The organism is Marivivens marinus (assembly GCF_035969385.1).
In the GTDB taxonomy this organism is placed as follows: domain Bacteria; phylum Pseudomonadota; class Alphaproteobacteria; order Rhodobacterales; family Rhodobacteraceae; genus SELP01.
Window position 1 is genome coordinate 226,015 of sequence record NZ_JAYKKJ010000005.1, and the last position, 94,282, is coordinate 320,296.

The 94,282-nt window shown below is 62.9% G+C and carries 92 protein-coding genes, 1 tRNA gene, 1 other RNA gene and 1 pseudogene (1 of these 95 cut by a window edge); 36 read left to right on the top strand and 59 right to left on the bottom strand.

Annotated features, from left to right (window positions below; all coding sequences use genetic code 11):
* From U3648_RS10165 to bcoG, 4 genes are all read right to left on the bottom strand, one after another.
* A protein-coding gene (locus U3648_RS10165; RefSeq protein WP_420859120.1) for a carnitine 3-dehydrogenase crosses the window boundary here: on the bottom strand, window positions 1-312 show its beginning. Its footprint begins 1,167 nt before the window's first position; 312 of the gene's 1,479 nt are visible here — the first part of the coding sequence; the start codon lies at window positions 310-312; the stop codon falls past the left edge of the window.
* 128 nt (window positions 313-440) lie between these two features.
* The gene (locus tag U3648_RS10170) at window positions 441-707 is read right to left on the bottom strand and encodes a hypothetical protein (protein ID WP_129685436.1); all 267 of its coding nucleotides are present in this window, start codon (window positions 705-707) and stop codon (window positions 441-443) included.
* A gap of 2 nt (window positions 708-709) precedes the next feature.
* Window positions 710-1,243, bottom strand: coding sequence for a lipocalin family protein (locus U3648_RS10175; RefSeq protein ID WP_420859121.1), 534 nt, complete (start codon window positions 1,241-1,243; stop codon window positions 710-712).
* Window positions 1,240-2,154 (bottom strand): 3-dehydrocarnitine:acetyl-CoA trimethylamine transferase BcoG, encoded by a 915-nt coding sequence (gene bcoG, locus U3648_RS10180; RefSeq protein ID WP_420859122.1) that lies wholly within the window; start codon window positions 2,152-2,154, stop codon window positions 1,240-1,242. Before bcoG ends, U3648_RS10175 begins: the two co-directional genes overlap by 4 nt.
* 81 nt (window positions 2,155-2,235) lie before the next feature.
* On the opposite strand from bcoG, the gene U3648_RS10185 reads away from it, so the two are divergent.
* Window positions 2,236-3,219: a GlxA family transcriptional regulator gene (locus tag U3648_RS10185; RefSeq protein ID WP_420859123.1), complete on the top strand. Its 984-nt coding sequence runs from the start codon at window positions 2,236-2,238 to the stop codon at window positions 3,217-3,219.
* A 31-nt stretch (window positions 3,220-3,250) separates the two neighbouring features.
* Here the strand turns inward: U3648_RS10185 and U3648_RS10190 are convergent, their stop codons facing one another.
* Entirely contained in the window at window positions 3,251-4,291 is a 1,041-nt protein-coding gene (locus U3648_RS10190) for an aldo/keto reductase (RefSeq protein WP_420859124.1), read from the bottom strand.
* A 155-nt stretch (window positions 4,292-4,446) separates the two neighbouring features.
* Here U3648_RS10190 and U3648_RS10195 point away from each other — a divergent pair, with 155 nt between their 5' ends.
* A complete protein-coding gene (locus U3648_RS10195) occupies window positions 4,447-5,676 on the top strand; it encodes an MFS transporter (RefSeq protein ID WP_420859125.1) in 1,230 nt (409 codons plus the stop codon).
* On the opposite strand, the gene U3648_RS10200 is transcribed toward U3648_RS10195, so the two are convergent.
* The gene (locus tag U3648_RS10200; protein WP_420859126.1) at window positions 5,673-6,707 is read right to left on the bottom strand and encodes an RluA family pseudouridine synthase; all 1,035 of its coding nucleotides are present in this window, start codon (window positions 6,705-6,707) and stop codon (window positions 5,673-5,675) included. The genes U3648_RS10195 and U3648_RS10200 overlap by 4 nt on opposite strands.
* Between U3648_RS10200 and U3648_RS10205 the strand changes: the two genes are divergently transcribed.
* Window positions 6,707-7,006, top strand: a complete 300-nt coding sequence (locus U3648_RS10205; RefSeq protein WP_420859127.1) for a DUF6476 family protein — start codon at window positions 6,707-6,709, stop codon at window positions 7,004-7,006. The two genes, U3648_RS10200 and U3648_RS10205, sit on opposite strands and share 1 nt — an antisense overlap.
* 220 nt (window positions 7,007-7,226) lie before the next feature.
* On the opposite strand, the gene U3648_RS10210 is transcribed toward U3648_RS10205, so the two are convergent.
* Window positions 7,227-7,303: transfer RNA gene (locus U3648_RS10210), tRNA-His, on the bottom strand.
* A 146-nt stretch (window positions 7,304-7,449) separates the two neighbouring features.
* Between U3648_RS10210 and U3648_RS10215 the strand changes: the two genes are divergently transcribed.
* Window positions 7,450-7,635 carry a DUF6324 family protein gene (locus U3648_RS10215; protein ID WP_420859128.1) on the top strand — a complete coding sequence of 62 codons (186 nt, stop codon included), beginning with the start codon at window positions 7,450-7,452 and terminating at the stop codon, window positions 7,633-7,635.
* 70 nt (window positions 7,636-7,705) lie between these two features.
* The gene (locus tag U3648_RS10220; RefSeq protein ID WP_420859129.1) at window positions 7,706-9,775 is read left to right on the top strand and encodes a hypothetical protein; all 2,070 of its coding nucleotides are present in this window, start codon (window positions 7,706-7,708) and stop codon (window positions 9,773-9,775) included.
* On the opposite strand, the gene U3648_RS10225 is transcribed toward U3648_RS10220, so the two are convergent.
* The gene (locus tag U3648_RS10225; RefSeq protein ID WP_420859130.1) at window positions 9,761-10,219 is read right to left on the bottom strand and encodes an MmcB family DNA repair protein; all 459 of its coding nucleotides are present in this window, start codon (window positions 10,217-10,219) and stop codon (window positions 9,761-9,763) included. The genes U3648_RS10220 and U3648_RS10225 overlap by 15 nt on opposite strands.
* A gap of 162 nt (window positions 10,220-10,381) precedes the next feature.
* Between U3648_RS10225 and U3648_RS10230 the strand changes: the two genes are divergently transcribed.
* The gene (locus U3648_RS10230; RefSeq protein WP_420859131.1) at window positions 10,382-10,537 is read left to right on the top strand and encodes a hypothetical protein; all 156 of its coding nucleotides are present in this window, start codon (window positions 10,382-10,384) and stop codon (window positions 10,535-10,537) included.
* A gap of 43 nt (window positions 10,538-10,580) precedes the next feature.
* A non-coding RNA gene (gene ssrS / locus U3648_RS16310) (6S RNA) lies at window positions 10,581-10,736 on the top strand.
* Between the two features lie 14 nt (window positions 10,737-10,750).
* On the opposite strand, the gene U3648_RS10235 is transcribed toward ssrS, so the two are convergent.
* Together U3648_RS10235 and U3648_RS10240 are read right to left on the bottom strand one after the other, a co-directional pair.
* The gene (locus tag U3648_RS10235) at window positions 10,751-11,305 is read right to left on the bottom strand and encodes an HdeD family acid-resistance protein (protein WP_420859132.1); all 555 of its coding nucleotides are present in this window, start codon (window positions 11,303-11,305) and stop codon (window positions 10,751-10,753) included.
* 18 nt (window positions 11,306-11,323) lie between these two features.
* A complete protein-coding gene (locus tag U3648_RS10240; protein ID WP_420859133.1) occupies window positions 11,324-11,653 on the bottom strand; it encodes a hypothetical protein in 330 nt (109 codons plus the stop codon).
* 156 nt (window positions 11,654-11,809) lie between these two features.
* On the opposite strand from U3648_RS10240, the gene U3648_RS10245 reads away from it, so the two are divergent.
* Together U3648_RS10245 and U3648_RS10250 are read left to right on the top strand one after the other, a co-directional pair.
* The gene (locus tag U3648_RS10245) at window positions 11,810-12,259 is read left to right on the top strand and encodes a VOC family protein (RefSeq protein WP_420859134.1); all 450 of its coding nucleotides are present in this window, start codon (window positions 11,810-11,812) and stop codon (window positions 12,257-12,259) included.
* A 61-nt stretch (window positions 12,260-12,320) separates the two neighbouring features.
* Window positions 12,321-13,163, top strand: a complete 843-nt coding sequence (locus U3648_RS10250; RefSeq protein WP_420859135.1) for an NAD-dependent epimerase/dehydratase family protein — start codon at window positions 12,321-12,323, stop codon at window positions 13,161-13,163.
* A gap of 109 nt (window positions 13,164-13,272) precedes the next feature.
* Here U3648_RS10250 and U3648_RS10255 read toward each other — a convergent pair whose 3' ends face one another.
* Both U3648_RS10255 and U3648_RS10260 read right to left on the bottom strand, forming a co-directional pair.
* Complete coding sequence (locus U3648_RS10255) at window positions 13,273-13,980, bottom strand: FG-GAP repeat domain-containing protein (protein ID WP_420859136.1); 708 nt, start codon at window positions 13,978-13,980, stop codon at window positions 13,273-13,275.
* On the bottom strand, window positions 13,980-14,303 hold the full coding sequence (locus tag U3648_RS10260) for a 2Fe-2S iron-sulfur cluster-binding protein (protein WP_129685407.1): 324 nt from the start codon (window positions 14,301-14,303) through the stop codon (window positions 13,980-13,982). The genes U3648_RS10255 and U3648_RS10260 overlap by 1 nt, the downstream gene beginning before the upstream one ends.
* A gap of 206 nt (window positions 14,304-14,509) precedes the next feature.
* On the opposite strand from U3648_RS10260, the gene U3648_RS10265 reads away from it, so the two are divergent.
* Window positions 14,510-15,043 carry a peptidoglycan-binding protein gene (locus U3648_RS10265; protein WP_420859137.1) on the top strand — a complete coding sequence of 178 codons (534 nt, stop codon included), beginning with the start codon at window positions 14,510-14,512 and terminating at the stop codon, window positions 15,041-15,043.
* Here U3648_RS10265 and U3648_RS10270 read toward each other — a convergent pair whose 3' ends face one another.
* A complete protein-coding gene (locus U3648_RS10270) occupies window positions 15,044-15,412 on the bottom strand; it encodes a VOC family protein (protein ID WP_420859138.1) in 369 nt (122 codons plus the stop codon).
* Between the two features lie 94 nt (window positions 15,413-15,506).
* Here U3648_RS10270 and U3648_RS10275 point away from each other — a divergent pair, with 94 nt between their 5' ends.
* Window positions 15,507-16,811, top strand: a complete 1,305-nt coding sequence (locus tag U3648_RS10275; RefSeq protein ID WP_420859139.1) for an NAD(P)/FAD-dependent oxidoreductase — start codon at window positions 15,507-15,509, stop codon at window positions 16,809-16,811.
* An 81-nt stretch (window positions 16,812-16,892) separates the two neighbouring features.
* Window positions 16,893-18,071, top strand: a complete 1,179-nt coding sequence (locus U3648_RS10280; RefSeq protein WP_420859140.1) for a DegT/DnrJ/EryC1/StrS family aminotransferase — start codon at window positions 16,893-16,895, stop codon at window positions 18,069-18,071.
* Here the strand turns inward: U3648_RS10280 and U3648_RS10285 are convergent, their stop codons facing one another.
* From U3648_RS10285 to U3648_RS10310, 6 genes are all read right to left on the bottom strand, one after another.
* Complete coding sequence (locus U3648_RS10285) at window positions 18,072-19,019, bottom strand: LysR family transcriptional regulator (RefSeq protein ID WP_420859141.1); 948 nt, start codon at window positions 19,017-19,019, stop codon at window positions 18,072-18,074. It abuts the gene before it with no gap.
* A 60-nt stretch (window positions 19,020-19,079) separates the two neighbouring features.
* A complete protein-coding gene (locus U3648_RS10290) occupies window positions 19,080-19,301 on the bottom strand; it encodes a hypothetical protein (protein ID WP_420859142.1) in 222 nt (73 codons plus the stop codon).
* Entirely contained in the window at window positions 19,302-20,276 is a 975-nt protein-coding gene (locus U3648_RS10295; protein ID WP_420859143.1) for a hypothetical protein, read from the bottom strand.
* A 32-nt stretch (window positions 20,277-20,308) separates the two neighbouring features.
* Window positions 20,309-20,857, bottom strand: coding sequence for a polyhydroxyalkanoate synthesis repressor PhaR (gene phaR / locus U3648_RS10300; RefSeq protein WP_420859144.1), 549 nt, complete (start codon window positions 20,855-20,857; stop codon window positions 20,309-20,311).
* A 173-nt stretch (window positions 20,858-21,030) separates the two neighbouring features.
* Window positions 21,031-21,513, bottom strand: coding sequence for a phasin family protein (locus U3648_RS10305; RefSeq protein ID WP_420859145.1), 483 nt, complete (start codon window positions 21,511-21,513; stop codon window positions 21,031-21,033).
* A 180-nt stretch (window positions 21,514-21,693) separates the two neighbouring features.
* A complete protein-coding gene (locus U3648_RS10310; protein ID WP_420859146.1) occupies window positions 21,694-23,499 on the bottom strand; it encodes a PHA/PHB synthase family protein in 1,806 nt (601 codons plus the stop codon).
* A 110-nt stretch (window positions 23,500-23,609) separates the two neighbouring features.
* Here U3648_RS10310 and phaZ point away from each other — a divergent pair, with 110 nt between their 5' ends.
* The gene (gene phaZ, locus U3648_RS10315) at window positions 23,610-24,875 is read left to right on the top strand and encodes a polyhydroxyalkanoate depolymerase (RefSeq protein WP_420859147.1); all 1,266 of its coding nucleotides are present in this window, start codon (window positions 23,610-23,612) and stop codon (window positions 24,873-24,875) included.
* Between the two features lie 68 nt (window positions 24,876-24,943).
* Here phaZ and U3648_RS10320 read toward each other — a convergent pair whose 3' ends face one another.
* Window positions 24,944-25,657 (bottom strand): alpha/beta fold hydrolase, encoded by a 714-nt coding sequence (locus tag U3648_RS10320; RefSeq protein ID WP_420859148.1) that lies wholly within the window; start codon window positions 25,655-25,657, stop codon window positions 24,944-24,946.
* 183 nt (window positions 25,658-25,840) lie between these two features.
* On the opposite strand from U3648_RS10320, the gene U3648_RS10325 reads away from it, so the two are divergent.
* Entirely contained in the window at window positions 25,841-27,094 is a 1,254-nt protein-coding gene (locus tag U3648_RS10325; protein WP_420859149.1) for an Hsp70 family protein, read from the top strand.
* Here U3648_RS10325 and U3648_RS10330 read toward each other — a convergent pair.
* Together U3648_RS10330 and U3648_RS10335 are read right to left on the bottom strand one after the other, a co-directional pair.
* Complete coding sequence (locus U3648_RS10330) at window positions 27,070-28,398, bottom strand: MFS transporter (RefSeq protein WP_420859150.1); 1,329 nt, start codon at window positions 28,396-28,398, stop codon at window positions 27,070-27,072. The genes U3648_RS10325 and U3648_RS10330 overlap by 25 nt on opposite strands.
* 69 nt (window positions 28,399-28,467) lie before the next feature.
* Entirely contained in the window at window positions 28,468-29,211 is a 744-nt protein-coding gene (locus U3648_RS10335) for an alpha/beta fold hydrolase (protein WP_420859151.1), read from the bottom strand.
* Between the two features lie 158 nt (window positions 29,212-29,369).
* Between U3648_RS10335 and thrS the strand changes: the two genes are divergently transcribed.
* The 5 genes from thrS (at window position 29,370) to U3648_RS10360 (ending at window position 34,127) form a co-directional block, all read left to right on the top strand.
* Window positions 29,370-31,316: a threonine--tRNA ligase gene (thrS, locus tag U3648_RS10340; RefSeq protein ID WP_420859152.1), complete on the top strand. Its 1,947-nt coding sequence runs from the start codon at window positions 29,370-29,372 to the stop codon at window positions 31,314-31,316.
* A gap of 252 nt (window positions 31,317-31,568) precedes the next feature.
* Window positions 31,569-31,871, top strand: a complete 303-nt coding sequence (locus tag U3648_RS10345) for a BufA1 family periplasmic bufferin-type metallophore (protein WP_420859153.1) — start codon at window positions 31,569-31,571, stop codon at window positions 31,869-31,871.
* Window positions 31,872-31,936: 65 nt separating this feature from the next.
* Complete coding sequence (gene bufB, locus U3648_RS10350) at window positions 31,937-32,791, top strand: MNIO family bufferin maturase (protein ID WP_420859154.1); 855 nt, start codon at window positions 31,937-31,939, stop codon at window positions 32,789-32,791.
* A complete protein-coding gene (locus U3648_RS10355) occupies window positions 32,788-33,528 on the top strand; it encodes an HvfC/BufC N-terminal domain-containing protein (protein ID WP_420859155.1) in 741 nt (246 codons plus the stop codon). Before bufB ends, U3648_RS10355 begins: the two co-directional genes overlap by 4 nt.
* A gap of 26 nt (window positions 33,529-33,554) precedes the next feature.
* Window positions 33,555-34,127, top strand: a complete 573-nt coding sequence (locus U3648_RS10360) for a DoxX family protein (RefSeq protein ID WP_420859156.1) — start codon at window positions 33,555-33,557, stop codon at window positions 34,125-34,127.
* Here the strand turns inward: U3648_RS10360 and U3648_RS10365 are convergent.
* Entirely contained in the window at window positions 34,084-34,452 is a 369-nt protein-coding gene (locus U3648_RS10365; protein ID WP_420859157.1) for a hypothetical protein, read from the bottom strand. The genes U3648_RS10360 and U3648_RS10365 overlap by 44 nt on opposite strands.
* A gap of 53 nt (window positions 34,453-34,505) precedes the next feature.
* A complete protein-coding gene (locus U3648_RS10370) occupies window positions 34,506-34,832 on the bottom strand; it encodes an ArsC/Spx/MgsR family protein (protein ID WP_420859158.1) in 327 nt (108 codons plus the stop codon).
* Window positions 34,833-34,996: 164 nt separating this feature from the next.
* Here U3648_RS10370 and U3648_RS10375 point away from each other — a divergent pair, with 164 nt between their 5' ends.
* Window positions 34,997-35,206, top strand: coding sequence for a cold-shock protein (locus U3648_RS10375; RefSeq protein WP_420859159.1), 210 nt, complete (start codon window positions 34,997-34,999; stop codon window positions 35,204-35,206).
* A 58-nt stretch (window positions 35,207-35,264) separates the two neighbouring features.
* Here the strand turns inward: U3648_RS10375 and U3648_RS10380 are convergent, their stop codons facing one another.
* The 3 genes from U3648_RS10380 to U3648_RS10390 form a co-directional block, all read right to left on the bottom strand.
* Window positions 35,265-36,026, bottom strand: a complete 762-nt coding sequence (locus tag U3648_RS10380; RefSeq protein WP_420859211.1) for an ATP-binding cassette domain-containing protein — start codon at window positions 36,024-36,026, stop codon at window positions 35,265-35,267.
* A gap of 29 nt (window positions 36,027-36,055) precedes the next feature.
* Window positions 36,056-37,123 carry an ABC transporter permease gene (locus tag U3648_RS10385; protein WP_420859160.1) on the bottom strand — a complete coding sequence of 356 codons (1,068 nt, stop codon included), beginning with the start codon at window positions 37,121-37,123 and terminating at the stop codon, window positions 36,056-36,058.
* Window positions 37,124-37,237: 114 nt separating this feature from the next.
* Window positions 37,238-38,251 (bottom strand): sugar ABC transporter substrate-binding protein, encoded by a 1,014-nt coding sequence (locus tag U3648_RS10390; protein WP_420859161.1) that lies wholly within the window; start codon window positions 38,249-38,251, stop codon window positions 37,238-37,240.
* A gap of 185 nt (window positions 38,252-38,436) precedes the next feature.
* Between U3648_RS10390 and U3648_RS10395 the strand changes: the two genes are divergently transcribed.
* Entirely contained in the window at window positions 38,437-39,609 is a 1,173-nt protein-coding gene (locus tag U3648_RS10395; protein WP_420859162.1) for an ROK family transcriptional regulator, read from the top strand.
* A 33-nt stretch (window positions 39,610-39,642) separates the two neighbouring features.
* Here U3648_RS10395 and U3648_RS10400 read toward each other — a convergent pair whose 3' ends face one another.
* The 5 genes from U3648_RS10400 to U3648_RS10420 form a co-directional block, all read right to left on the bottom strand.
* Window positions 39,643-40,488, bottom strand: coding sequence for a polyphosphate polymerase domain-containing protein (locus U3648_RS10400; RefSeq protein WP_420859163.1), 846 nt, complete (start codon window positions 40,486-40,488; stop codon window positions 39,643-39,645).
* Between the two features lie 15 nt (window positions 40,489-40,503).
* Window positions 40,504-41,085: a DUF4956 domain-containing protein gene (locus U3648_RS10405; RefSeq protein WP_420859164.1), complete on the bottom strand. Its 582-nt coding sequence runs from the start codon at window positions 41,083-41,085 to the stop codon at window positions 40,504-40,506.
* Window positions 41,086-41,410: 325 nt separating this feature from the next.
* Window positions 41,411-43,468 carry an alpha-galactosidase gene (locus U3648_RS10410; RefSeq protein ID WP_420859165.1) on the bottom strand — a complete coding sequence of 686 codons (2,058 nt, stop codon included), beginning with the start codon at window positions 43,466-43,468 and terminating at the stop codon, window positions 41,411-41,413.
* 278 nt (window positions 43,469-43,746) lie between these two features.
* Window positions 43,747-44,592 carry a L,D-transpeptidase gene (locus U3648_RS10415; RefSeq protein WP_420859166.1) on the bottom strand — a complete coding sequence of 282 codons (846 nt, stop codon included), beginning with the start codon at window positions 44,590-44,592 and terminating at the stop codon, window positions 43,747-43,749.
* Window positions 44,593-44,682: 90 nt separating this feature from the next.
* Entirely contained in the window at window positions 44,683-45,885 is a 1,203-nt protein-coding gene (locus tag U3648_RS10420) for an aminopeptidase P family protein (RefSeq protein ID WP_420859167.1), read from the bottom strand.
* A gap of 259 nt (window positions 45,886-46,144) precedes the next feature.
* Between U3648_RS10420 and U3648_RS10425 the strand changes: the two genes are divergently transcribed.
* The 4 genes from U3648_RS10425 to ygfZ all read left to right on the top strand — a co-directional run bounded on the left by U3648_RS10425 (window position 46,145) and on the right by ygfZ (window position 52,889).
* Window positions 46,145-48,349, top strand: coding sequence for an NADP-dependent isocitrate dehydrogenase (locus tag U3648_RS10425; protein WP_420859168.1), 2,205 nt, complete (start codon window positions 46,145-46,147; stop codon window positions 48,347-48,349).
* A 301-nt stretch (window positions 48,350-48,650) separates the two neighbouring features.
* Entirely contained in the window at window positions 48,651-50,051 is a 1,401-nt protein-coding gene (gene murD, locus U3648_RS10430; protein WP_420859169.1) for a UDP-N-acetylmuramoyl-L-alanine--D-glutamate ligase, read from the top strand.
* Between the two features lie 52 nt (window positions 50,052-50,103).
* Window positions 50,104-51,885: an ABC transporter ATP-binding protein gene (locus tag U3648_RS10435; RefSeq protein WP_420859170.1), complete on the top strand. Its 1,782-nt coding sequence runs from the start codon at window positions 50,104-50,106 to the stop codon at window positions 51,883-51,885.
* A 260-nt stretch (window positions 51,886-52,145) separates the two neighbouring features.
* Window positions 52,146-52,889: a CAF17-like 4Fe-4S cluster assembly/insertion protein YgfZ gene (ygfZ, locus tag U3648_RS10440; protein WP_420859171.1), complete on the top strand. Its 744-nt coding sequence runs from the start codon at window positions 52,146-52,148 to the stop codon at window positions 52,887-52,889.
* On the opposite strand, the gene U3648_RS10445 is transcribed toward ygfZ, so the two are convergent.
* Entirely contained in the window at window positions 52,886-53,713 is an 828-nt protein-coding gene (locus U3648_RS10445; protein WP_420859172.1) for an inositol monophosphatase family protein, read from the bottom strand. The two genes, ygfZ and U3648_RS10445, sit on opposite strands and share 4 nt — an antisense overlap.
* A gap of 31 nt (window positions 53,714-53,744) precedes the next feature.
* Window positions 53,745-54,308, bottom strand: coding sequence for an elongation factor P (efp, locus tag U3648_RS10450; protein ID WP_420859173.1), 564 nt, complete (start codon window positions 54,306-54,308; stop codon window positions 53,745-53,747).
* A gap of 228 nt (window positions 54,309-54,536) precedes the next feature.
* Here efp and U3648_RS10455 point away from each other — a divergent pair, with 228 nt between their 5' ends.
* Window positions 54,537-54,860, top strand: a complete 324-nt coding sequence (locus U3648_RS10455) for a DUF6280 family protein (protein WP_129683594.1) — start codon at window positions 54,537-54,539, stop codon at window positions 54,858-54,860.
* Between the two features lie 78 nt (window positions 54,861-54,938).
* On the opposite strand, the gene U3648_RS10460 is transcribed toward U3648_RS10455, so the two are convergent.
* Entirely contained in the window at window positions 54,939-56,561 is a 1,623-nt protein-coding gene (locus U3648_RS10460; RefSeq protein ID WP_420859174.1) for a glycosyltransferase family 87 protein, read from the bottom strand.
* A gap of 153 nt (window positions 56,562-56,714) precedes the next feature.
* On the opposite strand from U3648_RS10460, the gene U3648_RS10465 reads away from it, so the two are divergent.
* On the top strand, window positions 56,715-58,025 hold the full coding sequence (locus tag U3648_RS10465; RefSeq protein ID WP_420859175.1) for a P-loop NTPase family protein: 1,311 nt from the start codon (window positions 56,715-56,717) through the stop codon (window positions 58,023-58,025).
* Window positions 58,026-58,258: 233 nt separating this feature from the next.
* Window positions 58,259-60,682, top strand: a complete 2,424-nt coding sequence (gene hrpB, locus U3648_RS10470; RefSeq protein WP_420859176.1) for an ATP-dependent helicase HrpB — start codon at window positions 58,259-58,261, stop codon at window positions 60,680-60,682.
* A gap of 64 nt (window positions 60,683-60,746) precedes the next feature.
* Here hrpB and U3648_RS10475 read toward each other — a convergent pair whose 3' ends face one another.
* Together U3648_RS10475 and U3648_RS10480 are read right to left on the bottom strand one after the other, a co-directional pair.
* Window positions 60,747-61,769: an aspartate-semialdehyde dehydrogenase gene (locus tag U3648_RS10475; protein ID WP_420859177.1), complete on the bottom strand. Its 1,023-nt coding sequence runs from the start codon at window positions 61,767-61,769 to the stop codon at window positions 60,747-60,749.
* 81 nt (window positions 61,770-61,850) lie between these two features.
* Window positions 61,851-63,029, bottom strand: a complete 1,179-nt coding sequence (locus tag U3648_RS10480; protein WP_420859178.1) for an MFS transporter — start codon at window positions 63,027-63,029, stop codon at window positions 61,851-61,853.
* Between the two features lie 110 nt (window positions 63,030-63,139).
* Between U3648_RS10480 and U3648_RS10485 the strand changes: the two genes are divergently transcribed.
* Both U3648_RS10485 and U3648_RS10490 read left to right on the top strand, forming a co-directional pair.
* A complete protein-coding gene (locus U3648_RS10485; RefSeq protein ID WP_420859179.1) occupies window positions 63,140-63,748 on the top strand; it encodes a TetR/AcrR family transcriptional regulator in 609 nt (202 codons plus the stop codon).
* On the top strand, window positions 63,745-64,488 hold the full coding sequence (locus U3648_RS10490) for a CPBP family intramembrane glutamic endopeptidase (RefSeq protein ID WP_420859180.1): 744 nt from the start codon (window positions 63,745-63,747) through the stop codon (window positions 64,486-64,488). The genes U3648_RS10485 and U3648_RS10490 overlap by 4 nt, the downstream gene beginning before the upstream one ends.
* A 7-nt stretch (window positions 64,489-64,495) precedes the next feature.
* On the opposite strand, the gene iolB is transcribed toward U3648_RS10490, so the two are convergent.
* The 11 genes from iolB to U3648_RS10545 form a co-directional block, all read right to left on the bottom strand.
* Window positions 64,496-65,305: a 5-deoxy-glucuronate isomerase gene (gene iolB / locus U3648_RS10495; RefSeq protein ID WP_420859181.1), complete on the bottom strand. Its 810-nt coding sequence runs from the start codon at window positions 65,303-65,305 to the stop codon at window positions 64,496-64,498.
* 160 nt (window positions 65,306-65,465) lie between these two features.
* A complete protein-coding gene (gene iolE, locus U3648_RS10500) occupies window positions 65,466-66,365 on the bottom strand; it encodes a myo-inosose-2 dehydratase (protein WP_420859182.1) in 900 nt (299 codons plus the stop codon).
* 13 nt (window positions 66,366-66,378) lie between these two features.
* Complete coding sequence (iolD, locus tag U3648_RS10505) at window positions 66,379-68,214, bottom strand: 3D-(3,5/4)-trihydroxycyclohexane-1,2-dione acylhydrolase (decyclizing) (RefSeq protein WP_420859183.1); 1,836 nt, start codon at window positions 68,212-68,214, stop codon at window positions 66,379-66,381.
* Between the two features lie 5 nt (window positions 68,215-68,219).
* Window positions 68,220-70,142, bottom strand: a complete 1,923-nt coding sequence (locus tag U3648_RS10510; protein WP_420859184.1) for a bifunctional 5-dehydro-2-deoxygluconokinase/5-dehydro-2-deoxyphosphogluconate aldolase — start codon at window positions 70,140-70,142, stop codon at window positions 68,220-68,222.
* Between the two features lie 6 nt (window positions 70,143-70,148).
* Entirely contained in the window at window positions 70,149-71,153 is a 1,005-nt protein-coding gene (iolG, locus tag U3648_RS10515; protein ID WP_420859185.1) for an inositol 2-dehydrogenase, read from the bottom strand.
* An 11-nt stretch (window positions 71,154-71,164) separates the two neighbouring features.
* Entirely contained in the window at window positions 71,165-71,962 is a 798-nt protein-coding gene (locus U3648_RS10520; protein ID WP_420859186.1) for an SDR family oxidoreductase, read from the bottom strand.
* A 92-nt stretch (window positions 71,963-72,054) separates the two neighbouring features.
* Entirely contained in the window at window positions 72,055-72,834 is a 780-nt protein-coding gene (locus tag U3648_RS10525) for an ATP-binding cassette domain-containing protein (protein WP_420859212.1), read from the bottom strand.
* A gap of 41 nt (window positions 72,835-72,875) precedes the next feature.
* Window positions 72,876-73,961 carry an ABC transporter permease gene (locus tag U3648_RS10530; RefSeq protein WP_420859187.1) on the bottom strand — a complete coding sequence of 362 codons (1,086 nt, stop codon included), beginning with the start codon at window positions 73,959-73,961 and terminating at the stop codon, window positions 72,876-72,878.
* A gap of 103 nt (window positions 73,962-74,064) precedes the next feature.
* On the bottom strand, window positions 74,065-75,012 hold the full coding sequence (locus U3648_RS10535) for a substrate-binding domain-containing protein (protein WP_420859188.1): 948 nt from the start codon (window positions 75,010-75,012) through the stop codon (window positions 74,065-74,067).
* Window positions 75,013-75,092: 80 nt separating this feature from the next.
* Window positions 75,093-75,917 carry a TIM barrel protein gene (locus U3648_RS10540; RefSeq protein ID WP_420859189.1) on the bottom strand — a complete coding sequence of 275 codons (825 nt, stop codon included), beginning with the start codon at window positions 75,915-75,917 and terminating at the stop codon, window positions 75,093-75,095.
* Window positions 75,918-76,049: 132 nt separating this feature from the next.
* The gene (locus U3648_RS10545) at window positions 76,050-77,078 is read right to left on the bottom strand and encodes a LacI family DNA-binding transcriptional regulator (protein ID WP_420859190.1); all 1,029 of its coding nucleotides are present in this window, start codon (window positions 77,076-77,078) and stop codon (window positions 76,050-76,052) included.
* A gap of 147 nt (window positions 77,079-77,225) precedes the next feature.
* Here U3648_RS10545 and U3648_RS10550 point away from each other — a divergent pair, with 147 nt between their 5' ends.
* Complete coding sequence (locus tag U3648_RS10550; protein WP_420859191.1) at window positions 77,226-78,233, top strand: LacI family DNA-binding transcriptional regulator; 1,008 nt, start codon at window positions 77,226-77,228, stop codon at window positions 78,231-78,233.
* On the opposite strand, the gene U3648_RS10555 is transcribed toward U3648_RS10550, so the two are convergent.
* Together U3648_RS10555 and U3648_RS10560 are read right to left on the bottom strand one after the other, a co-directional pair.
* The gene (locus tag U3648_RS10555; protein WP_420859192.1) at window positions 78,230-79,387 is read right to left on the bottom strand and encodes a Gfo/Idh/MocA family protein; all 1,158 of its coding nucleotides are present in this window, start codon (window positions 79,385-79,387) and stop codon (window positions 78,230-78,232) included. The two genes, U3648_RS10550 and U3648_RS10555, sit on opposite strands and share 4 nt — an antisense overlap.
* 53 nt (window positions 79,388-79,440) lie before the next feature.
* Window positions 79,441-80,556, bottom strand: coding sequence for a Gfo/Idh/MocA family protein (locus U3648_RS10560; protein WP_420859193.1), 1,116 nt, complete (start codon window positions 80,554-80,556; stop codon window positions 79,441-79,443).
* Between the two features lie 81 nt (window positions 80,557-80,637).
* Between U3648_RS10560 and iolC the strand changes: the two genes are divergently transcribed.
* From iolC to U3648_RS10575, 3 genes are read left to right on the top strand one after another with little or no spacing between them, the layout of a single operon-like run.
* Window positions 80,638-81,618, top strand: a complete 981-nt coding sequence (gene iolC, locus U3648_RS10565; protein WP_420859194.1) for a 5-dehydro-2-deoxygluconokinase — start codon at window positions 80,638-80,640, stop codon at window positions 81,616-81,618.
* Between the two features lie 9 nt (window positions 81,619-81,627).
* Window positions 81,628-82,467 (top strand): 5-deoxy-glucuronate isomerase, encoded by an 840-nt coding sequence (locus U3648_RS10570; RefSeq protein ID WP_420859195.1) that lies wholly within the window; start codon window positions 81,628-81,630, stop codon window positions 82,465-82,467.
* Window positions 82,464-83,288 (top strand): class II fructose-bisphosphate aldolase, encoded by an 825-nt coding sequence (locus tag U3648_RS10575; protein WP_420859196.1) that lies wholly within the window; start codon window positions 82,464-82,466, stop codon window positions 83,286-83,288. The genes U3648_RS10570 and U3648_RS10575 overlap by 4 nt, the downstream gene beginning before the upstream one ends.
* Here U3648_RS10575 and U3648_RS10580 read toward each other — a convergent pair.
* The 3 genes from U3648_RS10580 to U3648_RS10590 are packed head-to-tail and all read right to left on the bottom strand — an operon-like array spanning window position 83,285 to window position 85,501.
* Window positions 83,285-84,091 (bottom strand): 3-methyl-2-oxobutanoate hydroxymethyltransferase, encoded by an 807-nt coding sequence (locus U3648_RS10580; protein ID WP_420859197.1) that lies wholly within the window; start codon window positions 84,089-84,091, stop codon window positions 83,285-83,287. The genes U3648_RS10575 and U3648_RS10580 overlap by 4 nt on opposite strands.
* A 3-nt stretch (window positions 84,092-84,094) precedes the next feature.
* Window positions 84,095-84,406: a MocE family 2Fe-2S type ferredoxin gene (locus U3648_RS10585; RefSeq protein WP_129683545.1), complete on the bottom strand. Its 312-nt coding sequence runs from the start codon at window positions 84,404-84,406 to the stop codon at window positions 84,095-84,097.
* A gap of 15 nt (window positions 84,407-84,421) precedes the next feature.
* Entirely contained in the window at window positions 84,422-85,501 is a 1,080-nt protein-coding gene (locus U3648_RS10590; RefSeq protein WP_420859198.1) for a fatty acid desaturase family protein, read from the bottom strand.
* Between the two features lie 147 nt (window positions 85,502-85,648).
* On the opposite strand from U3648_RS10590, the gene U3648_RS10595 reads away from it, so the two are divergent.
* The gene (locus U3648_RS10595; protein ID WP_420859199.1) at window positions 85,649-86,689 is read left to right on the top strand and encodes a LacI family DNA-binding transcriptional regulator; all 1,041 of its coding nucleotides are present in this window, start codon (window positions 85,649-85,651) and stop codon (window positions 86,687-86,689) included.
* A gap of 301 nt (window positions 86,690-86,990) precedes the next feature.
* Here the strand turns inward: U3648_RS10595 and U3648_RS10600 are convergent.
* The 6 genes and pseudogenes from U3648_RS10600 to U3648_RS10625 all read right to left on the bottom strand — a co-directional run bounded on the left by U3648_RS10600 (window position 86,991) and on the right by U3648_RS10625 (window position 93,120).
* Window positions 86,991-88,144, bottom strand: a protein-coding gene (locus U3648_RS10600; RefSeq protein WP_420859200.1) for an IS3 family transposase whose coding sequence is annotated in 2 segments (ribosomal slippage) — window positions 86,991-87,892 and window positions 87,892-88,144 — 1,155 coding nt in all. Because the reading frame shifts where the segments join, the coding sequence is not laid out codon by codon here.
* A 193-nt stretch (window positions 88,145-88,337) separates the two neighbouring features.
* Window positions 88,338-88,913, bottom strand: a complete 576-nt coding sequence (locus U3648_RS10605; protein WP_420859201.1) for an IS630 family transposase — start codon at window positions 88,911-88,913, stop codon at window positions 88,338-88,340.
* A gap of 16 nt (window positions 88,914-88,929) precedes the next feature.
* Window positions 88,930-89,292 (bottom strand): helix-turn-helix domain-containing protein, encoded by a 363-nt coding sequence (locus U3648_RS10610; RefSeq protein WP_420859202.1) that lies wholly within the window; start codon window positions 89,290-89,292, stop codon window positions 88,930-88,932.
* 498 nt (window positions 89,293-89,790) lie between these two features.
* Window positions 89,791-91,167, bottom strand: a complete 1,377-nt coding sequence (locus U3648_RS10615) for a sensor histidine kinase (RefSeq protein ID WP_420859203.1) — start codon at window positions 91,165-91,167, stop codon at window positions 89,791-89,793.
* Complete coding sequence (locus U3648_RS10620; RefSeq protein WP_420859204.1) at window positions 91,164-91,844, bottom strand: response regulator transcription factor; 681 nt, start codon at window positions 91,842-91,844, stop codon at window positions 91,164-91,166. Before U3648_RS10620 ends, U3648_RS10615 begins: the two co-directional genes overlap by 4 nt.
* 343 nt (window positions 91,845-92,187) lie before the next feature.
* Window positions 92,188-93,120 (bottom strand): annotated as a pseudogene (locus U3648_RS10625) (IS5 family transposase).
* A gap of 359 nt (window positions 93,121-93,479) precedes the next feature.
* Here U3648_RS10625 and U3648_RS10630 point away from each other — a divergent pair.
* Window positions 93,480-94,282 (top strand): PKD domain-containing protein (locus U3648_RS10630; RefSeq protein ID WP_420859205.1); only part of this gene is annotated, 803 nt, incomplete at its 3' end.

Genomic DNA, 94,282 nt, shown 5'->3' on the forward strand with positions numbered 1-94,282 from the left:
GGTCTGGTAGACCTTGCGCTTCAGTTCCAGCCGCTCTGGCACGCTTTCCTGAATCCACTCGGCCCCGGCAACGCAATCGGAAATGGTGTCGTGAAAGGTCAGGGTGCCTTCTTCGGGCAGGGCCACGTCGGACAGACCGGGCAGCGACCGGCGTGCGTTGTCCAGCACCTCGCCCACCTTGCGGCCCGCTTCCGGGTCCGGGTCGAACACCCGAACGTCCCAGCCCATCAGCAGGAACCTCGCGGCCCAGCCGCCCCCGATGACACCCCCACCGATGATCGCGGCGGTCCGGTTCTGTGCGTGCGCTGCCATGTCTCTCCCTTTCACAACGCGAGCCCCCGGCCCCGCCGAAACGGCAGGCCCGAAAGCAGACAAGACCCTTGTCCGTGGAAGGGGCCGGGCGTGTCAGGCGCCGGCCGGGTCCGAAGTCCCCGAAACCGTCAGGTGTCGGGGTGATTGAATTCCTCGTCCGGGGACACGTTGTTGTGGTTGGTCACGCGCGGATCACAGGCCCACATGGAGCTTCCCGCGTCGTGGATAACCAGCCCGCCTAGGGCGACGCATTCCTGATAGGTCATCGAACGATTGCCAAGAACAAGGTATTCCTTGAATGCCCCTCCGCCCGAAGACGGGGCGGCCATTCCACCGCCCGGAACCTCTTCGCAGGCGACCAGGCCAAGGATGCAGACAAGAAACAGCTTCTTCATGGTTACAACTCCTTCAGACGGGACAGATCATACCCGTTGAAGTCGAGAATCTCACGTGCCGCGGCCAGCTTGTCGGCGGAAATCTGCGGGGTGCGGCTCAGAATCCAGCCTGACCGGCCGTCCGGCGCGCCCACAACGGCCACGGTATAGTCCTGATCGACCCATAGCACCCAATAGTCGGAGGCCACGAAAGGCACCGACGCAAACCGTACCTTGAGCCGGCCCGGCCCGACGATTTCGGCGGTGCCGTCGATGGTGCTGCGAATACTGCCGTCGGCGGTGCGGCAAGTATTGCGCACCCCGATCAGCCCGTCGGGGCGGGCCGTGTATTCCGCGGTGACGCCGACGCAGCCTTCCTCGAACGGAACCGGGAACCGGGCGACCTCGTGCCACAGGCCAAGGTATCGGGCCGGTTCGAACAGCGCCTTGGAAGCGATGGGGACGGTGGCGTCACGATATGTTTCAAGCGGCACCGCGCAGGCCGACAGGGCAAGGGCGGCGATCAGTGCCGCCCATGTCCGGCCCGGATTGGTCACGCCGACCCCGGCGCGCGCTTGGTCAGGCCAAGTTTCTTGCGAACCTCTTCCGGGCCGATCACGCGGGCGCCAAGGTTTTCGATGATGTTGACCGACCGCTCGACCAGCTGCGCATTGGTCGCCAGAACGCCCTTGTCCAGCATCAGGTTGTCTTCCAGCCCGACCCGCACGTTGCCCCCGGCCAGAACGGCAGCGGCGACATAGGGCATCTGGCTGCGGCCAAGCGAGAAGGCGCTGAAGGTCCAATCGTCGGGGACATTGTTGACCATAGCCATGAAGGTATTCAGGTCGTCCGGTGCGCCCCACGGCACCCCCATGCACAGCTGCACCAGCGCGGGGCTGTCTAGAATGCCGTCTTTCACCAGCTGCTTGGCATACCAAAGGTGGCCGGTGTCGAAGGCCTCGATCTCGGGTTTGACGCCAAGGTGGGTCATCATCCGGCCCATCGCCTGCAGCATGCCGGGCGTGTTGGTCATGACATAGTCGGCCTCGGCGAAGTTCATGGTGCCGCAATCCAGCGTGCAAATCTCGGGCAGGCATTGCTTGACATGCTCGACCCGTTCGGCGGCACCGATCATATCGGTCCCGGCTTGCAGCGGCAGCGGGTGTTCGGTGGGACCAAAGATCATGTCTCCGCCCATTCCGGCGGTCAGGTTCAGAACCACATCGACCTCGGCATCGCGGATGCGGTCGGTGACTTCGCGGTAATAGTCCAACTTGCGGCTGGGGGCGCCGGTCTCGGGGTCGCGCACGTGGCAGTGGACTACGGCGGCGCCGGCCTTGGCGGCGGCAATCGCGCTGTCGGCGATGTCCTTCGGGGACCGGGGGACATGCGGGCTCCGGTCTTGAGTGCTGCCCGATCCGGTAACGGCGCAGGTGATAAAGACCTCTCGGTTCATTTGCAGGGGCATCTTGGTCCTCCGATCCTTGATTCTGTCCCAACTATGATACCGCTTGGCACTCCGCGCTTTCCGTTTTACGCATTCTTCTTGATGAATAGCGCATTCCCCAGTCTTCCTACCGACCGGCCAGTCCGGGTGGGTGTCCTTGTTCTGGACGACACGAACCTTCTGTCCCTTGCCGCGGCGGTGGACCCGATGCGGGCCGCGAACCGGTTTGCCGGGCGGCGTGTCTTTGACTGGACCTACCTGACCATGACGGGCAGCCCGGCGCGGATCACCGCCGGGTTCGATATCCCCGGCGCGGCGGTGGGCACGGTTCCGGTGCCCGACCTTCTGATGCTGGTGGCCAGCTTTAGTCTTGACCGGCAGGATACCCCGGCGCTGCACCGCGAATTGCGGCGGATGGCGCGCGGGCGGGCAGTCATCGTCGCGGTTGACGGGGCGGGCTGGCTTCTGGCCTCGGCCGGGCTTCTGGACGGGCAGGCCGCCACGACCCATTGGGAGGACCTTGACCGGTTCGCCGCCCGGTTCCCGCGCGTGGAAACAGTGCGCGACCGGTTCCGGGTTTCGGGTCGAATGCTGACTACCGGAGGGGCGAGCCCCTGCCTAGACATGATGCTTGCGCTGATCCGGCACCACGCGGGGGCCGATGTGGCCGCACGGGTGGCGGGCGTGTTCATCTACGACCCGGTCCATGCGGGCGATGCGCCGCAACGGCTGGTTCCCACGCTTGCGCTGTCACGGCGCGCGCCCATCGTTGCCCGCGCCATCGCCGAAATGGAGGCCGGTCTCGATGCGCCTGTGACAATGGATCAGCTTTCCGCCCAGCTTGGTGTCTCTCGCAGGCTGCTGGAACAGAAGTTTCGCGCCACGCTGGGCCAAAGCCCGCACGGCTATTGGCTTGGCCTGCGACTGGCCGAGGCGCAGCGGCTGGCCCGCGACACGGACATGGCGGTGCAGGACATTGCGCTGGCCTGCGGGTTTTCCAGCCACGCGGCCTTTGGCCGGGCATTCAAGGCGGCCTATGGCACCTCGGTCCGGGACATCCGCAGGCTACGCGGCAACTGGCCCTGACCGGCAGAGGTGGGTTTCAACCCACCCTTCTTTAATACGGCATCGGGATCGTCTTGTTGATGCGATCGATTTCCTTGGTCACCTCGGGCGACAGCTCCATGTCCTTGCCCTTGAGGATATGGGACAGTTGATCAATCGTTGTCGCCCCGAAGATCGCCGAGATCGGGAAGGGCCGGCTGCGCTGCCAGGCCATTGCCATGTGCACCGGGTCAAGCCCGTGATCGCGCGCCAGATCAAGATACTGGTCCACCGCCTCGAAGGCACGGGGGGTCTTGCGGCCACCAAGGTTGCCGTTCAGCGACATCCGGCTGCCCTCGGGCACGGCGCCGTTCTGGTATTTCCCGGTCAGAAGCCCGGCGGCGAGGGGCGAAAAGGACAGGAGCGTCACCTTTTCGTTCACCGCCATTTCGGCCATGTCGGCGTCATACATCCGGCACAGCAGCGAATATTCGTTCTGCACCGTCGCCATGCGCGGGCCGCCCACCTGTTCGGCCACGTCGATCCAGCGGGTGCAGCCCCAGGCGCTTTCGTTGGACATGCCAAAGGCGCGGATCTTGCCCGCCTTCTGCGCCTCGCCCAGCTTTTCCAGAACCCCGGCCATGTGGTCCAGCGTCTTTTGCCGGTCCTGCCCGGAGGGATCATAAGTCCAGTTCTGGCGGAACATGTAGGACCCGCGCATTGGCCAATGAAGTTGATAGACGTCGATATAGTCGGTCTTCAGCCGCTTCAGGTTGCCGTCCAGAATACGCAGGATCGAGTCGGGGCCATAACCTTCGCCGCCCCGGACCATCTGGCTGTCGCCTCCGGCCTTGGTGGCAAGGATCACATCGTCGCGCCGCCGGGTCTTTTCCAGCCAATCGCCGATGATCTCCTCGGTCCGGCCAACGGTTTCCGCCCGGACCGGGTTGACTGGATACATTTCGGCGGTGTCGAGGAAATTCAGGCCATGATCCAATGACATGTCGATCTGGGCATGGCTGTCAGCGACATTGGTTTGGGTTCCGAAGGTCATGGTGCCAAGGCACCAGTCCGGAACCATGATCCCAGATTGGCCAAGTTCGATCTGTTTCATTCAAGGCTCCTTCCCGCGCGTTGAACCGACCTTAGACCGACACGCGGCAGGGGCAAGCCCGACCACCCGCCGGGGCGGCCAGAGAATGTCCCAATACGACCAATTTGGGCGGGAACGGGCATGGCGTGCCAGCATTTTCCGGGCATAAGTGGCCTATGCGCATTCTGATTTCCTTCGCCGCCCTGTTTCTGTCTGTCGTCCTTCTGCAAATCGCCACCGGGGGCGTTGGCCCGCTGGATGCGTTGGTCGGGCTAGGGGCCGGGTTTTCGAAGCCCGAGGTCGGCTTTCTGGGCTCGGCGCATTTTTTTGGCTTCTTCATCGGCTGCTGGTGGGCGCCGCGCCTGTTGGGCGATGTCGGCCACGCAAGGTCCTTTGCGACCTTCACCGCCCTTGGCGCCATCGGCCTGTCGGCCCATGTTCTGGTCACCGATCCCAACTGGTGGGCGCTGTTCCGGGTCGCCAGCGGGATATGCGTGGCTGGCTGCTATACTGTGATTGAAGCGTGGTTGCAGGCCAAAGTGACCAATGAAAACCGGGGCCGGGCGATGGGGATCTACCGCGTCGTCGATGTGGGCGGGTCGTTCATGGCGCAGGCGATGGTCGGCTGGCTGGCCGATCTGGAAACCTATCTGGCCTATAACACGCTGGTGATCCTCTGCTGCACCGCGCTGTTGCCGATGGCCGTGACCAAGGCGACCCAGCCAGTGACGCCCGGCGCGACGCGCCTGCGGCCCGCGATTTCCTGGCGGATGTCGCCGCTGGCCACAGTGGGCGTGGTGGTGGCGGCCCTTTCGGCGGCCTCGTTCCGGATGGTCGGGCCGATCTACGGGCAGGAAATCGGGCTGACGGCGGACCAGATCGGCTATTTCCTCGCCTTCTTCGTCTTTGGCGGGGCCATTGCACAAATCCCGGTAGGCTGGCTTGCGGACAAGTTCGACCGTCGCTGGGTGCTGATCTGGCTGTCGGTCGCGGCGGTCCTGTCCTGTGTAGTCACCGTCGGGGTGGCGCATCTGGGCACCGTCTGGGTGATGCTGGCAGCCAGCTTCTTTGGCTTTACGACCTTCCCGATCTATTCGGTCAGCGCCGCCCACGCCCATGATTTTGCAAGCTCTGACGAACGGGTGGAACTCTCCGCCGCGCTGATGTTCTTCTACGCGGTCGGGGCGATCGGCGCGCCCTATGTGTCATCGACCCTGATCGTCTGGTTCGGACCAGCGGCACTGTTCACCCTGATCTCGGTCGGGCATATCCTGCTGATCGTTTTCGGGCTGGCCCGGATGAGGGCGCGCCCGGCGGAGCGCCGGACGCGCTATGTCTACGCGCCGCGCACCAGTTTCGTGATCGGGCGGCTAATGGGCCGCAGCCGCGAGAAATCTGACGACTAATCGAGTGTACCGCCAAGGGCGGTGACAAGGGCGGCCATATCCGCTGGAATCGGAGCCTCGAACGTCATGTCGTCGCCCGTCACCGGATGGGTAAACCCCAGTTCGGCGGCATGAAGCGCCTGTCGGGCAAAGGTCTGGGCGGCGGCAAACCCCGCCTCGCCCACCGATTTCACCGGCAACTTGCGCCGCCCGCCATAGACCGGATCGCCGATTAGCCCATGGCCCGCATGGGCCATATGCACCCTGATCTGATGGGTGCGGCCGGTTTCCAGCCAGCATTCGATCAGGGCGGCAACCGGGGGGGTCCCGAGGGGCTGCAGGATGCGGGCGCGGGTCACGGCATGGCGTCCGCCATCGAAACTGACGGCCTGCCGCTGGCGGTCGGTCTTGTGGCGGCCAAGGAAAGACTGGATCTTGAGGATATTGCCCGGTTCGAAACTGGTGCTCTTGATCCCGTGCAGCCGCGGGTCGTTCTGGTCCGGCACGCCATAACAGACGGCAAGATAGCGGCGGTGCACGCTGTGTTTTTCAAACTGCGCGGCAAGGCCGTGATGGGCCCGGTCGGATTTCGCCACCACCAGAAGGCCGCTGGTTTCCTTGTCGATCCGGTGCACGATGCCGGGTCGCTTTGCCCCACCCACCCCTGACAGGCTGTCGCCGCAATGATGGATCAGCGCATTGACAAGGGTGCCGCCCGGCGTGCCCGGCGCGGGGTGGACAACCATGCCCGCGGGCTTGTTCACCACGATCAGGTCGGCGTCCTCGTAAACCACGTCCAGCGGGATTTCCTCGGCCCCGATATGGCTTTCGGCGGCTTCCTCTACCGTGATTTCAACTGTGTCGCCCTCGGCCACGCGGTGGCGGGGGTTGGTCACAACCTCGCCGTTCAGCCGCACCGCGCCCTCTTCGATCAACCGGGCAAGGCGGGACCGGGACAGGGACGCGCTCTCTGGCACATCCAGCGAAAGCGCCTTATCAAGGCGGGCAGGCGGATCTTCGGAGATCCGGAAACTGACGAGGGTCTCGGGCAATGGATACCCCTTCTGAAGACGGTGAACCCCTGCCGCCGCAACTGATGTTTCTCAAGCGGCTGGTGACCGGGCTGGCCGTGGTGATGATCGCAGGCTTCCTAGTGCTTATCGTGGCGCTTGTCATCCGGTTGAACCGGCCGCTGATCACTTTGCCCGAACAGATCGCCCTGCCAGCCGGAGCGGAGGCGCAGGCCTTTACCCAAGGCGCAGACTGGTTCGCGGTGGTGACAACCGACGACCGTATCCTGATTTTTGACCGCGCTAGCGGGGCGCTGCGGCAAACGGTGACGGTCGACTGAGGGAGTGGTGGGTTGAAACCCACCTTACCCGGGGGCGCTTCGCCCCCCGGACCCCCAGAGGATATTTCCAACCCAAAGAAGAATGGACGCTGAGGCCACCCCCTTCTTTGGGTCAATAAATATCCCGGGGTGAATGGCCCGAAAGGGCCAGGGGGGCAGAGCCCCTTCGTAAGGTGGGTTTTAACCCACCGTCGCCGAATGATACGTGTGTTTGGGGGGATGGTACCGCCTCCCTGGCTTGAACAGGGGACCTCTGGATCCACAATCCAGCGCTCTAACCAACTGAGCTAAGGCGGCACTGCGCGGGGACTTAGCGCCGCCGAACCGCGAATGCAAGGGGCCAAATCCCCCCGGATTTCATTTTCCGCCCCCCTGCCCGGGCTTGCCAATCCGGCCATCCCCGCTGTAGGAGGCGGCAGGTCATCTCAAGGCGGACACACCCAATGGGCATCAACACCGAACGCGACATCGAAGCCAATCTGCAGATCGGCCCGACCACCGAAGGCATGGTGCGCCTGTTCATTCAGGCTGGCGATATGGAGATCCCGATGGACTTCGACCCGGACGAGGCCGAAGAGATCGCCGAGGAAATCCGCGCCGCCGCGCAGACCGTCCGCCGCAGCCGCTAGACGCGCCGATCCATCATTTCACTTGCGCGCGGGCCGGAACGCCTGCCACTTTCGCCGCAGGAGGTGGGACATGCGCAAGGTTCTTCCCAATGCCGAAACCCTTGGCGGGTTCACGACGATCCTGTTCGGGGCGTCGATCTTTGCCGCTGCGACCGCCTCGGGCCTGCCGGTTCCGCCGGGGACGGCGCAGGCCAGTTTCGGGCTTGGTACGATCATCGGTCACCTGTCCCACCGTCGCCGCTTCAACGCCGAAAAGGTCATCGCTGACCTGCGCCGCCAGATCGAGGACGACTGGACCAATCACCTGCCCGGCCATGCCGATCCGGGCCAGATCGAGGCGGCGATCCGCGCCTTTGACGAGGTCCTGCCGCTGATCGAGATTTCCTCGACCGAGGTGGTGGGCCGCAGGCTGGACCCGGCCCGCATGGCCGACCTGTTTCTGGCCAAGGCAGAAGCCGCCCTGCCCGATGTCTATCGCCCGGCATCACGCCATGACGCGGACGCCCGACTGGCCCGCGCTTTCCTCGCCGATCTGACGGAATCGGCCTATCGCCGGTTGCTGGCCATGCCCGAATTTACCGGCAGCCTTGCCCCGGCAATCTGGTCCGACCTTCTGGGACAGATGGACCGGGTCGAGGATCAAATTGCCACGGGGTTCGAGGCGACGACCGGGCGGCTCGATACTATCGAGGCGCTGTTGCGGACGGCGTTGGCCACAGGACAGCAGGCGCAGACCGCGCGGGCCAGCGGCATCACCGATGCGGCGCTGGTGGCCCTTGCGTCCCGCGTGGCGGCAGATGTGCGCGACCCAGAGCAGGCATTTCGCGAATTGGAGCGGGCAGTGGACCTTGCGATCACGGTCCAGACGACGCCGTCGCAGGACACGCCAGCGCTGGGTCAGGCCGCCCGTCTGTCGGCGGAAGGCCAGCACGATGCCGCCGGCGAGGCGATCGACGCGGCCCTGGCCGAGGCTGAAGCCGCCCACACCGCCCGCGTCAAGGCGTTACTAGAGGCGGGGTTGCAGCAAGACCTTCTGCGCCGCGACCCCGACGCTGCCGCGACCCGGCTGTTCCGGCTGGCAACAGAGGGCGCAGCCCCGGGCACGGAATTCGACGCGCTGTCGCCCCTTTGGATGGAATGGTTCGCCCGCGGAAGGGACAAGGCGCTGTTCCTTGATCTGGAGGTGGCAGGCGCATTGGCCGGGAAAATGGCCGAGGTTGCCCGAACCCCGGTTCAGCAGGGCACGGCCGCGAATTACGCCGGGATCATCCAGCACACCCTTGGCGAACGCCGCCCGGACATGGCAGCCCTGCACGCCGCTGTCGCTTGCTTTGAAGAGGCGCTTGCGATCTGGGATCGCGCGGACAACCCGGCACTTTGGGCCAAGGCGCAGATGAACCTTGCCAACAGCCAGCACGCCATCGCCCAGCGTGACCCGGGCAACGACCGGCTGAACCGGGCGATTGCCGCCTATGACGCGGCCCTTGCGGTTCGCACCCGTGACAGCGCCGCATCCGATTGGGCCATGACCCAGATGAACCTTGGCACCGCACTGCGCACCCTGGCCGAGCTTGAGGCAAGCAGTGACGCGGCCACCGAGTCGCTTGCCGCCATCGATGCCGCCCTGACCGTCCGGACCCGGTCAGCGGGCGAGCCGGGATGGGCGGTGACACAGTTGAACCGGGCGATGACCCTTCGGGTCCGGGGCGAGTTGCAGCGCGACATCGCGGACCTGCAAGAGGCGCTCTCGGCCCTGCACGAGGTCGTCCCGATCTGCGCCGAACAGGGGCTGACCTATTATCGGGCGCTTGCGGACCGGGAGCGAGGGGCGCTTTGTGCCGATCTGGCCCGTCTGGGCGGCCAATCGGACCTGCTGGCCGAAGCCCGCGGCTTTTTCCAGCGCGCGCTTGACGGGCTGGGCACCGATGGGGCGCCGCTGGACCGGATGGTCGCGACCGCCATGGATGCCTGCGTCGACCGGATTGCGGACGGGGCGGACGACGCGGAACGGTTCGACCTTGCCCGCCGGGGGATCGCGGAGCGTGGCGAACGGCTGCTGCTGCGGGGGCTGGACCGGTTTGCCGGGATCAGCGCGGCAAGCGATGCTGTCGCCCCTGCCCTTGTGTCAGAACGCCCGTGACCAGGATGGATCGCGCGCCGCGTGCTGTCGCAGCGCAGCGTGACGGGCGAATTTCTGGATCATCACCTTGCGCCGCGCCGGGGCAAGCTTTGCCTCTGGTCCCATTCGGATGATTTCCGCGCCGAAGGGGTCGGCGAGGATCAGGCCGGTATTATCGGGCAGAAGTTCTGTCGGGAAATCGGCATCAACCGCCCAGAAGAACCGGTCGCACCATTCCAGATAGCCCTGCCATTTGTTGTCGGACTGAAAATCGGCACGGCCTGATTTGCATTCGACCACCCAGATCTCGCCCTTTGGTCCCAGCGCCATCACATCGACCCGCAGGCCACTGGTCGGCACGAGTTCCTCGACCGTCACAAAGTCATAGCTGAGCATATGGCGACAGACGCCACGGGCCAGAAGCTGGCCGGGTTTGAGCATGTCGTCTGGTCGGATCTCGGTCATGGGTCAAATATGAACATACCGTGAACACCCGTCAACCTTAACAAAATGTGTCCGGATTGGGATCAGCACTACAAAATCTGCCCGGAAATGGCCTTGAATCCTCCGCTCCTTTGCCACTCGACCCGATCAAAAGAAGATCGAATCTTATCGGAGCTGCCACTCATGACCCTTCTTCAGCACATCGCCTCGGAATTCACTTTCTTCAATGTCTGCATGAGCCTGATCGCGGTGGGCCTGATCGAACGGGGGCTCTACATGCTGCCGGAAAGCGTTGTTGGCGAAGGTGGCTGGCTTCTGGATACCGGCCCGGCTGTCTGACCCCTTGCGGTAGCGCCTCGCGCGCCCTACCTATGGTCGCGGCGGGTTTCTGCGCTTCACGTGACCAACGTTGCATTCCAGTGGCCTTAAACAAATCCGAGGGAGCTGGCTCTGTCACGGCCCTGGCCATGTTATCTGGCGCCCACCTGTACATACAGGTCCTCGGGAATCAAACGCCCACGGTTGTCGTGGTGCCCGCCACCTCGTTCCTGACTAGACCGACCGCGCAAGGACGACAAAGGATATCCCGGTCGTCAGCGCATTCAGTCCCATCAGCAGACCGATTGCCCAAAGCGCCGTTCCCGGCAGGCCCGAAATCAGTAGGACCCCAAGGACAAGCGAGGCCAGCCCGGAAAACCCCATCCAGGCCCACCCCTTACCCGGCCGGTGCTGGAAGGCGATGAACATCTCCATCGCACCCTGAACCAGAAACGCCAGACCGACGAGGAAGGTCAGCCCGACCAGCCCGGTCAGCGGGAAGAAGGCCAGATAGACCCCGACGGCAAGCTGGAGAAACCCGGACAGGCCTGACCAGATCGCCGATCCCCAGTCCCGCGCCCAAAAGGCGTGATGCAGGGTAAAGCCCCCGGCGACAAGGAATACGACCCCAACCAGAACCTTGGTCGCGATCGAGGCGACGAGCGGGAACAGAATCGCCAAGACGCCGATCCCGATCAGGATCCAGCCAAGGCGCTGGAACCGGTCCCGGCCCGCCTTGATCGCGGCATAAAGGTCGGACTGTTTGAACTCTGGCGGAAGGTCGGACATGAACGCCCCCTGTCTGTGCTACCTGCCCGCAGGAGACCCCACCCGAACAGGAATCGCAACTGGTTCGGGCACCGGCGCGCGCCGCCCACCCCGCGGTTCGTCGTCGTCATCGTCCTCGGCCATGGACATCACCGCAAAGGCGAACTGCACTCCGGCGAAGATGACGCCGTTGGACAAGAACAGCATGAGGACGGCTATCCAGCCTTTGTCGGACCGGGCCACCAACCCGCCCAGCCCGGCGATATCGAACCATAAAAGCAGGGCCACGAAGACCGCCGCCAGGCCAAAGCCTATGGCGACATTGCGGATATACAGCTTGATCAGATCAGGCGGTGGATTGGCGAACATGGCGGATCTCCCCTCGGCCCAAGGGTATGCCTTTGCCCGGAAAGGTCCAATTGGGACAAAACGCCCCGGCGGAAAACCGCGGAAAGCTGTCGCATCGCAGACGCGCCTGATGGCGCGGTTTGATACGCTGGCACCATGCAGAACGAGGAGAGGACGATGGATTTCGAAACGATCAGCCCCGGCGATTTTGGTCGCAGCCTCGCTGGCCTTGGCGTCAATCTGCTGGTGCGGGATGTGCGGCGCAGCGTTGCCTTCCTGAACGCGGTGTTTGACATGCGGGCCCACCGGGTCACCGCGGATTTCGCCATCATGACCTACGGCAAACAGGTGTTCCAGTTGCACGCCGACGGCACCTACCACAGCCACCCCCTGCCCTCGCTTCTGCCCGAATCCGGGCCGCGCGGCGGCGGGATCACCCTGCACTTGTTCGAAACGGACCCCGATGTGGCGGCGGCTCGGGCCGAAGACGCGGGCGGAATGGTCTTGCAGGCCCCGGCGGACAAGCCTCACGGGCTGCGCGAATGCGTCATCCTCTGTCCCGACGGCTATGCCTGGGGGCCAAGCCGCCACCTGACGCCAGAGGAAGAGGCCGCAGTTGACGGCTAGCCCTTGACCTTTGCCCGCCACGACCACAGCGTGGCGCCCGAAAAGATCAAAGGAGTCTCCCATGTTCGGCAAACTCGTCCTCACCGGCGCACGCGGCAATCTTGGCAATGAATTGCGCGGGCCGCTGTCTACGCTGTGCCGCGAACTGGTGTCCACCGACATCCGCGAAGCGCCCGAAACCCTGAACCCGAACGAGACCTACGTTCAGGCAGACGTGGCGAAGATGGAGGAGATCGGACCGCTTCTGGAAGGGGCGGACATGGTCATTCACTTCGGGGCCATCGTCGATGAAAAGCCGTTCGAAGAGCTGTGGGGGCCGAACTACGTCGGGGCCTACAACATCTGGGAGGCCGCGCATAAACACGGGCTGCGCCGTGTCGTCTATGCCTCGTCCATCCACGCGGTGGGCCTGTGCGAAACAAACCGTGGAATCGATACCGACGAACCGCACCGGCCCGATACCTTTTATGGACTAGCCAAGTGCTTTGCCGAAGACATGGGGCGGATGTACTGGGAAAAACGCGGGCTGGAATCAGTCTGCCTGCGGATCATGTCCTGCACGCCGGTTCCGCAGAACGTGCGCGCCCTGCAGACATGGCTGTCCTACCGCGACATGGTGCAGTTGGTCGTGCGGTCGCTGGAAACCCAAACCGTGGGCTTCACCGTGGCCTATGGGGTTTCCGCCAACACCCGCGCGCCTGTGTCGAACCACAAGGTCGGTTTCCTTGGCTACCGGCCGCAGGACAATGCCGAGGACTGGGCGGAAGAACTGTTCGCCAAGGCCGTGGACCCCGACCCGCAGGATCTGGCGCAAACCCGTCTTGGCGGCCCCTTCGCCAGCGTCCCGCTTGGCGAAAGCGGGATCGCGGGCATTCAGGCGATGAGCAAGGGAAAGAAGGGCTAGCAGAGGTCTGAGGTAAGGTGGGTCAAGACCCACCTTACGACATCTGCAAGCCTCTGAACCTCAAGCCCTTTCATAAGGTGGGTCTTGACCCACCCTGCCCATCCGGGCGCTAGCAGTCCAGTGCGGCGTTCAGGCTGTCCGCCCCTGCATAGGGGCCGATGTCCCGATGGGACAGTTGCCCATTGTCAAGCCGCGTCGCGATGATCCGGGTCCAGCCCGCGTTCGCAGTGATCACCTCGGTTACCCCATCACAGGTCCGCAGCCCGCCTTCGATTACGGGCGACCCAAGGTGATGATTGGTGAACCCTTCGGCGGCGGCTTCCTCGCGGTAGGTCCAGACCCCGTCGGCCACCGACACCTCGATCACCCGCAGCACCTTGGCCAGATGGGGCCGATCGACATAGGCGATCTCGACCTGCCCGTCCCCATCCAGATCCGCCACTGCGGCAATGGCCAGCCAACGGTTACGGCGGCCGATCGGTGCAGTCTCGAGAACAGCGGCAAGTTCGCCCGCGACTTCGTCGATCACGACGATGCCGGCGCCGGTGGTGAACCCGCTGCGCACGGCGACCACCTCGGGCGTGCCGTCGCTGTCCAGATCGGCCAGCCGGGGGGCGGTGTCTTCCCAAACCGCATTGGTCAGGCGCAACCGGCTCGTCTGGCCCGCCCGGTCAATGACAAGCGCTTCGTATTCGCCGTTCTGAACCGCGCCGTGCCCATAAACGGCAGTCGGCGCGTCATAGGACGCGCCGGTGATCTCGGCCAGTACACAAGCGGGCCACAATAAGAGGGCCGCGAGTGCCCCCCGCCCGATCATCAGATCTGCTTTTCCGGCATCTGCACGCGCAGCCCGTCCAGCGCGTCGGTCACCTTCAGCTGGCAAGTCAGGCGCGATTTGGCCGGGTCCGGTTCGAACGCAAAGTCGAGCATGTCTTCTTCCATTGCGTCCTTGGCGGGTAGCTTCTCGACCCAGGCGTCGTCGACATAGACGTGGCAGGTGGAACAGGCGCAGGCACCGCCGCAATCGGCCTCGATCCCCGGGATGCCATTGTCGCGGGCGCCTTCCATGACGGTCAGCCCGTTTGCCACCTCTACGGTGTGTTCCTTGCCGCCGAATTCGACATAGGTGATGCGTGCCATGATCTGTCGGTCCTTCGCTCGATCCTTCGTTCGGACCCCTATCTAGGCGGGACCGGGGGCGCATTCCAGCCCCAAAGCGGCACCTCGCGGGCTGCGCTGCGACATTTGACCGGCCGTGATCCGCCACCAGAGGTCATTTGCGCTTTGGACCGGCCCTGGTTTTGCGATAGGATTTGCGCAGAACCAAGGGCCGCAGGGTCAGAGCAGTGAACGTCAGAAACAGTCGCCTTGCCGCGCTCGCGCTGGCCACAGGGGTGCTTTGCGCCTGTGATCCCGCTGTCGTGCCCGAGGTGATTACCCCGCCCGCACTGCAGACGGCACGGGTCGAACGGGACGCCAGCGGCGCCTGCTTCGGGCGCGACGTGACCCCGGCCGTGATCGAAACCCGCACCGAGCAGGTCATGGTCAGCCCCGCGGTCCTCGGACCCGACGGGACCGTCCTGTCCCCCGCCAGTTTCCAGACGGTCACCCGGCAACAGATCGTCCGCGAACGACAGGAAGTCTTGTTCGAAACTGTTTGCCCCGAAGACCTGACCCCTGCCTTCATCGCCGCCCTGCAACGGGCGCTGGCCGCGCGCGGGTTCTACATCGGTCCGATCACCGCCCTGATGGACCTGCGGACCAAACGAGCGATCCAATTGTATCAGCGGCAAAGGGGCCACGACACCCCGATCCTTGATATCCGAACCGCCCGTGAACTGGGGCTTGTCGCGGTCCCTCGCGACGACCTTGGGAACTGATCACCGGTGTTGATCGATCAGGATCGGGTTACCGTCCGGATCCATGACCACAAAACTGCCCGGCCCCTCTTCCCCACCCTGTTCCTGCGTGATCTCGATCCCGGCGTCGCGCAGCCTGTCGCGGATATCGCGCACGTCCATGAAAGGATCGACAGGCCCCGCGGATTGGTCCCAGCCGGGATTGAACGTCAGCATCGTGCCGTCGAACATCCCCTGAAAAAGTCCGACAAGCGTCTCGTCGTTTTTCATGATCAGGTAGTTGTGGTCGGGGTTGCCCGCGTAGACGGAGAATCCAAGCGTTTCATAGAACGTTCGTGACCTTGCCAGGTCCTTGACCCCAAGGCTGATTGAAAAGGCACCAAGCTGCATCTGAATCCTTCCTACTGTGGTGGCCGCTGTTATTGGCCAAGCATAGCATAACATCCCGCTTCCCATTCGATGAAACCCGGCGCATCCTGCCGGCATGACAAACGCGCTTTATCGAAATGACCGTCCGGGCCAGTTCCCAAAAAGCTATTACGTTACGACTGTGGACCTGCCCCCTGAACGCCCCGCCCTGCATGGCGAGGAGCGGGCGGATGTCTGCATCGTGGGTGCGGGCTATACCGGGTTGGTGGCCGCATTGACCCTTGCCGAACGCGGCCTGTCGGTCGTGGTGCTGGATGCCCAGCGCGCGGGCTGGGGCGCGTCGGGCCGCAATGGTGGGCAGGTGGGTTCGGGACATCACAAACCCCAAAGCTGGCTGGAGGCGCGGGTGGGCCGCCCCCTGGCCCGGCAGATGTGGCAAATCACCGAGGATGCAAAGGCACTGGTCCGCGATCTTTCGACCCGCCACGCGCCCGAGGCGAACTATCGCCCTGGCAATGCCTATGGCGCCTATTCCACGAATGATTTCCGTGAGATAGAGGCCGAAGTTGAACTTCTGCATCAACATTATGGGTATGATCAGATCACGCCGCTTGCGGGCGATGATTTCCGCGAGGTGGTCAAATCCCCGCTTTACGCCTGCGGCCATCTGGACCGGGGGGCGGGCCACCTGAACCCGCTGCGTTTCGTCCTTGGGCTGGCCCGCGCGGCAGAGGCGGCGGGGGTGCGCATTTTCGAACGCTCCGAGGTGCACAGGATCACCCATGGCGATCCTGCGTTGGTGCAGACCAGCCGGGGCCGGGTGCGGGCGGGTCATGTGCTTCTTGCCGGGAATGGGTATCTGCCCCGGATCGAACCCCGCGTGTCCGCCCGCGTTATGCCGATCAACAGTTTCATCGGGGCAACGGAACCGCTGACCGATCGCCAGCGCGAGGTATTGGCAGAGGACATCTGCGCCCATGACAGCAGCAATGTCGTCAACTACTTCCGGTTCGAAGATGGGCGGTTCCTGTTCGGCGGGCGGGCCAATTATTCCCTGACCTTTCCCAAGGACATGGGCGGCACCCTGCACAAACGAATGATCCAGATGTTCCCGCAGCTTGCCGGGGTCCGGTTCGACTACACCTGGGGCGGATCACTGGGCGTCACCATGACCCGCCTGCCCGCTGCCATCCGGGTCGCGCCCAATGTCCTGTCGATCTCAGGCTATTCCGGGCACGGGCTGGCCCTGTCCTGCATGAGCGGGCGGATCATGGCAGAGACCGTTGCAGGCCAGGCCGGGCAGTTTGACGTGTTGGCGCAATTGCCGGGGCGCCCCTTCCCGCTGGGCACTGTCCTGCAGGAACAGACGATGGGACTTGCGATGATGTGGTTCCGGATGCGCGACAAACTGGGCATCTGACCGGCGGACGCAGGGTTGTCGTGGAAATGTCACGCGGGCCATGTTAGGTTTTCCCGAAGTTAGATTTCAGGAAAGCCGAAAATGACCCAGCCGCCCAATGTTTACGACGCAGAGCCGATCCCCACCGCCGCGATGGAGGAAGTCGCGCGGCTGCTGAACACGGGCGACCTGTTCCGCTATACCTCGGCCAAGGCGCCGGTTGCCTTTCTGGAAGAGGAATTCGCCGCCCTTCTGGGGGCAAAATACGCGCTGGCGGTGTCGTCCTGTTCGGCGGCGCTGTTCCTGTCGCTCAAGGCGCTGGACCTGCCGCGGGACGCGCGGGTGCTGATCCCGGCCTTCACCTTCGCGGCGGTGCCGTCGTCCATCGTCCATGCCGATTGCATTCCGGTTCTGTGCGAATGCGGCGACAACTACCGGATCGACCTCGACGATTTCGCAGCCAAACTGCCGACGGTGCAGGCGGTGATCATCAGCCATATGCGCGGCCATACCTCGGACATGGACGCGATCATGGCGATGTGCGACGCGGCGGATATCCCGGTGATCGAAGACGCCGCGCATTCGCTGGGCACCACATGGGCCGGGCGCAACATCGGCACCATCGGCAAGGTAGGCTGTTTTTCCTTCCAGTCCTACAAGCTGATCAACGCGGGCGAAGGCGGGATCATGGTCACTGACGATCCCGACCTGATTGCCCGGGCGGTCATCATGTCGGGGGCCTATGAACACAACTGGAAAAAGCACCCGGTTCTGCTGAATGCCTTCGCCCGCTGGCAGAACAAGCTGCCGCTTTATAACCTGCGCCTGAACAACCTCTCGGCGGCGATCATCCGTCCGCAGTTGGACGAACTGTCCCGGCGGGTTGCTGACGGGCGGCGCAACCACGATCACGTCGCGGCGGCGCTGAATGCTTCGCCCTGGCTGGAGGTGCCAGAGAAACTCTCGCCCGAGGAACGTGCCCCGGATTCAATCCAGTTCAACCTTGTCGGTATGGACGACATGGCGACCCGCCGGTTCGCCGCTGCGGCAGAGGCGAAGGGCGTCAAGGTGCAGGTCTTCGGCCTGAGCCAGGACAATGCCCGCGCCTATTGGAACTGGGAATTCCTGCCCGAACAGGTGGAATTGCCCCGGACCCGCGCCATGCTGATGAAGGCCTGCGATGTGCGCCTGCCTGCGCGCCTGACGTTGGAAGACTGCGATGCGGTTGCGACGATCCTCACCGACGCCGCGGCAGAGGCGATGGCGGCACAGGCTGCCTGATCACAACACCCGAAGCCGCCCGTCCAGCCATGGTCGGGCGGCGATTTCCGGACCGACGATCTGATCCTGCAGCAGCCCGCGCAGGTGTTCGGCGACTGTTGCGGGCATCGCCCCCAACACCCCTTGCCGCGCGGTCAACTGGATCACCCGCGCCATGGGCGCAAAGGGCAGCGGCAGAATCTCCACATCCCTGTTGAACCGCTGCGCCCGCGACAGGGCCAGCGGGGTCAGAATCGTCCACCCGGTCCCGCCCGCCACCATCGCAAGGATCGCGTGGTAGCTGTCCAGTTCGAACCGGTAGCCGAGGGTCACGTGTTCCCGTGCCAGATGGGCCGCAATGGTCCGGCCCATGTGATGCCGCGTGGTGTATTGGATCAGCGGCATATCGTCGAAGGCCGCCGCCCCCTGCCCCTTTGGCACGGCGGCGACAAAGGGTTCCTCCAACAGGCGGTGCACCTCCATCCCCGCGCCGGTGGCCCCCATGTCGGCGGCGACGACCACGTCCAGCGCCCGTTCATCCAAAAGGTCATACAGCCGATGCGACGCTCCGGTTTCCAACAGGAACTGGCATTGCTTCAATTCCTCTCCCATCCGCGACAGAAGCGCCGGGGTCACGTCGGCATCGAAGTCTTCGATCATCCCAAGGCGGAAGCGGGTCAGCCGGGACATATCCGACAGGGCCAGTTCGGCACGGGCCTGTTCCGCCTCGTTCAGGATCGCATTGGCGCGGCGCAGAAAGATTTCGCCCTTCGGGGTCAGGCCGATGGGCCGTTGCCCCCGGTCCAGAAGGTCCACGCCGATCGCCGCCTCAAGGTTGGTCAGTTGCTGGGATACCGTCGCGACGGAGGTGTCCAGCCGCCGCGCCGCCGCCGAGATGGAGCCTTCGGCCGCCGTGGCCACGAAAACCTCGATCCCCCATAGCGTGATACGCCCCTCGGTTCTGGCCATGCCTGCCCTTTCTGACTGTGTCGGCGCAGGCTAGGCCCGGCGCCGCGCGGCGACAACCGCCTATCCTTCGACCGCCTGCCCGAAGATGGCGATCACGAACCCAAGACCTGCCAACAGGCCAAAGCCCGCAGCCCGCGCCACCTGCCGTTGGTTCAGCGCGGACAGCGCGGCAATCCCCGCCTGCAAACCGTAGTAGACGGCGAAGGCACGGCTGGCGATGGCGATGATCTGGAACACATCCGCCGCCCAGGTCAGAACCAACCCGGCCCCGATCAGCAGCATTTAGCCCTGAACCGGCCGTACCCGTCCGCCCGTCAGTTCCTGCACCAGCCCACCTGCCCCGCCCGTATCGGCCACCGCCGCGCTGAACTGCGCCGACAGGGCCGCCGCGATCAGCAAGGGCGGCAAGACCGGCGCCACCAGCCCCATCATGTCGATGATTGCGGTTTCCGACAGCGGGACCTTGCCCGTAGGGAACAGGAACACCAGAAGCGAGATATAGGCCATGTAGATCCCGGCCGAGAGCCATTGCGCCCAACGCATGGACCGAATCCGCAGGTCTGCCGAATAGGTATTGCCAAGGTAGCGCGAGGTTTCGAACCCCTGCACCGTGACGATCAGCCCAAAGGCCAGCGTCACAGCGGCCCACCCCGTCGTGACGGCCGGGTTGATGACAAGATCGCCGGTTGTCGCCTGTTGGCCGAAATGCACCGCCAATCCCGCCAGCAGCCCCGCGATGATCGCCAGTTTGATCCCGACCGAGGTTTGTTCCAGCCCCTCCAGCGCCCGAAACCCGCCAAACAGCGCGGCACCAAGGATCACCCCGTAGATCAGGGTCGTTACCCATCTGGCGGCACTGTCGGGGGCATCGGGCCAAAGGTTGGTGGCGAAAGCGCCAAACAGGTTCAGGTAGTAGGCAACCGAGATGACATAGGCCAGCGCCAGCGCCCAGGCCGCCAAAGTCTCGACCTGTTCGGTCCGCGCATGCCGGGGCGGGTCGGTATCAATCCGGGCAATGTTGAACCGGATCGCCGCCCCGAACCCATAGGCAGCAAGGCAAAGCGCGGCCATGACCAGCGGAGCCCAGACCCCGAAATTGTCATCCAGCACCGGGCCAAGAACCAGAAATCCGGACCCAATGATCGACGCAAGCGGGGTGACCGTCGCTTTCCACCCATCGGCCCGCCGCAATCGCGGCCAAAGCAAGAGCGCGGCGGTCAGCCCAACGCCGATCAGAACCGCAAGGGTGGTTCCCATGTCGATCCGTTTCCGGACCCGTCAGGGCCCTGCTACTTGGTCATCCGCGACAGTTTTTCCTGCAAGGCGGCCAGTTCGCGTTTGATGTCGTCCAGCCCTTCCCCCTTGCCTTCGTCTTCCGACGGTTGCGGGGACGAGGTGCCCATCATGCCCCCGGTCATGGCCTTGAAGAAGGCTTCCTGCTGGGCGCGCATCGCCTCGAAGCCCGGCAGATTTGCCATCGGGTTCGCCTTGCCCATGTTTTCCATCATCTGGCTTTGGCCCTCGCGCAGCATGTCAAAACTGGCGGCAAGGAATTGCGGCACGATCGACGAGGCCTGGCTGGTATAGCTGCGCACAAGATCGGTCAGCACATCCACCGGCAGCACACTTTCGCCGCGGCTTTCGTGTTCGGCGATGATCTGCAACAGGTATTGCCGGGTCAGGTCATCGCCGGACTTCAGATCGACAATCTGCACTTCGCGCCCTTCACGGATGAAGGCGGCGATATCTTCCAGCGTTACATAATCGCTGGTTTCAGTGTTGTAGAGACGGCGGCTGGCGTAGCGCTTGATCAAAAGCGGCTTCATTTGCTCGGCCACGGCGATCCTCCCCAGAATATTGCGGCATTGCAGAGAAGGCTACTGCGCCTGCAGCACGCTGTGAAGCACTTTTGAAAAGAAACCCCGCAAAAGCAAAAGGCGGCCCGCGTTTTACGGACCGCCTTTCCAGGTGCCGGGATCGAGGGAGGACGACCCCGGCGATGTCTTGAGCCTTACTTCGCGGCTTCGGTGGCCTTCTTGGTCGCCGTGGTGACTTCGGCAGCGGCCTTCTGGGCAGCGGCGGTCAGGTCGGCGGTGGCCTTCTGAGCGGCAGAGGTCATTTCTTCCGAGGTCTTCTTGCCAGCGGCGAGAACCAATTCGAGGGTCTCGGTCTGCACCTTGCGGGCGATCTCGGCATAGGCGGCCATGTGCTCGGCAGCGGCTTCGGCCGAAGCGGAGGCGAAATCGGTCATCGACTTGGCGTAGTCGGCCGGGTCAGCTTTCGCCTTGGACACGGTGGCCAGCTTGGCGAGGGTGTCGTTGGCCCATTTGGCGGACAGGTCGGTCGACTTCTTGGCAGCGTCAAGGGCAACGCCCGACAGCTTTTCGGTCAGCGAAGTCTGGGTCTTGAACGCGTCTTCCATGGCTTTGGTGTCAACCGGGAAAGCGCCCATCATGTCTTTGAAGACGGCGGTGAGGTCTTGGGTCTTGGCCATTGTCGTAACCTTTCAGGTGTCTCGCGGACCGTTGCGAGGGAGAGATCAGGGAGGGAGGAGCCCCGGTCCGCCGTGAATTTCTGACACCAATATGCATGCTGCGATGCAGCATTTCAAGTTTTTTCTGCGCTGCAGCAAAAAGAATTCTGCGCATGCAGCAAAATCAGAGGTTTAGTCGGCCTAGAGTTTGGGCGCGGCCGTTACATAGGTTCCCGGCGCGTGGCAGATCGGCTCGAATCCCGGTCCACCCGGTGCCCGCGCAGGAACCTGCTTGCCCGATTTCCCGGCCAGCCAGGACTGCCACTTCGGCCACCACGATCCTTCATGCGCATCGGCCGAGTCGCGCCAGTCCTCTGCCGTCAGCCCCAGTTCCGGGTTGGTCCTGTGGCCGTATTTCTTCTTGGCTGGCGGGTTCACGATCCCGGCGATATGGCCGGACCCCGCAAGGATGAATGTCTTGTCCTTCGATCCCATCTGCTGAACCCCGCGGTAGGAGGATTTCCACGCCGCGATATGGTCTGTCTCGCAGGCCACGGCGCACAACGGTACGGTCACGTCCTTCAGATCCACAGTTTCCCCGCAAATGTTGAACCCACCCGCGGCCAGTTGGTTACCCTGACACAACTCGCGCAGGTATTGGATCGCCATCTTGCCGGGCAGGTTGGTCCCGTCGCCGTTCCAGAACAGAAGGTCGAATGCGGGAGGCGCCTCGCCCATCATGTAGCTTTTGATCGCGGGCTTGTAGATCAGGTCATTCGACCGCAGGAAGGAAAAGGTGCGCGCCATATAGAACCGGTCAAGAATGCCGGTGGCGGCGCATTCCGCCTCCAGCCCATCGACGAAATCATCGGCAAGAAAGACGCCCACTTCGCCCGGGTCCGAGAAATCTGTCATGGTGGTGAAAAAGGTCGCGGAATTGACAGAGGTATCCTTGCGTTTCTTCATGACCCCAAGCGTGGCGGACAGGGTCGTGCCGGCGATGCAATAGCCGACCGTGTTTACCTTCTTGGTGCCGCAGATGGCCTTGGCAGCCTCGATCGCGGCCAGATACCCTTCTTCCACGTAGGTATCGAGGGTCACATCGGCATAGCTGGCGTCGGGGTTGACCCAGCTGGCCACGAAGACGGTGAAGCCCTGATCGACCACCCATTTGATCAGGCTTTTCTGGGCGTTCAGGTCAAGAATGTAGAATTTGTTGATCCACGGCGGGAAGATCACGAGCGGAATCTCGTGCACGGTTTCGGTCGTGGGGGTGTACTGGATCAGCTCCAGCATCCGGTTGCGGAACACGACCTCGCCCGGCGTGGTGCCGATGTTTTCGCCCACTTTGAAGGCGGATTTATCGGCAAGGCTGACGATCAGCTCGCCCTGGTTCGCCTCCAGATCACGCACTAGGTTTTCAAGCCCGTCGACAAGGCTTTGGCCCTGCGTTTCGACGGCCTTTTCCAAAGCGTCGGGATTGGTGGCAAGGAAATTAGTCGGCGCCAGCATATCGACGATCTGCTGACTGAAATAGTCCAGCCGCTGTTTGTCCTTCTCGGACAGGCCCTCAAGATCGCCCAGCGATTCCTTCATCGCCTCGGCGTTCAGCAGGTATTGCTGCTTCATGAAATTGAAGAACGGATGGCTGTCCCACAGAGGGTTGGAAAAGCGCGGATCGGACGGGCCGGTGTCCTCGGGCGGTTCCAGCTTGCCATGGGCGATCTGGTTCTGGGCCTCGACGTAATGCTTCAGCGTCTTGCCCCAATACCCCACCTGATGTTCGATCATCTTGGCCGGGTTGTGCATCATTTCCGCCATGTAGGCGGTGGCCGCTTTCATATACAGGTCCTGCCCCGGCCCCTGCAGCGAGGCGGGAACGTTGCGCTTATGCGACATGACCTTGGCCAGACGCTTGGTCAGACCCTCCAGCTTTTCAAGGTTTTCTTCCAACTTGCCGAGGTCTGCGGCCCCTGCGGCATCCTGATCAAATTCATTTGTTGTCATATTAACCTCTTGGGCCTAATTTGCAGGTGCAGCATAACCGCCGGAAGTCGACGGCCATGCAGTAACCGTTTGAAGCGCCCCCGCCGGGGGCCGGCGGCAGGAGAGCTTACATGAAGTATATGTTCACTTACGACCTCATGGAAAGCGCCCGCAACACCAACCAATGGTTGGGGGCGACGGCGCGGGCTTTTGCCGCATATCCGGGCATGGCCGCAACGGCCAACCCGTGGATCGACTGGATCGGTGCCTGGGGCGAGGTGACGGAACGCACCTTCGAACGGATGGTCGCGAAACCCGACTGGGGCATTTCCGCCGTGACCGGCGAGGATGGCAAGGACCATACGGTTGTCATTGAAACCCGTGTCTCCCGCCCTTTCGGAGACCTGATCCATTTCAAGGTGCCGGGCCGCCGCGCCCGCAAGCGCCGGGTGATGCTGGTCGCGCCGATGTCGGGCCACTACGCCACGCTGCTGCGCAAGACCGTGATCAGCCTGTTGCCCGATTGCGAGGTCTATATCACTGATTGGCATAACGCGCGCGACATCCCCGTTTCCGCCGGCAAGTTCGATGTCGAGGATTATACGCTCTACCTTGTCGATTTCATGAAGCACCTCGGACCGGACCTGCACGTCATCGCCGTCTGCCAGCCCGCGCCACTGACGCTGGCCGCGACCGCATATCTGGCGGGTGAGGACCCCAAGGCGCAGCCGCGGTCCCTGACCCTGATCGGCGGCCCCATCGACCCAGAGGCGAACCACACCGAGGTCACCGATTTCGGCCGGTCCGTCACCATGGGCCAGTTGGAAAACACCATGATCCAGCGGGTCGGCTATAAATATGCCGGCGTCGGGCGGCTGGTCTATCCCGGCCTGCTGCAACTGCAATCCTTCATGTCGATGAACGCCGAAACCCACGCCAAGGCGTTTTCCGACCAAATCATCCGCGTCGCCAAGGGCGAGGCATCGGACCATGACAAGCACAACGTGTTCTACGACGAATACCTTGCCGTGATGGACATGACGGCAGAGTTCTACCTGTCCACCGTGGAACGGGTATTCAAGAACCGTGACATCGCCCGCAACGATTTTACCGTGGCGGGGAAAACAGTGGATATCGGCAAGATCAGCACCGTCGCGGTCAAGGTGGTCGAAGGCGAGGCCGATGATATTTCCGCCCCCGGGCAATGTCTTGCCGCGCTGGACCTGCTGACCGGCCTGCCGGACAGCAAGAAGGCGGCGCATCTCGAACCCGGTGCCGGGCACTACGGGATTTTCGCGGGCAAAAGCTGGCGCAACAACATCCGGCCGCTGGTTCTGGATTTCATCGACGCCAACAGCGGCGCGCCGTCGAAGCCGAAAATCGCGGCGGTCAAGTAAGGTTTGGTGGGTCAAGGCCCACCATCCCGCATCTCGTCATTACCTTGTGCAGCTGGTCTTCGCCTGCCCTATCGCAGTACGAAGGGCTGGCGCAGCCAGTCCTGAAGGATCGAGGTTACGGCCTGCGGTTGTTCCAGCATTGGCATGTGCCCGGCCCCGTCGATCACTTCCAGCCGGGCATAGGGGATCAGCTCGGCCATGAATTCGTGCCGCTTGATCGGCGTCTTTCCGTCCTCCGCCCCGCAGATTACCAGCGCGGGTTGCTTGATCCGGCGCAGAACCGCCTGCTGGTCCTTGCGGCGTTGCATGGCGCGGGCCTGCCGGACATAGGCATCCGGCCCATTGGCCTTGGCCATGGCGCTGATCTTGGCGAACACATCATTGCGTTGTGGGCCAACGGCAAGGTCCGTTATCCGGATCTCGGCCCCGATCGCATCATCGAACCGGCCTGACCGCGCCGCGACGATCCGCACCTCGCGGTCGGCGGCATCTTGCGGGGTCTCGGCAAGGGGCGTCGTCCCCATCAACGCGATCCGGGTGACCCGCTCCGGGGCACGGCGCAGAACCTCTTGCGCGACGACACCTCCGTATCCGTGACCGAACAGGGCAAACTTCTGCGGCGCGCCGGACAGGATGGCCGAGGCGACCTCTTCCACCCGTTCACCGCCCGTGGTGGGGGCGATGGCGACCAGACCGTCGCGCCCCAGCGCGGTCATCTGCGCCGAAAATACCCGTGCATCGCAGAACATGCCCGGCAGCATAAGGATCGGTTCGATATTCATTGATGTCCGTCGCGCGTGCCGCGCGTCCCTGCCCTGCTGCCCATGCCTGTCACCGGTCTTGTTGGTTGCGCCCACAATGCCGCAGCCGGGGGGAAAGGGGAAGACCCGACCGCCAAATCGGCGGGGTTGATCCCACCGCCTCCTTGACCTATTTGCCGCCCTTTCGCCGCGACGGAGCCCGCCATGTCCCGCACACTCGCCATCGACTTTGGCACATCGAACACCGCAGCCGCGGTGATGCGGAACGGTGCGCCTTGGGTTCTGCCCATCGACGATGGGCGCGAGACACTGCCAACGGCCGTCTTTCTGGACTTCACTCGACGCGACACCCTGTTCGGGCAGGCCGCGATTGACGCGCTGATCGACGGGCGTGAGGGGCGGTTCATGCGGGCCCTGAAGTCGGTCCTCGGCACCAGCCTGATGCATGAAAGGCGCCAGTTTCTACAGGAACGGCTGACCCTGACCGAGATCGTCGCCCGGTTCCTATCCGCCCTCAAATCGCGGGCCGAGGCGGAAACCGGCGACCGGTTCGACCGGGTCCTGTCAGGCCGCCCGGTCCGGTTCCATTCCGCCGACCCCGCCCGCAACGCCCGCGCCGAAGACGACCTGCGCGCCTGCTATCACGCCGCCGGATTTTCCAAGGTCGCGTTCCTGCCCGAGCCAGAGGCCGCCGCCCGCGCCGCCCTGCCAGACGGTGGCGACCGCACCGGCCTTGGCCTTGTCGTGGACATCGGCGGGGGCACGTCCGATTTCACGGTGTTTGAAGGCTCCGGCGCGGACATCCGGGTTCTGGCGTCCCACGGGGTGCGGATCGGCGGGACGGATTTCGACAAGGCAATCAGCCTTGCCCACGCCATGCCGCTATTGGGCCGGGGCAGCCTGATCCGCGCAGAACTGGGTGCGGCCCGTAACCCGGCGCCCGCCGCCCTGTTCAACGATCTGGCCAGTTGGGAAAAGATCCCTTTTGTCTATGACCCCGCCACCCTGCGCGACGCCGCCCGGATGCAGCGGCTGGCGGATGAGCCGGAAAAGCTGGCCCGGCTACACGCCGTGCTGGAAATGCACCTTGGCCACGATGTTGCTTTTGCGGTCGAGGCCGCGAAGATCGCGGGGCAGGCGGACCGTGCCCAGATCGACCTGTCGGTCGTGGAGCGTGGTCTGGCGGTCGACTTCTACCCACTGATGCTGAAGGCGGCCATCGCCCCCTTCGCGACCGAGATTGCCGAGGCCGCCTCGGAAACCCTGCGGGCCGCGGGCCGCACCCCCGACGATATTGCCGAGGTGATCCTTGTCGGCGGGTCCAGCCTGCTGACGACGGTCTCCGACAGCATGGCTGCGTTGTTGCCCGCGGCCCGCTTGCGCCGGGGCAAGGCCTTTACCGCCATCGTCGAAGGGTTGGCGATTGCCGCCGATCAGGCGGACGCGGCAGGCCGGTAGAGTATCAGCAGCCCGAGCACCGAGAGGATCAGGATACCGGCGGGAAGATAGGTGATCGACCATTCAAGCATGTCCAAGGCCTCCTCTGTCTGGGCAACCGTTTCGCCCGTCGCCTCTTTCCAGCCCTTGGCCTGAAGGATCAGCCCGAGGATCGCCGGGGCGAAAGCGTTGGCCAGTTTCTGGCCGAACAGCCAGACCGCCGAAAATGCCCCTTCGATCGCTTCGCCGCTTGCCTCGCGCGTCCGGTCCATCAGGTCCGGGTAGATCGCCCAGGGGATCTGTTGATACGATCCGTTCGCCATTCCGGCCAGAACGAACAATCCCGCCATGACCGTGACACTGACCGATGGCAGGTTTGCCGCCAGCCAGACCAACAGCCCCACATAGAGGATCAACCCGATTACCAGCGCGTTCAGCTTGCCCATCCGGTGGGACAGGATCACCCAGACCGCCTGACTGAGGATCGAGCCGAGGACGAAGGCCGCGAACAGCAGGCTGAGCGTGGTCAGGGCCTGCGCGGCCCCGGACAGGGCCGTCTCGCCAGTGTCGGCAATCAGATAAGTGGCGGCAAAGGGCAACCCTGCGGTGATGATCGCGACCGCGAGCGTCATCACGCCGTAGAGCGCAGCAAGAATCATGAAAGGCCGGTTCGACAGAACCAGCCGGATCATCCCGCCAAGGTCGACCGAGGCCGCCTCGGCCACGCGCGGCGCGTTTCGCGTTGCGAATAGCGACAGCCAGATCGCGCCGACAATCAATGGCGAAACCGCCAGCGCCGCCATGGCATATCCCATGCCCCCCGCCAGACCCGGCACCAGCGCCCCGCCGATCAGGATGCCAAGGCTTGCAAACCCCATGCGCCAGCCGGTCATCGTGGACCGTTCGCGCGGATCGGTCGTCATTTCCCCGGCCTGTGCGCCATAGGGGATGGCGACCATGGTAAACCCGATTGTCGCCAACCCGAAGAAGGCGATGACCCAGCCGATCTTGCCCGCCATGCCCAGCCCGACGGGCACCGCGAACAGGCCCACCATCGCCCCGGCCATCACCACGGCCCCCAGTGCCATCCACGGAGCCCGGCGGCCGAACCGGCTGCTGGTCTTGTCCGACAGGACACCGACCAGCGGATCAGTCACCATATCAAAGATCAGAACGGCGGTCGTCACGAACCCCGCGATGCCGACCGGCACCCCAAGGAAGGCCGTCAGGAAATTCAGGACAAGCAGCTGCTTGACCACCACGAAGACCACGATCCCCATATCGGCAAGGCCCCAGCCCGCCTTTTGCAACCCCGATAGCGCCATGCGTCCCTCCCCGCGCGTTTGGTGGCGACGGTAGGGCCGGTCGGGCGCGGGCCAAAGCAGAACCTTGCGTCACCCGGCGCGGGCGATCACCTCTGCCACGGCCGCGCCGATCAGGGACAGGCAGGTATCGTCGGAAAACCGGTGGTCGGCGTCCTTGACCAGTGTCAGGCGGATATCGGGGCCGGTGGCATGGTCCAGCAGCCGGATCGCGGTCTCGGTCGAAACGGCGGTGTCGGCTGTACCTTGCAGGAACCGTGTTGGAAAAGGCAGGGTCAACGGGTCGCGCAGGACAAGGCATTTGCGCCCGTCCACGATCATCTTCTTGGTGACGACATAGGGCTCCATGTAGTCCGAGGGCAGAAACACCGGTTCGCCCGCGTTGATCTGGGCCTTCTGGTCTTCGCTGAACCCGGCCCAATATCCGTCTTCGGTGAAATCCGGCGCGGCGGCGATGGTGACTAGGCCCGCCACCCGGTCCGGCATCGCGCGGGCCAAAAGCAGCGCCTGCCAGCCGCCCATCGACGACCCGACCACGACCAGCGGGCCATCCGCCAGGGCGGTGACGGCGATCGTGTCTTCATGCCAATCGGCGATGCTGCCCTCTTCGAAGGTGCCCGAACTTTCTCCATGTCCGGAATAATCGAACCGCAGATAGGCGCGGCCCTGCGCCTTGGCCCAATCTTCCAGCCAGATCGCCTTGGTGCCCTCCATGTCGGATTTCAGCCCGCCGCAAAAGACGATGGTCGGGCCCTGCCCTTCGGTTTTCAAATAGGCGATCCGGCGTCCCTGCGGGGTGGTCAGAAATTCGGTCATGGCGGGCCTCCTGTCGTATCGGGGCCACCATCGCGGCATGGGCGGGCGAAGACAAGACCGGGGGCTTGACGATTGCCCTGTCACAGGTCAATTACCCCGCACGACATAACCCGCAACCGGGCGTTCCGTGGGCGCCAAACCGACGAGGAGCCAGGCCGATGAGCCAGATTTCCCTGATCTTTCCCGATGGCAATGCACGCAGCTATGATGCAGGCGTGACCCCTGCCGAGGTGGCCGCATCCATCGCCACCTCGCTGGCGAAGAAAGCCATTTCCGCGAGCGTGAACGGCAAGCATTGGGATCTTCAGTGGCCGATCACCGAAGACGCCAGCATCGCCATCAACACGATGAAGGACGACGCCCCGGCGCTGGAACTGATCCGGCACGACCTTGCCCATATCATGGCCCGCGCCGTGCAGGAGATCTGGCCCGACACGCAGGTCACCATCGGCCCCGTGATCAAGGACGGCTGGTATTATGACTTTGACCGGGCCGAGCCTTTCGTGCCTGAAGACCTCGCGCTGATCGAAAAGAAGATGAAGGAAATCATCAACAAGCGCGAGGAGGTCCGGACCGAGGTCTGGGACCGCGCCCGTGCGGTCAAGCATTACGAGGACAGCGGCGAGCCCTATAAGGTCGAGCTGATCGAGGCCATTCCCGGCGACGAACCGCTGCGCATGTACTGGCACGGCGACTGGCAGGACCTGTGCCGTGGCCCGCACCTGCAAAACACCGGCCAGGTGCCCGGCGACAGCTGGAAACTGATGTCCATTGCGGGCGCCTATTGGCGCGGCGACAGCAGCCGCGCGCAGCTACAGCGTATCTATGGCGTGGCCTTCCAGAACAAGGACCAGCTGAAGGCGCATCTGCACATGCTGGAGGAGGCCGCCAAGCGCGACCACCGCAAGCTGGGCCGCGAGATGAACCTGTTCCACATGCAGGAAGAAGCCCCCGGTCAGGTGTTCTGGCACCCCAACGGCTGGACCATCTACACCACGCTTCAGGACTACATGCGCCGCCAGCAAAAGCGCGGCGGCTATGTCGAGGTGAACACGCCGCAGGTCGTGGACCGCAAACTGTGGGAGGCCTCGGGCCACTGGGAGAAATACCAGGAAAATATGTTTATCGTCGAAGTGGACGAGGAACACGCCCGCGAAAAGGCCGTGAACGCGCTGAAGCCGATGAACTGCCCCTGCCACGTTCAGGTCTATAATCAGGGGCTGAAGTCCTATCGCGATCTGCCGCTGCGCATGGCCGAGTTTGGGTCGTGCAACCGCTATGAACCCTCGGGCGCCTTGCATGGCATCATGCGGGTGCGCGGCTTCACTCAGGATGATGCGCATATCTTCTGCACCGAGGACCAGATCGAGGAAGAAACCAAGATCTTCATCGACTTCCTGTCGATGATCTACCGCGACCTTGGCTTTGAAAGCTTCAGTGTCAAATTCTCGGACCGGCCCGACACCCGCGCCGGATCGGACGAGGTCTGGGACCGGGCCGAGGCGGCGTTGAAAGCCGCGACCGAGGCGGCGGGCTGCGCCTATACGCTGAACCCCGGCGAAGGCGCCTTCTACGGTCCGAAGCTGGAGTTCGTCCTGACCGACGCCATCGGCCGGGACTGGCAGTGTGGCACCTTGCAGGTCGATTTCGTCCTGCCTGAACGGCTGGACGCGACCTATATCGGGGCGGACGGGGCGAAACACCGGCCGGTCATGCTGCACCGTGCGACGCTCGGCAGCTTTGAACGCTTTATCGGCATCCTGATCGAGGAACACGCGGGCAAGCTGCCGTTCTGGCTGGCCCCGCGTCAGGTTGTCGTCGCCTCCATCGTGTCGGACGCCGATGATTACGTCCGCGAGGTCGTGGCCGAACTGCAAAAGGCGGGCGTCCGGGCCGAGGCTGACCTGCGCAACGAGAAGATCAACTACAAGGTCCGCGAACACAGCCTTGGAAAGGTGCCTGTGATCCTTGCCGTTGGCGCGCGCGAGGTCGAGGAACGCACCGTGTCCGTTCGCCGTCTGGGCGAGAAGGAAACAGCTGTAACATCGCTGACGGAGATCGTGAGCGAGCTGCGGAAATCGGCCACGCCCCCCGATCTTCTGTAACAAATCACGCAGACAGACTGTTACAGGCCCGCCGGTTAAGGATCGGCGGGCCTTTGTATTTTCAGGGTTATTCCCTGCCGCACCTGCGAAAACCCGCCTTGGTCCTGTCACGCGGCCTCACGCCGCCGCGATGCACGCGGGCGTGAATGGCAGGTGACCGACACTCGCCCCTAGGTTTGGTCAGCGCTTCGGGCAGCCCCCGACGCTAAGGCAAATGGCCCGAACCGGGCCGACCAACAAAAGGGAATGACCATGTCCAAGACTTCCAAGACGATCGTCGTCGCATCCGCCGTTGCCACCGCAATGACCGCGCTGGCCCATACCGCCGCCGCGCAGGAAAATGAAAAGTGCTATGGCGTGTCGCTGGCCGGTGAGAACGACTGTGCCGCCGGACCGGGCACCACCTGCGCCGGCACCTCGACCGTGGACTATCAGGGCAACGCCTGGACGCTGGTTCCGGCCGGCACCTGCGGCGATATCGAACTGCCCGCCATGGCCGATGGCACCGCACGCATGGGCAGCCTTGAGGCACTGGAGCGCGACCTCCCGGCATAAGGCGACCATCGGGCGGCCCGTCCCAATCCCGGGCCGCCCACCTTTCACCCAAAAGGCCCTGATCCATGTTTGACGCAACTCCCCCCTCTGCCCTGCCGCCCCTGCCCGGTGTCGGCTACAAGCCCCAGCACTACAGCGCGATCCTTGCGGACCCCGCGCCGGTTGGCTGGTTCGAGGTCCATGCGGAAAACTACATGGGCGACGGTGGCCGCCCGTTGGCGCAATTGAGGGCTCTGGCGGACCGGTTTCCAATCTCCGTGCATGGCGTCGGCCTGTCGATCGGCGGCGAGGGCCGCCTTGATCCCGACCATCTGTCGCGGTTGAAACACCTCTGCGATTGGCTGCAGCCTGCGTCTTTTTCCGAACATCTGGCGTGGTCCACCCACGACAGCCAGTTCTTCAACGATCTTCTCCCCCTGCCCTACACGCCCGCAACGCTGACCCGTGTCTGCGACCACATCGACGAGGTGCAAGAGGTGCTGGGGCGTCGGATGTTGCTGGAAAACCCCTCTTCCTACCTTGCCTTCGCCGAAAGCGAGATGGCAGAGCCAGAGTTCCTGCGTGCGGTCAGTGACCGCACCGGGTGTGAGCTGCTTCTGGACGTGAACAACGTCTTTATCTCGGCCACGAACCTTGGCTATGACCCCCGCGCCTATATCGACGCCTTCCCGCTGGACCGCGTCGGCGAAATGCATCTGGCGGGTCATGACGAGGATGAGGACGACAGCGGCGCGGTCCTGCTGATCGACAGCCACGGGCGCGAGATGGCAGAGCCGGTCTGGGCGCTTCTGGACTACACGCTGGCCCGGTCGGGGCCGAAACCCCTGCTGATCGAATGGGACAACGATGTGCCCAATTGGCCCGTTCTGGCGGACGAAGCCCGTCGTGCGGCGGCCGCGCTGGAAAGGATCCCGGCATGACCGAAGTGTCCCAATCCCATTTCCGCGCTGCCATGCTGGACGCGGCCCAACCGGTCCCCGAGGGCCTGCGCGACAAGGCAGGCGCACCCGCAGGCAAGCGGTTCAACGTCTACCGCAACAATGTGGCCGTCGGTCTGACCGAGGCGCTGGAGGCGGCCTTTCCGGTCATCCGAAAGCTGGTTGGCGATGCGTTCTTCAAGGCGCTGGCCGGGGTCTACCTGCGCAATCATCCGCCCGCCTCGCCCCTGATGATGCACTACGGGGCCGAGATGCCGGGCTTTCTGAAAGGGTTCGAACCGGCCCGCGCCCTACCCTATCTGCCCGATGTGGCCCGGCTGGAGATCGCGATCCGGCAATCCTATCACGCCGCAGACGCAGCGCCGGTCACGGTCGAGGATCTGGGCGCCCTGCCGCCCGAGGCCTTTGCCTGCGCCCGGTTCACCTTCGCCCCTGCCGTGCGGCTGGTGTCATCCCGGTTTCCGATCCACGGTATCTGGGTTGCCAACATGCAGCCCGGCGCGCCGAAACCCGGCAAAGGGGCCGAAGACGTACTGATTACCCGGCCCCAGTTCGATCCGCGCCCGCATCTTCTGTCCCGTCCCGCCGCGATCTTCACCGCCCGCATGATGGAAGGGCAGACCCTGACCGCCGCAATGGCCGCGGCGGGCGAGGGGCTGGACCTTGGCGAAACCCTTGCGCGCCTCTTCACCGAAGGCGCGATAACCCGAATTTCCTGACCCCGTTTTCTGATCCGGAGGCCCCGATGATCCTGTCCACATATGACCGCTTCGCCACCACACTCGACCGGGTCGCACCGAACTTCTTGCCGCTTCTGGCACGGTTGACCTTCGCCGGTGTCCTGATGGCCTATTTCTGGAAATCCGCGCTGACCAAGGTCGGCGACGGGATTTTCGGCATCTTCACCCCCTCACTGGGGGCCTACGCGCAGATCTTCCCCAAGGCGATGGAGGCCGTCGGCTATGACGCCAGCCAGTTGGGGCTGTTTCACTGGGCTGTTGTTGTCGCCGGAACGCTGGCCGAATTCATCCTGCCCCTGCTGATCGTGCTGGGGCTGTTCACCCGGCTGGCGGCGCTGGGGATGATCGGGTTCATCGCGGTACAAAGCCTGACCGACCTGTTTGGCCACGGCGGGATTGCCCATGACGGCACGCTGGGCGCGTGGTTCGACGGGGCACCGGATGCCCTGATCCTCGACCAGCGCGGGTTCTGGGTTCTGGGCTTGCTGGTTCTGGTCGGGCTGGGCGGCGGATGGCTCTCCGCCGACCGGTTGCTCAGAAATGGGCTTTCGGCTCGTCCGGTTTCCCAGCCGCAATAGCAAGGATACCGCCCAGCGCGACAAAGCCGATCGGGAACATGGTCCACACGTTGAACCCGAAGGCGGCATAGAACAGGCCCGCGGCCACGATCATCAGCCCGCCACCCCAAAGCGCCCGGATCTTGGCCATGGCCCCACCGGCGATGGCCAGAAGCGGCGCAAAGAAGCTGGCGAAGCGGATAAAGCCGGGGTTGTCGAGGAACCCGAATGCCTCGCCCACTTCCTGATAATTGTCAGTCAGTTCGGCATAGCCATAGCTGAACAGTCCGACGATCATGCCGATCAATCCACCGATCAGGCCAAGAACAAGGGCTGCGTTGCGCATCGGGTCGTCCTTTTTCGAATGTCTTTCGAGGTCAGATAAGAGTTTGCGGCGGATTATCCAAGGAGTGCCTGCTGAATGGCCGGGGTCCAGCCGACCGTCCACCCCGCATCGGAACGGATCGCGGGGCGTTTCAACAAGGTCGGATGCTCCGCCAAAAGCGATGCCAAGGGCCTGCCACGGCCCTCCTCAGACAGGCCCCGCCAAGTGGTCGAGGCCCGGTTGACCGCCTTGTCCCCGACCGCGCCCATAATTTCGGCAATCAGGTTTTCGGGCAGGCCGTCATCGCGCACGTCGCGATAATTCACGTCAATTCCCTTTTCCGCCAAGGCCTTGCGGGCCTTGCGGCAGGTGTCGCAGGTTTTCAGTCCGATCATCAACATGGGGGAACAATTGCCAGCGCGCGCCCGAGTTGCAAGTTGTCATTTGCCTTTTTCGGAATCGTGTTAGGCTTTCGACACGAGAGACTTGAAGACCACCTGCCACAGGGGGACCAAGATACCTCTCCCCCTGCCCCGCTCGGGGCGCTACTGACAGGAGGCCTGCCATGCCCAATGGCACTGTGAAATGGTTCAACACGACCAAGGGTTACGGGTTTATTGCCCCCGATGACGGCGGCAAGGATATCTTTGTCCACATCAGCCAGGTTGAACGATCCGGCCTGACCGGGCTGGCAGACAATGAAAAAGTGGAATTCGAACTGATCGAGGGCCGGGATGGTCGCCAGATGGCGGCCGAAATCAAGAAGTCCGGCTAGGCCGAGATGCGTTCGGGGCGCCACCCGTAGTGCTGGGTGGCGCCCCGTTTTTTTGCGACTATGCCGGGGGTTCCTTGGCCCCGGTCATGAAGGCCACCGCGTCGGACATGGTGTAATCCTTCGGGTCGATCACACAAAGACGCTTGCCCAGCCGATGCACGTGGATTCGGTCTGCGACCTCGAACACATGCGGCATGTTGTGGCTGATCAGGATGATCGGAATGCCCCGCGACCGCACATCAAGGATCAGTTCCAGCACGCGCCGGGATTCCTTGACGCCCAGGGCTGCCGTCGGCTCGTCAAGGATGATCACCTTGGACCCGAAGGCCGCGGCCCGGGCCACGGCGACCCCTTGGCGTTGGCCGCCCGAAAGGGTTTCGACCGCCTGATTGATGTTCTGGATCGTCATCAGGCCCAGCTCGGTCAGCTTGTCGCGGGCGATCTGTTCCATTTTGGGGCGGTCCAACTGGCGCAGAACCGACCCACGGAAACCCGGCTTGCGCAACTCGCGGCCCATGAACATGTTGTCGGCGATCGACAGGGCGGGCGACATCGCAAGGGTCTGGTAGACCGTTTCGATGCCTTCCTTGCGGGCGTCGGTCGGCGAATGGAAATGCACCTTGCGGCCTTCCAGTTCGATCTCGCCCTCGTCCGGGACGACCGCCCCGGAGATTGCCTTGATCAGGGTGGATTTCCCGGCGCCGTTGTCGCCGATCACCGCGAGGATTTCGCCCGGGTAAAGGTCGAAGTCGCAGTTATCTAACGCGGTCACCTTGCCATAACGCTTGACCAGTCCGCGGCCCTTCAGGATGGGCTGCATCGCGGTTTGGGATGCTTGTGCTGCCTGTGTCATGCCGAAACCTTTCTGATCCATTGGTCAACCGCCACGGCGCCGATGATCAACGCGCCGATAAGAAGGAAGGTCCACTGCGCGTCGGCCCCGGCCAGGCGCAGACCCAGCGTGAAGACGCCCACGATCAGGGCCCCGAACAGCGCGCCAAGGATCGACCCACGGCCACCGAAGAGCGAGATGCCCCCGATCACCACGGCGGTGATGCTTTCGATATTGGCAAGCTGGCCAGAAGTCGGCGACACCGACCCGATCCGCCCGATCAGGGCCCAGCCCGCAAAGGCACAGATCAGGCCGGACAGAACATAGACGGAAATCAGGACCGACTTCACATTCACACCGGACAGCTGCGCCGCGTCGGGGTCATCCCCAACCGCATAGACATGCCGCCCCCAAGCCGTGTGTTTCAGCACGTAGGCCAGAAGGAGCATCAGGAGCACCATGAAGATGACGCCGACAGTGAACACCGCGCCGCCCACGTTGAATTTCATAGCGAACAACTGTAACAGGGGCGCGTTCGCTTCGATCTCCTGCGCGCGGATGGTTTCGTTGGCGGAGTAGAGGAAGTTCGTGGCCAGAACGATCTGCCACATGCCCAGCGTCACGATGAAGGGTGGCAGTTTCATCACGGCGACAAGCCAGCCGTTGACGAAACCGCACAGCATGCCGGTCACCAGCCCCAGCACGATCGAGATTTCCACCGGAATCCCGTAGCGGAAGGTGAACTGTCCCATCACGACCGACGACAGGACCATGATCGCGCCGACCGACAGGTCAATGCCCGCGGTCAGGATCACAAGGCTTTGCGCCGCGGCCACGATGCCCACAATCTGTACCTGTTGCAGGATCAGCGTCAGGGCGAAGGGCGAAAAGAACTTGGACCCGAGAAGCAGGCCGAACACGACGATGGACGCCAGCAGCACGAACAGCGGGACAAGCGCGGGGTTCACATGAAGGGCATGCTGCAACCGTGCGAGCGCCCCTTTCTTCTGGCTGGTGAATTCAGCGACCGCTTCGGATCGGCTTGTTTTCACCACGGATTCGAAATCGTCGGCATTGCCAGACATTTTGGCGGCCTCCTCTGCATCGGGTGGGTATTGGGGAGAGTGTAGAGCATTTCTTAGAACAAGGGCGGGAAAAACCCGCCCTTGTCCGTAGTCAACTGATGGACGGTCCGGGTCTTAGCCCCAGCAGAGGTCCATGCCTTCGGCAACCGAAATGCTGTCGACGCCTTCGGCGGGCTTGTCGGTCACCAGTGCCACACCGGTGTCGAAGAAGTCCTTGCCGGGGGTGTTTTCCGGCAGGCTGCCGTCAGCGGCATAGGCGGCAATGGCTTCGATCCCGAGAGCCGCCATGCGCAGCGGGTACTGCTGCGAAGTCGCACCGATCACGCCATCGGCGATGTTCTGGACGCCAGGGCAGCCACCATCGACAGAGACGATCAGAACGTCGTTTTCGCGGCCAATCGCCTTGAGCGCTTCATAAGCCCCGGCAGCGGCGGGTTCGTTGATAGTGTAGACCACGTTGATCATCGGGTCGACGGCCAGAAGGTTTTCCATCGCCTTGCGGCCACCTTCTTCGTTCCCGGCGGTCACGTCATGGCCGACGATGCGCGGATCGGTTTCGTCGCCCCACTTGTTCGGGTCGCCCAGTTCAATGCCAAAGCCCTGCAGGAAGCCCTGGTCACGCAGCACGCCGACGGTCGGCTGGCTGACGGCGAGGTCAAGCATGGCGATCTTGGCGTTGGCGGCTTCGTCGCCAAGGGTGGCAGCGGCCCACTGACCGATCAGTTCACCGGCAAGGAAGTTGTCGGTGGCAAAGGTCGAATCCGCGGCGTCGATCGGGTCCAGCGGGGTGTCGAGGGCAATCACCAGAAGGCCGGCTTCACGGGCCTGGGTCACGGCGCTGACGATGGACGAGGTGTCGGACGCGGTCAGCAGGATACCCGACGCGCCATCGGCGATGCAGGTTTCAATCGCGGCGACCTGGGTCTCGTGGTCGCCGTCAACCTTGCCGGCGTAGGAGCGCAGGGTGATCCCGGCTTCGGCGGCGGCAGCTTCGGCGCCTTCACGCATCTTGACGAAGAACGGGTTGGTATCGGTCTTGGTGATCAGACAGGCGGATACGTCCTGCGCAGCGGCAGCACCGGCGGAAGTGACGACTGCAAGTGCAGTTCCGACGAGAAGTTTTTTCATGGTTTCCTCCCAGAGAAAGTCAAAAAGTCGGGGCCTCCACCCCGGCAAATCACGGCCCGATGTTTCGACCGCTTGCCCCTAAGACAACGCGATTCGACGGCCCGTGTCAATTAATTAATTAACTTTCTTTATTAATGGATTTCCCCTATAGAATAAGGGTGAGGAGGCCGATAGACTTGCGCGGCATGGAGGACGGACTGGTAAGATCGATCAGCTCAGGGCTGAGCCAAAAGGGGGTGCGCGACCACAACGAGCGCCTCCTCCTGTCGTTGATTCAGCGTCACGGCGCCCTACCCGGAAGTGACCTTGCGCGGATTGCAAACCTGTCGCCGCCCACCGTTTCTGCGATCCTGCGCAGGCTTGAAACCGACGGGCTTTTGGAACGTGGGGATCCGGTCCGTGGCAAGGTTGGCAAGCCCTCTATCCCGATGCGTCTTGCGGCCAATGGTGTCTATTCCTTCGGGCTGAAGATCGGGCGCAGGTCTGCCGAACTTGTCTTGATCGACTTTTGTGGGAACACGCGCCACCAACGCCAGCTGACCTATGCCGTTCCCCTGCCCGATGTGATTTTCGATTTTGTCGCGGCGGCTGTGTCCGAAATCAAGGGATCGCTGTCAGATGAGTCGATGGCCCGCATCTGCGGGATCGGCGTGGCCGCCCCGTTTGGCCTTTGGAACTGGCCTGAAAGCACCGACAAATCGGACGAGGCGTTCCAATCGTGGAAAGACGTGGACCTGCGTGCCCGTGCCGCCGACATCACCGGGCTACCGGTGACCCTGATGAACGACGCAACCGCCGCCTGTCAGGCAGAGCACATGTTCGGGCGCGGCAAGGAATTCCGCGACTACGCCTATTTCTTTATCGGGGCCTTCATCGGTGGCGGTGTTGTCCTGAACAACTCTGTCTTCGAAGGACCGCAAGGGAACGCGGGGGCACTTGGATCACTGCGCACGGTCGGCCCCAACGGCGAAAGCATGCAGTTGGTCGACATGGCATCGATCCACCAGTTGGAACTGCGCCTGCGCGAGGTGGACCTTGACCCCCGCCAGTTGTGGACCGAACCGGATAGTTGGACCAACCTGTCGCGCTATGTCGACCCGTGGTTAGGCCAGACGGCGCAGGAACTGGCGAAAGCCGCGCTTTCGACCTGTTCGGTCATTGATTTCGAAGCGATCCTGATCGACGGGGCCTTCCCCGCCGCGATCCGTGAAGAACTGGTATCCCGCGTGCGCCGCTATATGGCCACGCAGGATACGCGCGGGTTGATTCCGCCCCGGATCGAAGCGGGCAGTATTGGCGCAAGGGCCCGGTCGGTCGGCGCAGCGAGCCAGCCCGTGGGCGCCCATTTCATGCTGTGAAGGCGCCGGAGGGTTCGATCCAGCGCCCATGCATCAGGCAACCCCGACAACACCCACCGCCGGTTCATCCATGCCGAACGGGCGCTTCAACTGCCCACAGGCCGGTGGATGCAGGCCCAGTTTGCGCATCGTCGGGATGAACCTGTTGTAGCGTGTCACACGTCCGGTCAGCGCCATACCGATACAGTATTTCGAACACCGGCGCGTCGGCCGTTCCCCCGCCTTGCGCAACAGCCGGTCCGCGTGACCGCGCCCGTTTGCGGACTTGGTTTCCATGATGAACCTGTCGGTCCCCGCGGCCAGCACCTTGCCATCGCTAAGGAACCGCAGATCGGTATCTATCGTGATCCTCTCTCCGCCGGACTTCGCAACCAGCGTGATCCGCCGATAGGACACGTCCAGCGATGGTGCCAGCGCATAGGGAAAGGGCTTGCCATACTGACGGCCATAGGTGGTGCGGGCGAACTCCGCCGCCTCATCCGACAGCCCGTGAAGGTCGGCAGGATCATAGGGCATCCGGTATTTTTCGGTCATGCCGCGCTGTCCCTTGACCTTGACCTCCAGAAAACACAGGCCCGCGTCGACATAGCTGCGCGCCCGCACCTTGAACCCCAGACGCTTGCCCTGATGGTGTTCGAAATAGGCGCTACAGTCGGCATCGTCGAAATACCGCGTATCGTAGGAAAAGGCCCGCTTTCCATCTATTTCCAGAACGTCATAGGCCTGCGCGAAATCTGGAATCAGATCCAGAAAAGTCGCGCGCGGCATCACATATTTGTTGTCGATCCGGGCCATCATTTCCGCCTTTGCGTTCAATTGGCCAAGGCTGATCGGGGTGAAAGGGGCGGTCAGGATATCAATTTTGGAACAACAGGTCATTGCAGTCGTCCTTTGTCAGGTCCGATAAAATACAGTGATGCGGGCAAGGTCGTTGACGTAGTTCAGTTCATTGACCTGAAAATTCATGACGCGAACGCCCAGCCGCTCGGACAGGTGGGCGCACATGGCCTCGGTGTCTGACAGGACGTGCGGGTCGATCCGATCAAGCGTCAGCTTGGCGGCAGAGGCGGACCGAAGGATCTTGGGATGGTCCAGCATCCAGGCCGCGACCAGGACAAAGGCCAGGATCAGGACAACCAGTGCCAGACCAGTTCCAAGCACCGAACAGATCACCGCAATGGCAATGGACCCGAAGAAATAGCTGATCTCGATCTTGGATATCTGTTCGGACCGAAGGCTGAACAAGGCGAGGATTGCAAACAGGCCGAACCCGGCGGCGATACTGAATTCGACGCTGGACAGGATCGTGAGAACCGCGAAGGCGAAGATATTGAACATCGCCGCAGTCGTCGCAAGTTCCTTGTCCCGGTATCGGCGGTAGAACATGCCGAACATCAGCGCGATCATCGAAACGGCGTTCAGCGCGAACCGGATCGCCAGTTCCGCAATCGGGTCCAGTGGGTCAAGAAGGGGCATCGCAGATCCTGTAGACATGGCCCCCGACAGCCGGGCGGCACCAACGCCCCACACCTGCCATTCCTTGCACGGGATCGGACCCGCGGGTGGTCAGGTGATGTTTCGGACCTTTGCCGACATCCAAGGCCCTCGCCCCCGTTTAGACCGGGGCAAGACCGTGCGAGCTGTTTGGTTTTCTACGGTTTCCGCGCCGGGCATGACGGGCAAACGGCCCTTGGCCATCCGACCAAGGTCCGTGTTTCTGACACCGGGTTTCGCCCCTGCGGAGGTGAAACAGGGGCCGATCCGACCTTCTGTCGAAGAGAACGCACGGTCTTGACGGCTGTTACTGCCGGGTCCCTTCCACGACGTAGACCGTTTCCGGCCACGCGATCGGCAGGTTGATACCCGCAGTCATGAGCGCGCGGCCCGACAATCGCAACGTCGCGGTTTTCAATGCATTTCCACCGCGCGAATGCGGCGCGATGTGTTCGGGGTTGGCCAGACGAACGGCGTAGATCGCTTCGGGGTCCAGTCCGGTCAGGCGCAGGGCCCGCGGCAGGTTCTGGGTCGACGTCACCCCCTGCCCCGCGAAAACGACAAAGCGGCTCTTGTCCTGCGCGATCTGGATTTCTGCGGTCACCGCCGGATCGTCGCAGTCCAGCGCATGGATCGCCCCCGACATCATCCAGCCGCGGTTCGCCTTGAACCACGCGGTCACGAGGGTCAGTTCGGCCTCTTCTTCAGCCGTGAAGCTGCGCAGATCGCTTTCGAACCCCATGTGACGCATGGCGGCGATCCAGGCGCGGAAGCCCATCGACAGCCGGCGACCGGTGGTGTGGGAATGGGCCGCGCCCACATGGCTGCCCGTGATCGCCGACGGGATCATAAGGGCGGCGGCCTGCTGCATCCGCAGCCTTTCTGCCGCGTCGATGCAATCCGACAGCCAGACCCGGCTTGTGTGTTCAAGAATGCCGTAGTCGATCCGACCCCCGCCCGAGGCGCAGCTTTCGATTTCCACCTTGGGATGGGCGGCCCGAAGGCGGGCCAGAAGGTCAAGGATGCCCCGCCCCTGTGCCGCGTCCAGCATGGGCAACAGGCGGTTGTGGTCCCATTTGAGGTAGTCAATCGCGTTGTCCGACAGGATCGCGTCGAGCACGGCAAAGAGGTGGTCGCGCACCTCTGCCTTGCCGAGGTCAAGCACCAGCTGATGCCGCCCCGTGGTCTGATCCAGCGGGCCAAGCACCCAATCGGGATGGGCGCGGTAGAGGTCGCTTTCGGCGTTGATCATCTCTGGCTCGACCCACAGGCCGAAGGTCATGCCAAGCGCGTGAACCTTGTCGATCAGGGGTGTCAGCCCGTCCGGCCATTTGCGCCGGTCGATCTGCCAATCGCCCAGCGACGTCGTGTCATCGTCCCGCTTGCCGAACCAGCCGTCATCCAGAACAAACCGTTCCGCCCCGATCCGCGCGGCGCGTTCGGCCATGTCGGACAGGGTGGCGATGTCATGGTCGAAATAGACCGCTTCCCAGCAGTTATAATGCACGGGGCGTGGGCGGGCCGGGTCCGGCCAAGTGACAATCGTGTCCCGCACATGGGCCTGTAGCTGCACCGCACAGCCGTTCAGCCCCGTGTCAGACCGGGCAACCGTCAGCGTCGCGGTTTCGAACCGTGTGCCGGGGGCGCGTTCGGCCCCCGCCCCATTGCCGAACTGGATCAGGCGGCGACCGTCGGGCAATTCCTCGGCGATCATGCGGTGCCCGCCGGGCCAGCCATAGGCAAAAGCCGTCGCCTCGCCCCGCGTGAACCGGGCATGGGGACTGGCGGTATAGGCAAATGGCGGCGTTTCGTGACCCGACCGGCCCAAACGCGCCTCGCGCAGCCGGGCACCCGGCGCAAAACCCTGCCGCTGCATCCGGAATTCACCGTTCCAGCGACCCGAGAATTCGATCAGATCAGACTGCGCCCCCGGAACCGGCAGCACCGGCGCGGACAGCCAGTCCAGCCTGACAGGCGCGGTTGTTTCAATCGCAGCCCGAAGTGTCAGCACGCCATCAAGCGTAATCTCTGCCGTATAGGTCACTCCACCCGACACGGCCGATACATGCAGGCTTTTTCCACGGGCCGTGATCGTCGCAGGCGCAAACTGAAGCGGGATTTCCGCACCGTCAACGTCAAGAACCCGCAACGCAGGTTGCCCCATGTAGACACCATCGGCGACAGGGCAGATTGTGAGACGCGCAACCGCGTCCACCATCCCGCCCGTCAGGTCCATGCGCCCCGCGTCAGCCAACTGGTCCAGATCCTCGGCGTCAGGCAATCGAGGCCCGAAATAGGCAATGCACGGCAAGCCCCCGGTCGGCTGGAGCACGAGCGTCTGACTGTCATCATCAATTCTGTACATCAGGCATTCACCTTCAAAACCGCGTCGGCAAGACGCATTGTGTGGTCGGTCTGTGGCTGTTCAAGCATCTGGTCTTGCTGGCCAGTTTCAACGCATCGCCGCGCTGTGACACCGTTTATTATCACTATCAGGGGTGTTTTGAAGCCTGTGCCCGAAACGGGGATGCGGCGGCGGCCAGTTCAGGCGCAGGCCCAATCCGCCAAACGGGGGAACGACGGTTTATCCGCCCTTCGCCCCTGCCGGCCGCATTGGTCAAAACGATCCCGACTGGCTGTCTGTCAGCCTGCCGTTGCCTCGTCCGCGCCGCTGTCGCTCGTTTCGTCCGACACCACATCGGTCGCGCCGTAGATCGATTCAGGGCTGACAATGGTCGGGGGCAGTTCTTCGCCGCGCGGGCTGTAGGCCGGGCCGAGCAGCCGCAGGGAATCCTCTTCGGTGCGGATGTTCACCGTCGTCGGAACCTCGACCCGGTCGAACAGGTCGATGATATCGTGGTTGAACAGGCGGATACAGCCCGCCGATCCGGAATTGCCGATCGACGGCAGGTCATTCGTTCCGTGGATGCGGTAGTGGGTGTCCCGGTTCCCGCGATAGAGGTAGAGCGCCCGCGCGCCCAACGGGCTGGCCAGCCCGCCTTCCACGCCGCGGCGGAAGGGCCCATAGACCTCGGGTTGGCGGCGCAGCATGTTCGCGGTCGGGGTCCAGCTTGGCCATTCTTTCTTGGCCCGGATGACAGTCGTTCCGCGCAGCGACAGCCCGGCGCGTCCTACGGCGATGGGATAGCGCCATGCGGTGCCATCATCGAGGATGAAGTAAAGGAACTTGGCCCATGGGTCGATTTCGATGGTGCCTGGCTCGCGTTCACCTTCGTAGAAGACCAGTTGCCGCCGGTTGGGCCATTCCAGAAAACTGGGCGGGATCGGCGGCAGGCTGAAGCCGCCATCCTCGATCGGGCCGTAGCCTTCCACCGGGATGAAACCGAACAGGTCCATCGCCTGCTGCGCCGACATCGGGCCTTCCCCGTCGGGGCCAACGACATCCTCGGGCACCGGGGTACAGGCGGTGGCGGCGGCGGATCCGGCTAGGGCAATGAAGGCGCGGCGGGTGGGTGTCAAAAACGGCATTAGATTCCCGGTAATAAGCAACGTTGAACGATCCTTAGCACCCTGAACGCCGGTTGCAAAACACTCCTGTCCCGCCGCGTCACAATGGTGTTATCCGACCACGTTGAATTCCGGCCCGTAGGGATATTTGGTGATATCCTCGTTGCCGTCTTCGGTGATGATCATGATGTCGTGTTCGCGGTAGCCACCGGCGCCCGGCTGACCTTCGGGGATGGTCAGCATCGGCTCCATGCTGATCACCATGCCCGGTTCCAGAACCGTGTCGATGTCTTCGCGCAGTTCCAGCCCGGCCTCGCGCCCGTAATAGTGGGACAGCACACCGAAGGAATGGCCATAGCCGAAAGTCCGGTACTGCAGCAGTTGCCGTTCGGCAAAGAAGTCGTTGATCTGCGCCGTAATCTCGGAACATTTCGCGCCGGGCTTCAGCAGGCTGATCCCCAGTTCGTGGGCCGCGACGTTGGCTTCCCAGATCTTCAGGCTGGCCTCGTCCACCTCGCGCACGAACATGGTCCGTTCCAGCGCGGTGTAATAGCCCGAGATCATCGGGAAGGTGTTCAGCGACAGGATATCGCCGACCTGCAATTGCCGTGCGGTCACGGGGTTATGCGCCCCGTCGGTGTTGATCCCTGACTGGAACCAGACCCAGGTGTCGCGATATTCGGCTTCGGGGAAGCGCTTGGCGATCTCCAGTTCCATCGCGTCGCGGCCCGCCATGGCCACGTCAATCTCGCGCGCGCCAACGCTGATCGCGTCGCGGATGGCAAAGCCACCAACATCCGCCGTGGCGGCGCCCGCGCGGATCATCTCCAGTTCAGCCGGAGATTTGTGCATCCGCTGCACCATGGTCGCGGCGGCAATGTCGCGGGTTTCCGACGGCGACAGGAATTCGTCCAGCAGCGCCTTTTGGGCAAGGCTGATGTGGTCGCCCTCGTAGCCGATGACCTTGCCGGTGCCGGTAACCGAGCGGATCGCCCGCCAGTAGTTGTTCCGCTTCCAGTCGGTATAGGTGATGTTGTCGCCGTGGCAGCGCCGCCAGGGTTGGGCCGCGTCGATGCCCGCGCTGATGGTGACACTTTCGGTCGCCGTCACGACCAGCCCGTAGGGCCGTCCGAACGAGCAATAGAGAAACCCCGAGTAATAGGCGATGTTGTGCATCGAGGTGAAAACGGCGGCATCGACCCCGGCGTCGGCCATGATCTTGCGCAGCCCGGCAAGCCGGTCGTCATATTCGGATGCGGCGAACGGCAGGATGCGGTCGCCCTGGTGAAAACGGTAGAATTCGGGACGGTCCATGTTTGGCCCCCTTCTTAGCAAAGAGGTCCCGGCGTTCAGGACGGACATGCGTGGAATCACGGGGCGACGCCATCGCCCCACGCATTGAAACCGTTAGCGTGGGCGAAACCGTTTTTCCAGTGTCTTGTTGCGCCCGGTGTTAGCGGCAAAGTAAGACCGCGCAGGCATCCGGCAATTCTGCCCCTGTGACAGCTTGGTCACTGGCGCTTCCGGCTTTTGTATACTATTGTATGCCAAACTTGATTCTGGCGAGGACATCATGGACGCGAACACCACCCCCGACATCATCTACACCAAGGTCGACGAAGCACCGGAACTGGCCTCGGCCTCGCTTCTGCCGATCATCCAAAGCTTTGCGAGCGCCGCGGGCGTGAGCGTAGGCACCAAGGACATCTCGCTTGCGGGCCGTATCCTTGCGACCTTCCCGGACTATCTGACCGAAGAGCAGCGGATCAGCGACGATCTGGCCGAACTGGGCGAACTGGTGAAGACGCCCGAGGCGAATGTGATCAAGCTGCCCAACATTTCGGCCTCGGTGCCGCAGCTGGTCGCGGCGATCAAGGAACTTCAGGCTCAGGGTTATGCCCTGCCCGACTATCCCGAAACCCCGGCCACCGACGAAGAAAAGGCGGTGCGCGCCAAGTATGACACCATCAAGGGGTCAGCGGTGAACCCGGTTCTGCGCGAAGGCAACTCGGACCGCCGCGCTGCCGCCGCCGTGAAGAAGTTTGCTCAGGCCAACCCGCACCGGATGGGCGACTGGTCGGCCGACAGCAAGACTCGGGTCGCCGCGATGTCGGGCGGCGATTTCTACTCGAACGAGGCATCGGCCACCCTGCCGGCCGCCGCCACCGCGAAGATCGTGCTGGAAACGGCCGACGGCGAAACCGTTCTGAAGGACGCGGTCAGCTACCCGGCCGGGACCGTGGTCGACGCGACCTATATGTCGGCGAAGGCGCTGGACGTCTTCCTTGCCGAAGAGATTGAAAAGACCAAGGCCGAAGGCGTGCTGTTCTCGCTGCACATGAAAGCCACGATGATGAAGGTCTCTGACCCGATCATCTTTGGCCACGCGGTCAAGGCTTGGCTGGCCCCCGTCTTTAAACAATTCGGCGACCGGCTGGCGGAACTCGGCGTGTCCGGCAACGCGGGCCTTGGCACCCTTCTGGAGAAGGTCAAGGACGAACCGGAAATCCTCGCCGCGATCGAGGCGGTCAACGCCACCCGCCCGCCGATGTATATGGTCGACAGCGACCGGGGCATCACCAACCTGCACGTCCCGTCCGACGTGATCATCGACGCCTCCATGCCCGCGCTGATCCGCGCAGGCGGCAAGGGCTGGGGCCCGGACGGCAAGGAACATGACGCCGTCTGCGTCATCCCCGACAATTCCTATGCGCCGGTCTATGACGCCGCGATTGAATTCTTCAAAGCAAATGGCAAACTGAACCCGGCCACCGCCGGGACGGTGCAAAACCTTGGCCTGATGGCGCAGAAAGCCGAAGAATACGGCAGCCACCCGACCACCTTTGAAATCCCCGCCGACGGCGTTGTGAAGATGGTTCTGGAAGACGGGACCGTCCTGCATCAGCACAGCGTCGAGGCGGGCGATATCTGGCGGTCGGCCAGCGCCCGCAAGGCGCCGATCGAGGACTGGGTGAACCTTGCCATCGAACGCCAGCGGCTGACCGGCTACCGGTCGATCTTCTGGCTGGATGAAAACCGCGCCCACGACGCCCAGCTGATCGCCTATGTAAAGCCGATCCTTGAAGCCAAGGGAGTGGCCGACAAGTTCGAAATCATGGCCCCGCGCGAGGCGACCATCGCCAGCCTTGAAACCATCACCAAGGGCGAAAACACCATCGCGATCACCGGCAATGTGCTGCGCGACTACCTGACCGACCTGTTCCCGATCCTTGAACTGGCCACCTCGGCCAAGATGCTGTCGATCGTGAAACTGATGCAGGGCGGCGGGCTGTTCGAAACCGGTGCCGGTGGCTCCGCGCCGAAGCACGTGCAGCAGCTACAGGGCGAAAACCACCTGCGTTGGGACAGCCTTGGGGAATTCTGCGCCCTCGGCGAAAGCTTCAAGTTCCTGGCCGAGGCCAAGGGCAACCGCAAGGCCGCCGTTCTGGGCGACGCGGTCGAGGCCGCGACCCAGGGCGTGCTGGACCATGACCGCAGCCCGGGCCGCAAGGTGGGCCAACCCGACAACCGCGACAGCCACTACTGGTTCGCCCGCTACTGGGCCGAGGCGCTGGCCGCACAGTCGGACGACGCAGAGCTTGCCGCCCATTTCGCACCCATCGCCGCAGCCCTTGCCGAGAACGAGGCGACGATCATCGCCGAATTGCAGGCGGGCCGGGGACAGGCCGTGGATCAAGGCGGCTACTACCACCCGGATGCGGCCAAGACCGCGGCGATCATGCGGCCGTCGGCCACGATGAACACGATCATCGGCTGATCCAACCGCATGATGACAACATCGGGGGGCGCCTTCGGGCGCCCTTTCCCATTCGCGGATGGTGGGTCACGCCCCACCTTACCCGGGGGCGCTTCGCCGCCCGGACCCCCCGAGCAAATTTCCAACCCAAAGACGAATGGACCCTCATTTTGCCCAAAATACTCCGGGGGTGAGGCCCGAAAGGGCCAGAGGGGCAGCGCCCCCTGAAACGTAAGGTGGGTCTTGACCCACCACCCCCCGCACCTTGCGCATTTCTCGGGCCGGGGGCAGTCTGCCCCGACCAAAGCGAGAGGGTGTTCAGATGATTCCAGTGCGCGGTGTCGCGGGACAGAAAATCGGCGTTCTCGGGCTGGGCCGGTCGGGCCGGGCCACAGCGCGCGCGCTGATCGCGGGTGGGGCCGAACCGATCTGTTGGGACGACAGCCAGACTGCCCGCGACGCGGCCGATGCCGAAGGGCTGGCCCTTGCCGACCTGAGCAAGGACAAGACCCTGTCGGGCCTTGCCGCGCTGATCACTTCGCCTGGCATCCCGCATCTTTACCCCACCCCGCATCCCGCGATTGCCGCCGCATTGGTGGCGGGCGTGCCGGTGGACAATGATATCGGCTTGTTCTTCCGGTCCTTCGGGGGCGACGACTGGGACAGTTTCGACCAGACGCCCCGGATCGTGGCGATCACCGGGTCGAACGGCAAATCCACCACCTCGGCCCTGCTACACCACATCCTGTCAGAGGCAGGCCGTCCGACCCAGCTGGCCGGCAATATCGGCCGCGGGGTGCTGGATCTTGACCCTGCCCGCGATGGCGAGGTGATCGTGCTGGAACTATCCAGCTACCAGACCGATCTAGCCCGCGCCCTGACCCCGGATGTGGCCGTCTTCACCAACCTGTCGCCCGATCATCTTGACCGGCATGGCGGACCGGGCGGCTATTTCGCGGCCAAGCGTCGGCTGTTCGCCGAGGGCGGGCCGGACCGGGCCGTGATCGGCGTGGACGAAGCCGAGGGCCGCTATCTGGCAAACCAGCTGTCCGAGGGGCCAGGCGATGATCGGGTGATCCGCATCTCCTCGGGACAAAAGCTGGCCGGGGAAGGCTGGACCGTCTTTGCCCGCAAGGGGTTCCTGTCGGAATACCGCAAGGGGCGGCAGGTGGCTTCGATCGACCTGCGGGCGGTATCGGGCCTGCCGGGCGCCCATAACCACCAGAACGCCTGTGCCGCCTATGCTGCCGCGCGGACGCTGGGCATCGGACCGCGCCAGATCGAGGCCGCGATGAAAACCTATCCGGGCCTGCCGCACCGGTCGCAACTGGTGGCCGAGGCGGGCGGAGTGCGTTACGTCAACGACAGCAAGGCCACCAATGTGGACAGCGCGGCCAAGGCGCTTGGTGCCTTCGACCGCGTCCGCTGGATCTGCGGCGGCTTGCAGAAAGAGGGCGGTCTGGCCGGTCTTCTGCCTGCCACCGGGTCGGTCCTGAAGGCCTATGTCATCGGGCGCGAGGCCGAGGATTTCGCCCGTCAGCTGACCGGAGTCGAGGCTGAGGTCTGCACCACGATGGACACCGCCGTCGCCCGCGCCATGGCCGAGGCCGAACCGGGCGATACGGTCCTTCTGGCCCCCGCCTGCGCCAGTTTCGACCAATACGACAACTTCGAACTGCGGGGCGAGGATTTCACCGCCCGCGTCCGGGCGGGCTTGTCCTGACCCGCCCGCGCTTTGGCTTGCCCCTGTCGGGGCCAACGGGATAGAGGGGGCCATGACCCTGACCAACACCCCCGACGTGACGCCCGCCCCCGCGCCCCAGACCGTGCGGGCGCTTTTGGCGTGGCTCTGGCGGGGGTTCCTGCATCGGCACAAGGGCACGCTGGCTGCCGCGCTGGTGTTCATGGTCATCGAAGGGTCGATGCTCGGGCTGATCAGCTACCTGATCAAACCGATGTTCGACGATGTCTTCGTCGCCGGCAATATCGGGATGCTTTGGACCGTCGGTGGCGGGATTCTGGTAATCTTTGCTGTCCGCGCGGTCACCTCTGTCCTGCAACGGGTGCTGATGACGCGGGTGCAACAGCGCATGGCCGCCGACCTGAGGACTGGTCTGGTTGACAAGCTGATGCGGCTTGACAGCGCGTTTCATCAAAAGAACCCCCCAGGCTACCTGATCGAACGGGTGCAGGGGGATGTGGAATCCATCGGGCTGGTGTGGAACCAGCTCGCCACCGGGTTGGGGCGGGACGTGGTTTCGGTCATCGCGCTGTTCAGCGTGGCACTTTGGATCGACTGGCTTTGGACCGTCTTGGCGCTTCTGGGCATTCCGCTGCTGATCCTGCCCTCGCTGCTGGCGCAGGGCTTTGTCCGGCGGCGGGCACGGGCGGCGCGCGAAGTGGCGGGCCGCATGTCGATCCGACTGGACGAGATCTTTCACGGGATCGCCCCGATTAAGCTGAACCGGCTGGAACGCTACCAGTCGGACCGCTACCGCAGCCTTGCCGAAGACCGGGTCCGGTCCGAGGTCGGATCCGCCTTCGGGCAGGCGCTGATCCCGGCACTGATCGACATCATGACCGGGATCGGGTTCCTGTGCGTGCTCTATTTCGGCGGGCTTCAGATCATCTCTGGGGACAAAACCGTCGGGGATTTCATGGCCTTCTTCACTGCCATGGCGCTGTCCTTCGACCCTCTGCGGCGGCTGGGCAACCTGTCGGGACAGATGCAGGCAGCCTCGGCCTCGATCGAGCGGATAAATGGGGTCTTTGCCGAACCGGTCGCGCTGAAAGACCCGGCGCGCGCCCTGCCCGCGCCCACGGGCGCGCCCGAGATCGCGTTGCGCGATGTGACCCTGTCCTATGGCGACCAGACCGTGCTGCGGGGTGTGACCCTGACCGCCGGGGCCGGGCAGACGGTTGCGTTAGTGGGCGCGTCGGGGGCCGGGAAAAGCACCGTCTTCAATCTGCTGACCCGGCTCGTGGATGCGGACAGCGGCGCGGTCACGATTGGCGGGGTGGACACGACCGACCTGACGCTGTCCGACCTGCGCGGGCTGTTTTCGGTGGTCAGTCAGGACGCCGCCCTGTTTGACGACAGCTTGCGCGAAAACATCCTGCTGGGTCGCAGCGATATCACTGAGGAGCGGTTGCAGCAGGTGCTGGACGCCGCCCATGTGACAGAATTCCTGCCCAAGCTGCCCAAGGGCCTCGACAGCCCGGCCGGGCCGCGCGGGTCGAACCTGTCCGGTGGGCAACGGCAGCGGATCGCCATCGCCCGCGCCTTGCTGCGCGACACGCCCGTGCTGTTGCTGGACGAGGCGACCAGCGCGCTGGACACCAAATCCGAAGCAGTCGTGCAGGAAGCACTCGAAACCCTGTCCAAGGGCCGCACCACTCTGGTGATCGCGCACCGCCTGTCGACCGTGCGAGACGCCGACAAGATCGTGGTCATGGACCGGGGCCGCGTGGTGGACGAAGGCACCCATGACGCGCTTCTGGCCCGCGGCGGCCATTACGCAGACCTTTACCGGATGCAGTTCCGCGACGACGCCTAAGGGGTGGTGGGTTAAAACCCACCTTACCCGGGGGCGCTTCGCCCCCCGGACCCCCCGAGGATATTTCCAACCCAAAGAAGAATGGACCCTGAGTCCAGCCCCCTACTTTGGGTCAATAAATATCCCGGGGTGAATGGCCCGTCAGGGCCAGAGGGGCAGCGCCCCTGAAACGTAGGGTGGGTTTTAACCCTCCATCCCTCAGGGGCTGACAGGCGCCTGCGTCCACCCTATATCCCGATCAACGCGAAGGGAGCTGCCCCATGTCCGACACCCGCACCATTTTGGCGATCACCGGCGAGGATCGCGCCCATTTCTTACAGGGTCTGGTCACCAATGACGTCGGCAAGACCCGTGACGGCGGGATCGTCTACGCGGCCCTTCTAACGCCGCAGGGTAAGTATCTGGCCGATTTTTTCCTCAAGTGTGACGGAGACCGCATCCTGTTGGATGTGGACACGGCCCTTGCCCCGGCGCTGGCGCAACGTCTTTCGATGTACAAGCTACGCGCCAAGGTCGGGATCGAGGAGACAGCGCTGCAGGTTCGTCGCGGGACCGGCCCCATGCCGGACGGCGCGGTCATGGACCCGCGCGATCCGGCGCTCGGCTGGCGCCTTTATGGCGCGGAAGGGGGGGGCGACGGCACCGACTGGACCGCCCTACGCGTGGCCCGCATGGTGCCCGAAACTGGCATGGAACTCACCCCCGACAGCTACATCCTTGAAATGGGGTTCGAACGGTTGAACGGCGTCGATTTCCGTAAGGGGTGCTATGTCGGGCAGGAGGTCACCGCCCGGATGAAGCACAAGACGGAGTTGAAAAAGGGCTTGGCCCGCGTGGCGATCAGCGGGGACGCCACCCCCGGCACCCCGATCTTGGCAGGTGACCGAGAGGCGGGCACCCTGCACAGCGTCGCCGGCGATCAGGCCCTTGCCTATCTGCGGTTCGACCGCGCGACCGGCCCGTTGACCGCAGGCGCGGCACGGGTGATCTGGCAGCAGGACTAGCCGAGCAGGATCGGCCGCAGGATATCAGCGACCTCGTGCCAGCCCTTGTCCGACCCAGCCACCAGAAGCGGCCCCTGCCGGCGCGCCGCGAGATATTCCTCGCCGGTCAGCAACCGCGCGACGCCCCCCGCCCGACGCGCCGCATGCGCGCCCGCCAGATGGTCCCATGGGTTCAGCATGGCGGACAGGATGAACTCCACCCGCCCCTGCGCCAGAAGCCGGTATTCATGGGCCGAACAGCGAAGCGACTGCACCCGCCCGAACTGGGCAAAGGCCGCGCCAAGGGCCGGCTGGACCTGTTTGGGGAACAGGAACAGGGGGATGAAACCTGTCATCTCCTCGGCCTGTGCAGTGGTAGATGTTGTTAGTGGCGTCCGGGCGCCATCCGGGGACATGAACCACGCGTCGTCCCCCACCTCGACCCAGTCGTCCATCAGCGGGTCATAGATCACCCCCCAGACGGTCTGGCCACGGTATTGCACCGCGACGATGACCCCAAAGGTGGCCAACCCGTTGGCAAAGTTCCATGTGCCGTCAACCGGATCGACCACTACGGCCCAGTCCGCCCCGTCCAACCGGTCCAAGAGCGTCGGGTCGGCCGAGACCGCCTCTTCCCCGACCACCAGCGCTTCGGGCCAGTCGGCCGCGATGCGGGCGGTGATCCGGGCCTCGGCCTCGCGGTCGGCAATGGTAACAAGGTCCGCGGGGCCGGACTTGGTCCCGATCTGGTCGGCGGTCAGGCGGCGGAACCGGGGCAGGATGTCCAGCGCCGCCGCATCGCGCACCGCAGACAGCAAAAGGGCGCGGCGAGCCTCTGTCAGCATCTCCGCGCCCTCCCCTGTCCGGTCCGAAGCCTTAGGCCCGTTCGGAATACTCCATCGATTCCGTGTTCACGATGATCTTTTCGTCCTGCGCGATGAAGGGCGGGACCATGATCCGCACGCCGTTATCAAGGATCGCGGGCTTGTAGCTGTTGGCGGCGGTCTGCCCTTTCACGACCGGCTCGGTCTCGGTCACGGTGCAGGTGACTTTCTGCGGCAGGGTCGCGTTCAGCGCCTCTTCCTCGTGGTATTCGATGACAACGGTCATCCCGTCCTGAAGGAAGGGACGGCGTTCGCCCAGAAGGTCGGCGGGCAGTTCGATCTGTTCGTAGGTGTCGGTATCCATAAACACCAGCATCCCGTCATTTTCATACAGGAACTGCTGGTCCTTCTGTTCCAGCCGGACCCGTTCAACCTTGTCCGCGCTGCGGAACCGTTCGTTCAGTTTCGACCCGTTGCGCAGGTTCTTCATTTCGACCTGGGCAAAGGCGCCGCCCTTGCCGGGCTTGACGTGATCGACCTTCACAGCGGCCCAAAGGCCACCATCATGTTCAAGGATGTTTCCGGGGCGGATTTCGTTTCCGTTGATCTTGGGCATGTTCGGACCTGTGGCAAAATTATGGCAAATTGGTTGTTTCGAGGGGTTTGAGACCTATATCTGGAGGCGAAGCAACCTGGGGCGACCCCAAATATGCCAAAAACGCCGGTTCAGCCATGCACTAGACGCATGGCTGCCATTCCAAAAGAGGCCCCCCGAATCGGATCAAAGTAGGCATATTGCGCCTCACGCCTGAACCACAAGAGCAAAAACAACAAAGGACGCCAGATGAAGGATTTCGTTGACGGCACCGCGTTCAACAACGAACAAGGCAACCGCGCCCGCAAACTGTTTGCGGCCGTTGTTCTTGCCGCACTTGATGACGCCATCGCCGACGACAAGAAGTACGGCAACGGCCCCGAACAGATCGCCCGCTGGGCGCGGTCGCGGGACGGTCGTGAAGTCTTGTCTTGTGCCGGGATCGACCCGAACGAGCGGGTTGTGAAGGGTCTTATGGAGTTTGTCTCCAAAGGTGTGCGCACCTCTGTCGCGCTGTCGCGCGAGGAAAGCGAGCGCCGCCACGCCGCCGAGCAGGCCGCGGAAGCCGCGTAAGTAGCGCTGCCCCGGCCCGTTTGTGGTGCCGGACCGAAGACGGGCCCCGATGGGGCCCTTTTTCGTTGGGCCGACGTCCTATCCCTTGCTGTAGAGGATATAGAGGTCAGTGCGCCGGATTTCGGCCAGACCGTCAGTACCTTCGGCCTCAATCGCCTTGAGAACCTGCGCCTGAACGTCCTGCACCACCGGGCAGATCGGGATCAGCAGGTAATCGGCCGAAGCATATCCCGGCAGCCCGCCGTAATACCAAGGCGCCCCGCCGACAAGCGGTTCGAAATCCCCGAACAGCCAGTAGGAGGAGAACAGATCGGCTGCGAAGATCCGCTTGCCCCCGGCCAGCCCCGCCGCTTCCAGATCGCGCGAGATGGCGTCGAAAACGGTCGGAAGCCCCAGTTCGACGTTACAGGTGGCAAAGGTTTCTCCCATGAACTGGGGCGGGTCTTCGCGGTGGTCGGCGTTGGCGTAGGCGGCCAGCGCCATCCCCGGCGCGTCCAGCGCGACCCGGCCATCGACCCGTTCAACCCGCAGGGCCGCGCCTTGCAGGTCTTCGTGGATGCCGCCACGCTGCAACAGCGGCGCATAGGTCGACACATCCACGTTGAAATGCCGGAACGGGCTGTAGGCAAGATTGAAGAAACTGGGCGCGCCGAGGGCAAGTGCCATGGCGGCACAGATGTTCAGCGCCCCGCGCATGTTCCAACCCATGGCGTTGGTCGCCTCGCCCTGCGGGCGCAGGGCCAGCAGCAGAACCGCCAACAGCAAGATCCACTGCGGGTCATTCCCGAAGTTCTGGTAGGTCACATAGAAGAACCCCGGCAGAAGTGTCAGCAGGACCAGCCCGCCCACATCGGCCCGCGCCTGTCGCAGCAGGATCACCCCCATGATCGCGACGAGCGACCCGCCCAGATAGGCTGGTGCGCCGACGACCGCCGATAGCGGCTCGCCCGGCTGGGGCCGCACCTCGGACCGGGCCACGGTCAGCAGGTCCCCCAGATAGGCCAGCCAGAAGTCGGGCCCGAGCCAGAGGGTGATCGCCCCGGCCACCACCGCCCCGGTCAGAAGCGCCACGATCAGGGCGCGGCGCTGTTTGGTCAGGATCAGGGCAAGGACCACCGGAAGGGCGAAGGCCGCGAAATAGGTCACCTTGATCAGGACCATGACGCAGGCCATCAGCCCGATGATGATCCCGTCGATGACGCCACTGCGCGGATGCACCGGCGGCACAATCGCAGCAAGGATCGCGACGAACGCCGCCCCCCAGGCCCAGCGGTTGTAATGCATGGAGATCGACACGCTGCGCTGTGCCTCGCCATGGACCAGCGCCAGCATCAGCACCATGACAACAATCCCGAAGAAGGCGGCAAGATAGGGCGACAGCCGCGACATCGCCACCCACCAGACCGCGGGCAGGATCAGCGCGGCCATCAGGACCTGCGACCAAAGCGTCGCCATGCCGATGCCCATCCCGGATTTCACGAACAGGGCGATAGGGGCAAAGGCCAGCCCGCCGATCGGGGTCATGAAATCGCGATGCGGCACCTGACCTTCCGCCATGCGAAACACGATCTGCATCAGGTGCAGCGTGTCGCCTTCGTGTTTGCCGATGTAGAAACCACCCTTCAGCACCGCTGCCCCGCCCAGAAGGGCGAGGGCCGCCACAAGGATGCCCATCAAAACCGCGGGATTTGGTCTGCTCATGCCTGCCTCTTGGAACGTTTTGTCCATTTTTTCGCCACAATAACCGGGCACAGACAGATTGTGTAAAGGAATACCGCCGTGGGTCCGACAACCTCTTCGGGCGCGGCGGATGTGTCACAAAGGCCGAATGCACAGGCAGGAACGAGCAAACCGATGAACATGCAAACCTCGAACGTCATTGCACCCCCGGCGCCGAAATCGCTGGAACAGATGCAGCTGCCGCTGGTGATGATGCGGGACATCCTGATCAAGACGATGTTCCGCAAGAACATCGACCAGGTCAGCGAATTGGCCCGGGCGATCTGTCTGCCGATCCCGGTGACGCAGGAACTGGTCGATCTGGCGCGCAGCCAGAAACTGGTCGAGGCGACAGGCACATTGCACGCCAATTCGGGCGGGGAAATGGGCTATCAGCTGACCGATGGCGGCAGGGCCCGTGCGCTGGATGCGCTGGCGCAGTCCGAATACTACGGCGCGATGCCTGTCCCGCTCGAGGTTTATGCCGAACAGGTCAAGCGCCAGTCGATCAAGAATATCCAGGTCACCCGTGACCAGCTGACCGGCGCGATGGGGCACCTTGTCCTGCCGCCGGAACTGCTCGACAACCTTGGGCCCGCGGTTTCGGCCGGGCGGTCGATCCTGATGTATGGTCCGCCGGGCAACGGGAAATCCTCGATCTCGAACGGGATCCGGGATTCGTTGGGCGACAAGATCTACATCCCGCGCGCCATCGAATACGCGGGCCAGGTGATCACCGTCTATGACCCGATCGTGCATTCGGCGGCCGAAGAACAGGCCGACGACCCCAACTCGCTGCGCCGTACCGGCAACCGCTATGACACCCGCTATGTCCGCTGCGAACGGCCCACGGTGATCACCGGCGGTGAACTGTCGTTGTCGATGCTTGACCTTGTCTATAACCCGGTCGCCCGGACCTATCAGGCGCCGCTACAGTTGAAATCGACCGGTGGCATCTTCATCATCGACGACCTTGGCCGTCAGGAAGAACCGCCGCAGAAGATCGTCAACCGCTGGATCGTGCCGCTGGAAGAAGGGCGCGATATTCTTGCGCTGCAATCGGGCGAGAAATTCGAAGTGCCCTTCGATACGCTGGTGATCTTCTCGACCAACTTCCACCCGAACGAAATCTTCGACAAGGCGGCGCTGCGCCGGATCTTCTACAAGATCAAGATCGACGGGCCGTCGCAGCAGGATTTCCTGAAGATCTTCGCCATGGTCGCGCGCAAGAAGAAGATGCCGCTGGACGAGGCGACACTGGTCCACCTTCTGAAGAAGAAATACCCGACCATCGACAATATCTATGCCAACTACCAGCCAGTGTTCCTGATCGACCAGATGATTTCGATCTGCGAATTCGAAGGCATCCCCTATCAGATGTCGCCGGAACTGATCGACCGGGCCTGGGCCAACATGTTCGTCAAGGAAGAAAAGATCGTCCACTAGGGAGGGTGGGTTGAAACCCGCCTTACGTTTGAGGGGCGCTGCCCGTCTGGCCCATATCGGGCCATTCACCCCGGGATATTTATCGACCCAAAGTAGGGAGCTGGACACAGCGTCCATTCTTCTTTGGGTTTCAAGTATCCTCGGGGGGTCCGGGGGGCGAAGCGCCCCCGGGTAAGGTGGGTTTCAACCCACCGCCCCTTGCCCGGTCCGGGTCCGCGCCCCATAAACGCCCCATGACCACCCTGCCCATCGACGCCGCCCTGCCGGAACTGATTGCCGCCCTTCGGGCCGCGGGCCGCGCCGTGTTGCAGGCCCCGCCGGGGGCGGGCAAGACCACACGCGTTCCCTTGGCCATGCTGGAGGCCGGGCTGGTGACGGGCCGTGTCCTGATGCTTGAACCCCGCCGCCTTGCCGCCCGCGCCGCGGCGGAGCGGATGGCGGAAACACTGGGCGAGCAAGTTGGTCAGACCGTTGGCTACCGGATGCGAGGCGAGGCGAAGTCCAGCGCCGCGACCCGGATCGAGGTGGTGACCGAGGGCATCCTGACCCGCATGATCCAGTCCGATCCCGAATTGCCCGGCATCGGCGCGGTCATCTTCGACGAATTCCATGAACGGTCCCTGAACGCCGATCTGGGCCTTGCCCTCACATGGGAGATCCGGCAGGCGCTGCGCGACGACCTGATCCTTCTTGTCATGTCCGCGACCCTTGACGCCGCCCCGGTGGCCGAATTGCTGGACGCGGCCCCGATTATCACCTCGGAAGGGCGCAGTTTCCCGGTCGCGGTTCACCAACTCGATACGCCCCTCCCCAAGACACGCCGCTATGAAGAGGCCGTTGCCGATCTGGTGGCCGATGCGGTCGCCCGGACCGAGGGCGGCGTTCTGGTCTTCCTGCCCGGAGAGGGCGAAATCCGCCGGGTCGAAGCGCTGTTGGCCCGGCGGCTGCCACCTGACTGCCACTTGCGCCCCCTGTTCGGCGCCTTGCCCTTTGCCCAGCAACGCGCCGCCATCGGGCCGGTCGCCTCGGGTCGCAAAGTGGTCCTGTCGACCTCGATCGCGGAAACTTCGTTGACCATTTCCGACATCCGCGTTGTGGTGGACGGGGGCCGCGCCCGCCGCGCCCGCTATGACCCCGGGTCGGGCATGTCACGGCTGGTCACCGAACGGGTCAGCCGGGCCGAGGCGACCCAGCGGGCGGGCCGCGCGGGCCGGGTTGCGCCGGGCGATTGTTTCCGCCTTTGGACCAAGGGAGAGGACGGCGCCCTGCCCGCCTACCCCCCGGCCGAGATCGAGGCGGCGGACCTTGCAGGGCTTGCGCTGGAATTGGCGCTCTGGGGGGCGGACGGTCTTGCCTTCCTGACCTCGCCACCCGAGGGAGCACTGGCCGAAGCACGGGCCCTGCTGCAGGCGTTGGGGGCGTTGGACGGGCAGAACCGCATCACCGCGCACGGCCGCGCGCTGGCCGCCCTGCCCCTGCACCCCCGCCTTGGCCATATGCTGCAGACGGCGGGCGCGCAGGCTGCCCCGGTTGCGGCACTTCTGGCCGAACGCGACCCGTTGCGCGGCGCGACTGTGGACCTGTCCCTGCGGATGGCCGCGCTGCGGGGGCGCTACGACGGACCAGGCACCGCCCATCCCCCGACATTGGACCGCATCCGGACCGAAGCAAAGCGTCTGGCCCGCGGCCTGCCCGAGGCCGCGCCCCTGACGCTGGCCGAACAGCTGGCGCTGGCCTACCCGGACCGGATCGGGCTGCGCCGCAAAGGCGACGCCCCGCGCTATGTCCTGTCCGGCGGCAAGGGCGCGGTGATGGAAGAGGCCGACCCGCTGGCCGGGCAACGCCTGATCGTGGCGACCGATCTGGATGGCAACCCGCGCGAGGCGAAGATTCGGCAGGCTGTCGCAATTTCCGAAAGCGAGGTGCGGGGGCTGTTCGCCGATCAGATCCACTGGGCCGAGGTCTGCGACTGGTCCCGCCGCGACCGCCGCGTTCTGACCCGCAAACAGGAACGGCTTGGTGCGCTGGTGCTGGACGACCGGACTTGGCCGGACGCCCCGGACGCGGCCATCGCCGGCGCTATGTGCGCCGGTGTCCGCGACCTTGGGCTGCGTCTGCCTCCGGCGGCCATGCGATTCCGCGCCCGGGTGGAACTGGTCCGGGCGGGCGGAACGGAACTGCCGGCGATGGACGACGCCACGCTGTTGGAAGGTTTGGAAAACTGGCTTGCCCCCTATCTTGCCGGGGTCCGCACCGCCGAAGACTGGAAACGGTTCGACCCGCTGCCTTCCCTGCGGGCGATGCTGGACTGGGGCCAGATGCAGGCGCTGGACGCCGCCGCCCCTGCCCATTTCGAAACCCCTTTGGGCCGAAAGATTCCTATCGACTACGACAGCGACCCGCCGCAGATCAGCCTGCGCCTGCAAGAGATGTTCGGCGTCACCCGGCATCCGACCGTGGGGCGGACCCCGTTAAAGGTGACGCTTCTGTCGCCGGGCCAGAAGCCCATTCAGGTCACATCGGACATTCCCGGTTTCTGGGCCACCTCCTATGCGGATGTGCGCAAGGACATGCGGGGCCGATACCCCAAACACCCTTGGCCCGAGGACCCGACCGAGGCCGACCCGACCCTGCGGGCAAAACCGCGCGGGACATAGGGGTATCCCAACGAAAAAGGCGCGCCGCAGTTGCGACGCGCCTTCCTAATTCTGTCCGGTTGAATCAGCCCTTTTTCAGGCAGCGCTGGCCCAGAACCTCGGCAATCTGCACGGCGTTCAGCGCCGCGCCCTTGCGCAGGTTGTCCGAAACGCACCACAGGTTGATCCCGTTTTCGATGGTGCTGTCCTGACGGATACGGCTGATGAAGGTGGCATAATCGCCGACGCATTCGATCGGGGTGACGTAGCCACCGGCCTCGCGCTTGTCGATGACCATGATCCCCGGCGCTTCGCGCAGGATGTCGCGGGCTTCGTCTTCGTCCAGGAAGTCCTCAAACTCGATGTTGATCGCTTCCGAATGGCCGACGAAGACCGGCACGCGCACGCAGGTCGCGGTCAGCTTGATCGACGGATCGAGGATCTTCTTGGTCTCGGCGACCATCTTCCATTCTTCCTTGGTCGACCCGTCGTCAAGGAACACGTCGATATGCGGGATGACGTTGAAGGCGATCTGCTTGGGGTAGACGGACGGGGCCACCTCCTGACCGGGGACATACATGCCCTTGGTCTGGTTCCACAGTTCGTCAATCGCGTCCTTGCCGGTGCCCGACACGGATTGGTAGGTCGACACGACCACCCGCTTGATCGTGGCCCGGTCATGCAGCGGCTTCAGCGCCACGACCATCTGCGCGGTGGAACAGTTGGGGTTGGCGATGATGTTCTTCTTGGCATAGCCCTCGACCGCCTCGGCGTTCACTTCGGGAACAATCAGCGGCACGTCCGGGTCGTAGCGATACAGCGACGAGTTGTCGATTACCACGCAGCCCTGCCCTGCGGCCTTGGGCGCGTATTTCTTGGTCGCGTCCGACCCGATGGCGAAGAGCGCGATATCCCAGCCGGTGAAATCGAAGGTGTCCAGATCCTGGGTCTTCAAAGTTCGATCGCCAAAGCTGACTTCGGTGCCCAGCGATTTTCGGCTCGCGAGGGCCGCGATCTCATCGACGGGGAACTCGCGCTCGGCGAGGATGTTCAGCATTTCGTGGCCCACGTTGCCCGTGGCGCCAACGACGACGACTTTATAGCCCATTGGCATGGCTCCTTGGTTGAGAGACGCGCGGGCTATAGCCCGCCTTCGCGTCAAGGAAAAGGGCCAAAGGGGGTTCGGGGCCTAGTCTGTCCGGTCCTGCGACAAAAGGTAGACAGCCAGCCCGACAACCAGCGCCAGCCCGGCAAACAGGAACAGCGCCGCATAGGGTTCCGCCGCCGTCTGGGCACCGTCTGCACTGGCGGCATAGATCGGGCGGGTGACGAATTGAAACAGGCCGACGCCCCCAACCCCGAACAGGTTGATCAGCGTCACGCCGCGCCCGGTCAGATGCGCCGGGAAGAAGGCCTTGGCATGGGCCACCAGCATCGGGAAGGATGCCCCGGCAAAGCCGACAAGAGCCAGCAACGCGACCGACACCCAAAGCCCCCGGTCCGGCATGGCATAAAGCGCGAGGCAAGCCACGGCCCCCAGCGCATTGCCTGCGAAGATCACCCACTTGCGGGTGCCAAAGATCCGGTCCATTGGTCCGTAGGCAAAGTTGCCCGCGATCATCGCCAGCCCCATGATCAGGGTCACGGTCCCGATGGTGCCGACATCCGCCGCAAAGACATCCCGCGCATAGGGGGCCACCCACAGCCCACGCAGCCCCGCCGAAGGGGCGTAGTTCACCAGCATCATGATGAAGATCGGCCAAAGCGCGGGCATGGCCAGCAGGGTCAGGACCGACCCTTTCGCCGTGCTGACGACCTTTTCCGGGTCTTTGACCGTGGCCCAGATGATCAGCGCGACCAGAAGCGTCAGCGCGGCGATGCCCATGACCGTTTCGCGCCACCCGAACAGGCCGACGGCCCATGCCATGGGGGCCGCGGAAAAGATATTGCCAAGGCTGCCGATCCCGATCGTCATCCCCGCAAGCGTCGCGAAGACGGCAGGGGAATAGACACGGGCGAAAATGAAATAGGACGCCATCAGGACCGGCGAACAGCCGATCCCGATCAGCGCCATGGCAAGGCTGATGTGCAGGGGCGACTGGGCCATGGCGAACAGAACCGCCCCGCCCGCACCGCCAATCGCCAGAAGAACCGTCGCGGTCATCCGGGGCCCGACCCGGTCCAGCGCCGCGCCGACTGGGATCTGGAAGCCCGCGAAGATCAGGAACCAAAGGCCCGAGGCAAAGGCCAGATCTTCCGGCGTCGCGCCGATATCCGCCTCAAGCGCCGGGGCAAGCACGGCCAGAAAGGCACGATAAAACTGGCTCAGCACATAGCCCGCAATCAGCGACGCGATTCCGATCTTCATGAGTTTTCCCCCGTTCGCTTGGCGAAGATGCATCCAGTGGGGAAAAAGGCAAGGGCAACCGCCGTCGCGGGACGTTGCATTTACCGACACATGTCGGTAATTGGGAATCCATGCGCAACCGACTGAGCAAGACAGACCGCCGGACGATGATCCTGGACGCAGCCGCGGCCCTGTTTGCGGCCAAGGGCGTCGACGGGACAGAGATGGAGGATATCCGGCAGGCCTGCGGGATTTCGCGGGGCGGGCTTTACCACCATTTCGCCAACCGACGAGACGTGCTGGACGGGCTGGTGGACCGTGAAATCAGCGCGCTTGCGCGTGTACTTGACGACGAAAGCCAGTCGCCGCTGCCCGCGATCTTGCGCGCCGGGTCGGGTCACCTTGGGGCCGAAACGGGGCTTTTGTCAGCGCTGCGGACAGGGGCCGACCGGCAGGACTATCTTGCCGCTGTCGATACCGCCCTTATCCGGCATGTGGCACCGAGGCTGGCATTGCGGCTGCGGGGACAGGTGCGGGACGGGGTCGATCCAGAGCATGTGGCAGAGCTGTTCCTGACCGTTAACGCCCATATCAACCGGCGCCAGATTCTCGGCCACTGGGACAACCGTGCTGCCGCCGCCTTCGCCGGGACGGCGCTTCGGGCCCTTGCCCCCCTTCTGGCCGACCCGGACCAATTGACCCCGATGATCAGCACCCTGGCCGGAAAGGATGCCCCATGACACAGATTACGATCTTCCTCGGGCTGACCTTCGGGATTTCTCTGGCGGGGTTTGCCTGTATCTGGGCGATCCCATCGGCCCGCAGCCCGGAAACCCTGACCGGGTTGCCGTTCTGGATCGTGATGGTCTGGGGGCCGTCGCTGGCCGCGATCATCATCGCCCTGCGGCACGGGCAACTCCCAGAGCTTCTGGGTCGCATCGTGCAATTTGCCCAGGTTCCCCTGCCGGTCTGGGGGATCGTCATTGCGCCTCTGGTGATCCTGCTGATCCTTCGGCCCTTCGTCCCGGACGACCCGATGCCGCTTGGCCTGGGGATGGGTCTGGCGATGGTCGGGTTCAACCTGATCCTCGGTCCCTTGGGCGAGGAACTGGGCTGGCGCGGGGTCTTGCAGGACCAGTTGCACCCCAAGGTCGGCTGGCTCGGGGCCTCCCTGATGGTCGGGGCGATCTGGACGGTCTGGCATCTGCCGCTTTGGACGATCGAGTCCCCGCACGCCCAGATCCGCCTGCCGCTGTTCGCCGCGCATTGCATGGTCTACGCGGTGACTATTGGGGCAGCACATGCGCTGTCAGGCGGGTCGCTGATGCCCGCGATCCTTCTGCACCTGACGTTTAACCTTGCGTCGAACTACGCGGTCTTTGCTGGATATCGTGATCCGAATGCGTGGTTCAGCGCCAGCCTTTTGCCCTACATTGCGCTGGCTGTTGGGGCCTCTGCCCTTGTCGCTTTGATCAGATAGCGGGGTACTACTTCGCGTCTCTGTCCATGATCCATTGCACGGCGGGGTCTGGTTTGAACCGCCATTTGCGGCGGGGGCCGGCCATGACGTTGAGGTAGTACATCTCGAACCCGTAGGGGGCGCCGCAGGGGTGGTGTCCGCGTGGGACAAGCACCACGTCGCCATCCTTGACCGCCATGGTCTCGTCCAATGTCCCGTCCTCGGTATAGACCCGCTGGATGCCGAAGCCGTCGCCGGGGTTCAGCCGGTGGTAGTAGGTTTCTTCAAGATAGGTGATCTCGGGATAATCGTCCTCGTCATGCCGGTGGCTGGGATAGGACGACCAATGCCCGTCGGGGGTGAAGACCTCGGTCACCAGAAGGCTGTCGCAATAGTCCTCGGCCTCCATCGCGATGTTGTTGATATAGCGGGTGTTCACGCCGGTCCCCCGCTGGGTCAGGGTAATCCCGTCGGGCCCGATTTTCCGCGCGGGGTGCCCGCCGTGGCCGGGCGCCGAACAGACCGCGACGGTGCAATCGGTGTCCGCCACCAGCGACCAGTCGCTGCCGTTGGGGACATAAAGGCAATGCGGCGGGGTCTTTTCGAAGACATCCATCCGGTCGCCCAGCACGCCCCAGTCCTGCCCGGCGGCCGTGATCCGCGCCTTGCCTTCGACCATCACCAGGATCACCTCGCGCCCGCCCGTCGCCTCTGCCGCCGTCTCGCCCGCGCGCAGCCGGTAGAGCGAGAAGCCGACATAACGCCAGCCCGCGCTTTTGGGGGTGATCTGATGCACCTTGCCGTGGGTGCCGAAGGGTTTCTTCAGAAGGTCAGCCATGGATCGGTCCTTTCGTGTTGAGGTGCGGTCGCGGCGTGACGCCTTTGTGCAAGGGTTTGGGCGCCCGCCCTCCGGGCCGGTCGGGCGATCAAACCCGCCCTATAAGCCTTCGCGACGCTCAGGCGGGGCGGGTTTGACCCCATGATGCGACGGTGGCTGATTACCCCGCGATCTCCAGCCCCGCCTCTGCGCAGACCTTGAGGATATGTTCATAGCCCATCTTTGAATAGTCATAGGGCGGCGCCTTGGCTGGGTCCTGTTCCGCCTCGACCACGATCCAGCCGTGATAGTCGATGGATTTCAGGTGGTTGGCCACCGCCTGGAAGTCGATGCAACCGTCCCCCGGCACCGTGAAGGCCCCGGCGATCACCGCGTCAAGGAAACTTCGGTCGTTGGCCCGCACATCGGCCACCACATCGGGCCGGATGTCCTTGAAGTGGACGTGGTGCACCCGGTCGCCCCAGCGGGTCAGCGTCGCCATCACATTACCACCGCCGAACAGCAGATGCCCGGTGTCAAAGCATAGCTTCACCTCGTCCCCCGACCCTTCCATGAGCCAGTTCACGTCGTCTTCGCTTTCGATGATCGAGCCCATGTGATGGTGATAGGCAAAGTTCATACCCCTGTCTGTCATCCACTTGGCCACCTCGGTGATCTTCGCCGCATAGGCCAGGACCTCGTCCCGGGTCAGGCGGGGGCGGGCGTTGACCGGCACGTCCCTAATGCCCTGCACGGTGTTGGAACATTCGGCATAGACGATGCAGGGGGCGTCGAGCGCGATGAACTGGTCCACCTGCTGGGTGATCGCCGCAATCTCGGTGGCCGTGTCATTGACCAGCGACGCGCCAGAACACCAGCCGCCGCAGAGCGCGATGTCGTATTTCTCAAGATAGGCCCGCAGCCCTTCGGTGTCATGCGGCATCCGCTGGCCGCGCTCCACCCCGGTATAGCCGATCTCGCGGGCCTCTTTCAGGGCCTGCTCCATCGTATAGGCGGCGGTGATGTCCGGCAGATCGTCGTTCTGCCACGCAATGGGGGATATCCCGATTTTCACGCTCATCTCTGGCGCCCTTCTACACTCTGTTCTGCGACTTGCGCTTGGTTTCAAAATTGGCCCGGGCCGCGTTCACCTGCGGCCGGACAGACACTTCCGGCACGCCCACTTCCCACCAGGTTCCGCCATGCGGGGTGGAGGGGTACGGGTCGGTGTCCAGCACGATCGCATAGACCCCGTCGTGGTCTTTCGCCAGCGCCAGATGCTCTTCCAGTTCGGCGATCGAGGCGGCTTTGACCGCCTTGGCCCCCATGGACCCGGCATGGGCGACAAAGTCGATGGCCGACGGGTTTTCGTGAACCGTGTGGTCGAGAAGGCAGTTGAACTCCGCCCCGCCGGTGCCCATCTGCAGCCGGTTGATGCAGCCAAATCCCCGGTTGTCGGTGATCACAAGGGTGAACTTGATCCCCATCATGACCGCCGTCGCCAGCTCCGAGTTGGCCATCATATAGGTGCCGTCGCCGGTAAAGCAGACCACGTCGCGGTCCGGTTCGGCCATCTTGATCCCGATGGCCCCGGCAATCTCATAGCCCATGCAGCTAAAGCCGTATTCCATGTGATAGCTGCCCGGGCGGCCCGCCTTCCACAGCTTGTGCAATTCGCCCGGCATGGTGCCCGCCGCGCACATCACCACGGTGTCGGGCCCCGCCGACCGCTGCACCGCGCCCACGACCTGCATGTCGGTCGGCAGGGCGTTGGCGTCTTCCTCCGGCGCATCGGTCAGCGGATCGACCTTGGCAAACCACTCCGCCTTCAGCGAGGCGTCGGGCGCCGGGAATGTCGTGCCCGCGATCGCCGCCGACAGCGCCTCCAGCCCCGCCTTTGCATCACAGCAGAGCGGTTCCGCCCCGTGCTTCATGGCGTCATAGGCCTGCACGTTCAGGCTGACCAGCTTGCGCCCCGGATTGGCGAACAGCGACCATGACCCGGTGGTAAAGTCCTGGAACCGGGTGCCGACCCCGATCACCAGATCGGCCGCGGCGCAGACAGTGTTGGCGCTTTCCGCCCCCGTCACCCCGATGGGGCCCAGGTTCAGCGGGTGATCCCAGGGCAGTGCCGATTTGCCGGCCTGGGTTTCCACCACCGGGATCTGATGCGCCTCGGCAAAGGCGCGTAGGGCGTCGGTCGCGTGCCCGTAATGGGTGCCGCCCCCGGCCACGATCACCGGCGATGTCGCGGCCTTCAACAGGCCCGCCACCCGTGCCACCTCGGCCGGGTCGGGGCGCTGTTCGCGACGGTGCCAGACGCGTTCGTCAAAGAACGCCTCGGGCCAGTCATAGGCCTCGGCCTGAACGTCCTGACAGAAGGCGAGCGTGGCCGGGCCACATTCGGCCGGGTCGGTCATCACCCGCAGTGCGCGCGGCAGGGCGGTCAGCAATTGTTCGGGCCGGGTGATCCGGTCAAAATACCGGCTGACGGGGCGGAAGGTGTCGGTCGCCGTCACCGTGCCATCAGCGAAGTTCTCGGGCTGTTGCAGAACCGGGTCCGGCCCGCGATGGGCAAAGACATCGCCGGGCACGAACAGCACCGGCAGGCGGTTCACATAGGCCAGCGCGCAGGCCGTCACCATATTCGTCGCCCCCGGCCCGATCGAGGAGGTCACCATCATCGCCCGGTCCCGGCGCAGCTGCTTGGCATAGGCAATCGCCGTATGCGCCATGGTTTGTTCATTGTGGCCCCGATAAGTGGGCAGCACGTCGCGCGCGCCGTGCAGCGCCTCGCCCAGTCCAGCGACGTTGCCATGGCCGAAGATCGCCCAGCACCCGGCGATAAAACTCTCGCCCGAAGGCGTCTTTTGCGCGGCAAGGTATTTCACCATCGCCTGCGCGGCGGTCAGCCGGATTGTCTTGCCCATTGCTGCTACTCCTTGTTCACCCCGGCACCCGCCCGGGCCTTGTCCCAAATCTCGCAGAGCCGCGCGAAGCGGCCCGCCATCTGTTCAACCGCCGCGGCGTCATCCATCGCGCCCGTCATCCAGGCCCGCGCCGCATCGCCAAAGATCGTCCGCCCCACGGCAAAGCCCTTCACCAGGGGCTGCTTCGCCGCCAGCGCAAAGCTTTGCGCCAGTTCCGCCTCCGGGGCGTCCAGCCCCAGAACAACGATGCCGCGCGTGTGCGTGTCATGCGCCTCGATCGCCGCCACGGCATTCTGCCAGGCGGCCTCGGTCTTGAACGGCTCCAGCTTCCACCAGTCGGGGTAAACGCCCGCGGCATAGAATTGTTCGATCAGGGTCGCTGTGGTCGTGTCATCCACCGGGCCGACCTTCGACGGGATCACCTCCAGCAGGAACTCAAGCCCGCCCCGCCGCGCCGCCGTGAACAGCCGCTTGACCCGCGCCTCTTGCGTGGCGCGCGTGTCGGCATCGTCGCCGGGGTGGCAAAAGACCAGAAGCTTCACCACGTTTTCCCGCGCCCATTCGCGGAACTGGCCCAGATCCTCGCCCAGCTCCGGCTCGAAGGCGATGGGGCGCGAGCCGGGCAATTCCGTCGGCCGCCCGATCCACAGCCCCGTCCCCGAGGCCCGGTGCAGCGCCCGCCGCCCGATCCGGTTGTCGCACAGGATGCCATAGCCGCCCTGCCCGGCCTGCACCCGCAGGGCCGCCTCCAGGCAAAGCTCCTTGAAGGCCGCGCCTTTTGCGGAGGTATAGCCCGCCATTTCCTCCAGCTGCAGCCGGTGGTCGAAGGCAAAGGTCTTGACGCTGTCCCAACGTCCCTTGCGGTTGGTCGACCAATGGATTTGCTCCAGCTCCGGGTCGTTGCGCAGGTCCGGGCGGACCACGCCACGGTCCAGAAAGAACTCCAACTCGGCCAGCGACGGATAGGCCGGCGTGCAGCCGTGGCGCGACACCGCGAAGGCGCCGCAGGCATTGGCGTATGTCAGCGCGGTGGGCCAATCCGCCCCGTCCAGCCAGCCCTTCAGAAGCCCCGACATGAACCCGTCGCCCGCGCCCAGCACGTTGAACACCTCGATCGGAAAGCCCGGCCCCGTCTGCCCGTCATCAAGGCTGTCGGGGATCGCGCCCTCGAAGGCCACGGCCCCCGCTGCACCCCGCTTGCAGACCAGCGTCGCGCCCGACACCGCCCGCACCGCGCGCAGCGCCGCGATGGTGTCCGTGGTGCCGCCCGCGATGTGGAACTCCTCTTCCGTGCCGACGATCAGGTCGAACAGGTGCAGCGTCGATTGCAGCTTCGCCGTCACCTTGGCGCTTTCGACAAAGCGGCTTTCGCCGTCGCCATGGCCCGCCACGCCCCAAAGGTTCGGGCGGTAGTCGATGTCCAGCGCGGTCTGCATCCCCGCCGCCCGGGCGATCCGCAGCGCCTTCAGCGTCGCCGCCTCCACCTTGGGGTTCGACAGATGGGTGCCCGTGGCCACGACCGACCGCGCCTCGCGGATAAAGCCTTCGTCGATATCGTCTTCCGACAGGGCCATATCCGCGCAATTCTCGCGGTAGAAGATCAGCGGGAACTGGTCCTCGTCGCGGATGCCCAGCAGCACCAGCGCGGTCAGACGGTCAGGGTCGGTCTTTACCCCCCGCACGTCCACGCCCTCGGCGGCCAGCTGCGACCGGATGAACCGGCCCATGTGTTCATCCCCCACACGGGTGATCAACGCCGACCGCAACCCCAACCGCGCCGTCCCCGCCGCAATGTTCGTCGGGCTGCCGCCAATGTACTTGTCAAAAGACCCCATGTCCTCCAACAAACCACCAACCTGAGACCCGTAAAGATCAACAGACGATCGGCCGATCGTGATAACGTCAAGGGATTTGGTCGCGTCGGTCATGTCGTGTCAGCCAGTGATTTCCGAAAGTTTTACCGCCCGGCCCTCGGCCACCGATGTCACGGCGGCATCGGCCAGCGCCAGCGCCATCATCCCGTCATGCCCGGTGGTGGGCGTCGCCGCCCCATCGGCCACGGCGGCGACGAAGGCCGCGATCTCGTTGGCATAGGCCGCGGTGTAGCGGGTCATGAAGAAGTTCAGCAGTGGCGGGCGGGCAAAGCCCGCGGTGCCCGCAAAGTCGATGTTCGCCTCGTGCTGGTTGCGGGCCGCGACCATACCGTCAGACCCTAGAACCTCGATCCGCTGGTCATAGCCATAGGCGGCACGGCGCGAGTTGGTGATGATCGCCTGCTTTCCGCTGGCCGTGCGCAAGATCACGTTGACGCTGTCAAAATCACCCGCCGCGCCGATCTCGGGATCGGTCAGGACCGAGGCGGCGGCCATGACGGTGTCCACTTCTTCGCCCAGAAGCCAGCGGGCCATGTCGAAATCGTGGATCGTCATGTCGCGGAAGATACCTCCGGACCGCTTGATGTAATCCACCGGCGGCGCGCCGGGGTCGCGGCTGGTGATGGTGACCATTTCGACGGTGCCGATGCGGCCCTCGTCGATGGCGGATTTCACGGCCATGAAATCAGGGTCGAACCGGCGGTTGAAACCGACCATCAGCGTCGCGCCTTCCGCTTCGACGGTCTTGAGGCAGGCCTGAACGCGGGCCAGCGACAGATCGACCGGTTTTTCGCAGAACACCGCCTTGCCCGCCTTCGAGAACTGTTCGATCAGATCCGCGTGGGTGTCGGTGGGGGTGCAGATGATCACCGCGTCCACGTCATCGCTGGCGGCGATGTCGTCGATGCTGCGGATATCGCAGCCGTATTTATCTTGCATGGACTGCGCCGCCGCCGCGACTGGATCGGCGATCGCCACGAGGGTCGCCCCCGGAACGGTTGCGATTGCGCCTGCGTGAACCTGCCCGATGCGGCCCGCGCCCAGAACACCAAACCTGACTGTCATGTTGTCTTCCTTCATTCGGGATAGGCCCCGGGAACAAATTGATCGAAGTCGATGACCGTGCCGGTCATGACCCCGGAATGAGAGCTGAGGAGATAGCTGGCCAGCCCGGCAAGATGGGCGGGTTTGACCAGCATCCCCATGGGTTGCGCGGCTTCTGCCAGTGCCAGCCAGTCGTCGCCCGCGCCGTGCCATTTCTTCTGAACCGCGTCTTCACCTTCGGTATCCATCCAGCCCGGCGCGATGGCGTTTACCCGGATCCTGTCGGCCCGCAAGGCCATGGCGGCGTTCTTTGTCACGTTGGCCATGGCCGCCTTGGAGGCCGAATAGGGCGCAAGGAAGCTTTGGCCGACATGGGCGGCACTGGACAGGATGCTGACGCAGGTGGCCGGATGGCCGGCGGCGCGCGCCCGCTGTGCAAAGCGCTGGATTGCAAAGAACGGCCCACGGGCGTTGACGTTCATCAACTTGTCCCACAGGTCGGGGGTGGCATCGAGAACCCCGCCCCGGTCGGACAGGCCGGCGGCAAGGGCCAGCGCGTCCAGTTTGCCAAAGGTATCGGCGGCGAAATCCACCATCGCCTGTGCGGCCTCTGGGTCGGCCATGTCGGCGCGAAAGAACCGCACGTCGGCCCCGCCCTTTGACATGGTCGCGGCGGCGGCGTCCCCCTTGGCCGCGTCCCGGCCCACGATCACCAGTTTTCGGCAACCGTCCGCGATCAAGCGGTCGGCGATGGCCCGGCCCACGCCCTGCGCCCCGCCGGTGACCAGCGCGACCGTATCGGCATGGGGAAGTTGAGTTTCGTTCGTCACTTGGACAACCTTTCAGGGACCGCCAAGACGGCGGAGATCACGGTCCTTCGGCAAAGGCCCGAAGGAAAGCTTGGGTCAGGCGGTCGAAGGGGTCAGGCGACCCCTTCGATATCGTATTCCGGTTGGGTTTTGGCCCCGGTGATATAGGCCACCACGTCCTGCCCATCGGTTTCCGACTTGTTCAGGTTGGCCACGATCCGGCCCCGGCGGAAGACGATGATCCGGTCCACAAGGTCCATGACCTGCCGCATGTTGTGGCTGATCAGGATCAGCGGCTCGCCCTGTTCCTTGAGCGTGCGGATGATGTTTTCCACCTGCGCGGTTTCCTGCACCCCAAGCGCGGCGGTGGGTTCGTCCATGATTGTCAGTTTCGAATGGAAACTGGCCGTCCGGGCGATGGCCACACATTGCCGTTGCCCCCCCGACATCCGTTCGATGGTATTGTTGATGTTGGGGATCTTCACACCGGTCTTTTCCAACGCCGCAAGCGTATCCGCCCGCATCGCCTTGTAATCCAGCAGGCGGAACGGACCCAGCCAGTCCCACTTGGTCTTTTCGCGGCCAAGGAACAGGTTGTCGGGCACGTCCAGGTGGTCGGCCAGCGCAAGGGTCTGGAACACCGCCTCGATCCCGGCGCGGCGCGCATCGAGCGGCCCGTCGAAATGTACCGGCTTGCCGTCAAAGATGACCTCGCCCCGGGTGCGTTGTTCGACGCCGGTGATCTGGCGCACGAAGGTGGATTTCCCCGCCCCGTTGTCGCCCATGATCGCCACGTGTTCGCCCTTGCGCAGGATGAAATCGGCCCCTTCCAGCGCGTGGACCCCACCGTAGTGCTTGGTCAGGTCACGGGTCTCAAGGATGATGTCGCCCATGTCGTGAAGTTCGATACCACTCATGTCTTTCTCCTCCCCGATCAGGACCGCGACGCGGCGCGTTGTTGCCGCCACTGGTCAAGAACCGCAGCGCCGATGATGATCGCGCCCATGGCCATGAGCTGGAAATAGGCATCCAGTTTCACGTAGGTAAACCCGGACTGGATAACGCCGAACACCATGGCCCCCAGAACCGTGCCGATGATCGATCCGCGCCCGCCGGTCAGGCTGATGCCACCGATGACCGCCATGGCGATGGCGAACAATTCATAGAACAGGCCCATCCCGGATTGCGCCGTCAGGTTCTTGGAACTCAGGACGATAGCCGCAACCGCCGCGAGCATCGAAGCAATCATATAGACCAGAACCTTGTGCCGCTTGACGTTGATCCCGGACATGCGCGCGGCATCTTCGTTCGACCCGATCGCATAGGTGTGCTTGCCGTAGACGGTATAGCGCAGCAGGAAATGGCACAGCACTGCAAGAAGGGCGAACCAGATCACCGGCATCATGCCGGAGCCGAGCCAGGCATAGCTTTCGGTGGGGAAGGAGACCGGCTGGCCCCGGGTCCACCACTGCGCGATACCGCGGCAGATCAGGAACATGCCCAGCGTGGCGATGAACGGCGGGATGCGGGTGAAGGCGATGAAGGCCCCGTTGATTGCCCCGATCATGGCGCCAAAACACAGGCCGACGATAATCGGCACGATGACCGGAAGGTCAAAGGCCCATGGTCCGAAAACCGCCTTGGGGTTGGGGTTGCCGTTCACCAGTTCGGTCTGGGCGAAGGACATCACGATCATCGCGGTCGCGGCAACCAATGGCCCCGACGACAGGTCGATCCCGCCCGAGATAATCACCTGCGTGACCCCCAGCGAAATGATCCCGATGATCGACACCTGAAGGATGATGATCTTCAGTCGTGCGATGTTCAGGATGGTTCCGTCCCGGTCGGTATTGAAATCGAACAGGAAGCTTTGGTTGTTCATATAGGGCAGCACCTGCCCCATGAGTTCGAAAATAAGAACGATGATCACCAACGCGATGAAGATGTTGATCTCGTTTGGCAACGCCCGTTTGGACTTGTCATAGGTCAGTCCGCCGACCCCATGCGCTTGATCCGCCATTTTCGGCTCCCCTGAAGTCTTCATCCCTGCCCGGCCCTGATCCGCCGGACGATTGCGGCAGGGCGCAGAAAACGCCCCGCCGCCGGTTTGTGCGGTTGCCCGCTTAGTTGCGCGACAGGAAGTCGGCGACGTTGGCCGGGGTCACCAGCTGGAACGGGATGTAGACCTTCTGGTCCACGTCTTCGCCACGGGCCAGCGCCAGTGCCGCGTCAACCGAACCTTCGCCCTGACCGAAGGCGTCCTGGAACACGGTGGCGTCCAGATCGCCAGCCTGCATCGCAACCAGCGCGTCCTGCGTGGCGTCGACGCCAACCACGATCACATCTTCCATGCTCACGCCGGATGCCTTCATCGCCTGAATGGCGCCGATGGCCATTTCGTCGTTGTTGGCAAAGACGATGTCGAAGGATTCACCGGAAGACATCCAGTTGGTCATCAGGTCCTGCGCTTCGTCACGCGACCAGTTGGCGGTCTGACGGTCGAGGATGTTGATGAAGTTGCACATGTCCATGCCGACGACATCGTCAACGTCCTTGGTCCGCTGCACAGCGGCCTGGTTCGACAGCTGACCCATCATCAGGTAGGCGTTTGCGCCACCGGCAAGGCCAGCCGCACGGGCCAGTTTGCAGGCCTCGAACGCGGCAAGCGTGCCGGATTCGATTTCGTTCGACGCAACGAAAGCCTGGTTGTCGGGCAGCGTGTCGACGTTCACCGGCTGACGGTTGACATAGACCAGCGGGATGCCCGCGGCTTCGGCAGCGGCGGTCATGGCCTCGGTGGCCGAGGTGTCCACGGCGTTGACGATGATCGCATCCACGCCAGAGGCGATGAAGTTGTTGATCTGGTCAAGCTGCTTGGCCACGTCGTCGGTCGCGTCTTCGACCTGCAGGTCGACACCGTCCAAACCGGCGGCATATTCGACCATGCCGTTGCGCATGACGGTCAGGAAGTTGTCATCGAAACGTGCGATCGACGCGCCGATGGTTTCTGCAAAGCTGGCGGTTCCAAGCACAGAGGCAAGGGCCGTCGCGGCGATAAGGGTCTTCTTCATTGGGTTCCTCCCATAAGCGGTGTCCGGCGCACCGTTTCCCAAGCCGGATGTCCCCGTTTCCCGGGGCTGAAACATCCCCGTCAGGCGTCCTCTGCGACCTGAGCGGAAATGAATTCGAATGAGCGCTTCAGGGCCGTGAACGGGTCCGTCAGCGCATGTGTTTCAGGCGAAAAGCATTCGTAAGAGATCGGTCCGGAGTAGCCCGCGGCCAGCAGCGCCCCGATCTGTTCGACATTCCCAAGCCGGTCGTGTTCGTCGACCAGCACCCGGTGTTCGTCTTCCATCTGGTCAATGGCCAGCGCGGGATCGACCACACCCGAGATATGCACGATCCCCGTTTCCGCCGGAAACAGCGGCCCACCCCCGGCAAGGGTGTGGTGAAAAGTATCGTGCACAATCTTGAAGACATGACCGGCGTCCAGCGCATGAATCGTCTCAACCGTTTCCTGCTTGGACCGCAGCGACGACCGGCCAAAGCCCAGCGGTTCGACCAGTGCGACAATGCCCGCATCCTCCAGCATCGGGCGGATCGCTTTGAGCGCGATGCGCAGGTTGGCATGGCGTTCGCCGTTTCCGGTCTGGGTGCCGTCGTTACGGGGGATCAGGCTGATGGTTTCCGCGCCGCAGGCCTGTGCCGTCGCGATCAGTGCACGGACCTCAGCGGCGATGTCATCCGACCAGCTGTTGAACGGGTAGACCTGGCTCAGGCCGACCAGACGCAGGCCCCGGTCCCGCGCCATGGCCCCTGCCGTTGCCGGATCAGCGCCATCGAACAGCGGGCGTTGCAGATCATTGCGCACCTCGACGCCGATGCACTCCAGCCGCGCCGCGAGGTCCAGAAAGGCGTCATAGGACAGCCCCGGAACAGTCATGTGGTTCAGCGCGGTGGTCAGCACCCTGGTCATCCTCCCCCTGCGACGTAACGTAACAGGCTCGCGAATTGGTGCTCCCGGCAGCCGATTCCGTCAATCGGGCGGGGCGCTGATTCCCTCAATCGTGATGTTTTTCTGCGCAAGCAAAATGATGTTTTTGCATCATCAAATGATTTCCGGAAGCACGATCCGGGGATCCAGAAAATGCTGCTCAAACGCGGTTTCATTGGGCTCCGCGCGCGCCTTGATCGCCAGGTCGATGGTGCTCTGGCACAGCTCTTGCAACGGCGTCACCATCACCATCTGGATATAACCATCGAGCAGTCCCGCCCTGCTGTCCGGGGTCACTTCATTGACGACAAGCCGAACCTTTCCCGGCGGCCGTGCCTCTCGTAGGGCGGCGATTGCCCCTTCCATCCCGCCGCCCGCAACATAGATGCCGCGGAGGTCAGGGTGACGATCCAACAGGTTCAGCGTCGCCTCGTAGGTCAGTTGCCGGGTTTCAAGGTTCACCAGCGCCTCGAGCGTTTCGTAGCCCGGCGCATTCTCCCGCATGAAGGCGCGAAATCCGACCTCGCGCAGGTCGTGACCGTGCCAGCGATTGCCACCCACGAAGATCGCCACCTTCCCGGGCGAGGCGGTCTGGGTCAGCATCCAGGCCGCCTGCCTGCCAACTTTGATATTGTTCAACCCTATGTAACTTCTACGAATTCCCTGCGCAAAGTCATTCAAAAGCGAGAAGGTCGGCACCCCTTTCGACTTCAGGTCGCCAACGGCCTTGTCCAATGCGGGATGGTTCACCGCGATCCCGGCGACGGCATCCGACACCCGGCCAAGGTCCAGCAGAAGTTCGGCAAATTCGGCTGGGGATTGTGACTGGGCAAACCGGATCGTGATTGATCCGCGAATGTCGGTGCGCGACGCGATAGCCCGCTCCGCCTCGGCCCGGAAGGCTTGATAGAAGGGTTGCTTTTCCTTCAGCAGCAGCAGCCCAAGCCGAAGTTCCGGTACAGAGGCGTCAAGCCGATAGTCAATCACCCCCCGCGCGTGATAGCCGACCTCGCGGGCTGCCTCGGCGATCTTGCGCAGGGTCTCCTCGCGGACCTTGGCCCGCCCGTTTAACGCGCGGTCAATGGTTGCCGTGCTCAGCCCCGACGCGCGGGCCACATCCTTGATCGTCGCTCTGCGGGCCATGGCACATCCCCTTCTTCAGCGCGTCCCAGTTGATCACAGATGATGTATTTTCGGCAAGTGTTCAGAAAATTCGGCGCAGATCTTGCAACGGGTTGCAAAAACCGTGGCCTCGGCATCTGATAGGAAGGCCCTTCTAACGGAGCCCGAATGCCCATCACCCTTCAGGATGTCGCGCTACGCGCTGGCGTGTCGAAATCCGCCGTGTCGCGCACCTTTACGCCGGGAGCGTCAGTTTCGGCCAAGACCCGCGCCAAGGTCGAGGCGGCGGCCACCGAACTGGGCTATTCGCCGAACGTCCTTGCCTCCAGCCTGACGACGGGAAGGACCAAGCTGATTGGGCTAATCTCGAATAACTTCGCCAACCCCTATTTCCTTGAGATCTTCGACAGGTTCACCCGCGCCCTTCAGGCCGCCGAGTTGCGCCCGCTTCTGGTAAACCTCAGCGACGAGGGGGATGCGGAACGGTCGCTCAACATGTTGCGGCAGTACAATGTGGACGGGGTGATCGTCGCGTCCTCCAGCTTACCGCCGGAGTTTTCAAACATGTTCCAAAAGGCGGGATTGCCGGTGGTTCATGTGTTCGGCTGGTCATCGCCGGCGCGGCACGCCGACCTAGTCAGCATAAACAACGCCGGGGCCGGCCGGTTGGCAGCGCAGGCCATGATCGACCGCGGCTATCGCAGGGTCGGGTTTCTGGGCGGTCCGCGCACGGCGGCCACAACGGGTGACCGGTTGCAGGGCTTTATCGACGGGTTGGCAGAGGCGGGGATCACCCCGGTCGTCCGCTATGCCGGGGCCTATTCCTATGGATCGGGCCGTGCCGCAATGGCCGAGGCGCTAACCGATGCCGCCGGGGTCGAAGCATGGTTTTGCGGCGATGACGTGATCGCCGTGGGCGCGATGGATGCGGTCCGGCAGGCCGGCAAATCCATCCCGGGCGATGTCGGTCTGCTTGGGTTGAACGATATGGCCATGGCGGGGTGGGATCACGTGTCTCTGACCACCATCCGGCAACCGACCGAGGATATCGTCACCACGGCGGTCGGCCTGATCCGGGACCGGATCGCCGACCCAGACAGGGCGCCGCAGCGGCGGCTCTTGCCCTGCACCTTGGTCGAAAGGGCGACCCTGCGGGCCGCCCCCACCCGTCCCTAGCGGAACATCGGCGGCCGGGCGTCGACCCAAGTGCCGTCGGCCTTGCCGCTTTCCGCCACCGCAAAGACAGCCGCCATGGACCGCAGCCCGTCTTCGGCGCGCGGGTATAGATCGGCGGCGGGGTCCATGGCCCGCCCTTCCTTCCCTGCCCGGATCGCCTCGGCCAGGTCGGCGTAGATATTGGCGAAGGCCAGCGGCATCCCCTCGGCGTGCCCGACGGTGACCCGGCTGGTGCGGTCGGCCTCCGGCGACAACCCGCCTTCGCCCCGTTCGATCACCTGCAATCGCCCACCCAGGGGCATCCAATACAGTTGGTTCGGCTGTTCCTGCGCCCAGCGCAGCCCGCCCTTTTCCCCGAAGACCTGGAGCGTCAGCCCATGTTGCCGCCCAAGGGCAATTGACGACGTCCAAAGACGCCCAACCGCACCTCCGTCAAACCGCAGGTTGACCATAGCATCGTCTTCCAACTCGCGGCTGGCGATGCAGGACACGGTATCGGCGCTCAGTTTTTCGGCCTCTTGCCCGATCACGAAGGACGCCATGTGCAGCGCATGAATGCCACAATCGGCAAACTGCGCACTGACCCCGGCCTGCGCCGGGTCATACCGCCAACGGACGCGCGGATTGTCGGCATCCGCGGCATCGGCGTGGTGCCCATGGGCGAATTCCGCCTTCACCAACCGGATCGCCCCAAGATCGCCCCGCGCCACCATCGCCCGCATGTGCCGGACAAGGCTGTAGCCGGTATAGCCGTAGTTGACCGCGCAGATGCGCCCGACGGATTTCGCCAGTTTCACGATCTCCTCGCCTTCTTCGACGGTCATCGTCATCGGCTTTTCGCACAGGACGTGAAACCCGGCCTCCAGATAGGCCTTGGTGATTTCGAAATGGGTCGCGTTCGGCGTGGCGACGGTGACAAGGTCGATCCGGTCATCACGGCCCTTTTCGCCCTCCAGCATCTCGCGCCAGTCGCCATAGGCGCGGTCGGCAGCAAGGCCAAGCCGCTGGCCATAGTCGCGACCCGCGTCGGGACGGTGATCCAGCGCCCCGGCGGTGAATTCGAAATGCCCGTCAAGGCCCGCGCCCAGACGGTGTGCTGGGCCGATCTGGCTGCCTTCGCCGCCGCCGATCATGCCCCAACGCAGTCTTGCCATTGCTGTCGTCTCCTGTGGTTGTCGGGGCCGGTCTTGTCCGCCGGGCACCCGGTTTAGGGGGTTATCTTAAACTCGCTGACGTCGACCCAGGCCTCGCGCGATTTGGAGGCCTCTGCCGCGGCAATCACCTCGGCCACGGCAAGCCCATCGCGGAAGGTCGGCCAGATCGCCTGCCCGGTGTGGATGGCGGTCAGGAAATCCTTGGCTTCAATGATGATCTGATCCTGATAACCGGTGCCGTGCCCGGGACCCTGACAGAACGGAAGGTAATCGGGATGGGCCGGACCGGTCAGGATCTTGCGGAACCCGCGCGTGGCTTCTGGCCCCTCGGCCAGATACAGCCAGACCGCGTTCTGGTCTTCCTGATCAAAGCGGATCGCGCCCTTGGTTCCGGTAATTTCATAGGCATAGCCCATCTTGCGCCCGGTCGCGACGCGGCTGGAAAAGATATGCCCCATCACCCCGTTTTTAAACCGGCACATCAGCTGCGCCTGATCGTCATTGTCGACGGTGCCGCCGGGCCGGTCCACATGGACGGTTTCATAGTCCGCAAACACCCGCGCAATCGGCCCCATCAGGGCCAATGCGGCGTTGATCGGATGCGGTGCCAGATCGCCCAGGTTGCCGTTTGCCATGCCCTTGCAGCGCCAGTTGAACGGTTCGTCCGGGTCCGACAGGAAATCCTCGGTATGCTCCATCCGAAACCACGTGACCCGCCCGATGGTGTCGCCGGCCAGCAATTGGCGTACGAACTGGCTGGCGGGGGTGCGGATGTAGTTGAACCCGATCATGTTCGGCACGCCTGCCGCCTCGGCCGCGGCGACCATGGCCCGCGAATCCTCGATCGTGTCGGCCAGCGGTTTTTCACACAGGACAGGCTTGCCCAGCGCAAGGGCTGCTTCGGCGATGGCGCGGTGGGTCTCCTGCGGCGAGGCGATGACCACCGCCTCGACTGCCGGGTCGTTGACCAGCGCCTGCCAATCGGCAGCCGCCCGGGCAAAGCCAAAGGCCGCCCGATACTGCTCCGCGCTTGCGGGGGACGAGGCCGCGATCATCTCAAGCCGGGGACGCAACGGAGTGTCGAAGATTGCCCCGACCGAGGACATCGCCACCGAATGGGCCTTGCCCATGTAGCCGCCCCCGACGATCCCAATTCCGATTTCGGGCATGGCACCCTCCCCACTATTGCAACCGGTTGCAAAATATGTATCGTCGGCGCAATTCCAGTGCAACTCCAAACGAGCGTGCCCATGAAAGAATTGAAACGCCTTGCCGGAAAGGGCTTCCTTGTCATCGGACGGGCGGGGATGGATCTGTACGCCGATCCGCCGGGAACCCCGCTTGAACAGGCGACCGCCTATACCACCGCCCTTGGCGGATCGTCGGCCAATATCGCGGCGGGCCTGTGCCGTCTGGGCTGCGATGCCGCGCTTGTCACCTGCGTGTCGGACGATGCGGTTGGCCGGTTCTGTCTGGCCCAGCTGGATGCCTATGGCGTCGACCGCCGCTTTGTCCGGACCGTGGGGGGCGAAGCACGCAATTCGTTGGCGCTGGCCGAAACCCGCTGGGACGGGTTCCAATCGGTCCTTTACCGCAACAACGCCGCCGATTTCACGATGGACGACCGCGACGTGACCGGCCTGCCCTATGCAGGCTTTTCCGTCCTTGTCACGACCGGGACGGTTCTGGCGGCCGAACCATCGCGCAGCGCGACCTTCCGTGCCTTCGATCTGGCGAAGGCAGCGGGGCTGCCGCTGGTATTCGACGTGGACTACCGCCCCTATTCCTGGCCCTCGGCCGAGGTCGCGGCAGAGGTCTATTCCCGCGCGGCCAACCTGTGTGACATCATCATCGGCAATGATGTCGAATTCAGCTTCATGGCCGGACCGGGTGGCGACGGGTTGGAAAAGGCGCGGTCTCTGGTCCGGGACGGGGCGCTGATCGTCGTCTACAAGATGGGCGAAAAGGGCGCGATCACGATCACCCCCGAGGGCGAGACCCGCACCGGCATCTATGAGACGAAAGCCATCAAGCCCATCGGCGCGGGCGACAGTTTCATGGCCGGCTTCCTTGCCGGTCTGGCGGAAGGCGACAGCGTGGCCGATGCGGTTCAGGTCGGGTCCGCCGCCGCCGCGCTGGTGGTGTCCCGCGTCGGCTGCGCCCCTGCCAGCCCGACCCGCGCCGAACTGACAGACTTCATGGCGCGCGCCCAGATGCGCCCCGCCGGATAGGAGAGAGACATGCACATTCCCCCCTTCGACAACGCCAATCAGCCGATCGTCGACGCGGATCACCCGTTGGTTCCGCTGAACTATTTCAACATCGTCAAGTTGCAGCCGGGCGAGACCTATGACTACCGCCTGCCCGGCTACGAAACCTGCATCGTGCCCGCGACCGGCACGGTGGATGTGGAAACCGGCGGCGAAACCTATGCCGAAATCGGCAACCGGGGCGCGGATGTCTGGGATGGCGAACCGGAAGGGGTCTATGTGCCCACCGACACCGGCGCCCGGATCACCGCCCGAACCGCGACAGAGGTCTTCATCGCCGGCGCGAAATTCGCCGAGACGCTAAAGCCCTTCGCCGTGCGCAAGCATGAGTTGGATGTGGTGCAATACGGGTCCGACGACACCAAGACCCACCGCAAGATCAAGCACATCCTTGGGGCGTCCTACCACGACCGGGTGGGCCGTCTGCTGGTGTCGGAACTGTTCACCGTGGGCGCGGGCGGCTGGTCCGGCTTTCCGTCGCACAAGCATGACACCGACCGCCTGCCGGACGAAACCCGCCACGACGAGACCTATAACTTCCGGTTCAAGCCCGACTACGGGTCGGGCCTGCAGATGTTGCAGCGCGAAGACAATGAACCGGGCGACGCCTATCACGTCATGAACGGGTCCACCGTGCTGATCGACAAGGGCTATCACCCCTGCTGCGTGCTGCCGGGATATGAAATGTACTATTTCACCATCCTGGGCGGTCTCAGCCAGCGGTCGCTGAAGCAGTATTTCCAGCCAACCCATGCCGAACAGCTGCACACCATCCCCGGCATCATGGATATGGTGGCCAAGTTCAAATGACCCGCGCGACGCTGGCAGAGGTGCTACAACCGGCCCTGCGCGACGGCTATGCCGTGGCGGGGCTGGTCTGTCTTGGGTGGGAGGACGCCCGCGCCTATGTGGCGGCGGCAGAGGCCGAGGGCGCGCCGGTGATCCTTCAGGCCGGGCCGGGGGCGCGGGCACATATGCCCCTGCCCGTCTGGGCCGCGATGTTCCACGCGCTGGCGGATGCGGCGACCGTGCCGGTCGTGTCCCACCTTGACCACGGCAAGTCAGCGGCGGAATGCCATGAGGCGATCGCGCTCGGCTTCACCTCGGTCATGTTCGACGGATCGGCCCTGCCCTTGGAGGACAATATCGCCCAAACCCGCGCCATCGTGCAGGCCGCACATGCCGCAGGCGTGTCCTGCGAGGGCGAGATCGGGTTCGTCGGCTATGACAAGGGCGCGGAGTCGCTGGGGACAGACCCGGCAGAGGCCGCCCGTTTCGCGGCGGAAACCGGGGTGGATGCGATGGCGATTTCCATCGGGAACGTGCATTTGCAGACCAGTCAGGCCGCCGAGATCGACCGCGCCCGTCTGGCCGGGATTGAGGCGGGAACCGATGTGCCGCTGGTGATCCACGGCGGGTCGGGCCTGCTGCATGACCTGCGCCGCACGCTCGCCCGCGACAGCGCGATCTGCAAATTCAACATCGGCACGGAACTGCGGATGACCTTTGGTCAGGCGCTGCGCGACACGCTGACCGCCCACCCCGACCGGTTCGACCGGATCGGCATCCTCTCCGCCGTCGAAGAGCCGCTCATTGTGCGGGCGCGTGAGGTGATCCGCGGGCTACTCTAAGTCGCGCTGACAAAGGCCTCGAACGCCGCGAATTCGTCGTCCGCGATGGGCACCACATGCTCATTCGCCGGGTAAGTGCCGCTGGACACGTCCGCCTTGAACTCTGCGAAGGCGGCGATCCGTTCGGTTTGCAGCCGCGCGAATTCGGCGGCGAAGTTGCGGTAGGTCTTGGCATGGCGCGGTGCCTTGTTGGTGCCGTGGCCCAAGACGTCCTCGGCAAACAGGTATTGCGCATCGGCATGCGCCCCGGCCCCCATCCCCAGCATCAATAGTGGCGTGTTCTTGGCGATCACCTCTGCAACCCGGTCGGGGACAACCTCCAGCTCGGCCCCGAAGCAGCCGATCTCTTCCAGCCGTTTCACATGATCCCAGACCGCGCGGGCGCTGTCGGCGGTCTTGCCCACGGCCTTGAACCCGCCGGTCCAGGTGCATTGGCTGGGGATCAGGCCCACATGGGCCACCACGGGAATACCGTTGTCGCACAACGCCTTCTGGATATCGGGCGCGGCAGAACAATAGACGCAATCCCCGCCGATATTCATCGCCCGGAAGGCCGCGCGCAGATAGTCCTCGGCGGTCACCAGCTCTCCGTAAAGCAGGCCGACCTGCACAAAGCAGTTCCCCGCCGCCTCGCGCATGTCCGGGGTCCAGAGCGGATCGATGATCGACAGCATGTCGATCCCCGCTGCTGCGGCGGCGCGGGCCTCCTCCGGGGTTTCGACGAACAGCATGGTCAGCTTGTCGCCCCGCGCCTTGCGGGCGCGCAGGTCGGCGACGGTGGGGCGGTAGTGATAAAGGCCCATCGTTCAGACTTCGATCCAGACCCGGCCACCTTCGACCTTGGTCTTGTAGGTGTTCAGGTTCACGCAGGCGGGCGCGCGCATCGCTTCTCCGGTCCGGTAGTCGAAGGTCGCGTTATGCTTGGGGCATTCGATTTCGTATTCCATGACCAGACCGTCCTCCAGATGCACATGTTCGTGGGTGCAGAGGCCATCGGTGCAGAAGAAGTCCCCGTCCGGGCTGTGATAGATCGCAAAGGTCCGCCCGGCGTGGTCGAACCGGATCAGGTCTTCTTCCTCGATGTCGTCGGTGGAACAGGCATCAATCCATTGGGCCATCTGTGCGGTCTCCTTCTATTCGGCGGGCTGGCCAAGGGCTTCGACATGGAAGTCCTCGCGGTAGGGTTTGGCGGTGGGCGGCAGCTCGCGCTTGAGGAAATAATCCTCGTTCAGAAGCTGACGTTTGATGGCGGGCCACATCTCTCGGTAGGCGTCCAGGAACGACCGGTTGGGCGCGGGCAGGTCATGTTTGATCGCCGCGTGGAGGTCGGGCAGCCGGTGGTAGGGCACCATCGGGAACATGTGGTGTTCCACGTGGTAATTCATGTTCCAGTAGATGAAGCGGCTGATGGGGTTCAGGTAGACCGTCCGGCTGTTCAGCCGGTGGTCGATCACGTTTTCGGCCAGCCCGCCGTGCTGCATCAGCCCGGTCAGAACATGGTGCCACGCCCCGTATAGCCGCGGCAGACCGATCACCATCAGCGGCAGGATCGACCCTATCCAAAGCGCCAGCCCGATCACCGCAAGGTAGATCGCCAGCCAGATCCGGGCCACGCGAATGACCTTGGGCTGCTCGGTCTCGGGGATCCATGTCGCCTCTTCCGGGTGAATTTTCCCGGCCGCATTCAACAGCATCCGACGCACCCCGTTAATGGTGTCGAAGATGCCGAAGAAGTTGGCGAAGATCCGGGCCAGTTCGGGGGGCCGCATGAAGACGATCTCGGGGTCGCGCCCGACGATGATCGTATCGGTGTGGTGCCGGGTATGGGACCAGCGCCACGTGACCGGATTGCGGATCATGCAGAAGCTGGCGATCTGGTACATCCAGTCGTTGTAGTGCCGGGTCTTGAAGGCCGTGCCGTGGCTACATTCGTGCCAGCGGCTGTCCATCGCAGACCCGTACAGAACGCCATAAGCCAGCCAGAACGGCGCCGACCACCAGGACGGCCAGAGCGCGATGCCGATGCCTGCAAAAAGGATCATGGCACCGAACAGGATCACGGTATCGCGGATCGCAGGCCCGTCAGACCGTTGCATCAGCGCCTTCATCTCCTTGCGCGGGACATCCGTGTGATACCACTCCGCTGCCGCCAGCCCGGTTTCCACCGCCCGCCGCGCGTCCGGCCCCAACATGGAATAATCGCGTTTCGCCATCGCCCCGCCCCTTTTCGAGTTCGTCGGACAGAGCCTAGCCACGGGTCAGCGTAGGGATAAAGAATTTGCGGGACCAATCACATCAGTTTACATCAATCTTGCACCGTCACCATGACGCGAAACCATCACGCAAGTATCGGTCTACCCATGCCCCGCCGCCCCACCATCCATGACCTCGCCCGCGCCGCCGGGGTCGGCACCGCCACGGTAGACCGGGTCCTGAACGGCCGCGCCAATGTCTCGGCCCGGTCCCGCGCGGCGGTGGCAGAGGCCGCCAAGCGGATTGGATATGTCCCCGCTCACAACAGCCCCGCCCTTGAAGCCGCAGGCATAATCCCGCTGTCCTTTGTGCTGCACAAGGCAACGCAGGATTTTTACCGCGCCTTCGCCACGACCATCGAACAAGCCTGCGCCGATTGGCAGGGGGCGGATGTGCGCCCGACAATCCACTTCTCGCCCTCGCAGTCGCCCGAGGATTTCTGCCGAACGATCCGGGTCGCAGCCGAAGTGGGCGCAGCCGTAGCCGCCACAGCTATCAACCACCCACGCCTTCTGGACCTGACAAAGGACCTGATGGCGTCGGGCAAGCCGGTCTTTCCGTTGTTGAACGATTTTGGCGGTCCGGCATCGGCCGGGTATTTCGGTACGGACAACAGCAAGGTCGGGCGGCTGGCCGGGTGGATGATGGCGCGCAGCCTGCCATGCCAGGGCCGGGTCGCGGTTTTTGTCGGCGGCGCGCGTTGGCATGGGCAGGCCCTGCGCGATGCCGGGTTCCGTGAGGTGTTGGGCAAGCAGGCCCCTGGCGCCGCGCTGATCGACACGGTGGTGAACCTTGAAACCCGGCAACTGACCTATCAGGCCACGCTGGACCTGCTGCACCGGCACCCGGATATCGCTGGGCTTTACGTTGCCGGGGGCGGCATGGAAGGCGCAATTGCCGCCTTGCGGGACGAACGCCCGCCCGGCGCGGTATCTCTGATCGTGAACGAACTGACCCCGGACAGCCGCGCGGCCCTTGCCGACGGCTATGTCACAATGGTCCTTGCAACCCCGCTTCACCCGCTATGCCGCGCGTTGATCGGGCGGATGGTCGCAACAGTTGGGAAAAGCGCCGGGCCGGGCCGCGCCACAACCTTCGACCCGCAAATCTATTTGCCTGTCTCGTTCGACAAGGGTTCGCGGAGATGAAGGGAAAGCTCCTGGAGGCGAGTACCGGAATCGAACCGGTGTACACGGATTTGCAAATAATTTACTCATTATTAAGTAATTGATTTATATTAGTTTTATTTGCAAAATATGTTGATGCGTATCATAATGCGCAAATCCGTAAATATAACCTCCCAAGTTTTCGTAGTGTTGAACATAACGTTTCACCTGCGAATTTCACGGCAATAATCCTAGGTAAAAGGCCGCAGATCTAAAACTTTGGGCACATCTCGCAAGAGCCGAATGAGGTGCTCCCCATTCCTTGGACAGTTTCTGGCGCTTTCTAAGCTCTAACTTGCTCCTGCTGATCGGGTTGGGTTGCTTCGATTTGCAGTGAGTAGACCACTGCTGGTGGTCGGCTGCCAAGGGCTTTGTGCGGGCGGCGGTGATTATAGAACTCCATCCAGTTGCGGACACCGGCGCGTGCGTGCGATCCGGTCTCCCAGGCGTGCAGATAGACGCACTCGTATTTCAGGGTTCGCCACAGCCGCTCAATGAAGATGTTGTCCAGATAGCGACCTTTGCCGTCCATCGAGATGCGGATGCCCGACCGACGTAGGCGGTCTGTCCAGGCGAAAGATGTGAACTGAGATCCTTGATCGCTGTTCATGATGTCTGGCGGTCCGAACCGATAGATCGCCTCGTTCAGCGCTTCGACGCAGAAGTCGGCCTCCAGCGTATTGGATATCCGCCACGATAGACCCATCCGGGTATGCCAGTCCATGATTGCCACCAGATAGAGGAACCCGCGACGCATCGGCAGATAGGTAATGTCCACACACCAGACCTGGTTTGGCCGGTCTACCCGCAGCCCGCGCAAAAGGTAAGGATAGGTTTTGTGCCCTTTCGTCGGCTTGCTGGTGTTGGGTATCTGGTAGATCGGCATAAGGCACATCAGCCGCATGAGCCGACGGATGCGCTTCTCGTTCACCGCATGGCCATCGTTGCGCAGGTGCCACGTCATCTGTCGAACGCCGAAGAACGGCGTGTCGAGGAACTGCACGTCGATCAACCGCATCAACGCAAGGTTCTGCTCCGTCTCTTCCTGCGGCAAATAGTAGAACGACGACCGCGGGATCGATAGCAGTGTGCACTGCTGGCCGATGGACAGGTCCGGATGGTCGCGTTCGATCATACCGCGCCTCACTTCCCGCCCCAGGGCTTGAGCTTTCTTTCCAAAAAAGAGTTAGCCACTGCCAGCTCCCCGATCTTCGCGTGCAAATCCCGGACCTGATCTTCATCGATCACCGGCGCTTTGCGGCTGCCCCGTTCAAAAACACCAGACGCGCCATCCAGCAGCGCCCGTTTCCATTGGTTGATCATCGTTGGATGCACGCCGAACCGGCTCGCCAACTCCGACACGGTCGCCTCGCCTTTCAGCGCTTCCAGCGCCACCTTCGCCTTGAACTCAGGGGCATGCTGCTTTCGTTTCGACATCTTTGATCTCCTTCGTGGTGAAGATCAGCAGACAGCAAATCAGAGCTTACGTCAGTGTCCAGTTTTCGGGGAGCATCTCAGAAAGCCCATCATCGCGATGAGTAATACCACAGCAAAGCCAAGAACATCTCCGGCAAATATCGCTCCCGAGGCCTGCGCGTCAGACGTTTGAGCCTTCTAGAGTGTGTCGCGTTTAATCGGTTTTGTATCCTGCTGCCTTGAAGAAGTTGTAGCATTCCTCGTCGGTGAAGAGGTCGCACACATGACCGACAGCCTGCCAAAGTTCATGGTAGGTTCGGGCTGCAGCCTTTCGGATCAGGGCCTTGAGCTTCGAGAAGGCCATCTCGATCGGGTTGAGGTCGGGACTGTAGGGTGGCAGGAACAGGAACCACGCGCCGATATCGCGCATGGCCTTGGCTGCGCCGGGGCTCTTGTGGCTCGACAAGTTGTCGAGGATGACCACGTCGCCGGGACGCAGGGTCGTCACCAGCCGGGTCTCGACATAGAGGTCGAACAGCTCGCCGTTCATTGCGCCATCGATCACCCACGGGGCATCGAGGCGATCATGGCGCAGGGCGCCGATGAAGGTCTGGGTGCGCCAATGCCCAAACGGCGCGTGATCGACCAGACGTTGCCTGCGCGGGGCCCAGCCGGTGGTCTTGGCCATGTTCGTCTTGAGCGATGTCTCGTCGATGAAGGCCAGTCTTTCCAGATGCCTCGCCATGAAGGGCTGGCGTTTGCCGATCCAGATGCGGCGCAGGTTGGCCACGTCCTGGCGCTTCTGTTCAAGCGCTTGCAGGTCTTTTTTTGTGTGACAGCCCGAGCCTGAGCAGCAGCCGACCGACCGACGACCGATGCACCTTCACCCCGTGCTCCGCCGCCAGTTCCGCGGTCAACTCGTCAATCGTCAGATCGGGTTGCGCCGTGATCCGGCTCTCCACCCAGCCTTTGACGCCGGTCAGTTTACCGCGCCCGGGATTGCCCTGAGGTTTCGGTGCGAGCGAGCCGGTCTCGCGCTTGAGCCGCACCATGTCATTAACGAACTTGATCGACACGCACAGCCGCCGCGCCGCCTCTGTGTGCGTGCTGCCCTGCTCGACAAGCCGCACGGCACGTTCACGCAACTCAACAGGATGCGGTTTGCCCATCTCTGACCTCCATATCTGCCTGCAAGACATGGAATCATAGGACCACCATCAAGGAAATCCTGAATCTGGTCTGAGGCGACATGCTCTAAGGCCTCCACGCCTGACGCGCTTGCACCCGACGCAGGATCAGAATACCAAAATCCAACCCTCAGACCCTCGTTAGGATTGAGGGACCAAAAGGGCGCAGGTCAGGCGGCATCCCTTAATTGACGAGTTGAGGCAGGCAGCTTGTTCGCAATGCGGGCTTCAACTTGATAGTAGATTTTGAACGCCGCTTCAGCGGCATCATCCAAGTTATCGGTCGTGGCTGACGTAATTAGGCGCTTGCCATTTAGCAGTGTCAGCCGGCCGTGCCAGTTGTCCGAACCTGCTCATTTATCAAGGCGGAGTTTTTTTCCGAAATACGGAAAGGGATTGAGTAACTATTCATCCTGCTGTTTTATAGTCTTGCAGCCAAAATTTGTAACCCAGATACGCCTAACTCATAGATAAGTTTTTTCATCGACAAGGTAAGGACATTCTGACTGTAGAAGGCGAATTAGACACTACTTGCGCTATGCCCTTGTGGGCGGATAAAATTTTTCCAGTTAGAAACATCCCAATGCCGCTACCATTAGTTACGTTGGACAAAGCAGTGTTAAATCTAAAATAGATATCCCACACTTCTTGCCAATGGCTCGTTGGAATTCCTGCGCCTTCGTCGATAACGTCAATATGACAAACATTTTGCTCATCGCATGAAACGAAAAGACTAACGACACCATTGCCATGCTTAAATGCGTTTTCGATGATATTATCAATGGCGATATCAAACAGAAAGCAATCCGCTTGGAGGCTCCGGCCAAATGTGTTTTTGTCCAGTTTGAGATTCACGTTCCAACGAGATTGGACTGTATCAAAATAATATTTGATATCTAATTCCGAAATAGAAACGTTGTCAAGCAAGCTCGTTACGTCGTCAAAGTTGCGAACAGCTTGAATCTGTGCTATCATTTTATCTATTTCGTTTTCTAATTTCTGTAATTTTTCATACTTTGCATAGAATTGTGTTGCATCATATGCTGCATAATCCCCCAATGGGCGCATTGATTTACATAAAGATTTTGCCGAATTTATCGGCCGTACTATTTCGTGAGTGAGAAAATTATTAAGGTCTTTAAGGTCTTTCTTTTTTGCTTTCAAATCATTTAATAACTTGGTATTTTCAACGTTTTTGATTTTGATTTCAGACTTTACCCACTCAACGTGCGTCAGGGCAAACCCAAACCCGAGACCGAAAATTGTAAACACACCAATAGATACATATAAGTAAGAAAAATATACTATCATAAAATAGTGCTCGCGCAGAAATAAGAAAAACAACAGTCGAAGTAAACTAATGAATGCGAAGGAAAACGCAGACCAGGACAGGACAAATCGAGAAATTGGGTAATTCGACGAGCTTATTTTCAAAGAAAATAATCCAAAAAAACTGAAGGTTACAGTAAAAATTATGTCAACAACGGCTAGTCGAACGAAATAGGGCGGTGATTGGATCCAAGTGACAAAAATAAGAAAACCAAAACTAGCAACAACTGCGGCAAAAATAGTCAAAATTTTCCTGCCACTAGTAATATTTCCAAGTCCCACAAGAAGACAAGACACACCAAATAACATTAGCATTAGTGCGAACCCTCGGTAGGCTATAGTATTGGGGTCTTGTGCCAAGGTTAAAATAAGCGCCGAAATAGAAATTAAAAGAAAACCCAAGGACGCATTGCGAATCCCTGGAGGTGGGGTTTTGTCAACCGGCAACATCAGTAAAAGAGCAGATACAGAGAAACTTGACGTTGCCAAATACGGAAACTGCGCGCCAAAAATATCTGTCAAACTCATCTGTTGACCTCAGCGTTTTCGAGGAAAACATAGCCTACGTGTCGGACAGACTTAATGGGTAAAACATGTCCATTCTTTCGGAATTTTAATCGGAGGCGAGATAATGCAACTTCTACTCTTTTAACGCTACTTTCATCAAAAGCTGTAGTCATCGGAGAGATCAAGGAAAATATTTCATTTTTTGGGATAACAACATTTGGCGAGAGCATCAATCTCTCCATAATATTTCGTTCTGTCATCGTCAGTATTATGCTCTTGCCATATGGTGGGGCTAATGATAACTTTTTTGAATCAAGATGCCATGGTGCATCAGAAGAGCTGCATAGCTTACTTATATTTTTTCTTGCCAGCGTTGCTAGCTCCTCAACATCAATTGGCTTGGATATAAAAAAATCAGCACCAGCCTCAAGCAATGCCAGACGCGTACTCAAATCACTGTGTGACGAAACGATAAGGATAAAAGGACGATTATCTTGTGGTAGATTTTTTAAGACAGCGCGTCCATCCACTGAAGGCATTTCTAAATCAATGATAACGCATCCAAAATCATGCCAATTCAGTACATCGGCATAGGATCCATCTTTAAAGTGTAATATTTCTATTTTTTCTTCTGCAAAGTACTCTGTAATCTCTTGTGCAAAGTTCTCGTCGTCTTCAAAAAAAGCAACCTTTAACATCCTTAAGCCTCTTTCTTGGTATCGTTGCGCTTTTTTCTGTAGTAGTTAATCATTGGCAACAAAATGAAGGTCTGATTAACGGCTTCGGCGGCACCGACATTGCCACTTAAGGGCACTATGGGGCCAGACAGGCACCGTTTCCAGTGATTTTCGCGCTGTTTGAGCCTCCCGAGCGGCGTCGATGCCGATTTCAGACAGACTCGTCCTGTTGATTGTCACTGTGAACTTACTCGGTTTAGGCTCCAGGCTCATTGATTGTCAAAGCCGGAAGATGACGGTTGTGGCGAGGGGCTCTGTTGCACAAATCGGCTGATGGCCGAGGTTCCCCTTTCCCTGGCCGGACTCATCCCACGGACTCTGTGACGGGTATGCCGAGCGCCGTGTAGCCGTTCAGGACGGCGATGCGGACCTGAAGCTCGGCGACCTGTCGGTCGAAATCCCGTGCCATGAGGCGCTGCCCCAGCAGTTTCACACAGTGCATCTTCGTTTCGACGCGGCTTCGGCGGTGGTATCCGCTCCATCGTCGCCATAGGGCACGACCGAGGTATTTCGATGCCCGCAGCGCTTCGTTTCGTGCGACCGCGCCGGCGGTGACTGTCTTCCACGGTTTGGCGTTCTTGCGGGGCGGAATGACAGCGTGAGCACCGCGGTCAGCGATGGCATCGTGGCATTTGCGGGTGTCGTAGGCTCCGTCAGCGGTGACGCTGCCAATCTGCTCGTGCGCCGGGATCTGTTTGAGCAGGTCGGGTAGCACCGGCGCATCGCCGATGTGGCTCCCTGTGATCTCCACGGCTCGAACCTTCAGCGTTTGCTCATCAATCCCCAGATGGATCTTGCGCCAGACGCGCTGTTTCCGGCCGCCATGCTTGCGGGCGTGCCACTCGCCTTCGCCCTCGACCTTGATGCCCGTGCTGTCGATCAGCAAGTGCAGCGGCCCCTTGGACCCGCGATACGGTATGTTCACAGCCAAGGTCTTCTGGCGGCGGGACAGGGTGCTGAAGTCAGGCACCGCCCAGTCGGGGCCAACCAGCTGCAGCAGGCTCTCGACGAAGCCGGTCGTCTGTCTGAGCGCCATGCCGAATAGTACCTTCATCGAAAGGCACGTCTGAATGGCGGCATCGCTGTAGGTCTGCTGGCGGCCACGCCTGCCTGTCGGCGCGGCATCTCAGCTCATCTCGGGGTCGAACCAGATCGTCAGCGAGCCCCGGCGCTTGAGCGCTTCATTATAGGCTGGCCAGTTCCTGGTCTTGTAGGTCGGGGGTGTGGGTCTGCTCATGAACCCCGGCTACCACGCTGGATTCACGAGATGAATCCCTGACGGGATTTGTGCAACAGAGCCTCATTGAGAAATCCTGATCGCAAGAAAATGCAAGGATTTTTAAGGAAATGTAACTGGAGACTAACGTGCGAAAAATGCTTTTAAAAAAGCGTTCGCGGTATCGCAATCTCGCCTGGAAGCTGTAGCAGTTTTCAAGCCTTCTCAAAGTAGAATGCTTAGTTGACGTACAGGGTGCAGTAACGAAATTCCGGTATTGAGCGTTTCGATGGATCCTTTGGTCAAACAACTTCAATTCGTGCACTGATCTCAATCGCGGATGCTAACCCTAACCCCCTTATGTAGTATGTAGGATAAAAATGAAAAAATATTTATTTAACGCGGTCATCTCATTGGCGATGGTCCTGGCGGCGGCATCGGCCGTTTTTGCGCAGGACACTATATCGGTCGTGGAAGGTGAAACTTATCAAATTCCGGCGCTAGGGGCAGAGTCGACCGAGACTAGAGCCGTAATATATTTCGCTACAACTGCTAATGGGGTTGAACTGTTTTACAGTCGTGATGCTAGTTTTGGCACTTCAGGTCAACTTTTCGTTCAATCAGACGGAACGCCCAACACCGGTATAAGCACAGGCTTTATCGGAATTTCAAACCTATCAACTTTCCAATATGTGAGAGCAAACGTTTTAAACAGCTCACTTGTGAACGGGCAATACAGTTTTGAGGTTCAGATCTGGGGGGATTTAGACCCCGACACAAAAACGACCTTTATAGGCTTTTCCTCTGGCGCGCCTTCAAATGCGGCCCCTGTTGCGAATGCTGGTCCTGACCAAACGGTCTCCTCTGCGGCAAGCGTGACGCTGGATGGTACTACGTCCAGCGATGCCGACAGCGATGCCCTCACCTATGCATGGACGCAGACATCTGGCACATCTGTTACCCTCTCAAGCACTACAGCAGCGCAGCCCACCTTTACGGCTCCAACTTTGGCTGTCGGCGATGCAGATGCGGTGCTTGTGTTCTCCTTGACGGTCAATGATGGAACAGAATCAAGCTCAGCAGATGCCGTGACCATTACGGTTGAGGCGCCTTCAAATGCGGCCCCTGTTGCGAATGCTGGTCCTGACCAAACGGTCTCCTCTGCGGCAAGCGTGACGCTGGA

What these genes read in the sequence shown, in the direction of transcription:
- U3648_RS10170 (WP_129685436.1), bottom strand. Translation starts at nt 707, where the DNA reads ATGAAGAAGCTGTTTCTTGTCTGCATCCTTGGCCTGGTCGCCTGCGAA.
- bcoG (WP_420859122.1), bottom strand. Translation starts at nt 2,154, where the DNA reads ATGCCCCTGCAAATGAACCGAGAGGTCTTTATCACCTGCGCCGTTACC.
- U3648_RS10185 (WP_420859123.1), top strand. Translation starts at nt 2,236, where the DNA reads ATGAATAGCGCATTCCCCAGTCTTCCTACCGACCGGCCAGTCCGGGTG.
- U3648_RS10190 (WP_420859124.1), bottom strand. Translation starts at nt 4,291, where the DNA reads ATGAAACAGATCGAACTTGGCCAATCTGGGATCATGGTTCCGGACTGG.
- U3648_RS10195 (WP_420859125.1), top strand. Translation starts at nt 4,447, where the DNA reads ATGCGCATTCTGATTTCCTTCGCCGCCCTGTTTCTGTCTGTCGTCCTT.
- U3648_RS10205 (WP_420859127.1), top strand. Translation starts at nt 6,707, where the DNA reads ATGGATACCCCTTCTGAAGACGGTGAACCCCTGCCGCCGCAACTGATG.
- U3648_RS10215 (WP_420859128.1), top strand. Translation starts at nt 7,450, where the DNA reads ATGGGCATCAACACCGAACGCGACATCGAAGCCAATCTGCAGATCGGC.
- U3648_RS10220 (WP_420859129.1), top strand. Translation starts at nt 7,706, where the DNA reads ATGCGCAAGGTTCTTCCCAATGCCGAAACCCTTGGCGGGTTCACGACG.
- U3648_RS10225 (WP_420859130.1), bottom strand. Translation starts at nt 10,219, where the DNA reads ATGACCGAGATCCGACCAGACGACATGCTCAAACCCGGCCAGCTTCTG.
- U3648_RS10230 (WP_420859131.1), top strand. Translation starts at nt 10,382, where the DNA reads ATGACCCTTCTTCAGCACATCGCCTCGGAATTCACTTTCTTCAATGTC.
- U3648_RS10235 (WP_420859132.1), bottom strand. Translation starts at nt 11,305, where the DNA reads ATGTCCGACCTTCCGCCAGAGTTCAAACAGTCCGACCTTTATGCCGCG.
- U3648_RS10240 (WP_420859133.1), bottom strand. Translation starts at nt 11,653, where the DNA reads ATGTTCGCCAATCCACCGCCTGATCTGATCAAGCTGTATATCCGCAAT.
- U3648_RS10245 (WP_420859134.1), top strand. Translation starts at nt 11,810, where the DNA reads ATGGATTTCGAAACGATCAGCCCCGGCGATTTTGGTCGCAGCCTCGCT.
- U3648_RS10250 (WP_420859135.1), top strand. Translation starts at nt 12,321, where the DNA reads ATGTTCGGCAAACTCGTCCTCACCGGCGCACGCGGCAATCTTGGCAAT.
- U3648_RS10255 (WP_420859136.1), bottom strand. Translation starts at nt 13,980, where the DNA reads ATGATCGGGCGGGGGGCACTCGCGGCCCTCTTATTGTGGCCCGCTTGT.
- U3648_RS10260 (WP_129685407.1), bottom strand. Translation starts at nt 14,303, where the DNA reads ATGGCACGCATCACCTATGTCGAATTCGGCGGCAAGGAACACACCGTA.
- U3648_RS10270 (WP_420859138.1), bottom strand. Translation starts at nt 15,412, where the DNA reads ATGCAGCTTGGTGCCTTTTCAATCAGCCTTGGGGTCAAGGACCTGGCA.
- U3648_RS10275 (WP_420859139.1), top strand. Translation starts at nt 15,507, where the DNA reads ATGACAAACGCGCTTTATCGAAATGACCGTCCGGGCCAGTTCCCAAAA.
- U3648_RS10280 (WP_420859140.1), top strand. Translation starts at nt 16,893, where the DNA reads ATGACCCAGCCGCCCAATGTTTACGACGCAGAGCCGATCCCCACCGCC.
- U3648_RS10285 (WP_420859141.1), bottom strand. Translation starts at nt 19,019, where the DNA reads ATGGCCAGAACCGAGGGGCGTATCACGCTATGGGGGATCGAGGTTTTC.
- U3648_RS10290 (WP_420859142.1), bottom strand. Translation starts at nt 19,301, where the DNA reads ATGCTGCTGATCGGGGCCGGGTTGGTTCTGACCTGGGCGGCGGATGTG.
- U3648_RS10295 (WP_420859143.1), bottom strand. Translation starts at nt 20,276, where the DNA reads ATGGGAACCACCCTTGCGGTTCTGATCGGCGTTGGGCTGACCGCCGCG.
- U3648_RS10305 (WP_420859145.1), bottom strand. Translation starts at nt 21,513, where the DNA reads ATGGCCAAGACCCAAGACCTCACCGCCGTCTTCAAAGACATGATGGGC.
- U3648_RS10310 (WP_420859146.1), bottom strand. Translation starts at nt 23,499, where the DNA reads ATGACAACAAATGAATTTGATCAGGATGCCGCAGGGGCCGCAGACCTC.
- phaZ (WP_420859147.1), top strand. Translation starts at nt 23,610, where the DNA reads ATGAAGTATATGTTCACTTACGACCTCATGGAAAGCGCCCGCAACACC.
- U3648_RS10320 (WP_420859148.1), bottom strand. Translation starts at nt 25,657, where the DNA reads ATGAATATCGAACCGATCCTTATGCTGCCGGGCATGTTCTGCGATGCA.
- U3648_RS10325 (WP_420859149.1), top strand. Translation starts at nt 25,841, where the DNA reads ATGTCCCGCACACTCGCCATCGACTTTGGCACATCGAACACCGCAGCC.
- U3648_RS10330 (WP_420859150.1), bottom strand. Translation starts at nt 28,398, where the DNA reads ATGGCGCTATCGGGGTTGCAAAAGGCGGGCTGGGGCCTTGCCGATATG.
- U3648_RS10335 (WP_420859151.1), bottom strand. Translation starts at nt 29,211, where the DNA reads ATGACCGAATTTCTGACCACCCCGCAGGGACGCCGGATCGCCTATTTG.
- thrS (WP_420859152.1), top strand. Translation starts at nt 29,370, where the DNA reads ATGAGCCAGATTTCCCTGATCTTTCCCGATGGCAATGCACGCAGCTAT.
- U3648_RS10345 (WP_420859153.1), top strand. Translation starts at nt 31,569, where the DNA reads ATGTCCAAGACTTCCAAGACGATCGTCGTCGCATCCGCCGTTGCCACC.
- bufB (WP_420859154.1), top strand. Translation starts at nt 31,937, where the DNA reads ATGTTTGACGCAACTCCCCCCTCTGCCCTGCCGCCCCTGCCCGGTGTC.
- U3648_RS10355 (WP_420859155.1), top strand. Translation starts at nt 32,788, where the DNA reads ATGACCGAAGTGTCCCAATCCCATTTCCGCGCTGCCATGCTGGACGCG.
- U3648_RS10360 (WP_420859156.1), top strand. Translation starts at nt 33,555, where the DNA reads ATGATCCTGTCCACATATGACCGCTTCGCCACCACACTCGACCGGGTC.
- U3648_RS10365 (WP_420859157.1), bottom strand. Translation starts at nt 34,452, where the DNA reads ATGCGCAACGCAGCCCTTGTTCTTGGCCTGATCGGTGGATTGATCGGC.
- U3648_RS10370 (WP_420859158.1), bottom strand. Translation starts at nt 34,832, where the DNA reads ATGTTGATGATCGGACTGAAAACCTGCGACACCTGCCGCAAGGCCCGC.
- U3648_RS10375 (WP_420859159.1), top strand. Translation starts at nt 34,997, where the DNA reads ATGCCCAATGGCACTGTGAAATGGTTCAACACGACCAAGGGTTACGGG.
- U3648_RS10380 (WP_420859211.1), bottom strand. Translation starts at nt 36,026, where the DNA reads ATGCAGCCCATCCTGAAGGGCCGCGGACTGGTCAAGCGTTATGGCAAG.
- U3648_RS10385 (WP_420859160.1), bottom strand. Translation starts at nt 37,123, where the DNA reads ATGTCTGGCAATGCCGACGATTTCGAATCCGTGGTGAAAACAAGCCGA.
- U3648_RS10390 (WP_420859161.1), bottom strand. Translation starts at nt 38,251, where the DNA reads ATGAAAAAACTTCTCGTCGGAACTGCACTTGCAGTCGTCACTTCCGCC.
- U3648_RS10395 (WP_420859162.1), top strand. Translation starts at nt 38,437, where the DNA reads ATGGAGGACGGACTGGTAAGATCGATCAGCTCAGGGCTGAGCCAAAAG.
- U3648_RS10400 (WP_420859163.1), bottom strand. Translation starts at nt 40,488, where the DNA reads ATGACCTGTTGTTCCAAAATTGATATCCTGACCGCCCCTTTCACCCCG.
- U3648_RS10405 (WP_420859164.1), bottom strand. Translation starts at nt 41,085, where the DNA reads ATGCCCCTTCTTGACCCACTGGACCCGATTGCGGAACTGGCGATCCGG.
- U3648_RS10410 (WP_420859165.1), bottom strand. Translation starts at nt 43,468, where the DNA reads ATGTACAGAATTGATGATGACAGTCAGACGCTCGTGCTCCAGCCGACC.
- U3648_RS10415 (WP_420859166.1), bottom strand. Translation starts at nt 44,592, where the DNA reads ATGCCGTTTTTGACACCCACCCGCCGCGCCTTCATTGCCCTAGCCGGA.
- U3648_RS10420 (WP_420859167.1), bottom strand. Translation starts at nt 45,885, where the DNA reads ATGGACCGTCCCGAATTCTACCGTTTTCACCAGGGCGACCGCATCCTG.
- U3648_RS10425 (WP_420859168.1), top strand. Translation starts at nt 46,145, where the DNA reads ATGGACGCGAACACCACCCCCGACATCATCTACACCAAGGTCGACGAA.
- murD (WP_420859169.1), top strand. Translation starts at nt 48,651, where the DNA reads ATGATTCCAGTGCGCGGTGTCGCGGGACAGAAAATCGGCGTTCTCGGG.
- U3648_RS10435 (WP_420859170.1), top strand. Translation starts at nt 50,104, where the DNA reads ATGACCCTGACCAACACCCCCGACGTGACGCCCGCCCCCGCGCCCCAG.
- ygfZ (WP_420859171.1), top strand. Translation starts at nt 52,146, where the DNA reads ATGTCCGACACCCGCACCATTTTGGCGATCACCGGCGAGGATCGCGCC.
- U3648_RS10445 (WP_420859172.1), bottom strand. Translation starts at nt 53,713, where the DNA reads ATGCTGACAGAGGCTCGCCGCGCCCTTTTGCTGTCTGCGGTGCGCGAT.
- efp (WP_420859173.1), bottom strand. Translation starts at nt 54,308, where the DNA reads ATGCCCAAGATCAACGGAAACGAAATCCGCCCCGGAAACATCCTTGAA.
- U3648_RS10455 (WP_129683594.1), top strand. Translation starts at nt 54,537, where the DNA reads ATGAAGGATTTCGTTGACGGCACCGCGTTCAACAACGAACAAGGCAAC.
- U3648_RS10460 (WP_420859174.1), bottom strand. Translation starts at nt 56,561, where the DNA reads ATGAGCAGACCAAATCCCGCGGTTTTGATGGGCATCCTTGTGGCGGCC.
- U3648_RS10465 (WP_420859175.1), top strand. Translation starts at nt 56,715, where the DNA reads ATGAACATGCAAACCTCGAACGTCATTGCACCCCCGGCGCCGAAATCG.
- hrpB (WP_420859176.1), top strand. Translation starts at nt 58,259, where the DNA reads ATGACCACCCTGCCCATCGACGCCGCCCTGCCGGAACTGATTGCCGCC.
- U3648_RS10475 (WP_420859177.1), bottom strand. Translation starts at nt 61,769, where the DNA reads ATGGGCTATAAAGTCGTCGTCGTTGGCGCCACGGGCAACGTGGGCCAC.
- U3648_RS10480 (WP_420859178.1), bottom strand. Translation starts at nt 63,029, where the DNA reads ATGAAGATCGGAATCGCGTCGCTGATTGCGGGCTATGTGCTGAGCCAG.
- U3648_RS10485 (WP_420859179.1), top strand. Translation starts at nt 63,140, where the DNA reads ATGCGCAACCGACTGAGCAAGACAGACCGCCGGACGATGATCCTGGAC.
- U3648_RS10490 (WP_420859180.1), top strand. Translation starts at nt 63,745, where the DNA reads ATGACACAGATTACGATCTTCCTCGGGCTGACCTTCGGGATTTCTCTG.
- iolB (WP_420859181.1), bottom strand. Translation starts at nt 65,305, where the DNA reads ATGGCTGACCTTCTGAAGAAACCCTTCGGCACCCACGGCAAGGTGCAT.
- iolE (WP_420859182.1), bottom strand. Translation starts at nt 66,365, where the DNA reads ATGAGCGTGAAAATCGGGATATCCCCCATTGCGTGGCAGAACGACGAT.
- iolD (WP_420859183.1), bottom strand. Translation starts at nt 68,214, where the DNA reads ATGGGCAAGACAATCCGGCTGACCGCCGCGCAGGCGATGGTGAAATAC.
- U3648_RS10510 (WP_420859184.1), bottom strand. Translation starts at nt 70,142, where the DNA reads ATGACCGACGCGACCAAATCCCTTGACGTTATCACGATCGGCCGATCG.
- iolG (WP_420859185.1), bottom strand. Translation starts at nt 71,153, where the DNA reads ATGACAGTCAGGTTTGGTGTTCTGGGCGCGGGCCGCATCGGGCAGGTT.
- U3648_RS10525 (WP_420859212.1), bottom strand. Translation starts at nt 72,834, where the DNA reads ATGGGCGACATCATCCTTGAGACCCGTGACCTGACCAAGCACTACGGT.
- U3648_RS10530 (WP_420859187.1), bottom strand. Translation starts at nt 73,961, where the DNA reads ATGGCGGATCAAGCGCATGGGGTCGGCGGACTGACCTATGACAAGTCC.
- U3648_RS10535 (WP_420859188.1), bottom strand. Translation starts at nt 75,012, where the DNA reads ATGAAGAAGACCCTTATCGCCGCGACGGCCCTTGCCTCTGTGCTTGGA.
- U3648_RS10540 (WP_420859189.1), bottom strand. Translation starts at nt 75,917, where the DNA reads ATGACCAGGGTGCTGACCACCGCGCTGAACCACATGACTGTTCCGGGG.
- U3648_RS10545 (WP_420859190.1), bottom strand. Translation starts at nt 77,078, where the DNA reads ATGGCCCGCAGAGCGACGATCAAGGATGTGGCCCGCGCGTCGGGGCTG.
- U3648_RS10550 (WP_420859191.1), top strand. Translation starts at nt 77,226, where the DNA reads ATGCCCATCACCCTTCAGGATGTCGCGCTACGCGCTGGCGTGTCGAAA.
- U3648_RS10555 (WP_420859192.1), bottom strand. Translation starts at nt 79,387, where the DNA reads ATGGCAAGACTGCGTTGGGGCATGATCGGCGGCGGCGAAGGCAGCCAG.
- U3648_RS10560 (WP_420859193.1), bottom strand. Translation starts at nt 80,556, where the DNA reads ATGCCCGAAATCGGAATTGGGATCGTCGGGGGCGGCTACATGGGCAAG.
- iolC (WP_420859194.1), top strand. Translation starts at nt 80,638, where the DNA reads ATGAAAGAATTGAAACGCCTTGCCGGAAAGGGCTTCCTTGTCATCGGA.
- U3648_RS10570 (WP_420859195.1), top strand. Translation starts at nt 81,628, where the DNA reads ATGCACATTCCCCCCTTCGACAACGCCAATCAGCCGATCGTCGACGCG.
- U3648_RS10575 (WP_420859196.1), top strand. Translation starts at nt 82,464, where the DNA reads ATGACCCGCGCGACGCTGGCAGAGGTGCTACAACCGGCCCTGCGCGAC.
- U3648_RS10580 (WP_420859197.1), bottom strand. Translation starts at nt 84,091, where the DNA reads ATGGGCCTTTATCACTACCGCCCCACCGTCGCCGACCTGCGCGCCCGC.
- U3648_RS10585 (WP_129683545.1), bottom strand. Translation starts at nt 84,406, where the DNA reads ATGGCCCAATGGATTGATGCCTGTTCCACCGACGACATCGAGGAAGAA.
- U3648_RS10590 (WP_420859198.1), bottom strand. Translation starts at nt 85,501, where the DNA reads ATGGCGAAACGCGATTATTCCATGTTGGGGCCGGACGCGCGGCGGGCG.
- U3648_RS10595 (WP_420859199.1), top strand. Translation starts at nt 85,649, where the DNA reads ATGCCCCGCCGCCCCACCATCCATGACCTCGCCCGCGCCGCCGGGGTC.
- U3648_RS10610 (WP_420859202.1), bottom strand. Translation starts at nt 89,292, where the DNA reads ATGGGCAAACCGCATCCTGTTGAGTTGCGTGAACGTGCCGTGCGGCTT.
- U3648_RS10615 (WP_420859203.1), bottom strand. Translation starts at nt 91,167, where the DNA reads ATGAGTTTGACAGATATTTTTGGCGCGCAGTTTCCGTATTTGGCAACG.
- U3648_RS10620 (WP_420859204.1), bottom strand. Translation starts at nt 91,844, where the DNA reads ATGTTAAAGGTTGCTTTTTTTGAAGACGACGAGAACTTTGCACAAGAG.